The sequence below is a fragment of the Okeania sp. SIO2C9 genome (assembly GCF_010672455.1).
GTDB lineage: Bacteria > Cyanobacteriota > Cyanobacteriia > Cyanobacteriales > Microcoleaceae > Okeania.
The window spans coordinates 1-115,343 of record NZ_JAAHGO010000015.1; the positions used below are offsets into that span (position 1 = coordinate 1).

Sequence of the window (115,343 nt, forward strand, 5' to 3'; positions counted from 1 at the left end):
CCCAATATTAAACAACTGCCGATAAGTTTTGAGGAGCTGACAAATTATTTATTCCCTGAAGCTGTAGTTGCTTTATTGCTGGGGACTACTTGTGGAAAATTTGGAGATGGATATTTGAGGTTGTCTGATGTAAATTCTATAGCAAATATTCGGTCATATATTAGTCGGATAAAAAAGCGATCACTAAACTATATAAATTATATTTGAATAGTAAAATTGTCTAGGATGGAGAATTTAATAATTATTTTTTTTGGAGAAGTGAAGTAATTTTTTATAGATGAAATTCTATTGAATATATTGACTGTGGAAGACCCCCTGGTGCAATTGATATTTTTCTCAAATATTAAACAACTGCTGATAAGTTGTGAGAAGCTGGCAAATTATTTATTACTCGAACCTGCAGTTGCTTTGCTGCCGAGAATTATTGTGATGGCAAATTTAGAGACGGATATTTGAGGTTGTCTGATCTAAATTCCATTGAGAAGATGCGCTCAGATATGAGTCTGATAAAAATCGTCATTGAAAAATTTATTTAAGTAGTTTAAGGTAAATATAAAAGATATTAACTGTGGAAAACCAGCAGGTGCTTTGAAGATTTTTATCAAAGATTAAATAACTGCCAATAAGTTGTGAGAAACTGGCAAATTATTTATTACTAGAAGATCAAGTTGTTTTCCTGCCGAGAATTGATTCTGAAAAATTTGAAGTAGTAGAATTTTCTGGGAAAGAAGGCAATTTAAAACTTTATTTATTCAAGGTACTTTAATAATTAATTTTTCAAGGAAAATTAAATCTGACCAACCTCCATTGCTTTCTCTTTTGGCTTTCTTTCAAAAATAAATCTTGGTTTTAACAATACTTGTAATAATAACCATAAAGATTTTAACTCACTCGGTGCTTCTCGCCGCTGCCATTGCCCAGGACGACAAAATAATAGTTCTACCAAACGCCGTTTTTGAGATAAGTTGACTTTCTCAAATCTTAATTTTATACATGGAAAATTTTCACTTATTTCTATATTCCTTATATTACCTTGTAAATCAATTTTTTCTGGAATAATTTTCAAATTTATTGGCAAATTTTCTGCCAATAAACAATCAGGAATTTTCTCATTAATTTCTATCTCAGCACCCACCTCTGATATTTGTCTAGTAGTACCCCAAAATTTGTGGTTACCAATTTTGAATTTCACCAACCTTCGCAGATTAAACCATTCATATATCTCTTGCTTCGGTAAATCTATTAAAGCTAATAATGCTACCCAAGTCATAAATATATTATACACACTCCAAAATAATCCCAAATTAAAACCTTCTATCTGTTCACTTACTTCCCCACTGTGATAGTTAAACAAATTAAACCATAAACTTATACTATTGAGCAATAAAAATATGACCAAAGGCCAAGCCAAATTCCCATTAAAATAGTAGTAATAGTTTTTAATTCCTTTTGGTGTAACCTTGAATCCTTTTGAAAATGGATTTAGTAAGGTTTGAATTATTGTTATTGCTTTAGGAAAAGCTAAAAGAATATGATTAAAACTTGACAAAAATAATGACTGGGAATGATAATTTAACCAAGAAAATACAGTTAAATTTACAAAATAATAAGGTAAAAAGAAATACAAGTACTCAGCAGCAGAAGCTTTAATTGGAATCACATCAAAAAAAACATAAGCTAATGGCATGAACAAAAAACCGACATAACTAACGCTAGTAAACCAACTTAAAAAAGTTTCTAAATATGCCAATCTTTGGGTAAAACTTAATCCAGGAATTGTCAAAGGATTAGAACTGATAAAAAATCCTTGAAAAGTTCCCCTTGCCCATCTTAATCTTTGAGTAGCATAACAAGAAATATTTTCAGCAGCTAAACCAGCACTTAATTTTTCCTCTAAATAAACCGATCGATAGCCTTTAGATGATAAAAGAACTCCTGTAAAACAATCTTCACAAATTGATTCTGTCACAAATCCTCCTACTGACTCTAAAGCTTTGCGTCTAACTAAAAAAGAAGTTCCTGCACACAAAACTCCATCTGCACCATCTTTCATTAGTTGAATTTGTCGGTAAAATATTTCTTCTTCTGGAGTTAAGATATTTTCTAAACCTAAATTTCTAGAAATGGGGTCAATATTATAAAATGTTTGAGGAGTTTGTACTAAGGCAACTTGTTCATTTTGGAAAAATCCTAAAGTCCGAGTTAAAAAATTTTTTGTAGGAATAAAGTCAGCATCAAAAACAACAATAAATTCACCATTTGTTTTGGTAATAGCGTGGTTGAGATTTCCTGCCTTGGCATGAGCATTATCATATCTAGCTATATATTCACAACCTAATTTTTTTGCTAAATTTTTCACCCCTGATCGATTAGTATCATCTAGTAAATAAATTTTTTTATTCTCATACTCTAAAGCTTGGCATCCAATAACAGTACGTTCTAAAATAAACTCTGCTTCATCATAAGTAGGAATCAAAATATCCACAGATGGCTCAAAAGTTTTGTCGAAAATTGCCTGAGAAAAATAATCTGCTTCTTTTCGACGATTTTTGACTTTGAACATCAACAATAAACCTAGAACACCACTACTTATTGTCAAAAATTCTAGACCAAATAACCCCAGACTAAATACACCATCTATTGGGTTATTTAGATTTAAAGTTGAGAGCGATCGCCAAGATAAATAACGAATAGTTAAACCTAATAAAATCCCTACTACCAAGATGCGCGACCAATTTTTTGGAGTAGGGGAAATTTTCATAATTCCTTGAGCTACGAGAAATAGTAATATTGTGGGCAAGATTAAATATTCACTCTTTTTTATTGGTGCTTCGACCCACATTGGTGGATTTTCTTGAAAGTAATGAATTTGAGCAAAAAATTTATCTATTTGATCTATTCCTGTTAACCAACCAACAAAAATAATTGTTAATAGTGTGACTAACCCTATCAGCAATAATATTGCTAAATTGGGTTGAAAAAAATTCAGAGTATTTATAGGACTTTTGAACTTTTTTTTAGCTATATTCGAGGTGGTCATAGTTAGTTATATCTACTAATTTGAACTTAATTAACAGAACAAAGATATACTATAACTTTTAACTTAGTATTATTCTAATTAATGCTGAGATTTTCCTGAGATTTATCGATGCTTTAATTAATTGATTTGTTATACCATTTTATAATACAGCAGTCCCCATTACTGTATTTGACATATCAGAAAATGAGTTAGGTAATAGGAGTCAGAAATCAGGAGGGAAAAGATAAAATAAGATTTGGCAATAGTGAAAATGGAGATTTTTTTTATACCTAATTAAACGAAACGGATTTGATATCAAAAGCTTAAAACGTCATACTTCTATTACTATATGGCTGTGGTTTTTAGCAAGATTTGTAGTTATAGTAGTTTTACTTAAAAATGAGACGTTTTTTCCTCTGAAACTCCCTCATAGTAAGAAAGCTGTATCTCAATCTAAAGTTAAATGACTATAATTTAGGCTTTGTTGCATGAATGTTGCGAGCACAACTTATCCCCACAAGAGAAGTTAGGCGCGAATTTTACTTTGTAGCTTTCTGGCTTACAGTTCTGTATCATACGATTAAGTATGGCACATTGTATGAACAACTCCGTCGCCTGATTGTCAAATTTCCGTCGTCGCAACTTACCTCCAAATATTACTTTTAGTCTAAACTGCGAAAATTTGACTTTATGTCTGTTTAAGTATTGCAGTCGGGATAGTTTAGATTCTAACTTTCTATAAGACTTAGCACCAACAAAAACCTCAGAGCGTGGATAACGTGGCTAGAGTTACTCCTAAATCTACTCCAACTACATCTACTGAGAAATCAGTAATTTGAGGTGTAGTTTCTACTTTGAAACTAACAAACCATCTATCGGCTTTCCTGCTAATAGTTACAGATTTAGGAGATATATTATCTGGTAAAACTTCATAAGTTTTAATGCATCCAATTCGGGGCAGTTTTATATGACCTACCCCCATCCCCTCCCAGGAGGGGATGGGGGTGGGTATTGACCCATCTAGAGTGTTTGCGTAGCATGACCTAGGAAAACTATCATCTCTACCTTTCTTCTTAAATTTAGCTTGGTCAGACACTTTACTCAAGCAACGTTTCCAAGAGTAAAGATAAATACCTCAAAGCATATTCAGGCGCTGTTGAGCGATACTTCATAATACTAATAGTTATTAGGTTTAACCATTGCTACTAACGATCATATAATACCTGTAGCAAAAGGTGGCTCTGATGACCCAGAAAACCTAATGCACCTACACAAAGCGTGTCACAAACAGCTACACTCCAAAATCCAAGTTGAAAGGCTTGAAGTAAGGCATGTGATGGGTAACTTTCACGCACGATTCGCGCGGGGAGGGGAGAGAGGCGACGCTCCAACCTTACCCGATCAATTCAGTAGACTCAAGTATTTCTTCAAATTAAATTTGTTGTCTAAAATCTGCTAAAACTTCTATCAACTCAGTCTGGCACTGCATTGGCAACAAATCAATCAAAGGAAGCTCCTTTCTACCAGCACCTAATTTAATCGGAATTCCTTGTAATATTTCCACAACTTGACCTTCCGAAGGTACTTCCTCTGTGAGAATAGGATAAAACTTTTCTGCCAAAGTAGTATGCAGCTTCGCATCAGATAAATAGAGATGCCAACCAGCAATATCAATGTAAACCTTATCCCCTATTTCTGCTGCTAAACTTTCAATTATTTGTGTTGTACTACCATTACTCATAACAACAATAAAACCTAATTTTTTTACCTACAGAATTACTAAAATTCTTCTATACAGAATCCTCAGTAGTAGATGAATAATCTGCCAGTGCGAAAATATAAATCCCGTGAACTAACAATAATGATACCCAAACACCTGTTACCCAGATAGCCCAAGGCCAAGTTGCCGCTGTAAGATTACGGAAAAACCATATACCAGAATTACTAGCCGCAAAAATAGCTACATGAATAGCAAAATTCATTCGGTCGTCTAACTTTCGGAATTCTGGGTCATTACGGTCAGGTTTACGAGGCCAACGAGGAGGCATAATACTTTATAAATTTATTTAATTACAGTTCAGTTTCTTTAATTATTCTAAAGGTAAGCCAGCAATTTGGAGATTATTTGCTAAAAAATAGTAAAACTGCTTGAGATATCTAGGGTTTGCTGAAAAAGTCTTATGGGTCAGGGTGGGAGGACTGACTCAGGAGTCAGGAGTCAGAATAAATGGGAATTACAGAGGATGTAGTTGGAAGAATTGTCCCTTAATTTTTCTGTCCTTGTCTGCACAAAATGCTAAGACCCATGAGCTTTCTTTACCGAAAAGCTGGCACCTTTTTTAACCCAATAAGGCTGAAACCTTTATATAGCAATGCTTTTATAGTTAATCAGCAAACCCTATCTAAACAAGGAAACAGGAATGAGTTGTTGAAACTGCATTTTCTGGCCTCCCTGTTGCAGGAAGTGCTGATAACTGATAACTGAATCGACCCAACTATTGGCGTAGCCTTTCCGGAGGAAACGGATATCTAATAATTACCCACTTGATGCATGACCTTTTACTCACAGCACTTTTGAGGAAGCGTGAGATACAGTTTTGACATCCTTCCCGGCTGTTAGGCACGGGTATTCCTACCGAGCTTGAGCTTCCTCGGCGAGTTGACCTCTCACAGGCTGTTACACCCACCCCTCTTGCTCCCCTCCCGGGAGGGGATGGGGGTGGGTTACACTTGCCTCCACGTCCGCGCACGAGTCTCGCAATGCCCGACCGCGACAAGAGCAAGAATTCTTATTAGGTGCTGATCTGTGCCTTCTATTTTTAGCTGCTCATTGACCTGAAAGCTTCCCAAGTTCAGCTCTCAACTGAAGGAGTTTCGACAAACATCTTCAGTATTTATGAGACAAGGCGGGTACATAACCAATCTCATTATAGCATAGTATAGAAAGTCGCCCGCGCCTCGGCGAGGCGCCTACCCCAATTTTTCGGTAAGACTATTCTTATATTTCCTGTTCCCTTTTCCCTGTTCCCTAGGGCAATAAAACTTTGTACCTCATCAACTCGAAAACTACTATAATTGATAGTCCCCAGATTTACCCCCACTCTTACTCAACAGACAAATCAACTCAATAGAAATAGACTTTTCGTTAAACTAAGCCAGGTAAGTTACCCTACCCGACTCGTCTTCAGAACCGTGCGTGAGACTTTCACCTCACACGGCTCCTCTCTTAAACGTCCCTTGTCATGGGTACATCCCTACCTTAATATCAACATATCGTCAACCCATAAATAATTGTCAGGCAAGTCCTGTAACTTCGGTTGTATGTATGTCTTTTTATCTAAGGCAGTTTTAGTATCGTGGCAATGTCGGTGCAACAGTTGTTTATTCTTATATGTGTTGTCACCACCTTTAGACCTTGGTTTTATATGGTCAACTTCCATTAGGTCAGTTGGTCTAAAAGTTAGTCCACAAAATGCGCATTTATCCTTTTGCCGTTTTAATAACGTTGTGACTTCTTTCCTTACGCCTGGATGTTTACCGATTCTGCTGCTCCAATAAGTCCAGTCACCGTCATAGGGTGATTTATTACTTTTCACTTTGATGTGCCGTTGTATAGGAACATCTTGGTGTTGGTTTAGTATATACTCGCCATCGTTTAGAATCCAATTTCTTGTCCCAATCGAGGGGAAATACTTTTCTTTTACCCAAGTGGCTGATTTGTTTGGATGCCTCCTGCTTGCCCATCTCCATAATCTTTTCCATACAAGACTATCTATTTTGCTGAATGTCTTATAACTGACTACGGCTGAGTAGTAGTTAGCCCACCCTCTTATTACCGGATTTAATTTAGCTATTAAGGCTTTTGTAGAGGCGTTTTTATGCTTGTCACATATACCCGCCAATTTCCGATAATGAGTTTTTATACTCTTAGAAGATGGCTTAATTAGCGTTTTGAATCCTTTCTCGGTTGACTTTATCTTCCATTGCCTGACTGTAAATCCTAAAAAGTCAAATCCAGGTTGATTTCCTTCATATTCTTCTAAGGTATGGGCAATTTTGGTTTTCTCTGGTTTTAGTTCTAATCCTACCTGGTTTAACCATCCTTGTATTACGGTTTTAGCTTGTAGCACTACTTCAATATTTTCGTGTAGGATTACGAAGTCATCGGCGTAGCGTATTAGAGAGAGACTTCTTGCTTTGTTGGTAGGGCTTAGTTGATACCCGTTCCATTTCATATCTATTGTCCTTGCAAAGCTTTTTATATTCTCTTCCATCCCGTGCAGGGCGATGTTTGCTAGTAGGGGTGATATTACCCCGGACTGTGGTGTACCTTCCACAGATTCTAGGAATTGATTATTGTCCATCACTCCAGACTTTAACCATTGCTTGATTAATCGTCTATATGGGGATTTTCCAATCTTTCCTAGAAGTGCATTATGGTTAATTCGGTCAAAACATTTGGATATGTCAGCATCTAGCACATATTTTGGTTTATGTTTAATACTGTCAAAGATGGCTGCAATAGCATCATGTGTTGACCCCCGGAAAAGACCATAGCTATTAGGTTCAAAACGTGCCTCCCACTCTGGTTCCATACCTAACTTCACCAAGGCTTGTAACGCGCGGTCGTACATTGTAGGAATGCCTAATGGACGTTGTCTTGAGTGCGTCTTACATTCTGAGGAGACCTCAGAATTACGCACTCGCTTTTCATCTTTACCTGGTTTCGGTATATAGACTCTGCGGGTGGGACTTGCTTTGAGATAACGTGATGCGAGTAGGTTCACCAAGTTGAATCTTTGTATGGGTGTCAGGTTTTTGATTCCATCTACCCCGGCAGTTTTCTTTCCCTGGTTATCCTGTGTCACACGCCTAACAGCTAGCAACCTTGCGTAATAACTTTTAAAAAGAAGTTTTTGGTATCTGTGCATCTTGCGGAGTTCGCCACGGCTGGATGCTCTGTAAATCAATTTTTGTAATTTGAATACAGATTTCTCTACCTTCTTCCAATTTATATCCTTCCATTTTTGGACCGGATTGATTGAAATTTGTGAAGGTATATCCTCTGTATCCCTTGCTACACTTAAAAAGCGAGTGCTAATTGATGAGGTCTCCTCAGAATGTAAGACGCACTCAAGAAATGGCTTAGGATTTCCTAACTTTCTTTTTAGTGTCTGAGCTTTATTCATTACTATTCATTGCCTTACATTAATCGGGTAAGGTTTGAGAGTCGCCTCTCTCCCCTCCCCTAAGAACCGTGCGTGACAGTTACCTATCACACGGCTCAAGCCTTACTTCCATCCTTTCAACTTGGGTTTTAGAGTGTACCTGCTTATGACACGCTTTGTGTAAGTGCATTAAGTTTTCTGGGTCATCAGAACCACCTTCTGCCACGGGTACTATATGATGGGTTTCTATTAGCTCTCCATTGAATAGGTGATCTCCGCACACCGGACATTTCCAGTTTTGGAATTTGGCAATTTGCTCATATTTGGAACCTCTTGCCCAATAGTTCTTTCCAGTTTTAATGCTTCGTTTCTCCCAGTATTCTTGGATTGAGGGGTCATCAGGGCTAGCATTCCCTTTAACTTTTATGTGCCTAACTATGGGTGTACTACTGATATCGTAGAGAACATATAAATGCTCTTTTCCTTTTCTATCAGTCCCTTTGCACATAAAAGTACCATTTCTCCTCTTAAAACTACCGAAGTAGCGCTCAAATACCCAATTTTTACTTTTGTTGGGGTGCCGACGTAATCCCCAACGGTAGAGGTCATGCCATACACGATTTTCTATGTATGAGAAGATTTCTTTGCTAACTACTCCTCTGTAATAATTAGCAAAACCTCTCAGAAGTGGATTGAGGGTTTTAATAACTTCTTCTTGAGTCCTGGCCTTCATTTGAGCTAGGGTTTTCCCTATCTTTTTACAGAAGGCTAGTACTTTTTCTTTTTGGGGCTTTATAAGTAGTTTGCCTTTGTAATGGCGTAAGTTGAACCCCAGGAAGTCGAACCCGTCGTCTATGTGTACTATCCTTGTCTTTTCCTCGCTGATTTCTAGACCTCTATTTAACAACCATTGCTTGATCAGGATTAGCACTTGTTCCAAAGATTCTTTGTCTTTAGCGGTAACTATAAAGTCATCCGCATACCTGATGATGCCTAGCTTTGGGTTGACTGTTTTTATATATTCCTCTAACCCGTGCAGTCCAATATTTGCAAATAATGGACTTATTACACCACCTTGAGGAGTGCCTGTTTGAGTTGGGTTGAATTTTCCCTCATCAATGAACCCTGCTTTTAACCAACCTCTAATTAGCTCTCCGCGCGGGAACGAGCCAATCAATCCTTGGATTGATTCATGGGCGATGTTGTTAAAGAAGCCTTTGATATCAGCGTCTAGAACCCATTTGTGTTTTCCTGTGATGCCATTATTTAGTCGATTGAAACATCTTTCGATGGCATCATGGCAACTTCTTCCCGGTCGGAAGCCATAGGAATTGGCCTCAAATTGGGATTCCCATTCAGGTTCTAGTGCATTTTTGACTATTGCTTGTGCGACTCTGTCCCCGACAGTTGGGATTCCGAGAGGACGTTTCTTGCCATTGGACTTAGGAATATACACCCGTTTTGTCGGTGATGCTTTTGGCATTTCCCATTCCTTGACAAGTTTTACTCGCTGTGCAGGAGTATTGATGACCTCCTTATCTATTCCTGCTGTTTGCTTTCCGGTGTTAACCTGAGTAATTTGTCTGACACTTAGCAATAGGTTGGCTCGGCTTTTGATTAACAATTTCTGCAACCTTCTGAGTTGCTTCCATTGACCAAGTTTTCGGGCACGAAAGATTCTGTGACGTAAATTCCTAACAATTTGTCGGGCTTTTTTCCAGTTGACCTGTGACCAGTCCGTTAATTGTCCGTTGACTCCATTTATCAAACTTGTGCTTGACACCTAACTTATATCCTCGTTTGGTTTTTACTTGTACTGTTTTCTTTCGTATAAGACCCAAGAGAAGTCTGCTGTTCCTTTCGGTCAAGGGCAAATTTTGAACCCCTATTCACCCCATTACAAGGCGACATTCGCTTTTTCTCTCATCTTCTGCCCTACAGAGAATTCTGTCTTTGTTACCTCGGACTTACTCATTGATTCGACCTTACGAATGAGACTCTGTAGGGTTTACCCTGTCGTATCACTTGAAGTTTCTTTTGAGATAGTGAGGATGGCTGTCTTTTCTGCGGGGAGAGTTTTGTTCCCACATTTAGATGATAGTCGAGCATCTAAACCTACTCCCTTGCCTTTTTGGTTACAGCCTTTCAGGGATAGTTTGGCTGTTTCTACTATTACGCAGTTTAATCAACAACTTAGCTTTGTTCATCCTTTCTACTCTTTCCCTCTTGCTCCTGGCCACATAATCCCTTGTAGCTTCGGTTACTTTCAGGGTCTGCATTCTGCCAATTTCATTGCTTACTTTTGACATGACCGGACTCATAGAGTCTTTTCTGTGAGGGCTAAGGGTGGAAATCCCTAGGGAACATGGTGTTCCAGTTCAAGTGACCTTTCAGGTCGCACCGTCTAACAGTAGATACGTCTGCAAATTAATGCTTCTTATCTAATCCTACTCTCCCTAAGACCTACGTCCAAAGCGTAGATTGACCTTGAATGGCTTCCTAAGTTCTCGACCTATATTCTTAGGTGTCAAAGAGAGGTTTCCTCGTTCCCTTATTCCTTTATTACGACTGATTTAGTGGGGCAAAGTCTCCCGAAGGGTTCGGTATGGTTGCTGATAATCACGCAACGATATGATTATCCATAGACCCCCTGACTTTCGTCCTACATTCCATAACTACCTTGGGAATGGGTGGCTATTACGAGAGTTTTAATTACCTTTCTATTTCGTCCACTTGTCAGTCTCTGCTAGAAGCCTCACTTATTTGGTAGTTAAAGCTTTGACCTCATTTAGACCAGCTTCGGAGATTGATGTTCAGTCTCTACTCCGTGGCCTATGCTGTCAACCCAACAACAGGGCGGATGGAATTTCACCACCAAGGGCATAAGAGTTTTCACAGGTCGGAATTATTGGTTCCATGTCGTGACCTGGAAGGCTAGCTATATCTGCTTTTCAGCAGTCTTGACTAGCCAACGAGTCGCACCAAAGCCTTAGCCATATCGTACAAAGTCAAAGCCGCCACAGAAACCGCCGTCAAAGCTTCCATCTCCACCCCAGTTTCCGCCTTAGTCTTCACCATGGCCCGAATCTGATATCCAGGCAGTTGTGGATCGGCAATTAACTGAACATCTATTTTTTGCAAGGGCAAAGGATGACATAAAGGAATAAGTTGGGCAGTTTGCTTGGCCGCCATAATACCAGCCAACTTAGCAGTTCCCAAAACATCACCTTTTGGCGCATTACCAGCTTGAATAGCTTCAAATGTTTCTCTTGACATTCGTACTTGTCCACCAGCTTCAGCTTGTCGCACAGTAGGCACTTTAGCAGATACATCAACCATTTGAGCTTCCCCCTTTTCATCCAAATGAGTTAAACTTTGCTCGAATTTAAAAAAATCTCTTGTCATTTTGTTCAAGTGTGCTATTATTTATTATTAGTGCGGAAGAAAAGCTATTTAATTAAGCTTGATCCAACACTAAACGTAACGGGGGCCTGTAGCTTAGTGGATAGAGTGCGTGGCTACGGACCATGAGGTCGGGGGTTCGAATCCCTCCAGGCCCGTATTAATAATTAATAGCGTAAGTATCTTGTCCCTGACCAGAAGCAAATCTGATGGAATGGGGCAAATCTTTGTTTGACATGGTGATAAATGTAGCTAGTGCTAAACAAACAAGACAAGCATCTAGAGCAAACATACTTCTATAACTAAAGCTAAGTTGTTCTGCCACCAGACCAAAACAAGGACCAGCTAAAGCCAAACCTAAATCAAACCCACCAATACAAAGAGAGAAAAATTTACCTCTTTGACTAGGGAGACATCGGTCTGTGATTAAAGTAACCATCATTGGAAGAACTAAGCCAGCAGAACTCCCTCCGAGAATAGCTGCGAATAAAATGGTGTTGCTGCTATTTGCTGTCCATAACGTTAACATACTCAACAAACTACAGACGAGACCTCCACAGATAAAAATGCCACGACCAAATTTATCTGAAGCTCGTCCAGTAAAACAGCGGATGATAAAACTAGCGATCGCTCTGACTGTATAAAAAAGTCCTGCATTAAGAGCAATTCCACTTTCTTGAATAAAAAGTGGCAGAAAAGTGACTGTTGTGCCAAATACTAAACCCACCATTAACATCACAAAACTAGGAACTAAAACTCTACGACTCCCTAATATCTGCCAGAATTTTTGTTGCTGTAACTCATTGAAAACAGGATTTAGCTCGGCTTGATTTTTTCCTACTGTAGTGTTTTGTTCCCTGACAAAAGAACTACATAATAAACTCATAACTCCCAGAGCAGAACAAACGATAAATAAAGCTACATAACCACTCGCCTCTGCTAAAAAACCTCCTATTGCTGGGCCTATTCCCATACCCATAGGAGCTGCTAAACTCATATAACCAATTAATTCTCCCCTACGACCGGGAGGAGACAAGTCAGCGACCAAAGCACTATAGCCAATAGTAACTCCAGCAATACTAATACCGTGAAAAGCACGAACTCCCATTAGTAAAGGAAAAGACTTTAGTAGTAAGTAACCGACTGGGGCGATCGCTGCTACACTCATGCCAACTATCAGGACTAACTTCCGACTTCTGGTATCAGCTAATGGTCCTAGAAAAAATCGCGATAATAATAGCCCCACAGCAAAGCAACCCATTACCAGACCAATTTGTTGTTTTGTACCTCCAATAAAATTTATGTAAAGAGGTAAGGTGGGTAGTAAGGTGGTTATACTTGACCAAAATAATAAGCCTGCAACGAACAAAATCATTAGACTGCGCTGGTTTTGAGGCTCAAGTGTTCGGAATACTTTCACTGTTAATTTACCCTGAGTAACTTAGTATTCCTATATTTTGTAACAGATTGTTAAAATTTGCCTGATTAAATATTTTTGTATAGCATTGTGGTTATATTTTTGTCAATTACTGGTTAAGGAGGGTGGAGAAAATTAGTTTGCTGTGCTAGTAAAAATTAAGGGCGATCGCTACAAAAATAACGACATAATAGATATTTGCAGCTTTGTTTTGTTATTAAGTCATAACTTACGTCAAATTATACTATTTTTTATAATATCACAAAATTGAGAATAAGCTCTGAAAGTATTGAAACTTGGTGAATTTATTCAGGAATTTTTTTATTTTTTTTATCAGGGATTGATGACAAAATTTTGATTTTTTAAATTAAAAGTTAAAATATATAATTAAAACTGTTCAGATATCTATAGGAGGGAACAGGGAACAGGCAAAAGTAGGAAAAATATTTCCCTGTCTAAGGTTTATGATCAGCATAAGTCCTAATACCATTTCTCTATAGAACTCCTGATCGTATCTTTTCTTGAAATACAAAGCCTTCAGGAAAGACGTTTTAAGGAGCCTAACAACTATAAGGGTTCAGGAGACCGAAAAATTATGAAAAATGACTGCCAGAATCATAAAACCCAGATGGGTATTGGACTTGTAACTTATTAAATAAATACCAAATAAGTTCTATAACAATGCGCTTAATAATTGTTGCTCAGACTTTATTAAACCGACTATTTTCATCTTTATATTAAGTGCAACTTCATGGAGAAATGGTAGGTAGTCCGTCAACAAAGTGTGGGATAAGTAATCAGGTCGTTCCAACTCTAAGGAGCGATCGACAACCCAACTCTTTGTGCAGCAGTATTTTCTTTGCGAGTATGAACCCAAATCAAATTGAAGTATGCGATCGCCAATCTTACTGTTACCTCAGTTTGTTGCCAGAGCTTGCCAAATTTATTCTGTCGGTATCGGCCATCGACCGATCTGCTGTCTGATAATTCCATTTGTACGTTCCAATTGCTGTGTCTGGTCTTTACCGAAAAGCGACGTTGAAAGCCCCCGTGTTTTAACCGGGGGATGAAAACAAGCGAGTCGTTTAGACTAGACAACTTTAGTTGTCCTATGCTATTATCTGGATATACAAATGTTTAGACAAAAGTAAGCCGCAAAGCTAGGTTTAGACTTAAGCGGACTGTGTAGGGGCACCTTGACTTGTCCCCAAAGAATATATCTTTGGTCAGCTAAGAAGAAACGAAGCAACATGGATTTATCCTGTTGCGCAGTATCAACTTAGAATCCCCTCGGCAATAGCTGCGGGGAGTAGTCAACAATAATGTGTTCTACTTCTGGGGGGAGAACTCGTTCATACCCTCCCCAATCATCAGTGTGCCATTGTTTACAGCTAATTTTCCCTTCTGTGTTGATGAGTAGTTCCGATGACGAGACGAACTTGTTTAATTTGTGAAGTAGGTATAATGGTTTTGAGATAAATCCGAGTCAAACTAGGATTAATAATTCCTTGCTTAAGTTGCTTCTTGCTGATTGCTTGTGTCGTATAAACTAGAACATTTCTTCCAGTTATTTTATTTTTATATCCACCGAAGACTATGTTTATAAACTTCGTTTGCTGCTAAAAAGCTTTTCGGTGTTTCTATTTAGTATCATCAATATTTGTTGAGATACTTTAGCTGGCATTACTTGATAGTCTGCTTGAGTAGAGAGTGTTTTTTGTAGGCCATAGATAAGATAGATTTGTCTTTTCAAAGTTCCAAGACTGACGAACTAAGTAATTAGCATGAGTTTAAGAGATTTTTAGACAAGAAACATAGTCGGTCAATTTCAGGATAAAACCGATGATTTTTCTGAATAATATGTCTCTCAACTCATCTCATAAATCCAGGAGTTAAAATTATATTAGGATTCGAGAATTTCGGATTTTTTATTATTATTTAGTTTGGAATTCTTAGCTGACTTCATTATACCATTAAACATCATGATCGATAGTTATTAAATTTTGTCAAATATTTAGTAGCTCTTTTGTACAAATTAACCAAGATATTTGACATTGTTTGACTATATATGACTATATTTATGTACAACGTTTATTATACCTACAGAAAGTTTTTGAAGATAAGTCGGTAGACTTACAGCAAATTTCAGGAAGCGTGAGGTGCAGTTCAAGACTAATCTATAATTTTTATTCATTCTCTGTTCTCTCACCGGATTGCGCATTCCCTCTGTTGCTCGATTGGAGATGGTGAGGAGACCTCGCCATCTCACCCTACGGGAAGCTCCGGAGATCGATCACTTGCGTCTACCGCTGAGGCAGGGTCGCACCGCTATTCCCTAAAACCCACATTCCGCACTTCAAGAGCGTATCATTAAAAGTAGTATATGAATCTGTAGCTTGGTAGGTATTTATACTATGCAAATCATCTCAATACTTTTTTCGTTCATCAAATTCCTAGTAAATAATTTACGCATAAATACTTGCTCTGATGATGACTCAATCACGGCAGCTATAATTTTCTTCTAAAATTCTGTCTCCAGTATAGCTGTCTCCTGACTCCTTCTTCGGTTGCTACATTTTGTGGTGCGGAATGTGGGCTAAAAGCATAAAACTTTGTACCTGATCGACTCGAAAACTGCTGTATTAATTTGATATTTCTTGAGAATCATGGCAGCAACATTTATTTAGAGCTGTCGCTTTTTAGCTATAAATTTCAGGCGTTTAACAACTAATTTTGAAAAGATGAGCAACGGCAATTATCAAGAAGTAGGTGAAACAGAGAATTAAGGATTTTGAATAGTATAAGATTTTGAAGATGGCTGCTGTTCAATAATGTCAAGAGTGTTTTTGCGTAGTGCTATAACTAGAACTTTTAAAAGCAGGGAAATGTTTAAGTTTATTCTGTGCAACTTGACATTTAATTGGTCTCAGCAAAATTAATTGTATAGCAATTTTAATTACTACTGTTGACTTATAGAGTATCTAAAAAAAGGAAATATTAATAATCAATCTTTCCTTTTTCTTCTTGCTTCTTACTTCTTGCTTCCTCCTTTTACTGTTGATTTTGTTGATCCAACCAAGCTAAAGCAGCAGCAAAAGTTTCAGATAAAACACTAATCAAGCGATAAAATGCAACAGCACTTAACACAATACTAGGGGAAAATTTTTGCTCCAGTAAAGCCAAAGCAGTTGCTTCAAATATCCCAACACCTCCAGGTGCCCCTGGCACAACTAAACCTAATAGCCATGCTAGACTAAAGACACTAAATATTAATAAAACTTGATTAAATTCAATAGAATTGAACGCCAACATAGTCAACAAAAATCCAGAACCTCGAAGCAAAATGAAACAAATTGCTCCGAAAAAAGGCTTAATTGGATAGCGTACTAATTTTAATTCAGTAGGTGGATCTGAATCAGATTTTTTAACTTTTAATTTTAGTTTAGCTAAATATTTAATTACCGGGTTTAAAATTCGTGGATGAACAATAAAAATGACTACAAAAAAACACAAAAATTGTAAAAACAAACTTTGTTGAGTGGAACCAAATAAAGCAATAGCTAAAGCTGCAGCAGCCATTAAAAGCGGTTCGATCAACACACTTAAAATGGCAATTTCAACGGGTACTCCCACCTGTTTTATTGAAGAAATCCGACCATAAAAATGCCATATATTTCCTGGTAAATACTTGGCAACATTTGTGAGGAGATATACTCTAATAGCCCATCTTGGATTAACTGATTGATTAAATTCTTTAATAATCCAAAACCATACCCATCCAGACCATAAATGAGCTATTGTTGTGACGATCAAAGCAGTTCCTAAACTTACCCACCCAGAATCACTAATCCTAATTTCTAGTACTTGTTGCCATTGGTCTTTGAGAGTTTTAGCTAGAAAAAATAAGGTCCCTCCTAAAAAAATCCACCCCAGATAGGGTTTCAACCTTGATAAAACTTTTTTCATAAAATACAACACTGATTTGTTTAATAATTGCTAACTTTTTGTCTTTCCCCTCTAAACTTTGTAATACCAAATTGATAAATGTTTGCTACAAATAGCTAGGGTATTTCTTCGGAGTCAACCCACCTCTAACCCCTAATCCCTCCCAGGATGGGAAGTCAGAACTCAGGTCGGGGAGACATCGGATTGGCGAGATACATAATGAATGGCTTCCATAACAATTTTTAGGTCATAAATTCTCTTTTTCTCTTGGTGCGTGTTCCCTCTCTTGGTTAGCATTCCCTTGCATCTGACCGCTCTGTTGGTCGATGGTTGGCCAGCGAGGAGACCTGAAGAGTGACAGAGCCGCTGTCTGTTTCATTCGTAACATTCTTTTTTCAAATTGGTATAAGTAAGTATTCAGCAGTCAGCTATAAGTCGAAATATATTGCTTTTAATTCCTCCAAAAGCAATTGATAAATTGAGCTAAAATTAAAAGCTTTTTCTCAAAGCTTATAGCTAAGTACTCAAAGACTTTTTGTTAAAAGAAGATTAAATTCTTGTGTAAGCAGGATTTTGACTCAACATATTTGGATTAGAATGACCTAGGAAAAAGGCAGCAATAAATTATTCTTACTTAGCAAACTCTTAAATGCCCACCATAACCCACCGAACAGACTTACAGCGCTTTTCAAATTGATGAACCACATCTTCACAAGCAAAATCCTGTAAGGACGTTCCATGGAACGTCCTTACTGTGGTCTACCCAAATGAAAACCGCTGTAAGATTAAGCGCTCTAGCCTTCTTCATCTTTGCTTTACAGAAACTATCTCATCGCTTAATCCTTGGGAAGTTTATTTGTTTGTTGTCCATATCTGAATATCCTAGTGGTCATTTTTTATCCAACTTAGGAATCAGTAATAATATATTTGCATTACCAATAATTTCCTGTGATTCAATTGTAAATTGATCTGCAAATACAGACTTAAAAATGTTCATATCTCCTCCGTAATAGATAAATCAGATACGCGAGTCTACAGGAGGTAAACTTTCAACCCAATTTTTTAAATGGGCAGGAACATTTGATTTATCTGTTTTTTCCCTCCTATAGAAATACATAGATGCAGGACCTCGATAATAGTAAGTTAGAGTAAAAGAAGTGCCATGATCTGTAGAGTAAATGATTATGTCACCATCTCTATCTTGACTTTCAATCAATTGTGCTACTGGTCTGTAGTGGTCTAATGCTCCCATGTATCTCTTGGAACTTGTATAATAAGTTACTAAACCTAAACTAACGGTCAACATATATATTACAGCCAGCACTACTCCAATTATTTTTTGCCAATCGAAAACCTTAAAAAAACCAATTGCCACAAGTAGTATAAAGTATGGCTGAGAGATTATTAGGTAACGACTGTTCCATATCGAGTAAAATATATTAGAAAAAACAAAAATAGATGCAGCAGGTATAATTCCCCATAAAGCTACCCATATAACTTCTTGAGTGCGAGTTTTTTGAATAATTGCTACAAGAATAACTGTAGCAATAATTAAAGTTACAACTTGAATCAATAATGGTATATAAGGTAGCGGTGGTGGATGAGCAAACACAGTCATTATTCTTAGTTCTCGGAAGATTTCTCTTACACCAGGAGTTGGTAACATCACTCGGTGCGATCCTGAATCACTTTTCACAGAAATAGCTACAGGAATACTAGCAATAATGATTGTTAAATATAGAAGGAGATAACTGATTAATCTAGAAATTTTAAACTTAAACTTAAGCCATAAAATCAGAATATCTGGTAGCAAAAAAGCTGCATTTAAAGGTGTAGTGTAAAAGGATAAAATTCTTCCTACAACCCATATGAATCGTGGAAGTTTTTGCTCTGGGTACTTCAGAGAATGTGCAAGACCAAGACAGCCACAAAGCCCTAGGCCAACACTCATTGTATAGTATCTAATTTCTTGAGAATGGTTAATAAATAATGGAGAAATAGTTAGTAAAACTGCTGCAAGAAGACCAACTTTTTTGCTAAACAAGTAATTACCTAATCTATAAATTATATATAAAGATAACAGTGCAAAAATAATAGCTTGAACTCTCAAGCATACCTCATTATCAGAAATCTTCATCCATGGATTTAAAAGAGCATAGTAAAGTAGCCTGCCTTTATTAAAAGACATCTTGTGCCCATCTAAAACACTGATAAATTCATCTATCCATAAACCTCGGAAATTTACTCTGTAAAAGTAAAAAAAACACCCTAAGAGAAGAATCAATAAAAGAGGAAATCTTCCTTTTTGTTTGATAGGGTAAATAAACCATTGAAAAGCATTAAACATAAACTATATTTCCTGGCTTCAAAAATTAGGTTATACAATTTATTAAAAAGTATGTTCTTTTTGTACAAGTGACCCCTAGCTTATAGAAACTATTGATATTCTCAGATAAGAAATTAGCTATATTTAAAGCTTCAATAATTATTATCTATTCTATTATATCATCTCCGAATGCGTAGGATTTTTTGTAATATAGCAATGTGCGCTGGCATATTTACAAATCACAGGAGGTGTCCAATAGCTAAAAGTCTTATATTATCAGCTTTTTATTCCCCCAGATGAGCTATTGCTTTCCGGAGCTGTTGCCTGCGCACAGCGCTATAATTTCTCCAGACTAATCCTGACCAGACATTAGCCATAATTGTGACAACAAAAGCGATCATCAAATAAACTACCCCAAATTCGCTAATACAAATTTCTCTAACTTGCTATCAATTATCTCTGAGGGTTCCAGCCATAAAAAATACTTTTCCTCCAAAGAATCATCCAGCACATATAAGGTTGAAGGTGGAACAATATTTTTTTCATATCATATTAGTATTGCAGTTTAATAGTAGTAAAATGAGCAAATTTTTAACTATTCACATTTGCCCACCTTACTTGTTTGAATAACTTACAACGTAGGCAAATCTGTAACAATAGAAACTTATCCAATATCAACTTATATTTGCCCAACCGATTTCCTAAGTAGAGAGAGATAAAAAAATCAAAGTATTAACGAAAAGTCAAATTGCCCAAAACCCCTTTCATTTTGCCTGTTGCTTTCTGATAACGACCGTTTTTAACGTTAACCTACTTAGTATTTCCATAACTCCTAACTACTCTTGCTGCACTCCGAAATAGTTGATAGTATCTTTGACTAACTTCATCACCCACTTCAGACAATACATAAATGCCAATGCAATTACGACCCTGACTTTTTCCAGAGCTATGAATATAACGTCTTTCTCCCAGATATAATCCTACATTATCTGCCTCTTCACCAGTGCCAAAAAACACTAAGTTTCCGACTATAAGTTGATTATTTAATTGACATTTGTCTAAGGAAATCTTCTGACAAAAAGCTTCCTGTTGATAAGCATCTCTAGGTAACCAAATACCAACAGAAACAAAAGCAGTTTGAATTAGGCCAGAACAATCATAGTTAGGTCCTACTGTACCTCCCCAAAGATAATAATTAGAAGTGTTCATCGCTTTATAGGTAAAAGCAATCACCTCTGGTAATTTCTCTCTAATTTCAGTCTCGCCAAAAATGTGAGGCTGAAAAGGAGTTTGTGCTGGCTGAATTTTATCAATGTCTGTATATTTTAACCACCCTTGATAGTCATCTTCTTGTAACTTGACCAAAATTGCGCTGTCGAATTTTTCCTGTAACTGGATAACTTGTAAATTTCGCCCAATTACTGCTTGAGTTGCCAAAATATTGCACTCAGAAGAATCATAGATATTGATATTAGCTTGGCACTGATACTCAACAACATTAGATAATTGGTGGTCGAGCACTAAATTTCGCTTGGATAATTTACTGAAGTTATTATAATATTTTATGGATATAAATTACAACCTTAGTTATCAGAATCACTATTATTTAAAGATAGCTTTAATTTTCAAGAACTATGGAATAATTAACAGAGAATTTTTCACTCAATCCATATATTATTAAATAAGTATTTTTCTCTTTTCTAAATTTTACCTAATTTTTCTATATGACTTTTTTTGATCGAGATGAACAGTTAAATATTCTGGGTAAAGACATTATAGAGGCAATCAAGATAGAATTTTCGGAATTAACTTATGAGCAAATTGCGATAACTTGGTTAGTCTACGATTTACCAATGGCAGGAAATATTAAGAATTCTACAGAGTTTTGGCAACAGCAAGTGCGTGGTTGGAGCGATCACGGTGATGAACGGATGTATGCTGCTGGAATAGTCCATTTATTCTATCTTATAGCTATCTATGAGTGGTTAGAGAAAGGAATGGTCAAAACCTCAAAAGAGTTAGAAAGAGCAATTCGAGATATGGTCGTTTATTCTAGCAACGATGCTACTGGTCTAGTTGTAGATGTTTTAACTGGAACTACCAGTGGACCTGAAATATCATCAGGACCTTTTCAAACCTGGAAATATCAACGTAACTTTGTCAATCGTTATTTTCAATCTCTGAAGTGGCCTGAGTTAAAATTCATTAATATTAATCAAAAAACATGGTGTGATGGTCCTTATGGTCGAGAAAGGATGTTTCAAGGACTATTGATGGAAAATCGAAATATAGTTACTACTCATAGCACAGCTCGTTTGCTACATAGTATTGTGGGTGGGGTTGCAGTATCTCCTGTCGCCTCACAAAAAATGATGAACTTGTTAAAGAAAAATCCTAGCCAAGATAAATTAAGAGATAGAAGTAAGGAACAATCTATAGGATTTTTGGACGATAGTCTACCTCAGGATACTAAAGTATGGTGCAAAGGAAGCTCGGACAACCAAGTGCGTCATAATTTTGCTTATATTGAGTTACCAAATATTAAGCCATATCTTTTAGTTGTATTTACAGAAGGCAAGAACCTTAGTCAAAATGAAAAGATAATGCCTTATATTTCCCAAAGGTTTGTAGAGGCAATGAAAAAATTACAATAAAAGAACAAAAACATTTTTTCTCTTATGTGTTATGTCTTTAATTTATTTAATTTAACTATATTTATAACGGAGAAGGAGGGATTCGAACCCTCGGTACGGGGTTCTCCCGTACAACTCATTAGCAGTGAGCCGCTTTCGACCACTCAGCCACCTCTCCAATAATAATTATCTACTTTCACATTTTTCCAACGTTGCCCTTGAGCGACAAAGCAGGATTCCTAACCATGGCTGATTAGGGCTTTCTGATTCTAACTTACCTGCCTCCAAGGTTGAGGCTTTTTCCGGTCTTACGGTTACTCAAGAATATGTCGCTAATCCGATAGCTCCCCTAGACAATACTAGGCAAGCCAACTTATTTTATTTACTATAGCACACTATTGGGAAAACCGCAACATTGATTTATTTTCCCATAAGACGATCCCTTGTCAGGAGAGTGCAGGCCTTCAAGCAACCTTGAGATAACAGATATTTGTTGGTTATGGCAGGACTATTATAGAAGTTATATTTCCAAAATTGACTACTCCCCGGCCTAAAGGCAAGGGGATTCTAAGTAGATGCTACGCAACAGGATAAATCCGTATTGCTTCGTTTATTCTTAGCTGACCAAAGATATATTCTTTGGGGACAAGTCAAAGTGCCCCTACACAGTCGGCTAAAGCCAATGCCTAGCGTTCTGCTTACTTTTTATTGATAATAATAGCACAGGACAACTAAAGTTGTCTAGTCTAAACGACTCCCTTGTTTTCATCCCCCGGTTAAAACACGGGGGCTTTCAACGTCGCTTTTCGGTAAAGATTAGTTCATTAATGGATAATGGATAATTAATAATTACCTCTGGTTAAAACCGTTACGGAATTGAATATAAGGAAATACTATTTCTTCTCTTGGTCGATTTGATATGGCGAGGAGACCTCACAATCCCTCGACCGCTTTTTTTCCCCTCTCCAAGGGGAGGCTTCAAGGCGCGAATTATTTAATTATTAATTATTAATTATTAATTATTAATTATTCGGTAAAAATATAGGATTACCTGAACTCTCGAACAAATATTCCTAGTTACTTAATCTTGATGGTCTTTTACTTCTAGCTTAGAGTTTGTTGCCACAATCCTCAGTAAACAAATTCATAGATATATAGTTATTGACATCCTCCCGACGCTGCTCTACGAGAAAGCCCGGGATTCCTAACCATCACTGATTAGGTCTTTATACTTCAATGCACTAGCCTCCAAGGTCGAGACTATTTTCGGTCTAAAGGCGCGCTCCACAGACTGACACTGCTAGCCCAGCAGCCTTATTTAAGCTTAACACACTATTGGCATACACCACAAAATTGATTGGTTTTCCCATACGACGCTCCCCTTCAGGAGAGCACGGGTCTTCAACCAACGTTGAGATAAAAATATAGTCAAATATGACATATCCTTATTTTGCAGGTGTTACCTTGACGCTCGTGTTAGCGTAGCTCCTCCGTTTGCGCAGCATTACCTAGGAAAGGAGGCACTACAAAACTACGCCAGTTCGTGACTGTCGGGAAACTCGGCCAACGCACTGACTTCTCTATCCCATAGCTAAAATCATAAGGGAGCTGCTTTTTCTTTTCCCCTTTTTTGATTATCTCCCTGATTCAATTTCTGCTTGGTCATAATACAGAGGCTTGGACGTAGGTTCTTATGTATCTAGAGGTAGCGTATCAGTCCAGGAATTTCACCCTATTGAATTCAGAACGTTGACTCTTGAGACTATTTAGCTTTGTTATTATGACAGACATTGTTAGATTATGTCAATATTCGCCCAAATTTCTGAATACAAAAGACTATATTTAACTATATATGACTATATTTGTGTTCAATGTTTATGATACTTTTCGGCTCCCTAGAGTTATATGGTTAATAACTCTGGAATGAGTTTTGACATACTCCCGACGCTCCCCTACGGGAGAGCGCGGGATTCTTCAATCTGGGAGACCCTGACCACAGTTTTAACAGAAGTGATGTCCTCCTCCTGTGTTGATAACAGTTCATAATTCAATCATATTAATAGTACAAGAACACAAATACTATCAAGTAGCTTTAAATAAATAAATTGGCAAATAATACCAAGTCCAATTTTTGACTTCTCCCTGCTCTAAAGAGACAAGGATTTTAAGCGGATGCTACGCAATGGGATAAACAAACATTGCTCGCTTCTTCTTACACTGTCACCCAGATATTTATCCGGGTGGGACTAGTTAAAATGCCTCTATACACTCACTTGTATTGACATTAACTCATATAGATTGTGCTTACTTTTTGTTAGCTTTCAGGAGGTTCTATCACTATACCAAAATCTTACACTCCCTTTCCTGCTATTGCTTGCAGTGATATAGTCATACTGCCGTTGAATGTATAAACCGTTGTTTCTTAAATGCCGGGATTTCTCTGTACTAGGACAGTTCCAGGTGCAGATGAACTTCTTACTCACACTTTAATTCTATCACTTCGGCCGGATAAATACCGCACCGTCGTTTTCATCCCCTACCTAAAGACTAAGAGCTTTCAACCTTTTTCTTCTGAGTAAAACTAATCTTAGATTTTAATATGATCTAAACAAACTGAATCTGTAGAAGTTATTCAAAGCAAAAGTTAACTTGTAACTACAGAATTTATTTATAGAATTTCAAATTAATCGGCAAATTGGGCAATTGACAATAGCTCATACTATGTTAAAATTCTGGAGGCTTATATAGATTGAGCCAAAAAATATCTGTAATATTTAGACAAAATCATATATAGTCTTAAAGATGCAAAAATATACGAAATAGTACATAATTATAACTTTCTAAAAAATGTATCTGTTGCAGCAGAAAAAAACCTGGCCTAGTTCCTAAAACATGAATTATGACATTAGGTAGTGCTGTAGTAATGGGGAACAATGGTTATGCTTGTGATGTCTTAATTCACAAGGACTAAATTGTCCCTAGAAATGAAAATATAGGTTGACAAAAACGGTTATCTATACAGAATCTAAAATTAGCTCTTTGAGCAAATCAAACATAAATCAGTAATAGTAAATACTAAAAAACGAGGTAAGCAAGTGACTCAAGTAGTAATTCCACCAGGTACCGAAACGGATCCAGTAACCGATGTAAGTACTGGCATCGCCGATGGAGGTCGTGTCCGAGTATATACACCAGGGGAAGACCGTGGAGTTGGGACATCTGGTGCAGACCAAATTTCAGCTTTAGGTGGTGATGATATAGTAGCATCTGGCGGTGGCAATGATGTAGTGGCATTAGGAGGAGGTGAAGATACTGGCGTTGGTGGTACTGGCAATGACTCAATCCAAGGAAACCGAGGAAATGACTCTATACAAGGAGGGGATGGAGATGATTGCCTGAGAGGTGGTAGAGATAATGATACCTTAGAAGGTGGTCAAGGAGGAGACATTATCTTTAGCGATCGCGGAGACGATGTAGCACGAGGTGGATCGGGAGATGATGATATCAGAGGTAATTCAGGCAATGATACCCTAGAGGGTAATGAAGGCGTCGATGTTATTGATGGAGGTAAAGATAACGATAGTCTTGATGGTGGTGCTGGGGATGACTTCATATCAGGAGCTAGGGGTAACGATACTTTAACTGGTGGCGCTGGAGCTGATGATTTCTTCTTCTGGTACAATTCAGATGGTAGTTATGGAACAGATTCTCTAACAGACTTTAATAGGAGTGAAGGAGATAAGATAGTTCTCGCTGCTAGTCCATTCATTCCTGAAGATGCAAGGTTTAATGCTTTAACAGGTACACCAAATGGCGATCCATTGCCAGCAGACGAGTTTGCAGTGATTGAGAATTTCAACCCTCTAGTTGATGGAGCAAGTTCTGCAGCAATTATATATGACCCTACTAATGGTTTAGTCTACTACAACCCAACAGTAGATCCTGGTTCTGATGAAAATCAAATTGCTCGGGTTGATAATAGTGTATATGATGCGGATAACCCATTACAAAACACTGACTTTGAAATATTCTAAGTCTGGTTAATATATAGATGCGGTTTAACATATCGGTATAACCCTAGAATGAAAATTCTGACTCCCCTCTAAAATTAGGTTAGGGGGGATAAATTTTTAATGATTTTTTTTAAGTTATCCTCATTGGACTGATGTAGCTTGTGTTGGTCTTTCCAACCCAGATAGTTTAAATATTCAGAACTATCAACCATTAATAATTAAAGTAATGGGTAGAGGTTCTCGCCAAATGGTTAAGGTAAATAAATATGGTTTTCCTAGAACTGCACCTAAGCTCAGGCAGAAATCATTCTATGATTTTCAAACTGGCGATCTTGTCAAAGCAGTTGTGACTAAAAGCAAAAAGATTGGCACTTATTCTGGTAGAGTTGCAGTCAGAAAAACTGGCAGTTTCAATATTAAAATTAAGACTGAAACTGTACAAGGAATTGGTTATAAATATTGTCAACACTTGCATAAATCAGATGGGTATACTTATAGATTTGGCGAATTAATCAAACAGAAAACTACTAACCTTTTCAATAAAATAATTGATATTTCACCTAGTCCAGTTCAGTTAAATATGTTTGATACTTCTGAGTTAAGCACATCAGAGGTACAACCGAAAGTAAAAAAAATCCAGGAATAAGTTTAGCGGTACTAATGGAGAACAGCTAAGTTTGTTCTAAGTAAACGGAGGAAAGTCATTTATTTGCTGGTTGTTTTCCTCCCGGTACTAAATCAAAGATTATAGTGCAGGTCTCCAGCAACTATTTGAGATGATTAACTACTAGCTAAGGATGGGAATAAAAGAATATCTCAGATTAGCAAAACTCTACTTGAGCGAAGGTAAATTAGGTCAAGCTATAGAAACCTGTAAAGAAATTTTAGAATTACAATCAAATTCTGAGGATGCCTACAGAATATTAGGGGAAACTTATCAAGTTCAAGGCGATTTTCAGGCAGCTATGTATGCTTATACAAAGGCTTTGGAGATTAAGCCTGAATATGCGGAAGTTCATGCTTTTCTTGGTCAATTATATAGTCAGAGAAAGTGGTTGATTGAAGCAGCAAGTCAATATCAACAAGGGATTAATTTAGGGCTGAAATGGCCGGAAGTTTATTATAATTTGGGTAATATTAAGCATCAATTTGGTTATTTAGAAGCTGCTATTGAATGTTATGAAATAGCTATTATTCTGAAGCCGAATTATATTAAGGCTTATTTTAGTTTGGGTATTGTTTTTGAGTTGCAAAGAAATTATCAAGCAGCAGTTGATATTTATCGAAAAATTATCGCACTCAAGCCTAATTCTGTAGAAGCTTATAATAATTTAGGTGGTGTTTTAGCGGATTTGAATAGAAGGTCAGAAGCTGTTGAAGTTTATCGGCAGGGGTTAGGTTTAAAACCAAATTCAGCAGATTTATATAATAATATTGGTCATGCTTTATCAAGAGAAAATCCCGCACAAGCCATCGCTGCTTATCATCGTGCTATAGAGTTAAATCCTAATTTTATTAAGGCACATTATAATTTGGGTAAAGCGTTACAAATTATTGGGGAGCATGAATGGGCGGTTAAATGTTTTGAAGAAGTTATTCAACTAAAGCAAGAAAAGGATAATGCATTAGTTTACAGTGATTGTGCTTTTTCTTTAATGACTACAGGAAAGTTTAAGGCTGCTTTTCTTTATTTACAAAAGGCAATTACTAATAATCAATTTGTTGATGGTTTTTGTCAGTTATGGTCGGCTAAGTTAGAGAATGCGGAGCAGATAGTTTCTGATGAATTGTATTTGACAAAAGTAGCTGGTTTAAATTTTATCAAGGAGCTACAAAATTTAGATAGTTATTCAGAAATTTTTCAGCAGCAGTATCAGAAAATATCTGAATATTTGCTCAAATATTATATTCATTTTGGCAATGTATTGATGGAAAATGAATCTTATGCCAGTGCAGAGATCATTTATCAGAAAGCTTTACAACTTCAGCCGAATTTACCAGAGATTTATTGTTTATTAGGGAATAGTTTAGTTAAACAAAAACGATTAAATCCAGCAATTATTAGTTATCGAGTAGCTATCCAAGTATTATTAAGTGAAAATAGAGTGGCTGAGACGATAAATATTTATTTTGATTTGGGAAAAATTCTGGAAAAGCAACAACGATGGCAGCAAGCGATAGATTGTTACAGTAAAGTTTTATCGGAAAAAGCCATATTAGATTCGCAGATATTCAACAATAATTTTCAGCCTTATCAAAAATTAGAAGGATTATATTTATCTACAAAAGATTGGATAGAACGATTAGATAGTAACAATGACCTGCCAAGATATATAGAGGTAAAATTAGAAAAATCCACAACAGAAGATATAGCAGAAATTACTAAACCTTCAATTCAGGAATTAAGCTCTAAAGACCGGCAGAAAAATTTAGAATGTCATGGATTAAATTGTGGTAAATGTTTATCGGAAATTTATCAGTATTTTGAAGCTAAATATCTCGCCCCAGGAGTTTATAGTCTCAATGGTAGGAGCGGGTTTAGCCAAGATATGGATTTTTTGAATCAGAATTTAGGGAAAAAAAGCTCTTTCCTCAAGGAACTAAAAAAAGGGGATATACCCTCCTTGACAGAAGACTCAAAAAATAGTTTGTCTGGTTTTTCTCACTTTCTGAAAATTTCCCAGACTCCCAACTTCGTAACAATAGTACCAGAGGGAAGAGCTTGGGTTATGCCCAAGAAAAATTACTGGAGACTATGTTACGCGATCGCCATTATGAGTCCAGACAACTATTTACTGGCAGATGTGTCTCGGGAGTATCCATCTCCATTACCAGGATGTACCAACCATGACCCAGGTAAACATCGAATATTTGGTTTAGAAGAACTTCCGTCTCTAGAGAAAATTCATGGTAAAGTAGCAGTATTATCAGTACTGTCGGGAAATGTGTATTTTCATTGGGTAGTAGACCTATTGCCCAGAATAGAAGTATTACGTCAGGGCATAAATTTAGAACAGATAGATTGGTTTTTGGTTAATAACTATCAACAACCTTTTCAGCAGGAGACCTTAAAAATTCTGGGCATTCCCGAAGAGAAAATTTTAGCAAGCGATCGCCATCCCTACATTCAAGCAGAAGAATTAGTTGTTCCCTCATATCCTAGTTATTTAGGATGGTTACAACCGTGGGGAGTAAAATTTTTGAGAGAAGTATTTCTCAAAGAAAGAATTATTGAGAAGTCAGGGTTGCCTGAAAGAATATATATAAGTAGGAGTAATGCTAGATATCGTCGAGTAATGAATGAACCAGAGGTAGTAGAGGTATTAAGCAAATTTGGTTTTACCTGTATTACTCCAGAGTCTATGTCCCTAGAAACTCAAATTGCCATCTTTGCTCATGCGAAAATTATAGTTGCTCCTCATGGAAGTGGTCTGACAAATATAGTATTCTGTAATCCAGAGACTAAAATTATTGAACTTTTCTCCCCCGACTATCTCAGATACTACTATTGGCATATTAGCCAATTATTAGGACTTGAACATTACTTTTTAGTAGGTGAAGCATTTAGTTGTTATCCTATTAGAAATTTAATGTATGAAAGTTCCCTTGTAGAAGATATTTTGGTGAACTTAGGGTCACTAAATTTAATGCTTAAAGCTGTAGGTATTATTTGAAAAAGGTTGGAGGTTTAATTAGGGTTTGGAGAGTAAGGGAGTAGGGGAGTAGGGGAGTGTGGGAAGAAATTCAAGAATATATATCTTCACCATTACTATTCAGGACAACTGTCAAATTAATGTCAAATATATTCGTTTGTTTGTACAAGCATAGCTACTAAATATTTGACGAAATTTAATAACTCTCGACCATATCTTTATCAGAATATGTATGAAAAAAGTTGGAGGTTTAATTAGGTTTTGCTGAAAAAGTCTGATGGGGGTAGGAGACAGGAGAAATGGGTATGGGAGTGAGGAGGTAGAAGTAAGAATTGTCCCTCAATCTTGATCATAATTATTCCAAAATACTAGCTTTTTGCAGCTCTTTCCATCGAAAAGCTGGTACTTTTCCCATACCTAAAATTGCTCAAACCAATATCAGTCAATAATTTGATATTTATGAGCGCAAACCCTAATTAGTGTTTGGAGAGTAAGGGAGTAGAGGAGTAGGGGAGTGTGGGAAGAAATTAAAGAATATATATCTTCACCATTACTATTCAGGACAACTGTCAAATTAATGTCAAATATCTTCGTTTGTTTGTACAAGCATAGCTACTAAATATTTGACGAAATTTAATAACTCTCGACTATATATTTATAAGAATATGTCTTATGTGACTATATTTTTATGAACTATAAAACTATTTATGACATATCTAAATTGAAATGATATGACTCCTACCAATTTTGGACATTGTAAAAACAGTGGAGTTGTATTAAATATTAGGTGTTATATTATGTGTCCCCTCCAGGGGAGCTACGTTATCAGTTAAACACTTATAAATAACTTAGGAAGGAAGAAACGAGAAAAGTAAAGACAATTTCAGTATCTATTTTGTACTCTCAGTTATATAACGCTTCTCAAGTTACTAAAGTACAGTTGTTTTTCTTCTTTTCTACTCCCTACTTCCTAAAATAAACGAATTTGGTACATTATGCTTCTTAGGAATTGCTATAAATAAAATTTAATAACTAACCCCTCCTAACATGATATTGTACAATTTATCTATGAAGTTGCTCTGAATAAAATATGATAATTACCAGCAAAATAATGCCGTAAAAAAATCATTAAGTGCATCGTTACAAAGAAATAGTATTAGGTAAAATCTTATTACCTACAATTAATCCCTTATTCCATAAAACTAACACCTACGGAACAGAATAACCAAAAAAAACAGGTCTCAAAGCTACTCTTTTAGGGGTATAAAAAAAAGAGAATTCCGTATTTTCTTGCCTCCCTAGCTATACCAATTTGATCGACATTTGTTACAAATGGTAGGGACGTTGCATAAGGGCGTCCGTAGGTCAGAAGGAGGAAGCAAGAAGGAAAAAGGGATAAATCTTGAAAAAAAAAGGGAAAAAAATAGATATAACTATCTAAAATGAACTGGAGCAAATATTTTTCAGCATATCCGTTCTAGATATAGTTTTTATAGCACAATACGGTTTCCTACGGAATGCTTCGCAAACAGTTTAGACAAAAACTCATAATATATGGAACCATTAGATAGGTTTTTCAGACTACAGAAATGCAAAAAAAATCCTTAACTGAACTGTATTGTTTTATAGCATTCTTTTTTTAAACTGGTATTACTGAAAAATTTTGGGTATGCGCCTCCCCTTTTCAGGAGATAATAAGCGGTCGAGGGATAGCCATATCCAATCGACCAAGAGAAGAAAAATTTTCATGAATTTGTCAATCCTCTCCTTGAAAAGAAGAGGTAATTATTCATTATTCATTATTCATTATTAATTGTTGAAAGGAGGTACTGATAACTGATAACTGATAACTGAAGTGACGAGGGTGAAAAACGTAAGGAATAGGAAATAAAAACTATTGCCCGTTTTTCAATTAAGGTTTTATCCAAACCGAAAATTAACTTAATTCATAGTAGCAAAAAAAAGAGAGAAAATGGCATCAACAAATCCTCCAGAAAGCGCAGCAGAAAAATTCCACCAAAAAGCAGAAGCTTATGTAGCCGAAAAAAAATTTGATGAGGCGATCGCTTCTTGTGAATTAGCTATAAAAATAGAAGAAAATTATGCTCCACCCTACAAAACTTTAGGTAATGTTTGGCAAGCAAAAGGAAAATTAGAAGCTGCAGAAAATTACTATAAAAAAGCATTAGAAATCCAATCAGATTGGCCGGAAGTATATGCTAATCTCGGCAGTTTATACGCCATGCAGCAAAAATGGCAAGAGGCAATATCCTATTATCAAAAAGCTGTAAATTTGAAGCCAGATTTTGCCGGAGTTTATCGTAATATGACAAAAGTATGGTTACGTTTAGGCAACGAAAAATCTGCTATATATTGTCAGTACAAAGCATTTTCTCTAGAACCTGAAAAAGCCACCCTAGAAGAAATTCTTAACTTAGGTAAAAATCTACAGCAACAGGGTAGTTTAAATGAGGCAATATCTTGTTACCGAATTGCTATTAAATTAAATGCTAATTCAGCAGAAGCTTATCAAAATTTAGGAGCTGCTTTAAAGGAGCAAGGGAATCTAGATGAAGCTACAGTTTGTTTTCGCAGAGCTATCGAACTTAGACCAACTAATACCAATACAAAAGTAGAAACTTCAACAGATATTAGAGCTAATCAATATAATTTAATTTCTGGTCAAGAATTAGAAGCCCAAGATACTTTAGTGAGCAGTTTAAATAATCACGAAGTAAATGCTAATGATACTCTTGTTTCAGCAGAACAGATAAATAATATTCCACCTCAACCAACAACTGCGATTAATACTGAAGATATAGAAACTTATATGATGGTGGCAGAGACTTACGTGAATCAGAAAAAATGGCAACAAGCTATTACTGTGAGTCAGAAAATTATTTCAATTAGACCAGAACCCAAAGCTTATAAAATAATTGGTAATTCTTTACAAGCTATGGGGAAATTATCAGAAGCATTAGATTGGTACAAAAAAGCATTAGAAATTAAACCAGATTTTGTAGAAGTACATGCAAATATAGGAACTATATTTGCTCAAAAACAACAGTGGGAACAAGCAATACAATATTATCGTAGAGCAATTGCAATTAAACCAGAATTTGCTGGAGCATATCGTAATTTAGCCAAAATTTATACTCAACTTAATCAGTCAACAGCAGCAGCAGAATGTTTATTTCAAGTATTAAGACTAGAACCAGGAAAAGCTACAGCAGAAGAATTTTTATATACCGGAAATACTCTGAATGAAAATGGTCAATTAGAACAGGCGATCACTTGTTATCAAGGAGCAATTCAGTTAAAGCCACAGTTAGTAGAAGCTAGTTATAAATTAGGAGAAATTTTAATTCAAAACGAGCGGTGGGAAGAAGCAGTTGCTTGTTATCAAAGAGTCATATCTGCCAATCCAAATAATGTAGAACCTTACGAAAAATTAGCAGATGCTTTATTAAATCAAGGACAGGTAGAGTCAGCTTTACAAAATTATCAAAAGGCTCAACAACTAGAACCAAATAATACAGAAATCAAGCAAAAAATCGGAGAAATTTATTACAGAGATGGAGAAGCTTTCCAAGAACAAGGAAAAGTAGAAGAGGCAATCAAAGCTTACAGTCAAGCAACGGAAAATTATCCAGAATTTGATATACCTTATGGAAAATTAGGGGAAATTTTCTCACAGCAGGAAAAATGGGAAGAAGCTGCCAAAGCATATAAAAAAGCAAGTGAAATAAAATCAGATAATTCTTGGTATCACAATAGTTTAGGAGAAGCTCTCAAGAAATTAGAAAAATGGGAAGAAGCTGTTGAAGCATACCGCAAAGCAATAGAATTAAATCCTGATTTTTCTTGGTCTCATAATAATTTAGGTGACTGTCTATTAAAACTAGAAAAATGGTCAGAAGCTGTTTTACCTTATCGTAAAGCAATAGAACTAAAACCTGACTTTACTTGGTCTCATATTAACTTAGGAAAAGCTTTATGGTCAGCCGGAAATTGGCAAGAAGCAATAGACCCATATCGTCGCGCCATAGAATTAAAAGCAGACCTACCAGAAGCTTATCAAAAATTAGGAGATGCCCTGAAAAAACGCGCTCAATTAGATTTAGATGAAGCCATAAAATGGTACGAAAAAGCCATAGAAAATAACCCAGAAAATGAACAGCTTTATCATAAAGCATTAGAAATAAAACCAGATGACCACAAACTTTATTTACAACTAGGCAATACATTAGTAAAAAAAGGGAAAACTCATGGAGCGATCGCCTTTTATCAGTTAGGTTTACAAATTAATCCAGATGACCATGAAATTCAAGCAGAATTAGAAAAGATATTACCAAAAAAAAAGACTTTAAAGGAACAGGCAACAGGCAACAGGCAACAGGCAACAGGCAACAGCGGTCAGACCCCGCGACGACGCCAGTCGCAAGCGGTCGGACCCCGCGACGACGCCAGTCGCAAGGGAACGCCGACCAAGAGAGGGAATGCTGACCAAGAGAGGCAACAGGAAAGTTTCGCTCTTTTGAAAAGGGAAAAGGAAATAGTAAATAACGAACAAGCAAATATTGCTATTTCTCCCTCAAATTATCCTGTAATTGAAAAAGAAGATGCCTATCAATTATGGCTAAAAGCAAACTTACCTAGTTCAGAAAAACTAAAGAAGATGTCGGAAAATTTAGAGACCTTTCGATATCAACCATTAATTAGTATTATCTTGCCAGAAAAACAAGCATCTCCAGAGTTCCAAGAGACAATTGAATCAGTGATAAATCAAGTTTATCCAAACTGGGAAATCTGTTATATTGCCGATAAACTTCCGCAAAATATAGAAACAGATAACAGAGTAAAATTAGTCTTAAAAGATGAAAGTGGAGATATTGCCACAAACTTAAATACCGCCTTAGCATTAGCAACAGGAGATTTTATTACCCTGTTAAATTCTGATGATACTTTAACCCCAGATGCTCTTTATGAAATGGCGCTATTGCTGAATAAACATCCAGAAGCAGACATGGTTTATTCAGACGAAGATAAATTAACAAAAGAAGGGAAATTAACTCAACCATACTTTAAACCAGACTGGTGTCCAGACTCATTTTTATCTCGAATGTACACTGGTCATTTGTGTATATATCGCCGAGAATTACTAGAAAAATTAAACGGTTTTCGAGGGGGATATGAAAATAATTATGAATATGATTTAATTCTGCGCTTAAGCGAAACAAGTAAAAAAATATTCCACATTCCCAAAATACTTTATCACAACAGAATTTCTGAAAATGAAGTAGCAATAAATCAGACAATTTCAGCAGAAACAGCCAAAAAAGCATTAGCAGAAGCATTAGAAAGACGAGGAGAAAAAGGAACAATTTATAACCTCACTCAACATCCTGGTTTCTATCAAATTCGTTATCAAATTCCAGAGAAAAAGCTAGTCAGTATTATCATTCCCACCAGAAACTTAGGAGACATTTTAGATAGATGTCTAGAGTCAATATTTAGCAAAACAACTTACCCAAATTATGAAGTAATATTGATTGACAATGGCAGCGACGAATCAAAAACAAAAGATATTATTGAAGGGTGGAAAAATCAAGAACCACAACGTTTCAAATGTTATGAATATGATATTCCTTTCAATTTTTCCAAGCTCAATAACTTTGCCACAGAAAAAGCAGAAGGTGATTATTTACTATTCTTAAATAATGACACAGAAGTAAAAACTCCTGACTGGTTAGAAGCAATGGTCGAACAAGCACAAAGAGAAAAAATAGGAGCAGTCGGTGCTTTATTATTATACCCAGATAATACAATTCAACACGCCGGAGTAGTATTAGGAATGAGGAGTATAGCAGACCATAGCCATCGTGGTTTTTCTCCCACTGATGCTGGATATAATGGTCAAATTATTTCTGTGAATAATTATTCCGCCGTAACTGCCGCTTGTTTAATGTGTCGGCGAGAAGTATTTGAAGAAATGGGTGGGTTTGATGAAGAATTAGCCGTAGCATTTAACGACGTAGATTTATGTTTGAAAATGATAGATAAAGGTTATCGAAATATTTATGTACCTCACGCTGTTTTGTATCACCATGAATCGAAAAGTCGGGGAGTAGAAAATACAGGAGAAAAACAATTACGTTTCCAACAAGAAATTCAGAATATGAAGCAAAGATGGAAATATTTAATAGATAAAGACCCTTGTTATAACCCTCATCTAACTCGACAACAAGAAGACTTCAGTCTAAGGATTAAAACAAATGTCGAAGTTAGTGTTTCTTTATATGAAAAAGATCCAGAAATAGTAGGATGTTCTATAGATGTACCAAAACCAGGAGTAGAAAAAGATATTAGTTCCATTTGTATTGGAGGATGGGTAGTAGGAAAAACATCTCCTCCAGTTACAGTAGAATTAATTGTAGCTGGCAAAGTAATCAGAGAAATTCCTGCTAATTTACATCGTCCAGATGTAGGAGAAATTCATCCAGAATTTCCAGAAGCTAAATATTGTGGTTTCTGGGGAGAAATAGAGGTAATTGAATTTGCGCCAGAGATGAAAATTTCCTTAGAAGCTATTCTCAAAGATGGTTCTCATGTGCGACTGGGAATGGTGAATTTGAAATGTCCTAGTTTGATTTAAAAGGAAGAAGGAAGAGGGAAGAAGGAAAAATAATCAAGATATTTTTCTAAAATTAATGAGTATTTCCTATTCCCTCTTTTAATAAAAATTCTTAATCCATAAATTATGTAAGCATTTAGCCATCAGCTATCAGCTATTGCTTTTAATTACTGATAAAAGCTTTCTTAATTGAGAAACGAAAAATGGGTGCATCTCAATGCGTGAATAAAGTCAAAAATTTATCGCTTTTAGGCAACAGGCAACAGCTCATCTGGGAATAGTTCATCTGGGAATAGCTCATCTGGGAATAGCTCATCTGGGAATAGGGAATAGGGAATATTATAGGAAAAAAGTATTTTTGCTTGCTATGAGATGCACCCCGAAAAATCTTACTACAAAAGTCAGCTCCAAAGTCTATATTCATTCAAACCCCTTTCTTAAGCACAGAGTCTTATTAGACTTGTCGCTTTATAACTTAAAAAATCCCCAAAAACCTTGTTCTGTAAGGATTGTAGTTATTGGATTGCAAAAATTATTGGAATTATTGCTCTGTCGTGGAGTTTTTCGGCTTGTTTTAATAACTTTTCGTGCCTGTTCATACTTGATACCTAATAAACGTTCTGATTCTTGTGGATGATTGTGAATGTAGTCAAGCATACTGGTCATAATTAGCCATAAAAAATTACATTTTATATGACTCTATCACAATTTATTTATTTTTCGGAGATGTCTATTATGTAGTAACCAAATGCTTTTGCTAGAAGTGGTGGTACAGCATTACAAATTTTTGTGTAGTTTTCAATTGTTGTACCCTTAAATATAAAGCGATCGGGAAATGATTGAATACGAGCACATTCTCTAGGAGATAAAAATCTATTTAGGGCTTGCTGATTAAATCTCAAAGCATTGATAGATAAAGGTAAGTGCCTTTTTAAGTATCAAAAAGTGCGAGGTTTTGGGTGGTAATGGTTCAATTAGGAGCGGATTTTGGTCAAGAGTTGCGCAGAAAAATCTTGGGACAAAACTTAGCTCCTGCCTCCTCGCTCATTCCAATTTCTCCTGTCTTCCCCTCCAGGGAGGGGGAGGGGCGAGGGGTGGGTTGTCTCCTGTCTCCTGTCTCCTGTCTCCTACCCTCACCCATAAGACTAGTGAAGCGCAAACCCTATTTAATTCCACCTCATCCTGATGGGTGAGTTCAAGAATGCGCGAATTTAGAATGCGCGAATTTAGAATTACCTCTCCTTGAAGAGAAGAGGATTGGGTTAAAAGGAATTTTTTTCTTCTCTTGGTCGATTGAATATGGCGCAGGTTTCGGAGCCACCCCATCCTACGGAATTCTTTCCTTACGGAATGCTATCGCAAACGCAAACGACCGCTTTTTTCTCCATGAATGGAGAGGCTTTATACCTTAATTTTTCGGTAAAAATTACCAAACTAGGAGATATTTTTCTGGAATTTACTATCTAACCTTAGAAGTATAAGAAAGAAATAAGTCACTGAATTTCAGGAGAATTTTTCCTATGACTATTAAAACAAACCTAAATAAAATTATTAGCCTTGGTTTAGTTGCTTTAACTGCTACTTCTTTGTCATTTGCAACTATAATTCCCATGAAAGTTGCTTTTGCAGAACCAATACGGCAAAAAAGTGTAAGTCCAGATGTAATCAACGAAGGGATGAATGGAGTGTGGAATTTGCAATGGAGGGTAAATGGATGGTTACACAGGGGACGTTTAAGAATGGATGGAAATTTTGGAACTATGATTGTCAATGTCACTGGGCCTAATGGTAGAAAAGTTTATGCCGAACAACAAATGAATATGGTTCCAGATGCTAATGGTTATGCTCTTCAGGGTAGTAGACCTACTTATCCTGGTAGTAATGCAATCAACCGTGCTTATCAACCTGATACTTTTTATGTCGAGTCAGGTCATCGTGGTAATTGGCAAATGAGAAATTGTTCTGATTATTCTGGTTGTATTCCAGTGAGAATGACAAGAATTGATAGATAAATTAAGTCTAGCTATTTTAGGGGTAGGTTGAGTGAATATAATTTTCTGATTTTTCCAGAATTTACCTAAAAAAACCTACCCATCATATCTGATATTGAATTTGTCTAATTACCAATTAGATCATGTCCGGTTGAATAGTTATAAATAAAAATGGAGGAGTAATGAGTAATGAGTAATGAGTTATGAGTTATGAGTTATGAGTTATGAGTTATGAGTTATGAGTTATGAGTTATGAGTTATGAGTTATGAGGAGGGAATTTTAAGCTATAAATGAAGAGAAAGTTTTTTGATCACGCTATTATCCGGACATGATATTAGATCATGTCCGGATAATAGCGTAATAAAAAACTTTCTTCTCCTCTTCCTTTTTCTTCCCTCCTGACTCCTGATCTGAAATCCGGTTATACATTTATCTCACTTTCTACTTCCATTCAATGCAGACATAAAATGCCGGAATCTCCCCAGATAATTCGCACTTTCATCCTTCCTTTCTCCTGACCCCTAACTCCTGACACCTCCCTCGTTATTTATAACTATTCAACCGGACATAATATTACTCATTAATTGAGCCATCAGGCATAATTGTTCCTCTCATAATTACTCCATTTAAATCTACATCAGTAATAATTGCACCTTCCAAATTAGCATTACTTAAATTAGTTTCTTGTTTATGACCCCGGAAAGAGAAACTATGAAAATCTGTTCCATTCAAATTAGTATCAGCAAGATTAGCATATTCTAAGTTAGTACCACGGAGACTAGCATTACTTAAATTAGCCTTTTGTAGATTTGCTCCCCAGAGTCTTGCTTCTAACAAATTAGCATTAACTAAATTGGCATTACTTAAATTTGCTAAAGTTAGATCAACTTCCAACAAACGAGTGTTACTTAAGTTTGAATTTGTTAAATTAGCTCTATTAATATCTGCTCTATATAAATTAGCTCCTGTTAAATTAGCTCCTGTTAAATTAGCTCCCGAAAAGTTAGCACCATTCAAATCTGCACCCTGAAAATTTACACCAGTTAAATTAGCTCCCGAAAGATTCGCATTGCTTAAATTAGTTTCATGTAAATCTATCTCACTTAAATCGCACTGTTTCCACAAAAATGATACGCACCAATTATCTTGTAGTAGATGATTAATATCTTCAGAATTAGCTGCTATGACTGGTGCGGATAAACTAAAATAAATTAAAGAAATGGCTAAGGTAATAGCGGCTAAAAATTTCATCATATCTCGTTATTTTAATTGAATTTAAATTACATTTTTTTGAACCTATGAAGGTAGAAAACACTAGAACAGGGAAAAATTATCAATTTGTTTGATCGACTAGAATTACTATATATAACAGGGAATAGGGAATAGTAATAGTGGTACGACCCCCCATAGGTGGCATACGCACCTGGTAGCAAACTCGGTGTCATGGAATGTTGGAAAAGCATTTCCCTGGGTAAGGTTCATCATCACTCTATGTCCTAATCAACTCGTTCCTTACTATAGGACGTTGCTGATTCTGGGTATGATGCAAGCCCCCCTAGCCCCCCAATTTTGGGGGGAATAAAACTCTAAAAGTCCCCCAATGCGTGGGGGATGCGCGGGGGCTTGGCCAGAACAAAACAATCGCACATTCATACTTCTATTCAGCAACGCCTACTATAGTAGTCGCCATTACTGTATTTGACTTATGAAACAGCTCAAACAACAGAATATAAATAATCAAACTTCTTCCTTCTGCTATAAAAAAGAAACTTTATCCAAAATCAATACAATATAAAATTCGCTAGTACAACTTTAAACATAATCATAATATGTCAAAATTGTCTAGCGAACTCAATAATACTTTTAATCTTACCATTCTTTAACCAAGACGGAGAGCATAATCAGTCTCTGGTACTGCAAAAATGTTATTTTCAACATCTTCTATGGAAGTATCTTGAATTACTCCTAATATAAAGCCACTGTCAGACAGTCTAATTACTGTGTCATCATCGAATAATTCATAAGCTAACCCTTCAGAAGGAATGAAATTAGCAATCACGACAATTCGATCGTTATCTGCGACATTAAAATCAGTAATCAAGTCAGCTTGGTCTATTTCATCTATGCCATCAACAATATCAGCTCGCAGAATAAAGCTATCTGCACCCAAACCACCAGTCAGGATATCAGCACCATGATCCCCAATGATAATATCATCTCCTTTGCCACCTATTAATATATCAACACCTTTTCCACCTCTGACAAAGTCTTGACCGTCACGACCGCTAACTATATCATTACCTTCGTTTCCACTAAGGATATCTGTACCATTACCACCAGATATTTCATCGTCACCTGCCAAACCCATAATTGCAAAAGAGGAATCAGTATCAACGTCGCTTATTTCGAGAACATCAATAACATCATCACTCTCTGTTCCAATGATGGTTGTGAAAGAAGAATCAACAACATCTATATCCAGAATGCTTTCATCGCTGTCATTTTCAGCTATCTCAGTTGTTTCTTCTGAGTTTTCATTTTCATCAACAGCGCTAGCTATTTCATCACCCTCATCCTCATCATCATCTTCTTCACTGTCAGAATTTTCATCTGTTTCATCATTAGGAAGGTCTTCAAGAGACTCGGTTAATTGAGAACCCAATAGAGCTCCTTCTAATAATAGATCTGTTCCATTATTAGAATCATCAACATTATCGATATCCTCAATATCTTCAGTACCTTCATCCATAGAGATAACATAAGATACCTTCACTTTATTGTCCGCATTAACCCAATCATTGAGTAAATCTGAGTCAGCAGCTATCTCTGAAGTTCTACTAGATATATCTCCGTCAACTACCCTAGCTACAAGAATGCGATCGCCCTCTCGAATCTCTTGCACAAAATCAAAACCATCAGTCACTTCACCAAATACTGCATAACGGCCATCCAGTTCATTGTCAGTATCTAAGGTAAAGTAAAATTGTGAAGAAGCTGTATCTAGTGCTTGACTTCGTGCCATAGCAATTACCCCTGTTTCATGGGATAGCTCTACTGGATCGGCAACTACCTCGTTATAGACAATTTCTCCTGTTTCTGCAACTTGAATTTCCAAAGGTATTTCCCGTGGTGCTTCTGTTGCAGGATTAATAAATTTCCCCGACCCTAAATCTTCAATCAAAAAATCAGGATCTCTGCCTTGGGGGTCACCAGTTTGAACTACAAAACCTTCTTCAAACCGATGGAATACCAGAGCATCATAGAAATAATGTTGATCTACCAAGTTTACAAAGTTAGCTACTGTGACTGGAGCGCTGGCGGAGTTGAGTGTAACAGTAATTTTTTCTCTCTCACCACGCTCTTCTTCTTCATCATCATTTTCTTCATCATTTTCTTCTTCTTCTTCCTGGGATACCTTTTGTACCACCATTTCCACTGTGACTTCCTGGCCTTCTAAATCAGCTAATTCTAGCTCTTCTAAATATTCTTCGGTAGTTTTTGTTTCTTGCATTGGTTGATTAGTTCCTTAGTTCCTTGAGTTGTTCACAATTTGCTACTTCATTATATTCTATTCTTAATTTGGCTGGCGATAAAACTTCTTAAATATCAGGAAGAAGGTCAATTTAAAAGAGGATAAACTTCTTTTAATCATTGTTGACCGCTCTCTAATTTTTTTCACTCTTGCATAGCAAAGTATAAGAAATCAAAACAGCTATAGTTCAAACTAAAATACTTGATTTTATATTGCTTTTTTTCTACTAATAAACTTTTCCATAAATTCAATTATCCAATTCTCAAAGCTGCATCTCCAAAAGGCAGTGTATCAGGAACAGAAATAGTAGCAAAATCGAAAAAGAAACTGGCGTTTCTAACTTCTTCTGCTGTCGAATTATTCACCGTACCAAGAATCATATTATCTTCCTCTGTTTCACCTTCTAATTGAATTACTGTATTATTTCCTTCTTGAGTAAAAGATAGGGCAGATATTTGTACCGAAACACCTATTCTATCCCCTTCTAAAAAATTAAAATCTTCGATTGTATCTGCATTATCTTCTTCATTTTCTATTAAGGTCAAAATAAAAGTATCTGCACCTGCTTCACCTAATAAATTATCCGTACCAGCATCACCAATTAAAATATCATTTCCTTCCCCAGCAGTTAATACATCACTATCTTTACCACCGCGTAAAAAATCATCTCCTCTACCACCAAATAAAGTATCACTATCTAAGTTGCCATTCAGAATATCATTATCAGGACCACCAGATAATAAATCAAACCCTTTTCCACCCCGAAGATAATCAGAACTATCTCTACCATCTAAACTATCATCTCCTTGATTACCATTAATTACATCATTAAGTATTGAACCTGTAATTTCATCATTTCCTTCTAATCCTAATACACCAAATACTTCTTGAGATAATTCTGTGGAAATTGGAAAAATATCATCTCCTTCTGTTAAAACTTGAAAGAAATCAATAGGTAATGGAATATTTGCACGATTAACAATATTAATAAAATTATTGAGCAGAGTAGTATCAGTAATAATTTGTGAAACCCGACTAGGAATTATTCCTTGAGTAACTCTCGCAGCAGTAATACTATCACCTAATTCTAGTTCTTCTATAACATCTAACCCATCTATTACATTACCAAATACGGCAAAACTACCATCTAATACTGATAAATCATTCAGGGGAATATAAAATTGAGAAGATGCAGAATTTAACTCCGTTGTACGAGCCATTCCAATTGCACCTACTACATTTGGTAGTTGTAATGGAGGAGAAACTATTTGATTGTAAATAATTTCTTGCCCAAGTCCTAACGGCCGAATTTCTAAAGGAATAAATCGAGTTTCATTTGTGAGTGGGTCGATAAAATTACCACTTCCTAAAAGTTCCAAAGGAACATCTGGATTTCTACTGAAAGGGTCTCCTGCTTGAACTAATGAAAATTGTGGTTGATTTTCGATGCGATGAAATCTGACACCATCATAAAAATTTCGTTCTACTAAATCAACAAAATTACCTCCAGTTATTGGTGCATTTATACCATCAACTTCTATAGTAACTATTTGATTATCAATCACCATTAATACTGTTGCTGGACTTGATATTTGTGGTAAATCTTCTTCCATTTTTCCTAATTTTATGGGTAAAATTTTTGTACAAATTGCTTATTATATAGTAAATTTTCTGGCTTTTCTGATAAACGCTATTTTTCCTCAAAATCCGAAATATTAGATTTGAACAATTTCCTCAAAGAAAATTTGTTCGTAAATTTATGTAAACTTATATAAAGTAGAGTTTTCATCGTAAATTATGACCACCCGTCGGAATCTAATTAGCATATTTTTAGCTAGCTGTTTAGCTTTGATAACTTGGTTTAACTTTATTCCCAATACTTGGGCACTTGGAGGAAAATTACCGGAGTTATACCAACCAGCACCAGAATTTACTTTACCCACGAATACTGGAGATGGAGAAATTTCTTTATCTGATTATCGGGGTAAGTGGATAGTGCTTTATTTTTATCCTAAAGATTTTACTTCTGGTTGTACTATTGAGGCGCGTAGGTTTCAACAAGATTTGCCAAAATATATTTCTAGAAATGCTCAAATTTTAGGTGTTAGTGCAGATGATATAGACGTGCGACTCGTTGGCTAGTCAATACTACTGAAAAGCAGATATATCTAGCCTTCCAGGTCACAACATGAAGCTAATAACTTTCCCTACGGGATAACTTCGTTAACGACCTGTGAAAACTCTTATATCCTTGGTGGTGAAATTCCATCTGCCCTGTTGTTGGGTTGACAGCATAGGCCACACTGGTGAGACTGAATATCAAACTGGTGAAGCTGGCCTAAAAGCGGGAAAATACCAGTTACCGAGGAACGATACCGCGAGCAAAGGCTGACAAGTGGACGAACAGAAAGGTAATTAAACTCTCGTGACAACTGACCATTCCAAAGGTAGCTATGGAATGTAGGATGAAAATCAGGGGGTCAATGGATAATCTTATGTTTATGAGAATTATCAACAACCATGCCGAACCCTCCGGGAGAATTTGCCCCACTAAATCAGTCGTAATAAAGGAATAAGGGAACGAGGAAACCTCTCTAAGACACCTAAGAATATAGGTCGAGAACTTAGGAAGCCATTCAAGGTCAGCCTGCACTCATGTTGCAGGTCTTAGGGAGAGTAGGATTGGATAATAAGCATTAATTTGCAGACGTATCCACTGTTAGACGTAATGTAAGGCAATGAATAGTAATGAATAAAGCTCAGACACTAAAAAGAAAGTTAGGGTCACCTAAGCCATTTTTAAGCGTAGCAAGGCATACAGAGGATATACCTTCACAAATTTCAATCAATCCTAACCTTAATTGGAAGGACATTAATTGGAAGAAGGTAGAGAAATCTGTATTCAAATTACAAAAATTGATTTACAGAGCATCCAGCCGTGGCGAATTCCGCAAGATGCACAGATACCAAAAACTTCTTTTAAAAAGCTATTACGCAAGGTTGCTAGCTGTTAGGCGCGTGACACAGCATAACCAAGGCAAGAAAACTGCTGGAATAGATGGTATTAAAAATCTACCACCAATGCAGAGATTCAACTTGGTGAACCTACTCTCATCACGCCACCTCAAGGCAAGCCCGACCCGCAGAGTCTGGATACCAAAACCAGGGAAGGATGAAAAGCGACCGCTTGGAATCCCAACAATGTACGACCGTGCATTACAAGCCCTGGTGAAGCTAGGTATGGAACCAGAGTGGGAGGCACGTTTTGAACCTAAAAGCTATGGTTTTAGACCAGGAAGGTCAACGCATGATGCTATAGAGGCCATCTTTGACAGTATCAAGAATAAACCTAAATATGTACTTGATGCTGACATATCCAAATGCTTTGACCGAATTAACCATGATGCACTTTTAGGAAATATAGGTCAATCTCCTTACAGACGACTAATCAAACAATGGTTAAAGTCTGGGGTGCTTGACAACAATCAATTCCTAGAATCTGTGGAAGGTACACCACAGGGAGGGGTAATTAGTCCCCAAAAGCGCAAACATCGCCCTGCACGGAATGGAAGAGTGTTTAAACAAATTCGCTGAATCTTTACCAGGAAGAAAACGAGCAAATAAGCAAGCACTATCCATAATACGCTATGCTGATGACTTCGTAATCTTACACGAAGATGTCAAAGTAGTGCTACAAGCTAAATCCGTAATACAGGAATGGTTAAACCAGGTAGGATTAGAACTAAAACCAGAGAAAACTAAGATTGCCCACACCTTGAAAGAATATGAAGGAAATAAACCCGGATTTAACTTTCTAGGTTTCGCAATTAGGCAATGGAAAGTTAAGTCAACTAAACAAGGATTTAAAACGCTGATAAAACCATCCTCCAAAAGTATCAAAACTCATTATCGGAAATTGGCGGATATATGTGATTATCATAAAACTGCCCCTGCCAAAGTTTTGATAGCCAGATTAAACCCAGTAATAAGGGGATGGGCTAACTATTTCTCAACAGTAGTCAGTAAGGAAGTATTCAGTGAGATGGATATGCTCCTGTGGAAAAAACTATGGAGATGGGCAAGTAGAAGGCATCCAAATAAGTCGGCTAAATGGGTTAAGAAGAAGTATTTCCCCAAAATTAAAGAAACCAGGAATTGGGAATTTAACGATGGCGAATATATACTAAACCGACACGCAGATGTATCTATTATAAGACACATCAAAGTTAAAGGTAATAAATCACCCTATGATGGCGACTGGACTTATTGGAGCAGCAGAATCGGCAAACATCCAGGCGTAAGGAAAGAAGTCACAGCGCTACTTAAACGGCAAAAGAATAAATGCGCATCTTGTGGACTAACCTTTAGACCAAACGACCTAATTGAAGTTGACCATATAAAACCAAGGTCTGAAGGTGGTGACAACACATATAAAAATAAACAACTATTGCACCGACATTGCCACGATACTAAAACTGCCTTAGATAAAAAGACATACGCAGAACTAAAGTTACAGGACTTACCTGAAGATTATTTATGGGTTGACGATATGTTGACACTAAGACAGGGATGTGCCCATGAAAAGGGACGTTTAAGAGAGGAGCCGTGATGAGGTGAAAGTCTCACGTCCGGTTCTGAAGACGAGTCGGGTAGGGTAACTTACCTGGCTTAGTTTAACTCCCATGCTGAATTTTGTGATTCTGAAGGATTAAAATTTCCGTTGTTAGCTGATACGGATGGAAGTGTTAGTGTGCGACTCGTTGGTTAGTCAAACTGCCGAAAAGCAGACATATCTAGCCTTCCATGGCTAATCTTAAAGGAGGTTAAATATTTGGCCATCGGAAAACTCTTATTTCCTTAGTGGTGAAATTCCACCGCCTCGTTGTCTAGGTAGAAAGCATAGGCCACACTGGTGAGACTGAACATCAAACTGGTGAAGCTGGCCTAAAAGCGGGAAAATACCAGTTACCAGGAACGATACCGCAAGCAAAGGCTGACAAGTGGACGAACAGGAAGGTAATCAAACTCTCGTTATTCCGAACCATCTCAAAGGTAGCTATGGGATGTAGGACGAAAGTCAGAGGGTCTATGGATAATTCTATACTTACGGGATTATCGACAACCATACCGAACCCTCCGGGAGATTTTACCCTACTAAATCAGCCGTAAAAAGGAATAAGGGAACGAGGAAACCTCTCTTTGACACCTAAGAATATAGGTCGAAATCTTAGGAAGCCATTCAAGGTCAATCTGCACCTCGGGTTGCAGGTTTTAGGGAGAGTAGGATTGGGTAAAAAGCAGTAATGCAGACTTATCCACTGTTAGACGTAATGTAAGGCAATGAATAGTAATGAATAAAGCTCAGACTCTAAAAAGAAAGTTAGGAAATCCTAAGCCACTTTTAAGCGTAGCATGGGATACAGAGGATATACCTTCACAAGTTTCAATTAATCCCAACCTTCAATGGAAGGATATTAATTGGAAGAAAGTAGAGAAATCTGTGTTCAAATTACAAAAATTGATTTACAGAGCATCCATGAGTGGCGAATTCCGCAAGATGCACAGATACCAAAAACTTCTGACCAAAAGTTATTACGCTAGGTTGCTAGCTGTTAGGCGCGTGACACAGGATAACCAAGGACGGAAAACTGCTGGAGTAGATGGTATAAAAAATCTATCTCCAATGCAGCGATTCAACTTGGTGAACCTACTCGCATCACGCCACATCAAAGCAAGTCCCACTCGCAGAGTCTATATACCAAAACCAGCTAAAGATGAAAAGCGAGTGCTAATTGATGAGGTCTCCTCAGAATGTAAGACGCACTCAAGACAACGTCCTCTAGGCATCCCAACGATGTACGACCGCGCGTTACAAGCCCTGGTGAAATTAGGTATGGAACCAGAGTGGGAAGCACGCTTTGAACCTAATAGCTATGGTCTTTTCCGGTGGTCAACACATGATGCCATAGAAGCTATCTATATAAGCATTAACCATAAACCAAAATATGTTCTAGATGCTGATATATCCAAATGCTTTGATCAAATTAACCATGATGCACTGCTGAGGAAATTAGGTCATTCACCATACAGACGATTAATCAAACAATGGTTAAAGTCTGGAGTGTTTGATAATAAACAATTCCTAAAATCTGTGGAAGGTACACCACAGGGAGGGGTAATCAGCCCCCTACTAGCAAACATCGCCCTGCACGGAATGGAAGAAAGACTAATGGAATTTGCCGAAAAACTCCCGATTAGACATCCTAATGGAAGAGCAATGGCAAAGAAATACAAACGTCAAAGTCTCTCCCTAATACGCTATGCTGACGACTTCGTTATCCTACACGAAGATATCAAAGTAGTCCTGCAAGCAAAAGCCGTAATACAGGAATGGTTAAACCAGGTAGGACTAGAACTAAAACCAGGAAAAACCAAAATTGCCCATACCCTGGAAGAATATGAAGGGAATCAACCTGGATTTGATTTTCTAGGTTTTACAATTAGGCAATGGAAGGTTAAGTCAACTAAACAAGGATTTAAAACGCTGATAAAACCGTCCTCTAAGAGTATCAAAACTCACTACCGGAAACTGGCAGATATATGTAATTCTCACAAAACTGCCCCTACTAAAGCTCTAATAGCTAAATTAAATCCGGTAATAAGAGGATGGGCTAACTACTTTTCAGCCGTAGTCAGTAAGGAGATATTCAAAAAAATTGATGACCTCCTGTGGAAAAGGCTATGGAGATGGGCAAGTAGGAGGCATCCGAATAAGTCAGCCACTTGGGTTAAGAAAAAGTATTTCCCCAGCGTAAAAGGAACCAGAAATTGGGTACTTAACGAAGGCGAATATATACTAAATCTGCACTTTGATGTACCTATTATACGGCATATTAAAGTAAAAGATAATAAATCACCCTATGACGGTGACTGGACTTATTGGAGCAGCAGAATCGGAAAACATCCAGGCGTAAGGAAAGAAGTCACAGCGCTGTTAAAACGGCAAAAGAATAAATGCGCATCCTGTGGACTAACCTTTAGACCAAACGACCTAATTGAAGTTGACCATATAAAACCAAGGTCTGAAGGTGGTGACAACACATATAAAAATAAACAACTGTTGCACCGACATTGCCACGATACTAAAACTGCCTTAGATAAAAAGACATATCAAAAAACAAAGTCACAGGACTTACCTGAAGGTTATTTATGGGTTGACGATATGTTGATATTAAGGCAGGGATGTACCCATGAAAAGGGACGGCTAAGAGAGGAGCCGTGATGAGGTGAAAGTCTCACGTCCGGTTCTGAAGACGAGTCGGGTAGGGTAACTTACCTGGCTTAGTTTAACAAAGCTTACGGTTCATGGATGAATTTTTTCTCGATGCGACATACTTTTATTATCGATCCAGATGGGATGTTGCAGGAGATTTTTCTAGGGGTTAGACCACCTATTCATAGTCAAGAAGTTTTGGCTGATTTAGATGAGTTGCAAAAGAGTTAGCTAAGTTAATTAAGTAGGGAGTTATGCACCACTCCCTACTAATTTTAAGTAGCAGATGAATTATTGCTACATATAAGTTTTTTTCCTCTCAGTACTATTTCTGGCGTAATTATTCCAGGTTATTTACTTATACAAATTATTGAATTAGTTGTATTATCTTCTTCTAGAAATACTGCACCTGTAAAGCTATTTCAAAAATTAATAATTAATAATTAATAATTAATAATTAGGGCTTGCTGATTAAATCTAAAAGCATTGACATATAAAGACTTTAGCTTTTTTGGTGTCGAAAAAAGTACGCCTGTTTCAGCTCTTCATGCTCATGCATGGAGCGTATTTTAGGCGCATAGTTAGGCAGAAAAATCATTCTTACAATTCTTTCTACTACCTCTTCGCTCATTCCCATTTCTCCTGTCTCCTGTCTCCTACAAAGAGCAAAAAGACTTTATGAGCGCAAACCCTAATTAACAATTACCTCTAGTTAAAACCGTTACGGAATTGAATATAAGGAAATATTATTTCTTCTCTTGGTCGTAAGTTTTCGGGGTGCATCTCATATTTGCAAAAATACTTTTTTCCTATATATTCTCTGTTCCCTGTTCCCTGTTCCCTGTTCCCTGTTCCCTAAAAATGATAAATTTTTGGCTTTATTCACGCATTGAGATGCACCCAGTTTTCGATTTGAGGGAATAGGGAATAAGGAAGAGAAAAAAATGCGGTACCTGATGAATATGAGAACCGCTATATCATTGATTTGATAATTAAAGATCAACACCTTTTACCCAAAAAAACATGATTTTTAAGTTAATCTATTAATCTATGGAAAAGAAATAACTAAAAATTATGCTGAACTTACTAAATAAAAGATTATTTTGGTTCTTAGCATTACCAATAATTGTCATAAATGGTTGGGCTTTACTTCAAATATTTCAATATTTTGGTCGAATAATTACAATAGCTGTCTCTGCAACCTTACTCTCATTTTTGTTAGATTATCCAGTGCTTTTTTTAGAGAAACATAAAGTTAAACGCCCCAGAGCAGTTATTTTAGTATTCTTAATAGCATTAGTAATTATATTAGTTTTGGGAGTTATTCTAATTCCTTTACTATTAGAACAACTTACCGGATTTATTGAAAAATTTCCTAGTTGGCTCGCATCAGGAAATCAACAATTAGAATCATTTGACCAATGGGCAGATAAACATAAATTACCGATTAATTTAACCCTTTGGACAAATCAATTGGCAGAAAGTTTATCTTCTCAATTGCAAGATATTACAGGAGATATTATTAGTTTTATTGTTAATGCATTAGGTAGAATTTTTGACATTTTAATCACCATCATTATCACTTTTTACCTAATGTTGCATGGCGATCGCTTATGGGATGGGATATTTAATTGGTTGCCTAATCACCTAGAGATTCATGTACGCAAATCATTAAGACAAAACTTTCAAAATTACTTTATTGGCCAGGCTACATTAGCTTGTTTAATGGGTGTAGCTATGACCATAGGTTTATTATTTTTAGGAGCTCCTTTTGGTTTATTATTTGGCATAGGAATTGGTTTAATGACTTTAATTCCTTTTGGTACAGCTTTAGGTGTAACTCTCGTAAGTTTATTAATAACTTTAGAAGATTTTTGGCTAGGTATAAAGGTTTTAATAGTGATAGTTTTAATAGAGCAAGCAATTGAAAACTTTGTTGCTCCTAGAATATTAGGAGGCTTCACTGGTCTTAATCCTGTCTGGATTTTAGTCAGTTTATTAGTAGGGGCACAAGTATGGGGAATTTTGGGTTTATTAATTGCTGTCCCCATAGCAGGTTTTGTCAAAAATACTGTTAATTACCTCCGCTACTATTCAGAATTTGGCGTTGCTGAATCAAGGTATGAAAATAAAAACTGAAAAATCTCAAATTTCATGCTGTAAAAAGAGTTTTCTATTTTGCTCTGTATACCTTAACTTTTCTTCCAGAATCTGCCAATCTTCTTGTTCAATTTGTTGAATAAACTGGTCAATTTGTTCACGAAAAGAATAGAGTGATCGTAACACCTCTCCACGATTATATTTGGCCATCATTAGTCCTAATTCAGGATTACCTCCTCCCACACGACTAGTATCACGGAAGCCAGAACTAGCCAAATCTTGTGTTAACTTGAAAACTGTAGGATTAGTCTCGCTCATACAAGCAAGAATCAAACTTGCACTGGCCATAACAGGCAAATGAGAAATCCAAGCAACAGCTCGATCATGTTCATAAGGGTCACAAAAGTAAATTTGACTCTTGAGCGACTTAGCTATTGCCTTAATTTTCTCCACAGACTCTAGGGGAGTATTTTCCGTAGGGGTCAGCACATAAGGTCTATTTTGAAATAAACCCAACTGAGCCACTTCAATTCCATTTTCTGCTTTGCCCGCCATAGGGTGTCCACCTACAAAATTAGGCCAGGTGTGGGAAACCGCTTCCACGATAGGTGCCTTAACCGAACCGACATCGGTTAAAATTGTAGTGGGAGAAAGAATTGGAATCAGCTCTTCTAAAGTAGGAAAAATAACGGCTATGGGAGTACAAATAAATATTACATCAGCAATAGATAGTAAAGATAGATCCAAACTGGCCTCATCAACAGCCCCAAGAGCGAGTGCCTTTTGACAAGTTTGTTCTCGATGAGATACCCCAAGAACACGATAACCAAGGGTTCTTAAATCTAATCCAATTGAGCCACCGATTAAACCTAATCCGACAATACCTATATTAATCATAATGAAATGGGGATTATACCAGGGTGCGCCCTAATGATAATCGAAGAACTTCAAAAAAAATATGCCACTGGTGAAAGAGACTTTACTGACTTCAATCTTTTTGAGGCCAATCTTAGTGGTATTAATCTCAGTGGTGCAAATCTTAGCGGAGTCAATCTCAGCGTTGCCAACCTCAGTGGGGCAAATTTAACTGATGCTAATCTCAGTAAAGCTAAACTTAATATTACTAAACTTAACGGCGCTCATCTTAGTGGCACTAACTTAAATGATGCCGATCTTAATGTAGCTAATCTAGTTTTAGTTAATCTCAAAAAAGCTCAATTAGTTGCTGCTAAATTGATTAGAGCAGAGCTGATTAGGGCAGAATTAAGTGAGGCGAATCTCTCTTTTGCCGACTTAAGTGGAGCAAGTCTGATAGAAGCTACCCTCAGAAAAACGAATCTTAGTGGTGCCAACTTAAAGGGAGCGAACCTACGCTTTGCTTCTCTAACAGGAGCTAATTTAATAGAAACTAACTTGCAAGGAGTAGATCTTAGTGGCGCTGATCTTAGTGGTGCTGACCTTAGTGGTGCTGAACTCAGACAAACGAATCTTACTGGTGCTAACTTGAGTGGAGCTGATTTAAGTGGGGCTAATTTACGTTGGGCTAGTCTGATTGGGGCCAACCTAAAGTGGGCTAATCTTAGTGATGCCAAGCTTAGTGGTGCTGACCTAAGTAGAGCTGACTTGTCCCAGGCTAATCTTTTAAATACTAGCTTAGTTCATGCTGATTTATCAAATGCTTGTTTAATTGAAGTAGATTGGATTGGAGCAGATTTAACAGGTGCAACTTTAACAGGTGCAAAAATTTATGGTGCTTCTCGCTTAGGAATTAAAACAGAAGCGGCAATTTGTGAATGGTTTGATTTGAGTTCTAATGGAGATCGAAGTAAAGTCCATTATCTCAATGCTGAAAAAATAACAAGTTTCTTTCACGAGACTCTTCCTAAAGTAAAAATTATTGTTGATGCTCCCTTAGATAGCTCTGGTCATTATGCTCTAGCAGCAACATATTATCAAATTAGTAAGTATTTACCAGAGCTAAATCAACCACCTTCTATACAAATTAACTCTTGTCGAACAATAATCTCGTTTCAAATGAAAAGCGACAAGAAACTATTTGCTACTGCTTATGCTGCTATTATCGCTTTTAATGATGCTGCTAAGACTCAAGAAAAAATTAGCAATATTATGGAAATGCTTGACTCTCAAGATGCAAACTATTTAACTCCTAGAACGGCTAAAAAAATTCAGCAGCTAACTACAGTTTTCAACCAATCTATTAAAAAAATTAATCAAATTAATAAAGACAAGGAATTACTGAGATTTTGCAACGGAATTAAGTTTTTTCAGACACCAACAAAAATAACTCTTGTTAATTCAAGCGATCAAAATTTTAATGTTTATCATCATCCTACATTCGGTAAGCGAATAATTAATAAAGTTAGTAAAAATAGTGAAGTAGAAACTATCATTCAAGTGCCTCAAGCAGAGTCATATTCTATAAATACAATTATGAATTTCCTGGATGGTTTTCATAATTTTAAATATTAGTTTACTAATGCAAAATTATTGTTGATAATTATTATCTCAAATATCAAATTTTTATTCTTAAGAGCGATTTGTTATACTTTAATTAATACCACCGATAACAGAATAAAATATTTGTTATATTAGCACAATAGAAAACTTGTATATAATACAATGGCTCTATATTGACTGCAAACTTTGTCATAGAAAACGCTGTTTTATAACAGAGATTTATAATTTTTCCCTATTCCCTAACATCTTGAATTTTGTACTTCACCTAATTGCAAAAATCTATAACATGATAGAGTTAAAAAAAACTAGACACCAAATTTATCTTAAAAGTTAAAGCAAGATAAATACAGTAAATTACAAGTATATGAAGTACAAAAATTAACAATAAAAATAAAAGTTTTGTGGTCGGATATCTTGCCCGCCACTGGTGTACCTCACTTAGATGAAATCTTTTGTATCTTTATGATTAATGTAGCAGTGTTAATTTGAATTTTGCATAAAATATTTTGGAATTAGGGAAAAGACTGTTCGATTTATTTTCTATTCCTGGATTTTTTACAAATAATTTAAGACTACTATATCCAGAAAATTAATATTGACTTCAAGTTTAACAGTTAACTTGATTAAATTACCTACTTTTGTTTTGTACAAATAACTAATTTAGATAAAAAAATCATATTAAAATTCAGTAGAAAAATATATTTAGTCAACTTGACTTAATCAACAACAGATGCCAGAAGAAATATTCAGAAGATTTGAATTAGTCAAAAGATATGCACAAGGGGAAAGAAATTTTACTGCTATAAACCTGACAGAAGTTAATCTCAGTAAGATGAACTTAAGTCAAAGTAATTTCAGTAATGCTACCCTATTTGTCTCTAATCTTAGTGGTGCTAATCTTAGTGAATCAAATTTCAGTAAAGCTAATCTTAATGTAGCTCGCCTTAGCAATGCCAATCTCAACAGGGCAATATTGAACCAAGCTACTTTAAATGTGGCCAATCTAGTCCGAACTAATCTGAGGGAAGCTACATTAGTTCGAGCTACATTAGTTAGAGGAGAATTAGTCAGAGTAGATATGACTCTAGCTAATCTCAACAGAGCTAATCTCAGCGGTGCTGATATGAGAGAAGCTATCCTAACAGAAGCAAACTTTAAGCAAGCTAACCTTAGCGGTGCAAATCTTAGAGTGGCCACAATACAAGGAACTTATCTAGAACAAGCTATTCTCCATAGTGCCGATCTAACAAAAGCAGATTTACAAGGAGCAGATCTGACCAATGCTGAATTAAGACAGGCTAACTTAAGTATGGCTAATCTCCGGAATGCTAAGTTTAATGGAGCTAATCTGAGATGGGCTACTCTTAATGGAGCTGACTTAACTAATGCTAACCTGAGTAATGTTAAGCTGAGTGGGGCCAATCTTCATAAAGCAAATTTAACTAATACAAAATTAACTAATGCTAGTTTAGTTCATGCTGATTTAACTGAAGCCAATTTGATTAGAGCTGATTTAGTGGGAGTAGATTTATCAGGGGCAATTTTGACTGGAGCAAAACTTTATGAAGTTCCTAGATTAAATATTAAAGCTGATGAAATTGTTTGTGAATGGATTGATACTAGCCCCAACGGAGATAATAGCCAAGTATATTATTTTAAATCATCAGCAGAATCTAAAAGATTTTTTAGCCAACAATCTCCAACTGTTCAAATTATTGTTGATTCACCTTTAGACCTCAAAGCTAATGTAGCTCTCGCTACAACTTACTATCATTTGGGCAAGGATTATGATTGTGTTACTCGTCCTCCTAGTATTGAAGTTAGCTACCGAAAAACTATTTTGAATTTTAGAGCAGACAGTGATGAACTCTTATTTATGCTAGCATTTATTGTGATTTTTCCTTTCGCTGATGCTAAAAAAGCTCAAACTAATGTGATAGAAATTGTTAAAAATATTCCTTTACAAGAAATGAATACCAAAATATTAGAATTAGAAATAAAAATGGAACAGCTTGTCAAAAAAAATCAGCGAATTCAAACAATTATCGACTCTGTTAGAGGCAAAATTGCTTTTTTTTCCAGTCCTACTCAGTTGATTTTAAATAATTCCAGCGGTCAGGGTTTAGTATTAAGTAGTAATCCAGACTTTGATAAAAAAAACTGTCAAAATCTAAGAGAGCAAACATTTGCTTTGCCTCCTGAAAATAAGGTGGTTGATTTTATCAACAGCTTTTATTATTTGGGTTAAAGTTTGTGATCGAAGTAGAAGTCCATAGATCCCTGCTTAATTTTCTGCGATCGCAAAATGAACCTCACTGGCCTCATAATTTGACGATGGCACGTTTAGTAGCGAGGGCCTTGCGACTGGGACGTAGTGCTTTGATTCAAACAGGGTCTCCGCCAGGTAGTCATAATCAACAATATCAGTTAAGCTACCTAGTACCAATTTTAATGTGGCCTCAAAAAACAATATTAGTTGCTCCTCAGTCAGTACAGGAACATTTACTTAAGGTAGAAATTCCTAAGTTGCTTGCAAGTAATTTATACAGTAGCTTATCACTGCCCAATAAAGCAATCCAAACCTATCCACAACAAGACTCCGATTTTAATGGACTACTCCTGATAACTCCTGAAGCTTGGTTAATAAACCAATGGGAAAATGAGCAGTTTTCTCTAGGTATTCCCACAATTATAGATTGGGCAGACGATCTAGAAGCTTGGGTTCAAAATTATTTAACTACCAGTTTTTTATCTGCTGACTGGAATCAACTGATGCAAGTTTACTCTGATCGAGCTGACTTTATTCGTGAAGCTAGGATAAATTTAACACGATCGCTCTTCCAACATCCAGCAAACCCCTACAGTTGCTACTTAATTGAACAAGATGAGGAGCAGATTTTACAAAATCTAATCGAGCGTTTGTCATTGACTCCAACAAACAAGGAATTACATCGTAATAATTTGAATAAGGATTTTTGGTTTAAGTGGCAAAGCGATGGACAACTAAGATGGGCAGAAATTCATCGCCAGAGAGGATCGTTTTCTTTATACTGTACTCCTTGTGATTTATCTGAAGCTCTTAATAATATATGGACTCAACAAACTGTAGTAATTATTGGAGGAGCATTAGATTTAGAGGCCAAAGCTTCTACCTATAGAAAGATGATGGGGTTAGGGGACTTGACCTGCGTTAAATTTTCTCCTGATCGTCGCAATGAGATGATTCAATTATATTTGCCCAATGGCCTGCCCATGCCAAATACACCTAAATTTCAGGAAGCATTAATTCAAGAAATTAGGACTTTATTGTATATCAGTTCTAGTGCTGTTGATGGATTAATAGCGATTGTCATCGGAGATGTACCACTTAAAGCTCAAGTGGGTGCTATTTTGGCCTCTGAATTTGGTTCCCGAGTTCAAGTGGAAACTACTTCTCCTGGAGTACAAGGCATTTTGATTACTGGTTGGGAATTTTGGCATAAGCATCAAAGGGAATTAAAAGCACCTAAATTATTGATAATTGCCACTTTACCGCTTCCATCTTTGGAAAATCCCTTGGTATCTGGACGAGTAAATTTTTATAAGCAACGGGGTTTAGATTGGTTTAGATTGTACCTTTTGCCAAAAGCATTACAGGAATTGCAACGTTCTATTGCTTCTGTTAGAGAGTATCAAGGTGTTGTTGCTTTGCTGGATAGTCGTGTAATTCGTCGTAGTTATGGCAAGCAAGTTTTAGCAGCTCTTAGTCCTTTTGCCAAGATTGATTACTTAGATACTACATGGTTAACTTAACGAAGTCAGAAGTCAGAATATCGATATTTGAGTATATAATCGGTAAGTATTGCTACTTGGCAACTATCAGTAGTTTTCCTGTTTTGAAGAGAACTCAGAAAAGGGAGTAGAAAATGTATACTTTAATCAGGTAGAACAGAATTGAAATCCTCCCGACGTTGCGCTTACGCTACAATGCGGAATTCCCACTCCATCGCTGGTAGGGTCTTTCTCCTTCTAACGCACCGGCCTGCAATACCGAACCTCTTTTCGCTCTAAAGGCGCGATATACAGTAAGTCGTCAATCTGACGGCTCCTCTAGACACTGCTATCCAAGCAGCGTTATTTTTTTGATTATAGCATATTATTTTAAGAACCGCAACATTGATTGGTTTTCGCGGACGACGTTCCCCTGCGGGAGAGCGCGGGTCTCCAAGCAACGTTGAGATAAAATATAATAATTTTGACAAGAAGCTGGGAAAAAGTTTAAAGTCAATCTTCGCTCAGCCGTGAGATTAACTAGGGCTTGCTGATTAAATCTAAAAGCATTGACATATAAAGACTTTAGCTTTTTTGGGGTCTAAAAAAGTACCTGGGAATCAGCTCTTTATGCTCATGCATGGAGCGTATTTTAGGCGCATAGTTAGGCAGAACAATCTTGGGACAATTCTTTCTACTACCTCTTCGCTCATTCCCATTTCTCCTGTCTCCTGTCTCCAGTATAGCTGTCTCCTACAAAGAGCAAAAAGACTTTCCATACGCAAACCCTAACTACTTGTTTAATTCCCTGTAAAATAACTACATGAATCTCCTGAAAGCATTGAAATATTCATCGCAAGGTCGGACGTTAAGTTAATTTTCCAAGTTGATTTTTAAGTCCAGTTTTTGCTTCTTTTAAAGAGATACGAATTTTTCTTTGCCCAAGAGAATAGACTATAAAGACATAAGCCTATTAACATGGCCATTGTTTCTATTCTTTCTGGGGATTTCAGAAAGGGATTTAGCGATCGCTCTCTATGTTTATCTAATACTACAGATTGAAGTGCGGAAGATGGGTTATAAGGCTGATCTTCTTCCAATATTTTGAATAGTAGCTAAATTAACCAATTGATTAAGAACTAATTCTTAAAGTTAACTTTTTTGATCCTTTCTTAAATAGATTTAACAAAAAAAGTTTATTCCTGTGGAGCCTCACTGTTATGATCTAAATAAATTAAAATCACTTAAATAACTATTGAAATAATTATGGGCGAAGCAAAGCGTCGTAAAGAATCATTAGGAGAACAGTATGGCCAAGAAGCACGTTTTATTTCTTGGCTGCCAATTACTAGAAGTCAAAGTGAGAAATTTATGCAGTTGACTTCAACTGGTGCATGGATTGGTATTGGATTTCTGATTGTTGGCTGGTTAACAGTTAGATTTATTGGTCCTGCTTTTGGATGGTGGCAAATTCAATAATTCCTTATCTATGAAGTTAAGATAACAATTAGAAAAATTTAATAGCTAATAGTTAATTTTTAATTAGCATTAATAAGGGTATTCTCAGAGTAAAATATTCTAAAATGTTTATTTGACACATTAATGAGTATTAATTTAGCATCAAGATTAAATCAATTTCAACCTGATACAAATTTTTGACATTTTTCAAATACTAGATAAAATCTGTTCTAAAAAATTTTAAATTATGAATAATTTTGTGACAGTTTGATTTTTGATAAATTTTATAGATTTCAAAAACAACTTATTAAAATCAATATTCAAGATGATCTGGCAGTATAAAAACTCTATTATGTAGAATTTTAATTTACTCTAGGAAAATGAAATTATTACAATCAATAAAATAAATAAGCCAATACATTTTATTGTTGTGAATCCTGATTCAATTTTCAGTATTTTGTCTATAAATAATTTCCAAATATAGTTTCCAAATATAAATACAATCTAATATCCATAAAAAATCAACAACTCACCTCTAAAAAAGTTTAGATTGAATTGTGTTCTCATTCAAAACTCTTGCTTACAGCTACTTTAATGCATCTTGATACTATTTAACTTATAACCATGATTAATTATTTGTATAATTTTCTGGTTTGAGTTCCTCAAATCTCTAATTTTGGAACCTAAATTTAGTGTTTGAGTCTTTGAAAGTAAAGACATAGAGCATAGGTGGATGTTACTCTTGATACCTTGCTCAAAAATCCTACTTAGTTAACCTAATCAAGTATCTAGCATTAAAGGGGCTACTCGAGAGATTTGCTAAAAAAATTATTAGGGATATACTTAATGTTCAAAAGCTAAACACCAAATTTTTATAAGACCTTAACAAAGTCTAAAATTTAGGGGTGTGGTGATAGGAGGATAACAGTGTTTCTGAGACTTGCAGAACAACATCGTCAATTTGTACAAGACCTAGTAATGAACTTGCAAGCTCTGGCAATTGTGCTGGAGAATAGAGGATATTTGGCATCTTGTTATACCTGCGGAGGTAAAATGAATAGTGCCTCATTTATGGTCAGCTTGGGAGAGAATCACCTGATTCGCTTTCTAGTGTCAGATTATGGTATTACTTGGACAGAGATGCGAGATGATCGTGAACTAATGAAATTAGAAGGAGCTGAAGCAATTAGTCAGTTACAAGAGCTAGCTAATTTACTGAAAAATCAGATTCAGCCCTGTCCAAACTCTAGTCAACTTCCCCAGGAAGACTTAAGTCTGAACCAGGTTATCTAGTTTATCATAAATGTTGAAAGCTCTCGAGCCGTTATAATCGCCAGATTTAACGGTGAGATGAATTTCGACCAGAAAAATAATTGAGCAATAAGCGCGCACATTTTTGGTGTGATAATCTTATCAATAGCCATGGGGCAAACGGTTGAATAAAAGCGCACCGCCTGCGCTGAGGTTTCCGAGGGCGTAAAGACGGAGCAAGAAAGCTTGTGGAGATAGTCTGACAGGGGTGCAACTCTACTGGTTTGATTTGTTATCTAGCCTGAGAATCTGTCTTCGCATAGCGTTGCGTCAGCAACACAAGAATCTCACGTTATATTTGATTTAACGGTGAGAGTGTCAATAATGTCCTTCGTTAAACCTTGTGGGTATGACGCAGAGTTTAATCTAAATTACAAATATTAAATAAAGCATTAATCCCCCCCCTGATAAAGCTATCCCTTATACGGAACTCCTGAAAACCCTGTGGGAAATATGGGGAAGTTGGAGAGTAAGAATCTTGTCTACAGTTCTCAAAAAAATGTATTTTTCAACCCACTTTTCTTTGGAAAAGCCTACTAAAAAAGAATAACATAACTTGTATATTTTGTCAAACTTTCTGTTAATACTTTGAAGATGTTGGTAATGGATAACTTAATAAAGGGAGGAACAGCTAATCTTGATCTGCTTGTGGAGACGTAAAATGTTAATCAGCAACCAAAGCAAGAAACTTCAAATTCAGTTTTGAAGCCTCCGTTATAATCTATGATTTAATGGGGAAAAACATCATGGAAACAAATTTAGTATTTCATATAAATCTCTCTTCAATTCCATCAAGTCTGAGTAGATCGGGAAAATTGTTCTGAAATTTGTAAAAAATTAGCAACTTACAATATCTGTAATTCAGAGAGGAAAAGCTACTTAAGTTGTATTTCGCTACATCTAGCTTGAACAGATGTTAATCTAGAAATAGATAAATCAAAAATTTAACATTAGCCAGACAAAAGCTACTACTAAATTAGATAAGTCTGGTGGTAATAGAGGAGAGTTGATTGCAAACTATGAGTCTTCTAGAGTCTCAATGGCAACATTTTTTCGTAGACACCAACAATGTACGTCTACATTATGTTACTCAAGGTGAAGGAGAGTTAGTCATACTCCTTCATGGGTTCCCCGAGTTTTGGTATTCTTGGCGCTATCAAATCCCTGCATTGGCCCGCCATTATAAAGTTGTAGTACCAGACTTACGAGGGTACAACGATTCCGAAAAACCAGATAACGGCTATGACTTAGATACCCTAGCTGCTGATATTCGAGGACTAATTGAGCGTTTGGGTTATGTTAAAGCACATATTGTAGGCCATGATTGGGGAGGAGCGATCGCCTGGCATCTTGCCCAAAAGTTTCCTCAATATCTTAACCGCCTGGCAATTTTGAACGCGGCCCATCCACAAAAACTTATTCAAGAAATAACAGGAAATATAGATCAACTACGACGAAGTTGGTATATATTAGCTTTCCAAGTTCCTGGTATTCCAGAATGGCTGATTCAGCAAAATTTAAGAGAATTTATTAAAGGGGTTTTTCAGGGACAAGCTATTCGTAAGAGTGTCTTTAGTACTGAAATTACTCAAATTTATCAAGCAGCTCTGGAAAAACCAGGAGCGCTGGTATCAGCAATTAATCACTACCGTCAATTTCTTTTACCTCAAAACTGGCTCAAAAACTTTAATCCTAAACCATCATTAATTACAGCACCTACTTTAATTTTGTGGGGAAAAGAAGATTCTTTTTTAAGTCAAAAACTTACAGAAGGTTTAGATAAACTAATTGCAGCTCCTTTTTGGTTAAAAGTCATCCCTGAATGTGGCCACTGGATTCAGCAGGAAGTACCTCATACAGTGAATAGAGAGTTACTTGATTTTTTACAAAAGAAGTAAATAGGAGGGAATAGCGAATAGGGAACAGTAGGAAAAACATTTCCCTGTTTACAGTAATCACTCTATGTCTGCGCCCTATCTATACTATTGCTATCTTTGACATCCTCCCGACGCTGCTCTAGGAGACAGCGCGGGATTCCTAACCATCGCGCTATTAGGCCTTTCTGCTTCAATGCACCAGCCTCCAAGGTCGAGCCTCTTTTCGGTCTTAAAGTCGCTCCACAGACTGACACTGCTAGCCCAGCAGGCAGATTCTAAGTTTAACACACTATTGACAAAACCGCAAAATTGATTGGTTTTTCCTGCGGAATGCTGCGCAAACATGCCCTAGCTCCCCTTCGGGAGAGCGCGGGTCTTCAACCAACGTTGAGATAACTATTGACAAATTTAGCAAAAAGCAAAAGAATCATAGTTGCATAATCTTGAGATTAATAATAATAAAATAACTGCAACTATGAAATTATTAATAGAAGCTAAAATTTACCGAATAATTAATAATTAAATAATTCTGGTTTGAAGTCTCCCCTTGTAAGGATAAAAAAAAAGAAAATATTCCTTATATTCAATTCCGTAACGGTTTTAACCAGAGGTAATTATCAATTATCCATTAATGGATCTTACTCTTCTTCTAAAATTTCTTCTTCATCTTCTTCCTCTTCTATTTCATCAGGTCGTGCCACAGAATTAGCAGAAACCAAAGCACCGTGATTTAATTTTTCCCGAACTTGATCTTCAACTTTTTTGGCAAAATCAGGATTTTCTTCCATATAAGCGATCGCCTTTTCTCTACCTTGAGCAAAATTACTTCCTCCGTAGCTATACCAAGCACCTTTACGCTTAATGACATCTGTCTCTTCAGCTAAGTCAATAACACAACCAACACTAGAAATTCCTTTACCAAAAATAATATCAAATTCAGCAATACGGAATGGAGGAGCCACCTTATTTTTAGCAACCTTCACCTTAACATGAATACCATATTCCTCTGAAGATTTTTTCAGAGTTTGTGTACGACGAATATCAAGTCTTACCGAAGAATAAAACTTAAGAGCATTACCACCAGTAGTAGTTTCTGGATTACCATAAACAACACCTATTTTTTGTCGAAGTTGGTTGAGAAAGACAACTGTACAACCAGACTTACCAATATTACCTGTAATTTTCCGTAACGCTTGACTCATTAAACGAGCTTGAAGACCCATGTGAGAATCTCCCATGTCCCCCTCAATTTCAGCTCTAGGAACTAATGCTGCTACCGAGTCAACAACCACAATATCAACAGCTACAGATCGAACCAGGTGATCCACTACCTCCAAACCCATCTCCCCAGTATCAGGTTGGGAGACCAATAAATTTTCAATATCTACCCCTAATGCAGCAGCATAAGTAGGGTCAAGAGCGTGTTCCGCATCTACAAAAGCTGCAATACCTCCTGTTTTCTGAATTTCGGCGATCGCGTGTAAAGCAAGGGTAGTTTTTCCCGAACTTTCTGGGCCATATATTTCAATAATTCTACCCTTGGGTAAACCACCTCCCAATGCTAAGTCTAAGGTCAGTGCACCACTAGGGATTGTTTCTACCTTCATCCGGGTAGAATCTCCCAAACGGACAATTGACCCTTTACCAAAACTTTTTTCTATAGTTTTCAGAACTGAATCTAAAGCTCTTTGTTTTTCTTTATTATCTGTAGCTGAAGCCATTTATTTTTTTTCCCAACTTAACACTAGACATTTATATTCTCTAAGGCTAAACGGTTTGCCCCACGGTTAATCGCCTGATATTTTGAAGAGACTTGGAAATAGCTAAGTGCTAGACCCACTACTCTACACTTTAGATTAGGAGAGCCAAAACCTTCCTATTTAGATTTCACGACAACCAAGCTGTGCGAAACAGACCATACTCCGTCACCTAATTTTCTAGGATTAAGGCCACTGCCGAAGGACACGGCCAAGTTTCTACCCTAAAAAATATCCGTGTCACAAAACCCATAACTTTATTTAATTTTCTAGGTATATTTTATTTACCATAGTTTCCACAGGCAGCTAGTAAACGAAAACCTCTACAGAATGGCCACCCAAGTCAATCGATGTAGTTTTGCATATTGCATAATAGTAACATTTTTAAATTTCTATTATTAGATGATACATATAAATATTATTCAAATGCTTTTATTACAATATTTTCACTTATATAAACAATAATTAGGACTTACCGATCAATTATAAAAGTATTGATATATAAAGGTTTGAGCATTTTTATGGTAGAAAAAAGTGCGCCTGTTTTAGTTGAAAACCCTCAAAAAGCTAGTATTTTGGGCTGACTATGGCAGAACAATCTTGGGACAAAACTTAGCTCCTACCTCCTCGCTCATTCCTATTTCTCCCCTCCTGGGAGGGGGAGGGGCGAGGGGTGGGTTGTCTCCTGTCTCCTGTCTCCTGTCTCCTGTCTCCTGTCTCCTGTCTCCTGTCTCCTGTTTCCTGTCTCCTGTCTCCTGTTTCCTGTCTCCTGTCTCCTGTCTCCTGTCTCCTGTCTCCTACCCCAGGGCAAACGCATCTTATTTTGAAGTTCTGACAGGGCAAGGATGTCAAGCTTATAAGTATTTATACTAATTACCTCTCTAAAGTTTAACAGTAGAAACTTCCAGAATTTAGATGCGTTTTCCCTGTCTCCTACCCCTACTACAATACTTTTTCAGCAAACCCTAATTATGGCTTGCTGAATAAAGCTAAAAGTCAGGATAGCTAAAGCTTAGGAGCTTTTTATATTAAGTTTATCTCCTAATTATCAAAATAACATGGGTCTAAAACCCAGCCTTGATTGGCGCAATATTTTTGGAGCGGGGCTTAAATCCCCGTTACAAAAATAACTTCTGACTCACAGGAGTGCGCATTCCGCAAGCGAGCTGGCGTCGTCGCGGGGTCGCACCGCTTCTGACTTCTGACTTCTGACTTCGTTAATGGCTCTTATTTGCCTCAAAATACTGAAATTTTCTGCTGAAATTCAAGAAATTTTCTTCACATAAAATGGCCGAAACCGTTGCCTGTTCAACCACAAATCGACCCGTCCCCCTGTCCCCGTGTCCTACCCCCACCAACCAATTTTTTCAGCGAACCCTAATTATTTGTAGCAATAATAAAAATATTTATTGAATATTATTGGCTATCTTGCTCTTTCTCAGAAGTTATTTGTGCTATCTTATACTTGGTAATATAGTCAGGTTTAGTGTATAAATTATTACTCTAAACACTTGAAATAGTGTAAATCAATATTTCAGTTAGCTAATACATCTGAGTAAATTTTTAGTCATCAACATTATTATAGATAATGGCAAAAAATATTCCTTTCGTTGACCTCAAGCTCCAACATCAACCACTAAAAACAGAGCTAGAAAATGCCATCCAGGCAGTATTAGATAGAGGAGACTTTATACTTGGTCAGGCAGTAGAAAAATTTGAGTATTCATTTGCAGAAGCTTGTGGAGTTAAAAATGCTATTGGAGTTGCTTGTGGCACTGATGCTATTGCACTAGGACTTCAAGCTTGTGGTATTGGTGCGGGTGATGAAGTAATTTTACCTGCTAATACATTTATCGCCACACTAATTGGGGTACTTCATGCTGGTGCTATCCCCGTTCTAGTGGACTGTAATCTTGACAATGCCTTAATTGACTTAGAAGCAGCTCAAAAGGCCGTCACCTCCAAGACTAAGGTAATATTACCAGTACATCTTTATGGTCAAATGGTAGCTCCTAGTAAATTGCAAGACTTTGCTCAAGCTAACAATTTGATTATATTTGAAGATGCAGCCCAAGCTCATTTGGCACAAACAGAAGGATATCGTGCTGGAAGCATAGGAACAGCTGCTGCATTTAGCTTTTATCCAAGTAAAAATTTAGGTTGCTTTGGTAATGGAGGAATGGTTATTACTAACGATTCGGTGGTGGCAAATAAAATGCGAAGTATCCGTAATTATGGCGCACCGCGTAAATATGTCCATGAGGAAGTAGGTACTAACAGTAGGTTAGACACAATACAAGCTGCGGTACTAAATGTCAAGCTTCCTTATTTAGAGAGCTGGAATAGCGATCGCAACCAAGCAGCTCAAAAATATGATAGCCTTCTCAGTCCAATGAAAGAAAAAGGTATTATTCCCATACAGAATTTGAGTGGGAGTGGGCATATTTATCACTTATATGTGATTCGAGTCACCGACGAATCTCCCATTAACCGCGATACCCTAAAAGAGAAATTAACAGCCGAAGGTATTTCTGTTGGTATCCATTATCCTATACCTTGTCATCTGCAACCAGCCTATCAAAATTTAGGCTACAAACAAGGAGACTTTCCCAATAGTGAAATTCTCAGTAAACAGATTTTGTCCCTACCTATGTATCCTGTAATTAGTGAAGAACAAATTAATCAAGTTGTTGAGACAATTAGTAAAATAGTTAATTAATAACTGTTGATTTGATTGATTTTAAAATTCAGGGTCTTCTCAGAAAAATATCACCTAAAAACAATTAATTTTAGCTATAAAATTGAGGGAAAAGTAGAATAAATAATAAGAGGAGAAGCATCTTTTTTTTGCTATCTCCAAATATTAATTATCCAAAAATTAAATTTAAAAAGTATTTCCTGATGGAATGCTCGGCAAACAGCAATTGGTGCAGTTAGTATTTCCTAAGGGCATACTTCCTCTTCCAGAAGAGCTGCGTTAACGCAAACAGCGAGTGATTTATACTGGAATCGAGACAAATGTAATTAAAAAGGGGATTTAAACCCGACCTAATAGCTGAAAGCTAGTTAAACTTGTGAAGTTTTCTTTCAAAGATTCATATCGGTCTAAAACTTTAATCTTTTGAATTAATATCAATAAAACTAAAAAATATGCAAACTCGCCAAAAATTTCCCATTGCTATTGAACAGAACATACTCACAATAGCGGTCGCTGCCTTAGTATTTCTGATGTATATTCCTCTAATCATCTATTGGTATGATGGCTGGCTAAATAAAAGTATAAGTATAGAACATGAATACTTTAGTCATGGAATAATAGGTCTACCTTTTGCTGGTTATATTGTTTGGCATAATCGCCATAAATGGCAACAATTACCAAATATTTTTCACCCTTTGGGAGCCGTATTATTAGGACTTGCAGGAGCTTGGTATGTAAGTGGTATACCAGACTTAATCAACTTATCTTTTCCATTAATACTAGCAGGAATTTGTCTTTGGTTTAAAGGAATTCCTGGATTCAAATTAATGGTTATGCCACTAATTTTCGTTTTGCTTGCTAGTCCTAACCATATTCCTTATCTAATAGAACCTTATGCCTTGCCTCTACAAAAATTTATTGCTACAGTAGCTGGCTTTATTTTAAAACAATTAGATATGGATGTTGTTGTAGAACAAATATATCTATATGTAGGGGACAGAATTGTTGAAGTTGCTCCTCATTGTGCAGGTTTAAAAATGTTGTTTACCAGTCTCTATGTTTCACTAATGTTACTTTACTGGACTGGTGCCATCGCTAGTCGTGCTAAAACAATTTTTTTACTTTCTAGCGCAACAGTGGTTAGTGTCACTGCAAATATTATCAGAAATACTATACTAACAATTTTTCATGGTACAGGTCAAGATGAAGCTTTTCATTGGTTACATGAAGGATGGGGTGGGGATATGTATTCTGCTTGTATGTTGGGTTTATTAGTTTTGATGATGAATTGGATAGACAGTTATTTTACAACATCAGTTGAACCAGCCGACCAGACTGATTAAGAAAATTATTTATCAGGTAGAATTTCGAGATTTATTAACTAGAATAAATATCAAGAAATTAATAAAAATTTCTTTAATTCGATCTTTTGATTATTTAGGGGTTGCTGATTAAATCTAAAAGCATTGACATATAAAAACTTTAGTCTTTTTTTGGACGAAAAAAATGCCTGGTTTTCAGTCTAAAACGCTCAAAAAGGAGCTTATTTTAGGCAATAGTTGGGCCGAAAAATCAAGGTACAATTCTTACTCCTACCTCCTCGCTCATTCCCCGTTATTCCTGTCTCCTGTCTTCCCCTCCTGGGATGGGTTAGGGGTTGGTTGTATCCTGTCTCCTACCCCTACTAAAAGACTTTTTCAGCAAACCCTATTTATGGGTTTAATACCAAGGGAGAAAAAAGAATGCTTAACTTATGAGACACTTATTTGAATGTTACAAGTTGACGTGCAGAATGTGAGTTTAAATATTAAATAATTGCCTGAAATTAATGTAGCATCAAAGTTTTGAGCTGATAAAATATGGCCTTTAATTCTTGAATTTTGACTGATAACTGTGGAAGACTATTCCCATCCACTTTTTGCTTCTTCCTTCTTAGCTTCTTACCTTCTTCAATATGGTTTATAGTTTAAAAAATCTGCAAAAGTATAAATTCCCCCAAATAGTATTGCTGGTATTTCTTTTAATAGTTTTAATAGTAGGAACTATACCTGGTTATGTGTCAGGAAAATGGTCATGGGAAAATACTGCTAAAATTACTAATCTCAAAAGCTTAAAACAAGTAAGAAAAAATGGATTAACTATACCTGATTGGACAACAACATCTCATAGAGAAATAACAATTGCTGATCGTAAGTGGTTGTTTCAAGAAATTAACAATGAAAATAAATCTGTCATTTTGTTAGTGTTAACTCAAAATGGACCAAAAGACAAGCCTCAAGTAGAATGGATGGATATCAATGGGTTTAATCGTTGGAAGACTGATTCATACAATCGAGTTAGTTTCACCTCACAGATGCCTGATAAAGATAGTAATACAGACTCAAGAAAGCAAAATATATCAAATATAGAAGCTAGATTCTTGAGAGGCTGGACAAATAAACAAACTTATGCAGTTATGCAATGGTACTCTTGGCCTGGAGGTGGTAGCCCAGAACCTGGTGATTGGTTTTGGACCGATAGACTAGCTATGGTATCTCGGAATCGCGTGCCTTGGGTAGCAGTAAATATTTTATTTCCAATTGAACCTTTAGAAGATATTGACCCCTATCTGCCACAACTAACATCTATTGGGCAAAAAATTCAAGCATCATTAATAAAAGAAGCATTCAAATAATCTGCCAATAGTTAGCGTTCAAGATTTCATCAGATAGTAATATAGCCAAAAATTTAACCACCCGACTAGGAAAACTTAATCAGATTAAACTACTTTAAACCCTATGATTAACCGCTATTATAAAAAGTTAATTTCTTTATTCTTAGGCAGTTTCTACTCTAGTGCTGTAACTATTTCCTTAGCAAGTCTAGTTTTTCCCAAAAGAGCTTATGGACAAATCCAATTACCAAATAACTCTCAGCAAAATATTTCACAGCTTAAAGCACCATCCATAGGTTCGCCCCCCTTAAATCCGAATTTTGACTCAGACCCAGATTTACGATTAAAACGTTACTTACTGGGACCAGGAGATCAACTTTCGATTCAAGTTCAGAGATTTCCAGACCTGAATGTAGCGACAACGATTGGCCCGGAAGGTACTATTCAAATACCTTTAGTAGGAACAGTGCTGTTGCAAGATTTGACAATATTAGAAGCAATAGCAAAAATCACCTCTGAATTAAATCAATTTATTATTAATCCAGAAGTCTCCATATCCTTACTTGTTCAACGTCCTGTCCGAGTCACGATCGCCGGAGAAATCACTAGACCAGGGTATTATCCAGTAGGAGGAAATTATCAAATTTCAGATGCTTTAAGTGCAGCAGGTGGTACCACTTTTACCGCAGACCTGCGAAATGTAGAAGTGCGTAGAACTTTAGCTGATGGATCTGTAGTTGCTCAGGGAGTGGATATTTTAACCCCATTACAGATGGGTGGTTCACCTCCCGATCTGCGTCTAGAAGATGGAGATGTAGTAATTGTACCTTATCAGACTTCTATTGTAGCTCAAGATAGCGATCGGGAATTACTAACTAATTATAGCCAAGCAGGTCCATTACCTGCTGGTATTGTGACTGTGAATGGAGAAGTAGAAAGACCTGGTTATTATCAGGCAAATCAAGTATCTTCTGCTTTACTCGCTGCTGGTGGAGCATCTCTAACTGCCGATATACGAAACATTTTAGTACGTCGGAAATTAAGTGATGGTAGTGTAGTTGAAGAAACAATTGACTTATACACTCCCTTGCAAAATTCTACCGAATTGCCGAATATTCTTCTCAAAGATGGGGATGCTGTAATTGTACCTACATTAAAACCAGGATCGGATTTTGGTTATGACCGCGATCTAGTGAGTAAATCGACTTTAAGTGCACCACAGATTACTATTCGTATTTTCAGTAATCCTAATGATACCCTTGCTACTACTAATCTTCCTAACGGTAGTAGATTAATAGATATTCTTAATGGCATAGCATTAGATTCAGCAGATTTAGAAGGAATTAATTTGATTCGATTTGATCGGGAAACAAGAAAAATAGTTAGACGCGAACTCAATGGTAAAGAAGCAATATTTGGTGATGCTTCTCAAAATATTTTACTTCAGAATGAGGATATAATAGTTATTGATAGAACATGGATTGATAATATTAATAATCTATTTGAGAAGTATACACTTCCAATCAGAAGTTCCTTGGAATTCGTGCTGTTTTTCCGGTCTTTGCAACAAGATACTTCTAATGTGTTCTTCGGTGGAGGTGGCGGTAATAATCGGAATAGAAACAGGAACAATAATTAATTAGAAGCAATAATTGATGATAATTAGGCAGAGGCAAACAATAGAATAAGCAGAGGTAAACAATAGAATAATTAGCTAATATCGAATAAAATGTTAAACAGAGCCAAGACTAAAAAAATCATTTATAAATATATTAATAAATACTAGATTATGGCTATACCAATTATTAAACGCTATTTGATTGCTTTAGGACTATACAAGTGGGTAGGAGTAGCAACTTTTACTGTAGCGGTAGGTGTTTCAGGAATAATTGCTTTGCAGCCAATTCCAGAAACAAAAAGTACAATTCTAGGTACATTGAGGAAAGTTAGTCCTATTTTACTATTTTCTGAGACTGGTGCTCAAATACAACAAAACGCTCAAGCAGTAACTCCAGAAATGTTACTAAATGATGAAGTGCGACAGGCAGTAGCGGAAGAAGTATTGGTAGATCTAAGAAAGCTCAAAAGTGCAAAATTAGTTTTCAAAGCAGATCTATTCTATTTATCTTATGAAGATACAGATACAGAAAAGGCTGTAGAAATAGTAGATGCTTTGATGGAAAAAATAGTGCAGCAAAGCCGAAAAATTAATACTACATCCCAAAGAGCAATTATTAATGAAGTCAACAAACGTTTACCTGCAGCAATTGAAGAATTGAGAAAAGCTCAACAACAGCAACAGCAATTTGAGAGAGAAGAGGAAGCATTACTGGTTACAGCAAGGGCAGCAGCTTTACCTGGCGCGATCGCAGGTAGTAGACAACAACAAGACCAGATTAAACTTCAGTTAGATGGGGTAGAAGCTCAGATTAAGAGTTTAGAAGCACAGTTAGGGTTGACAGCAGATCAAGCTTATGTGGCGCGGGCGCTCGCAGCAGATCCAATTATAGCTCAACTACGAGTCCAGTTGTATCAAGTAGAAAATGAGTTAGATAAGTTATTATTAGATTTTACAGAAGAATATCCACCTGTAGTTGAGTTGCGTAGGCAAAAACAAGTTACAGAACAACAACTACAACAACGTGCGACAGAAGTTTTAGGGGGTAATGGCATAGCAGCACCATTGAGAAAAGTAGATCAAATTCGAGTAGATGCTTCTTTAGACCCCACAAGACAACAGTTAGCAGAAGCCTTAATAGCTCTGACAACTCAGCAGGAGCAACTACAAAAGCAACTACAAACAACAATTCAAATTGAGCAGGAATTGGTGGCTGAGTATGCGACTATTCCTGATAAGCAATTAGAATTAACTCAGTTGCAAGAAGAAGTTGCCGTGAAAAAGTCTCGTTTGGATAAGATGCGAGTAACTTTAGAAGATGCTGAAGCAGCTGAGGCTGAGATAATTAGTAGTTTAGCTATTGCTCAGAAAGCTGGTGTTGCCAAGAAGGGTGAACCAGCAGGCGAAAAAAGTATGCCTTTGATGTTGGCAGTAGGGGGACTAGCAGGCATAGTTGTTGGTGGAGGTTTAATTTTTGTTTTGGGGATGCTTTCTGGCAAGTTCTATTCTTGGGAAGAAATTCAAACAGCATTAAAGGAAAAAGATGTACCATTGTTGGGTTTGTTGCCAGATGTGATATATTTTGAAAACATAGAAGCTATGGATGCAGAGGAAATGCCCTTATTAGTTGAGCATAATTCTCCTTATCTGGAATCTTATGAAAAGTTACGGACAAATTTACAACGTCAAGGAACTAAACCTCTGAAAGTTTTGCTATTGAGTAGTGGAGCAAAAGGGGAGGGTAAAACATTTTGTGCTTATAATTTAGCGATCGCTGCTGCACGAGCAGGTCGGCGGACACTTTTAATTGAGACAGACTTAAGATCTCCTTCAAAAGTTCAATCTCTTAAAATTGTTCCCGAACCACACAGAACTTTTGAACCGCTTCGTTATTACAGTGATATCAGTAATTGTATCCAACAGGTGCCACAGGTAGAAAATTTGTATGTCATCCCTAGTCCCGGTCCTGTGAAACAAGCAGGAGGTATTATTGAATCAAGTGAGATGAAAAGGTTACTTTCAGATTCACGACATCGTTTTGATTTTGTTATCCTTGACTCTCCTTGCATAAGTAAAAACAATGATGCTTTTATGTTAGAACCTTATACTGATGGCATGATTATTGTGGCTAGGCCACATTTCACTGTATCAGGTGTACTAGCAGAGGTTATAGAACAGTTAACAGGTGATGATGAAGACGAATCTGGTAAATATATTCCTAAGCTTTTGGGAGTTGTGGTCAACGCAGCTGATATTCCTATAGATATTCCATTGGAACAATTTGATGATTTGGATCTACCCGAACCACAGCTTGCTGACTCACGGAGAACATCTAGTCTGAACACTGGAGTGGGAACATTGACACAGGTTCGCGATCGATAACGACTTTATTTACTCTCTTTCCTGTGCTTCTTTAGCTATGAAGTGGCTTTATTGCATAAAAGTTGCGATCGCAAGCCAACCCTATGGAAAAATATATGGAGCTATTTGCGGAAAAATATCCCCATGATTTGCATATTATTCAATTAGATAATGGGTCTTTACATCAAAGTTTAAATATGTCAATTCCTGAGAATATAATTTTTTTATTTCAACCACCTTACTCTCCAGAGTTAAATCCAATAGAAAGACTATGGTTAGAAATCAAAAGAAAATTAAAATGGGAAATATTTGAGAACTTAGATGAATTGAGAAAAAGGTTAACATCTATAATTACAGAATTAACTTCACGTACAATAAAGTCTCTAGGAGGATGGGATTTTATTTTAGAAGCAATCTGCGTGGGGGGAATTAAAAATTATTCCAGCCTGTAAACTTATAGGAGTTAAAATCAAAATTAATCAAGTTGTTTCGGGAACAGCCTAACTGATAGGCAATGATAATTATTTGAGCGAACATCCAGGGAATAGATCATATTCTTCTGTTGATTTTTGGTTGGTAAGGTTTGATGAATACAACAACTTTGATCGCGATCGCTTAGTAATTTTATACCTATTTCATTGTAACAATATTTTTTGAAATTGGTATTACCATGTTGCCAGATTATGGCATCTTTTCGTGGTGGTATTGTCGGTGTTGCCCCGCGCTTGCTAGCTGTATCGTAGCATTTACGCTTATCATAAGCGCCATCTCCTGACACTTGAACTAGATCACCTTCTACACTACCTAGTAAATCCGAAAATACTGCATCATCACTAATATCATTGGTTGTTACTGCGGAACTCAGAATCTCTCTTGTTGCTTTCCTTTCCTCCGGAATACTGCGCAAACGTTACAAGGTGTAAATTGCGCCATGTTCGCTGCTTACCTACACCATATTGCCTAGTTTTCCACTCTCCCTCACCATAGACTTTGACCCCCGTAGAGTCTACTACCAGGTGAATTGCGTAACTAAGATGGTACTACTGGCATTACTATGTCCATTTTTCTCATTCGACGGGATACAGTAATGTGATCTGGTACAGGTAAATCTAGTTTCATCAAGGTAAATATAGATTCCAAAAAGCCCTCTGTTTGTCGTCCTGGCATACTACAGGACTTAGGCATAATCCCTGTATCTAGTAGTGGCTAACGGCCGTTAGCCCCTACAGATGGCGTATGACTTAATATTTTGCGTAAGTCCTGACTATAAATAGATTGTAGTGTCACCATTAATTCAATTGTCACATTCATTATTGCATAACTGTATATATTTAGATGCTCCTCTAAGCCCAGTCTTCCTTTGATTCAACCATTGCTCTATTACCTCTGGAGATAACCAAAATATCAAACTCCCCCTCTGTTTTAAGGACACATCATATTCAGACCAGTTGCTGAGGAGGTACTTTAGACTGAAACTTGGACTTGGAATTACTCATATCTACGTTGATGTAGGTTTTTTGTGCCATGCACTGTTATTTTTACCGAAAAATTGTGGGTATGCGCCTCCCCTTTTAAGGGGATAATAAAGAAAAATTTTCATCTCTTTGTCAATCCTCTTCTTTTCAAGGAGAGGTAATTATTAATTATTAATTATTCATTATTCATTATTCATTATTCATTATTCATTATTAATTATTAATTATTAATTATTCATTATTCATTATTCATTATTCATTGTTGAACCTATTTCCTTTCTTTGTGCAACAAAGTCCTATGAAGCTTTAAGTATTTATTCTGGCGAGGAAAATAATCCTAACAGAGGGCTTAGAATAGCTCCAAAGACAAAGCCTCCAGCATGAGCCCAATAAGCTATACCACCTCCTTCCATGCCAATATTGGCTGGTGTATTAAGACTAGCAAAACTATAAAATGCTTGCTGCAAAAACCAAAAACCTAGGAAAAAGAATGCTGGAATACGAACGGTGGTAATAAAAAATCCCAGGGGTAATAATGTGAGAACCTTAGCTTGGGGAAATCTGAGAATATATGCTCCCATCACACCGGCGATTGCCCCACTTGCACCCAAGGAGGGGATAGCTGAAGCAGATGAGAAAAACCACTGAGATAAAGATGCTAATACACCACAAGCTAGATAAAAAATTAAAAATTTTACATGACCTAAACAGTCTTCTACATTATTGCCAAAAATCCAGAGGAATAGCATATTTCCACCCAAATGCAACCATCCTCCATGTAGAAACTGGGAACTGAATAGAGTTAGCCACTCAGGAAGTGGGGAAGTTGGCAGTGGCACTGAACAAGTATTGCTGAGTTGACAAGGAACTACAGCCCAAGAATAAAAAAACTGCCTAAGTTGAATATCTGACAAACTAATCTCGTACAAAAATAATAGGACATTAGCTACAATTAAGCCGTATACTACAAAGGCTGTTTTGCTAGTAGGGTTTTCGTCGTTTAGTGGAACCACAGTTATCTTTCCTATTTTGCAACTTGTTAACTAATAATAGTCGTGTTTATACCACTATGTTCTTCTTTCCTACTTCTATATATCAGGACTTACCTAGAGCTACTGTATCTGATAGGGGTGAACGGCCGTTCCCATCTACAGATGGTGTATGATTTGATATTTTGCGCAAGTCCTGTATATTTTAATTTTCTTGAAACTTTTTAGATAGAAGTTAAAAGTATTTACAATTATTAGACATCTCCAATAATAAAAAATAAAATCAATTATCCCACATAAATTATCAATTATTTCCCCTTAATCCCTACTCTCTACCCCCTTTTCTGGAGATTTCTATTTGAATTGAAATTAATACACCACTTTTTCTTCTCAACTATCAATTGTTGAGTCTTACAATCTACATCCTAGGCTATAAGTTGTAAATAAACGAGGGCGAAGCGCTATAGTGATTTAAGGAGGGTGTTTTTTAATTTGTCAGTAAGGATATTAGTCTGAAGTTTTCTAGAACGATGTCAATTTTGTTCAACTCCTTGTGCTCCCCAAGCAGGAGCTTTTTGTGCAGCTCTCAAAATAAATGCGCCCATCTGTTCTACTTCTGCTTGGGACATCCAGTTTTCGGTAACTTGACGACAAAAATAAGTATAATCACTACCGTCATATATCATAGGGTCTCTGAAGAAAGCAACTAAATTATTAATATTATCTCGTGGTGGTGTTGCTCCTTCTAAGTTTTTGAGGGATAGAGATATTGGAGGGTTGACTAAATTTGCTCCTCCTACATGACAGTTAAGGCAATTTTTGGCAAAAATTTGTTTGCCTGTGGATAAATCTTCAGCAGAAAATTTCTTTGTTTCTCCTTGTTCATTTAGTTTAATTTCTACTGGTTGTTTAGCGTCTAAATATCTGTTTACATAGGAATCTACAGCAGCTTCGGCTGATTGAGTATCAAAAATTATTACTTGAATAATAATTAATATAGCTAGTAGAAAACGAATCAGTAATGATTTATTTAACATACTATTTTTCTAACTTTAATTAAGTACAAATCTAGAATAATAAATAATCGATTTTAGATTAGGGTTTAATGAAGAAAAAAACAATTTTTTTGTCTCCCATCAAAAAACCAATAATCTAAAATCATTAGTCAATATTTCAAAGAAAAAGGAATTTTAACGGAAGATTTTACCGCCGCCCCATTGTTTGCCTAAAACTTTAGGCTGTACGAGAATATAACCAGCGATCGCGTATAGATCATCCTCTGTGAGATTTCTCATTTCTGGATAAATATCGGCACTCTTTATGCTGGGGTGAAACTCAAATATCTCAACCTCCCCATCATAGGTAGTAGGATTTATCATGTAGTCTATGAGACCTTCTATGTTATCTCGTGGCGGATAGGCCAAAGCTAAAGCTTCTGGACCAAGACCAATATCAGGATTAGTTTTGGTTATCCCTCCGACATGGCACTGGGAGCAAACATTATTAAATTCGCGCTTGCCTCTGATGTATTCCTTAATACTCAGTACAACTTTTTCACCTTCATCATTCAGAGGTAGAGTCCGGTCGTTATCTGTTAATTCGGCAGCTGTGGCAATGTTAACAAACGTTTGAAACGTCAGAAATACAATGGCAACTACAGCTATGAAAAATTTTTTCAACATTCTTCTCCTTAAAACTGGCAAGTTAATCAATTAACAAAGATACATTTATTACTTCAGATTTACTGAACTTTGATCTAATCTTTATTTATCAATGGTCGTGTGTCAATTAGTCAAGTATTTAACAATTTTTTTGATTAAGAATTAGATTTTTGTTCTTGAGCTAATAAATGAGACATAATTGCTTTAGCATCCTCTAAGGCCAAACGAGTCTGAGGGTGCTGATAAGAAATCCTCATTTGGTCACAAAGACGAAGTACCTCATCTACATGGACATTAAAATCTTCTGCTATTTCCTGGATTGATATATCTGCAAAACCCATAACATTTTTTCAATTTATAAATAATAAAAAAAAATCCCTTGAAGCACTCAAAATCTAATTCTGAGGCATGGTTTGAATTTTATTGTCATTTGTAATGGAATTATGTTGTTCTGGCTGAAAGGGTAAATGGCAGTATGGCCCTGCTTCTAATGACTCAGTAGAAGTAGGAGCAGCAGGATGAATTTTATGAAGGCGAATTAACTGAGCCAGAGTTTTCTTTAATTGAGTACGAGGTACTATTGTGTCTATGAAACCATGTGCCAATAGATATTCAGAGGTCTGAAAGTTTTCAGGTAGCTTTTCACGAACTGTTTGTTCGATAACTCGTCGTCCAGCAAAACCTATTGTTGCTTTTGGTTCAGCGATAATAATATCTCCAAGCATGGCAAAACTTGCAGTAACGCCACCTGTAGTCGGATGAGTTAAAACTGGAATGTATAGCAGTTTTGCTTCTCGATGACATTCTAAGGCTCCGGATATTTTGGCCATTTGCATCAGGCTCAACATTCCCTCTTGCATTCTGGCCCCACCGGAGGCACAAATAATGATTACAGGTAAGCGCTCTTTAGTAGCTTGTTCAATTAATCTAGTGAGTTTTTCTCCGACAACTGACCCCATACTTCCTCCCATAAATTGGAAGTCCATCACTCCCAAAGCTACGGGTTCAGCTTCGATGTTGCCTATACCAGTTTGTACAGCATCTAAAAGTCCTGTTTTTCTTTGATATTCTTCAAGACGATCGCTATATGCTTTGCGGTCACGGAATTTTAAAGGGTCTGTCCCTCTAACTTTTTCGTTAATTGCCATCCATGTGTTACTATCTATCAAATGCTGAATCCGCTCATTGCCGGATATTTTCATGTGGTATCCACATTCGAGACAAACCATTTGATTAGCTTGGAGGTCTTTGGTATAAGTTAAAGCGCCACAAGCTTCACATTTGATCCACAGTCCATCAGCAATTTCTCGTTCAGGTCTCTGTTGAGAGTTCTGGACTGATTTTTGGCGATTTGCAAACCAATCAAATAGAGACATTAAAATAATTTAGGATTAATATTCAGTGATTAAATTTTTTGCTAAAGCGTTGTGTTTTCAACCTATTCAGGTTAATAAGTATAGAATTATAGAGCTATGACTATCAGCTAATACAAAATAGACTAAGGTCGTTTTAATTTAAAAAAATTATGTCATACTTTAAAAAGTTTGGCTTTAAATTCTGGTTATTCTACTTAGTTTTTGTCTGCTTAGAAAAGTTTTAGCTCTAAGTATCTATACTTTACATTTCCTGAGTAATACACTCTATCTAAGAGTAATTGACTTCATCCAGAAAAATTAGGATGAGAATCCAGGGAAAAATAGATTGAAGTAGGTTGATAATATATCATCACCCCAGATAACAGTCAAACCAGCTCCCATTGCTAAAAAAGGCCCGAATGGCATTGGTTGTTTTCGGTCTAGCCAACCTAAAGCGATCGCTCCTCCACCTACAAATGCTCCCATAGTACAGGCGAGAAAACAAGTTAATAGTAGATATTTCCAACCTAACCAAGCTCCGATCATGGCTGCTAGTTTGGCATCTCCTCCACCCATAACTGTTTGCCCAAAAGCTATTGAACCGAATATAGAGATTAAGTCAAACAACCATAAACCCAGGACTGCGCCGATCATACCAACCATTAAAAAATTGATTAGATTATTTTCTTGAATATTTTCCTCTAATGTGGTAATTAACTGGAAGCCTAAACCCAAGACTAATCCAGATTGTGTGAGAGAATTAGGTAAAGTCATGGTATCTAAGTCAATCATAGACAGAGCAAGTAGCCAACTGAAAAAAGTCCAATAACCTAAGGTGGAAATTGTAGTTCCAAATTTCGAGAAAACGAGCAAAAATAAGAAACTTGTAATGACTTCTACTAGGGGATAGCGGATAGAAATTGGACTGTGACAGTGGCCACAACGTCCACATAACCATAACCAAGCAAATATTGGGATATTTTCCCAGGGTTTTAATTTACTTTGACAACGGGGGCAGTGAGAGGGAGGCAAGAGTATAGATAATTTAGAAGGTATGCGATAAATGACGACGTTGAGAAAGCTGCCAATGGATGCACCAAGGGCAAATACAATTAGGGTAAGAGGCCATATTCTCAGTAAGTCCATATTCGGTTAATAAATTTTTGATTCAATTAGTTCTACAGGGACGAAAAATTCACCTGGTAATAAAATTGGCTGATGGGAGAATATTAGACTAGCTCTGTAACTGACAGGACTAATGGCTACACCAAAGGGATGTTTTAGCAGATCAGGATGAGTTTCCAGATAAGTGCGATAGAGTAGTTTAGCCAATTTCTGTAGGGACGGGGGAAGTAATAAAGCAATAGTTGGATCTAAGTATTTTACTGGTCTTTTTTGTGTAGCTTTTACCACGAGGAACCCTGATTTGAAGAAGTAGTCAGTAGGACTGATACTGTTTCACAAGTCATCCATGGAGTGTGTAATTCTGAGGTCTTCTTTCCTTCGGAAATGCTACGCAAACAGAATATAGGACACACTTCATTACAGTCATGGATTGAGATTATACAAACTGAAAATTTTGATTGACACTAATTTTGAACGATTATTTCACCAAAAAACTGGTTTTGAAGTCTCGCCCTTTGAGGGCGACTTTTTATTTACTTTTGGTTTGATAAGTTATAGTCGAACTAACAGTTCCCCGTTAGAACTCTACTTCAGAACCGTGCATGAGATTTTATCTCACTGAGATTTTATCTCACACAGCTCCTCTACACCTTATCAGGTAAAATCTTTCGATTCCCTGCTAGCATTCTGCTTGGACTTCTTCATTTGACCTCCGTCTTTAGCAGTTTTAGTATCATGGCAATGTCCATGTAACAATTGGAAATTACTCCAGTCATTAGTAACACCTAATGATTTTGGCTTAATGTGGTCTATTTCCATTGTTTCTATATTTAGTATATGAAAGTCGTTCTTACAATAGTTACACTTACCTTTTTGCTGTTTTGGTAGATATTGTTTCTTTTCTGTTAGACCTGAGTATCTGTTTAATCTTTGTCCCCAGTATTTGAGGTCTCTGTCAAAGGGTGACTTTTCTCCTTTGATTTTGTTATGTCTAACAATTTTGGTTTTATTGTGTTCTGCTAATTTGCCAAAAGCCCAATTTCTGTTTCCATCTCTCCCAAAGTATTTTTTCATTATTTCTTTGGTTCCTAGTTTTGGATAATGTTTTTTGTGTAACATTTTTACCGAATTATTAATAATTAATAATTAATAATTAAATAATTATGGTTTAAAGCCTCCCCTTTTAAGGGGAAAAAAGCGGTCGAGGGATGGCGAGGTCTCGGAGCCATATCCAATCGACCAAGAAAAGAAATAATATCTCCTTATATTCAATTCCGTAACGGTTAAAACCCGAGGTAATTATCAATTATCCATTATCAATTAATGAATAGGATTTTATATCTCAGGTAGTCCATTTTGTTGAAAGTTTCTTTACTTACTACACTGCTGTAGTAGTTGCACCATCCCCTGATAATTGGATTGATTCTACCTGATATATTTTCTTTGAGATTTTCTGATGGTGCATTCTTTAATCCCATGATTATTTTGGCGATTTTTTGGTAATTTTCTTTGACACTCTTTTTGCTAGGTTTAATTAGTATTTTTATCCCAAGTTTACCTACTTTTGTATGGCTAGCGCTACGGTATAATCCTACTTGGTATTGTTTGATAATGAATTTGCTCTGATTATTGATGATTCTGGACATAGGAAAAGCGGATGCAACCGAGCTGCAGGGAATCTACGGCTCGCAAGCGCACTAAATGAATAGTAGTTCTGTAAAATCGGCAACTGAAATTGATTATTTAATTACCGAAAAATTGTGGGTATGCGCCTCCCCTTTTAAGGGGATAATAAAAAAAATTTTCATGAATTTGTCAATCCTCTCCTTGAAAAGAAGAGGTAATTATTCATTATTCATTATTCATTATTCATTATTAATTGTTGAATTACTACACTGCTGTAGTAGTTGCACCATCCCCTGATAATTGGATTGATTCTACCTGATATATTTTCTTTGAGATTTTCTGATGGTGCATTCTTTAATCCCATGATTATTTTGGCGATTTTTTGGTAATTTTCTTTGACACTCTTTTTGCTAGGTTTAATTAGTATTTTTATCCCAAGTTTACCTACTTTTGTATGGCTAGCGCTACGGTATAATCCTACTTGGTATTGTTTGATAATGAATTTGCTCTGATTATTGATGATTCTGGACATAGGAAAAGCGGATGCAACCGAGCTGCAGGGAATCTACGGCTCGCAAGCGCACTAAATGAATAGTAGTTCTGTAAAATCGGCAACTGAAATTGATTATTTAATTACAAATAAACCATATAAATAAAAGTGTGACAGGAGAATGGATAGTTATATTATGGCCGGTTGAATACTTATAAATAACGACGGAGGAGTCAGGAGAAAAAAAGAAGGAAGAAAAGAAGAAAGTTTTTTATCACTAATTATCCGGACATGATATTACTACTTTTTCCCAGAGAAACTATATCGAAAAATTTTATAGAGAAGCGAAGGGTTGGTTAGGTTTAAGAGAGTATCAAGTGATAAATAAAACCAGTTTAATGCGTCACTTTATTCTAGTTTTTACTGCCTATACTTTCATCCTGTATCAACAATTAATGGGAGGGCTGAGAAAACGCCGGTGCTCATAAACCTTTGACAAATTTTACAGAAACATGATTAAGCATTTCTCACAGGTATTTCTTAGGTTGGAATAGTGGAGATTTAGCATCTTTCATTGAAACTGAGGAAGTAGGTAGAGTTAATCCTCGCTCAAAATTAAATAGTTTTAATATCAAATCCGGTTAAACAGCCATAGAATGGTTAAGTTAGGAGTCCTCAGGAGTCAGGAGTCAGGAGTCAGGAGTCAGGAGGAGAAAGAATGACAAAGATGAGCGTAGTTATGATGATTGAAGAGTTTTTTTATGTCCAATTAAACGGATTTGATATAACTTCCCAGTTCCAGGAAAGAAAGCAAAAAGTGTTCATGTGAGCAAATTAAAAGTTGTATATAAAAAAGACGGTTATACCTATACATTTTGTCAACAGTTGTCCATAAATGTTGATAAAAATGCCATCTAAGACTTAACAGTTTCTTACAGACACGAAGTACATATATTGTATTGATGGTTTTAGGGAGTAGGGAGGTCGGGAAGGTGGGGAGGCCCGATATCAAACAAGCAAAAAATATTTACCGATTCAATTATCGCACATTAATCTCGAATATGCTGTAACTATTCAACAAAACATCATATTAAATTTTGTTGATATTTTTCTTGAGCCACGAACCAGCAAAACCAACTACTAATAATCCAATTAATACAGAAGGTTCAGGAACATCTTCAATTGATTGAGAATCCAGAACACCTGTAGGCATATCTGAAAAACTATTTGCCTGGATAAATACAGCAGAATCGAGAAAAGCATCACCAGCATCAGCGATCGCTAACCTAATACGATGAGTTCCGGCACTAAGTCCTAGTGCTTGTGCAGTAAATACATTAGTGAAACCATCATATTCTATGTCAAAAAATGGTCCACCCTCACTAGGGTCATTATTGTTGAAAAATTCCGGGTTACTAGCATCAGTTCCTAGTGGTTTACCCCCATTAACTGTATTGATGGCAACTGGAGTAGATGTACCAGGAATTAGAGCAATATTGATTCCATTTACGAAGAAACCGAAGACATCATTGAATTTAGAGTTTGTCCATTCTACATATTCTTCAGAAGCAAATACATAATTGAAGTAAAGGTCTCCCCCTTCACTTTCAAAGTCAAATTCCAGAATGGTTGCATCAAAAGTTGTTTGTTCTTCAGGAATCAACCCATCCAAATCTGAATCTCCAGACAATTTATTGTCGGTAGTTTTCTTATCTGAACTATTCGGACCTTTAGCATCGGTAGCTGTACCTGTAGTCAGAATAATACCGCTATCAATGCCAATACCAGATGATAATCCATTGGTGAAAATTCCGGAAGCACCTGCTGTACCTGTATAGTTGATAGAATCTGGTGCAATGGTAATCCCACTGCCTAAGATTTCATTAACTAAATCATTGCCGTTATTGGTGGGAGTTATGGAAATTGCCTGAGCTGCTGTGATGCCACTGAGAGCAGCGAAAGCTGTTCCAGCAAGGGTTGCTGAAAGTTTTTTGATGAATTGTGAAATAGTCATGATTAGATTGACCCTAAAAAAGTAAGATGTTGACAATACATAGTTGAGTTCTTTGTTTGTTCCTCAACATATTCTTACTATCAGTAATTTTTCGGACTTTTAGTGTGATTCGGATCTTGAAGAGGTGGTGATATTTACTTAGTATATTTGTGAACGCAGGCAATTAGTATTGGAAACGCGCTCAAATAGTTAAATTGATGGAATAGTTATGAATAAAGAACTTTATCTAGCTATTAACTCCTGACTTCTGACTTTTTCTTCATACATTGCAGAAGTAGTAGACAAGTATTCAAAGCGCCAGATTCAGGACTACCATTTTTTTACCTACGACATATCACTTACGACATATTACTTAGTCTTCTTCAATAATCACAAAGAAGTTGATCGCTATCACTCACATTAGGATTAGTTTGCAAATAATCATATACCTGTTTACCGAAAAATTGTGGGTATGCGCCTCCCCTTGGATAGGGGATAATAAGCGGTCGTTTGCGCAGCATGACCTAGGATGGGATGGCGAGGTCTCGGAGCTGTCCGACCATCGACTCCTGTGAAAAAAAATTTTCATGAATTTGTCAATCCTCTTCAATTTATTCTCAAGGAGAGGTAATTATTCATTATTCATTATTCATTATTCATTATTAATTGTTGAAAAGCTTCTATCAACAAATCATCCAGATTCAAATTCCATAAAATAATCTTGCCATCGCAGAAGCTAACATTTTGCCATCAGGACTAAAACTCACACTCAAAACATTCACCTGATGAGTATTCAAACTTTTGAGTGCAGCAGAAGTCGATCCAGAATTATGTTTTGCGACTTTTAAGGTTTAATTTTTATTTAGCGATCAGTTTCATAAATGAAAAACGATCGCCCCTGAAACTAACAAGCGATCGCTCTTATCTAATATATTTATAACTTTAGTAATTCTATTTGCGTTTTAACATGGAAGCACCAGCAGTACCAAAAGCTAGCAAACCTAAAATTGAAGCTGGTTCAGGTGTTGATTTAGGTGGTTCAAATTGTGTAAAAGTGATATTGTCGATTCCAGTTCCTATATCTCCTCTTCCATTAACACTATAAATAATAGACACAGATTTTATAGCATTTGAATTACCACTAATGCTAAAAGTATCAATGGTTTCCGGATTTCCACCCGTTGGATTAGAACCTAGAAAGTCCTGAGAATTAATAACAGTTGAAAAACTATCAGAATATACTGTTACAGTCGCTACACCAGGACCACCATTAAAAAATAACGCATCTAAATCTAGAAGGTCTATACTAACTTCCGACACAGCTTGACTAAATTCAATAAAGTAGTTACTAGCTCCCGATCCTGACGACCCATCAGTCAGGAAGAAATTACCAATTTCTGACTGAAGACTAGCACCATCAGTAGGACCAAAAGCAGTTGTTTGGCCTCCAGTTTGTGCGATTTCCGGATTAGATGTGGGAGTTTGATCTCCTATACCAAAAGTTAACACATTACCATTACTAGCAGTAACACTGTTAACCAATTCACGATCGCTGAATCCACTTTCAAAATCAACTACACCCATTGAAGCAGCTTGAACTGGAGAATTTATTGCCACCAAACCAGCAGAAGTAATTACTGTTCCTATTAAATAGTTATTCGCAGTCAAAGCATTAGTTAAAGTTTTTACTGTCTACGACAGTAAAAACTTTAGAGAATTTTTTTTGTGTACTTGATTATTCTCTATCATAATTACTTTCCCCTTTTAGATAGACTTTGATTAACTTGAAATGGATTAAATTTCAACTAAATTTATAGTGGCACAAACATTATTGAAATAGCAAGTGTTTATTAAAAACTTCACTGAATCTTCGTAAAACAGGCAAAAATCTAGTACAACTTTATAGTATCTTTATAAAATTTTCCCAAAATATCATCAATTTTTTTTAATATCAACTATTTTTCCGTAGCTTTACCGAATCTTTAAAAATTGGGATAATTTTTCAAACTTGCTAGGATAGGTTTTCTGCCATAGCGAATATGAAATGCAACGCATATTCTAATAGTAGAATGGGCAAAGATAAAGTTACAAAAAATAACCAATATTACTACTTCTACAAAAACACCATTTTCTTATAGCGGTTTTCGCTCTTGATGAACCACATCGCCATAACCAAAACCCTGTAGGGACGTTGCATGCAACGTCCCTACAGTGGTCTACTGAAATGAAAACCGCTGTAATCACAAAGAAGTCGATCGCTCTCACTGACATTAGGATTAGTTTGCAAATAATCATATACCTGTTTACAAGCTTCTATCAACAAATTATCCAGATTCAAATTCCATAAAATAATCTTGCCATTGACATCAGCAGAAGCTAACATCTGACCGTCTGGACTAAAACTTACACTTAAAACATTAGCTTGATGAGTATTCAAACTTTTGAGCAAAGTACCATCAAAATGCCACACTCTCAATATCCCATCTGTACTACCAGAAACCAATATCTGACTATCAGGACTGAAATCAATACTATTTACTTGCCCTGTGTGTATGAAAGTATGTAGAAGTTTTCCATTGGTTAACCAAATTTTGACAGTGCCATCACTACTCGCAGTAGCTATTCTCTGGCGATCAGGGCTAAACTTAATATCTCGAATTTCCGAACCATGAGCTTCTAAATTCAAAAGTAATTCTCCTTCATCGCTGAAAATTTTTACTGTGTTGTAATTAGCAATAGCTCTCATTTTGCCATCCGAACTCCAAACTGACAATTTTGATAGCTTTCCCTTTTTAATTCCCAATAATTTACCATTTCTGGTTTGCCAAATTTTGATAACTTTACCTTGACTAGCAGAATAAAGCTTTTTGCCATCTTTGCTAAACTCAATTTTGTAGACCGGAGAATTATGCCCTATTAATGGCTTCAACCTATTATCAAAGTTCCATAAAATTACAGCTTCGTCAGCACCAGTTGAGGCAATAATGTTTTCAGTAGGGCTAAAACTGACACCATAAACGGGAGCATTGTGTCCCTTAAAAACCTGTAGCAGCTTACCATCTAGACTCCAAAGTTTGACAGTATTGTCATAACCAGCAGAGGCAATAGTTTGATCGTCTGGGCTAAAACTGATACTCTGAATTAGGCCATTATCTCCTTCTATTATGTTGAGTGGTTCAAATTTTTTGTTTTGACGACTCCACAGAGCGATCGCTTTACCACTTGTAGATGCTAATAGTTGCCCATCTGAACTGAAATTGAGACTTTTAACTGAAGCATTATTGTTTTTTAGTGTTTGAAGTAACTTGCCGGTTCCTAGATGCCAAAGTTTGATAGTTTTGTCGCTTCCACCAGAAGCCAATAATTGACCATCAGGACTAAAACTGACACTTTCAACCCAACCACGATGTCCTCCCAGAGTTTGTAGTCTTTGACCATCTTCACTCCACACAATTACGCTACCATCTGCACTTGCTGATGCTAATTTTTTACCATCTGGGCTAAAACTGATATCTCTGACTTTGTGTTGATGCCCTACTAATGTTTGTAGTAATTTACCCTCAAGACTCCACAGTTTAATTGTTTGATCGTGGCTAGCAGAAGCAACTAATTGTTTATGAGGATGAAAACTAAGACTACGAACTTTAGCATCATGTCCTACAAATGTTTGCAACAATTTTCCTTGAGTATTCCATAGTCTAACTGTGCTATCATCACTAGCAGAAGCAATGAGTGTACCAGTAGGGTTAAAAGTGACACTAATTACTGTTCTTTCATGCCCATGAAGGCGGTTACGCTCTTTTGACAAGTAAATTCCTTGATGTAAAGCCATTATTACTCGCATTCTGGTATCTGCACCAACACCCCATGATTTTTGGAGTTTTTTTCCTGCTTTTATTTTTGCTATTAAAGCATCTAAACCACGGTCTGATTCAAATAGTGTTTCTGAAGAAATACTGAGCAAATTTAGTTGGATTTTTCTCTCGCTAATTAGCGATTTAATTAAAAATATACCTGTTAAAATAGCAAGAATAGTCATGGCAATACTGCTAAAAATAGCTATTCTTAGTCGTTGACGCAAAACTTTATTTATTTTTAACTGGGAACGCTGTTTTTCTTCTTTAAGTTCATTTTCTTGGCTAGCAGTTAAGAATTTATAGTCTTTGTTACTTAAACTTTTATTTGTTGCCCATAGTTGAGCATCTTGTAGTGCTTGACCTCTTAATAATCGAGATTTATCTTGACAACCAGAAGTCAACCAAGCTGTTATTGCTTCGGAATAGGGACGTAATTTTTCAAGTTCTTTTTCTATCCATTCTAAGTTAAATACTTCTTGATAGATGCGATTATAAACTTTTAATTTATTACCTCGTTTTACTATTAATCCTGATAAGCATAATAGGGTTTGTTCGAGGCTAGAGTCAGTATCAATTTCTCCCTTATTTAAAATTTGTTGATAAAGTCCTAATAATCTATTAGCTTTTTGTTCGTCGTTCAGGAGGCGATCGCTAATTGTTCTTAAATGTTGTGGTTCATCAATTGATTGCCAATTTTCAATTATTTTTTGTCTGACTAAGTTTTCTACAAAAGCAGTCTCTGGATAATTTATGTTTTTTTCTACTATCTTATTCAAAGATGTTACAGTATTTTTTTTGTCTGTATTTAATCCTCCATCGTTATTTTCAACTAACTCTATATCTTTTCTTTCTAGTGAAGATTGGGGTGAATATAACTGAATTAACCGACAAACTTTTTGAGTTAAAAATGGTTGTCCTCCCGTCCAATCCAAAACTGCTGACATTACTGCCTCAGAATCATTAACTTTTCCTATTAAGCCTAAAGTTAATGGTTGAATTTCATCTATGTGAAAACCTGTTAGTTCAATTGCTCGACCAATATTAAAAGGAGTACGTCGTTTATCCCTAATTAAATCTGAAGGGGTGGCAACTCCCATCATTACAAATGTTATTCGTTCATATTTTGGTTGATTTGCTCGTCTATTATTGAAATTTCTAATAACAGCAAAAAAATCGTCAGCACTAAAAGGTAAATTTAAGATACTATCAACTTCATCAACAAAAATTACTATTCTTTGAGAAACTTTTTTTAAGAGGAAATCATTGATAAAATTGTCAAATTTTTTGACTGGAGATAAAAATATATCTTGAGCATTCCACCAACTGTCGATATCAAAAGTATCGTCTAAATTTAAACTACTAACAATACTATCAATTATTCCTGCATACCATTGTTCATTAGTAATTTCAAAAGTACCAATCCCTGTCAAATCTACACTAGCACAAAGAATATCTTCTGCTTCTAATCTTTGAATTGTTCTAACTCTCAAACTTGATTTACCCATTTGTCGGGAGTTTAGTACAAAACAAAACTCACCTGCTTTAATTGCTTGATAAAGCTCTTCGTCAGCTTTTCGTTTAACATAACTAGGAGCATCATTGGGTAAACAGCCACCTAAATGATATTGGTAATTATTCATAAAAAAAATTAGGGGATAGCTACTTTTTTCTTATTTTTTTTTGTCATATTTTTTTTACGGAAAAATTCAGGTATAATACCAAGGGTGATAAATATTTGCTACAAATAATTTTCTAGGTGTTAGGTACTAGGTTCTAGGTTTTAAGTTTTAGGTGGATTATTAGTTATTTACTAGCCAGTTTATTTGTAACATTATTTTTTCAATTTGTATAAAGCCTCTCCTTTAAAGGAGAGGCTTTATACCTTAATTATTCGGTAATTCTTAATTCTTAATTTTTAATTCTAAATTCTTGAATAAAACTTTCTCTAGAACCCCTATAATATTAATCGAAACCAATTAATTAATACCAAATTCAAGAAATATTATTACAGTAAAATCCGGGGGCAAAGGATTGGAAAATTGGCACTTGTTCTCTCTCATAACTAACACCTAACACCTAGAAATAAACCACTGTAGCAATATTTTATGAAAATGGTATAACTGATAATCATCTCACAAAAGTTGAATCGAAAATGTCTACAAACCTCTGGACTCGTCGTCATATTTTATCTCTGGCAGAATTTACACCCAATGAATATAATATTGTATTACAAACAGCAGCTAGTTTTCAAGAAGTTTTAGGTCGCAGGATGAAGAAAGTGCCTGCATTACAAGGTCAAGTAGTAGCAAATTTATTCTTTGAACCTTCTACACGCACCCGCAATAGTTTTGAACTAGCTGCTAAACGTTTGTCTGCGGATACTCTAAATTTTGCCCCTGGTACTTCTTCTCTCAGCAAGGGGGAAACTATCCTGGATACAGCAATGACCTATCTAGCAATGGGTACAGATATGATGGTCATTCGACATCGTGATGCAGGAGTTCCGGCAGCGATCGCTTCAGAAATGGATCGCAATGGTTCTGGAGTGCGAATTCTGAATGCTGGAGATGGTCAACATGAACACCCTTCTCAAGCTTTACTTGACTTATTTACTATCTGTATGTTGTTAGATTCAACTCAACCTAGAATAGAACTTTTGGAGGGAAAAAAAATTGCTATTGTAGGAGATATCCTCCACTCTAGAGTAGCACGGTCTAATATTTGGAGTTTTACGGCTTCTGGTGCGGAAGTACATTTAGCTGGAACACCTACTTTACTACCTAAATATTTCGCCGAATTTGGCAAAAATAGACCGAGTAAATTATTTGTACATTGGGATATTAAACCAGCTCTAGAAAAAGCTGATTTTGTAATGACCCTACGTCTCCAAAAAGAAAGGATGAGCGAATCTTTATTACCTAGTTTACGGGAATATCATCAATTATTTGGTATTACACGCGATCGCCTCAAACTTTGTCAACCAGGAGTCAAATTATTACACCCTGGACCTGTTAACCGAGGAGTAGAAATTAGTTCTGACTTAATGGATGATCCCCAGTTAAGTTTAATTTCTCAACAAGTCACCAGTGGTATTGCTGTAAGAATGGCTTTACTATATCTTTTAGGTGGAAGCAAAACAGAATCTTGAATATAGCAATTACCATACTGGTGAATTACAAAATTATAGGTTTTATACCAAATTGATAAATGTTTACTACAAATAGCTAGGATATTTCTTATTCCTCACTCCTCACTCCTCACTCCTCACTCCTCACTCCTCACTCATCAGGAGTCGTATGGGAATTGCTTTAATGGTAGTTTTTAGGTCTAAATTTATCTTTTTAGTCCAAAAGGTATCTCCTTTGACATCCTCCCGACGCTGCACTTGCGTGACAGCGCGGGATTCCTAACCATCGCGCTCTTAGATCTTTCTGCTTCAATGCACCTGCCTCCAAGGCCGAACCTTTTTCTGGTCTTACGGTCGCTCCACAGACTGACACTGCTAGCCCAGCAGCCATATTTCTAAGTCTAACACACTATTGACATGCGCCGCAAAATTGATTGGTTTTCATGCCCTAGCTCCCCTTCGGGAGAGCGCGGGTCTTCAACCAACCTTGAGATAAAGTATTTTAATTGCTCTTATTATTCGTAAAATACTTTTTTCACCCTTGGTATTAAAGAATAAGGAACAAGCAACAAGCAACACAAGAGGAGAAATAAATGTGTACCATTCTCTAAAAAATGCCATAATATGGCAGTAATATTTTCTTTTTGTAGAAAGACACTTTATCTATATTTTGAATTATGCTTAAGTTGATAAATACCAATATATACTGCTGAATATAAATAATTATACTTAATTTTTATTACATAAAGTAATTTTATTTAATAAAACAAAAAGATATAAAAAATCAAAACCGAAGCACTAAATAGCTCCATAATAAAAGTAATAAATATTTTTTTTACTCTTTAATTATTCTCTAACAATATGGAAATTTTGCTATGATTGATATAGTTTTTATCTTTTCTGTGCCGGGTTTAATACCCCACCGTCAATGGGGCGCTGAAAATTGTTTATGGTAGAACAATCTTGGGACAATTCTTACTCCCACCTCTTCTAAATTCCCATTTCTCCTGACTCCTGACTCCTGACTCCTGACTCCTACCCCTACTAAAAGACTTTTTCAGCAAGCCCTAATTCTAAATTCTAAATTCTAAATTCTAAATTCTTGAATGATATTATGAATTATAATTTAAAAGTACCTTTATCTACCAAACTAAAACAAGAACAAGATAACTTTGCTATTACTATAGCTCCTTTATCTATTGCTGAAATCTACACTTTAGCCGATAATCCTGCTAATGGTGCTGTAGTAGTAATGAGTGGAATGGTTCGCAATCAAACAGACGGTAAATCTGTAGTTACCTTAGAATATCAAGCCTATCAACCTATGGCCATCAAAGTTTTTGAGCAGATTTCTACAGAAATTCGTAGTAAATGGCCAGAAGTTGAGACCGTGGTCATTCATCACCGAGTGGGACGTTTAAAAATTGGTGAAATCAGCGTGTTAGTAGCCGTTGGGTGTCCACACCGTTCAGAAGCTTTTGAAGCTTGTCGTTATGGCATTGATACTTTGAAACATACAGCTCCTATATGGAAAAAAGAACATTGGGCCGATGGTTCGAGTAGTTGGGTTAGTATTGGAGCTTGTGAAGAGCTTTGCTAAGTTGGCCGCTTGTACGTTGTAGGTAGGGTAAGGTGCATCCCCTGGGATTATGTATTCTTGATTTGACTATTCCCCGCAGCTGTTGCCGAGGGGATTCTAAGTTGATACTACGCAACACCGATAAATCCTTGTTGCTTCGTTTTCTCATGATTCTGACCAAAGATATATTCTCTGGGGACAAGTCAAAGTGCCCCTACACAGTCAGCATAGCGTCTAAACCTAGCTTTCTGTTTACTTTTGTCTAAACATTATAGCAGTCGAAGAAAAGGGCGCGGACATATCAAAAGCTCAAAACTCGGACAACGCAAGCTTTTTCCTTCTTCTTTCTTGTGCTACAACAGATTTCCCGACCGCGACTATTCTCCAACGAAAATTAATAATTGGGAACTTTATAAAATATTTCTCGTCCATTGGAATTAGAGCTAATTGACAAAACTATTGAGCCAATTCCGCTGATGAGTCAATATATATTTGTACCCTGGTCTAAAGTTGAACAAACCCTTTCGCAAGTGGAATTGCCACCTGAAAAACTCTCTAACTACGATCTAGTATTGCGCTGCCAACAAGGTAGTCGCCCAGATCGTGCAATCTTTGCAGAACTTCTACATCGATACCAACTCCATGTAGATAAAATTTTGTATCATTTAGCCCCCGAATGGCAAGACCGCTCAGATTTGGCTCAAGAGGTTTGGATTCGTGTATACCGTAATATTAAAAGATTACAAGAACCAGTAAAGTTTAAGAGTTGGCTGAGTCGTATCACAACTAACCTGTTTTATGATGAGTTACGGAAACGAAAACGAGTTACCCCTCCTTTATCATTAGACGCTCCTCTGGCCTTAGATGATGGTATTATAGATTGGGAAATTGCTACAAATACTCCAGGGCCAGAAGAAGAGTTAACTACACAAGAATTTTATGATTATCTGAGGGATGCAATTTCCCAATTACCAGAAGTCTTTAGGGTAACTATTGTCTTGAGAGAAATAGAAGGTTTATCTTATGAAGAAATTGCAGAAATTACTGGAGTTTCTCTAGGCACTGTCAAATCAAGAATTGCTAGAGCTAGGCAAAGATTACAATTACAACTCCAAAAATATCTGAATATTTGAAGGATTTATATATAAAAGGATTTATATATAATAAGTAATTGATTTTTGAGTAAAAATTTAGTCAAGATAAATCTCTAACTACTAATCCAATTTAATCGAGTAGAACAACAATAATTCAATTGGCTTTTTGATAAAATATTAAGGTTTTCTGTGGTTGGAATATGAGTAAAAATGTTAATTCAAATAACTTAGATAATCAATTTCAGGCTGTAAAAAAATGATGGAACAAGAAAGGTTTGAATTAGTAAGTGCATATCTAGATGGTGAAGTAACTCCATCACAACGTAGAGAAGTAGAACTTCTACTTGCTAGAGATCCAGTTGCCAAACATCTCTATCAAAGACTACTACAACTACATTCTGAATTTCAAAGAATGCCAATAGATATCAAAGTACAACCTGTTGATATAACAGTCGATCAAGTATTTGATAAAATCGACCGTAGATCGAAACGGAAATTTGTCTTAGGTGGTACTGCTATTGCGGCTCTATGTATAGCATTTATATCGGGAATAATCTCAAATAGTCGGACTAATATTCTGCAGCTAGCTGAACATTCTAATTCTGAAACTGTACAAATTGCTTTAAATGAGCCTGTAATAGAAATAGTGAATCCTAATAATGTGATGTTAACTATAAACGATCCAGTACTTCAAATTCCTCAACCTCCAATTTCACCAGTGAAAAATCAATAATAAGATTATAAAATTACCAGTAGGTAAGCAAATTATATTCCTTTAATATGACTATTATATTTATGTATAACTTTTACTATACTTAGAAGTGGAAAGGTTGATCAAAATAATTGGGTCTTTAACCCCGCCTTTTAAGGCGAAATATTTTTGTAGGGTTACTCAAAATCCTCGTAACAAAAATAACTTATGACTTCTGTACGTCGCCAATCCGACGGTTCCCCTATCTGACTTCGTCAATGGTTTGTCCAAAATCCACTAGGCAGTAATTTCCCACCAAATAAATTAACCTTTTCTGGTAACATTAAATAGCTCCAGACAGTCCATAAGTATTCTCCATTAAGTCCAAAAGTATCAATTTTTTGTCTCTGGTAATCATTTCCTGTTTGATGGCATTCAGGATGATAATCCTCTAATCGATCCAAATCTAGCAAAACCTCTGGATTTCTGAATGATAAGATAAATCCATATAGTTCATAAAAATATAGTCAAATATGACATATCTTTCGGAACGCAGGTTTTACTTTGACGCTTGTGTTAGCGTAGCTCCTCCGTTTTCGCAGCATGACCTAGGAAAGGAGGCACCACAAAACCACGCCAGTGGTGTGACTGTCGGGGAGCCCGCAAGGGCGCACTAGCTTCTCTATCCCATGGTCAAAAACATTTGGGACTACTTTTTCTTTTCCTCTTTTTTGATGATCTCCCTGATTCAATTTTTGCTTGGTCATAATACAGAGGCTTGGACGTAGGTTCTTATGTATCTAGAGGTAGCGTGTCATTCGGTGGAATTTCACCCTATTTAACTCAGATAGTTGACTCTTGAGGGTATTTAATCTTTCATTATCACATACATTGTTAGATTATGTCAATATTAGCCCTAATTTCTGGAGACCATATGACTATATTTGTGTTGAATGTTTATGATACATTCATATCTCCTCTAGTTATCGCTGGATAGCCAAAAGGCAGTTAATATAACAGACCATTAGTTATTGCCGGAAAAGCATCCACAACATATTCAGCACAATAGGATTTTTAGTTTGCCTCTCCTGGTTTAAGAGTACCGTAGACAAAGACTTGAATATATTTCACATAATGACTTCTCAAGAAATTACCTTCTAAAGACAAGTAAAAACTACCAGATGCTGTGTAAAACAATCTATCTATTGGTTACATATTGAAGCTACTGAAAGGGCGTTTGCTGTTGAGTACTACTAATATTCTATAATATTATAGTAAGGTTAAACTTAAATAGAGTTTGCGCTAAGACCACAAAAATTAATCAATCGTAATTCTTAATATCTGATTAGATGATGTTAGTAGTAAATATTATGGCTTTTCTGCTCCCCCAGTTAACTTTAAGCGCTTTTTTACCAGAGTTACCACTTGATAGTCTATTTTCTACTCAAGGAATAATGGTAATGCTACTAGCAGCTTATGCTGTAGCTATGTGGATGTTTCTTACTAGCGCCCCGAAAGTTCACACAATCATGGTTTCAGATTTAGCCCTTGCTCAACAGTTTTATGAAGGAATGCTGGATTTACCAGTAGCAGAAGTACCTTTACATTATTATTATAATTATGAACAAACATTAGGTGCAACAGGTATAGATCCACTTTATTTATCAAGTGATTATTCCAGACCAAGCACTACTAACCAAGGAACAGGAGTTTCAGATGGTCTGTGGTATCAATTGATGAAAAACACACAGGTACATATTATTAGTGGAGCAAGTCTTGGTACAAAAAATAATCAACGCCATGTTTGTTTTGATAAAGATTGTTTAGAACAAATATTAATGCGCGTACAAATGCGAGGTATTAAATACAAAATTAGAATGGAGAGACCCCTGAATTTATTAGTTAAAGACTGGAATGGTCGAATAATAGAAATAGCTGAAGTCAAAAACTAAAAATATAGCCGTTAATAACGGCTTTGAGAAGAAATAAATTCCACCTCACAATAATATTAATAATCTTAAAATTATCGCCCTTAACCTATTGTTAAAGAACCGTTCAGCACTCAGCACTCAGCTTTGTTCATTTTTTTTGACGTTTAGAAGGGGATTTCAATCAGAGCTGCTAAAAGCTGATAGCTAGTTAATTATTGCTCTGCTGATTAAATCTAAAAGTATTTACAGATAAAGGTTTTAGTCTTTTTGGGGTCGAATTGCAGTGCCTAGTTTTTAGCTCTTTATGCTCAAAAAGGAGCGTATTTTAGGCGCATAGTTGGGCAGAAAAATCATTCTTACAATTGTTACTCCTACCTCCTCGCTCATCCCCATTTCTCCTGTCTCTTGTCTCCTGTCTCCTGCCTCCTGCCTCCTGCCTCCTGTCTCCTGTCTCCTACCCTCACCCATAAGACTTTTTCAGCAAACCCTAATTATTGCTCTGTTGATTAAATCTAAAAGCATTGACATATAAAGACAAGTGCCTTTTTGGCGTCGAATTGCAGTGCGCTTGTTTCAGTCTAAAACGCTCATGGATGTTAGTATTTTACGCAAGAGTTGGGCAGAACAATCTTGGGACAATTCTTACTCCTAGCTCCTCGCTCATTCCCCGTTCCTCCTGTCTCCTGTCTCCTGTCTCCTGACTCCTCCTTACTTAACCAATCTATATATAAGTGTTTAACCGGATTTGATATTATTTCTTATTTCCAGGCATTAAACGATAGGCACTCATACTTAAAGATGCTCCTAGAAGTTGAGAAACCCAGATTTCAAAAGAGCGAACTCCGTAATTAGGAAATTCTGAGCCAATATTAGATATAGGTTCAACTAGAATAGTAAACATTCCTAAACGATTTCCTGCTAAAACATCAGTAAATAAGCGATCGCCTACCATTGCAACCTGTTCTACTGGTAAGTTCATCGCATCAACAGCTTTTTTTAACTTACGACGAGAAGGTTTACCCGCTCCAGCAATATAAGGTATATTGAGAGACTCGGCAATGCGACTTATTCTATATTGGCTCAGATTATTACTTACTAACCATAGACTTGTTATAGTCCTAATTTCTTCTACCCATTCACTTAATTCAGGAGAAGTGTTACTGTCACGAATTGGCACAAGAGTATCATCTACATCTAAAACTAAACCTTTAATTTGATGTTTTTGGATAATTCCTGATGTTAGGCTTAAAATTGAGTTCCCTAAAACTAAATCTGGCTGTAAAAGTTTACCCCAAGACATAAAATTAATATTTATTATAATAACAATAATTTTAAATAAATAAGTTAAAAGTCAAAAGTAAAATATTAGCGCAGTATCAATAAAATACATCAAAGTTATTTATTCATAAACTGCTAATTTTGACTTTCTTACTCATCAAAAAAAACAAAAAAACTACTAGTGCAGGATGGCGGAAATAACTAACCAGTTACAAAATCCTAAAAAAATTACAAATCAAAAATGATTGACTGTCAGATGTGCGTCTTACATTCTGAGGACACCTCAGAATTACGCACTCGATGCATGAATTCTGACTTTGGAGTTCCGCATAGCGACACTAGCTACTGAGATGATAACATTCTTTCTACCTCTGCAATAGCAGCCTCATGTTCTGCAGCAGTACGACTGAAAATATGAGTACCATCATACCTGGCCATAAAATATAAATATTCAGTATCATCTGGATTAAGAGTTGCTTCTAAACTTGCTAAACCAGGACTAGCAATTGCAGTTGGTGGTAAGCCAATATTAAGATAAGTATTATAAGGAGAAGGAGTTTCAACCTGACGATAGGTAAGAGGTTTCTCTTTTGTTTGACGGATACCAAGGCCATATTCCACTGTTGGGTCTGCTGCTAACCTCATACCTTTCTTCAAACGATTATTAAATACACCGGAAATTACACCTCGCTCCTCAGAAACTACAGATTCTTTTTCTACAATACTCGCCAATGTCACCCACTCATGGAGGTTCAAATTTTCGGCATTATTCAGATTTTTCTGATATACAGGTAATGCAATTTTTTCAAACTGCCCTAACATTTGATTAATAATAGCTTCGGGAGTATTTTTTTGTGCTTCTATCTTATAAGTATCTGGGAATAAATAACCTTCTAAGTGAGGTATATTACTTGGTAACCAGGGAAATTTATCATAAGGAATATTTCTAGTAGCAGCAATAAAATCAGCAGCAGGAAAAAATTCTCGAGCTTCTAAATATTCAGCCATTTGTTGAATTGACCATCCTTCACGAATGGTATAGCTGAGTTTAACTACATCTCCCTCTAGAATTTTATCTGCGATCGCGCTGAGTGGTTCTGTAGGTGATAATTTATAAGTTCCTGCTTTAAATTCTAGATCGGGATTTTGTATTCCCAACCATTTGACCCAGAAATTCCAAGCTGTTGCAGAACGAATAATACCAGCAGTTTCTAAGTCTTCACCTATTTGTTGACCATAAGTTCCCACTGGAATTGTAATTGTTACAGCATTTTCTTCTGGAGACTGAGTGGATGATGTGTTTGTCACTAGTGGTCCACTAACCCAACTCCACCAGGCCCATCCCTGCCAAGCGAAAATACCACAGCTTACAGGCAGAATGGCCAAATAGAACAGGGCACGATTAGAAATTAGTTTAATACTGTTTCTCATTTGATTAGTTAATACTTTATCCTCAAGGTTCTCTTAGCTGAGTTTGTAGCAAAGATGATTCTAATGGTTATTCTAGAGCATAATTTTAAATCTAAATATTTGATTAAATCATCCTAATTTGCTCAAAATTCCAAAGAGTCTATTCCATATCATGGAAAAGTTGATCTTCTAGCATTGATTGAACCATTGGCTGAATTTCCTGAAACTCTTCTTCTGAAAGCAATTCTAGTTTTCCATCATTGCTTTTACGAGCTGGAATTAAAAATGGGTCTAATGGTGTATATATTGCGTATTTCTGGTCTTTATATAAAAAAGTGGCCAATTCTTCGTAATATTCACCTTCTTCATCATTTTCATCTACTTCATCTAGTTCATCTTCATCCCATTCTGGTAACTCCCCAGTAACAGTTAAAGTTATAGCTGTTCTTTGAAGTGTGAGGTTTTGTTCTTCAAGTACGACTTTGGCAGTATCAAAAATTCGATCAATTTCCATCTCATCACCTACAGGAATAGTTGCTTGGTCTAAATCTCCTTGTGCCCAAGTAAAGATTTCTATAGGTAAGTCTACTGGTAATAACATTACATACTCTTGGTTATCTAACTCCATAGAATACTCTACGGTACAACATAGCGATCGCTCTGCCTCATCAGTTAAAGTGACATAAGTTTCTGGATATTGTCCATTTTCTTGTGATTCTGGGGATGAATACATTTTGGGTATTTTGATGATTTGTTCACTTTAGTAGTGATCTAAGTATAGATAAATTCTGTTCATTAAGCTTCAAACAAGGTCTAAGAGATGGAGTTTTTGTTGATTACCAGTAAGCAGATTTTTAGATTCTGCTAGATAATTACCGAAAAATTGTGGGTATGCGCCTCCCCTTTTAAGGGGATAATAAGCGGTCGTTTGCGCAGCATGACCTAGGATGGGATGGCGAGGTCTCCTCGCCATATCCAATCGACCAAGAGAAAAAAAAATTTTCATCTCTTTGTCAATCCTCTTCTTTTCAAGGATAGGTAATTATTAATTATTCATTATTAATTATTCATTATTGAACATATACCTCCATACAATTAACTATAGGTAGTATGTATTTCAATACTTAACAATTTTTCGATCATATTCTAAGATATCGTAGAGCCTTTTCTAGAAAATTAACAATTAACTATCATTTCTCAGAATTATACTTGATTGATACTTAATAACATTAAAATTTCACTAATCTGATGATAACTCTGTTTTTATATTTAGTATTGATTGACTATTTGAAAAATATTTAAATTTCAAGTCATCTTAGAAAAAACAGAAATAGTGAGTTAAATTAGTCTATGTAAGTTCAAGAATATTATTAGCTTCTCTAATTTTTAAAGTGTCGTGCAATTGAGATTTATTTGACCCTTTGCTGGCATTTTTTTTAATTCTTCAGTTCTGCTCAGTAGACATAATTGCGATCTATCGTACTAGTTTTTATCTAGTCAAATATGACAGAAATTGTCGAAAAACCTGGATGTGAAATATAGCATTTCTCAGTTGATATCAAATCCGTTTTATTGAACATAAAAAAATTATCCAATGGTCATAACTACGCTCATCTTTGTAATTCTCTCTCCTCCTGACTCCTGACTCCTCCTAACTTAACCATTCTATAACTGTTTAACCAGATTTGATATTATTCTCCAAAATTGAATAAAAAGGATAATTGGTTGGTGGTCTTAAAGACATAGATACAGAAGATTCCATAAGGAGTGAGCTATACCTATAGCAGGCAAGATGCCCCCGCTACAAACATTTAATTGTTAATATTTGTACTTCATATACTTGGAATATGCCGTCATTTCAGTTATCAGTTATCAGTTATCAGTTATCAGTACCTCTGCAATAAGGAGGCTTGAAATCTGAAATATTCTCTTTTTTTATCCCCTTAAAAGGGGAGGCGCATACCCAGAATTTTTCGGTAAAACAAAGACTGAAAGAATTAAAAATAGTCAGATAATGTGTAGATTTCGCATTCATAAATAGTCTTAATATACTTGCATAATACTATATTTATAGATATTATTAATTTTTTTCTATACATCAATTTAAATTTATTTCTATTCTATGTAATAGGTTTTTCTATATCTATCTCTATTGAATTATTTACTTGTGAACTAATATTTTGTTTTCTACGTTCATCCAGCCATTGCTGTAAAATCAAAGCTGCCGCTTTTCTATCAATTAAATGTTTATTCTGAGAAGGAGAAATATTTGCAGCTTTCAACATCTCCTCAGCTTGAACTGAAGTCAAACGTTCATCAATATATTCTATAGGTAGAGCCAGAGCTTGTGACAATCTTTGAGCATATTTTTGTATTTGTTTAGCTTGAAAACCGATAGAACCATTCATAGAGTATGGTAAACCTACGATTAGAACTTGTACTTGACGTTCTTGGACAAGAACTTTTAACTTAGCTATATCTTCTTGAAAAGAGGTACGTTTAATAGTAGTAATACCAGTAGCAATTAAACCAGTACCATCACATCCTGCGACCCCTATACGTTTTCTCCCTACATCTAAGCCAAGAGCTGAAATTCGAGATTGAGACATTGAACATTCAACTCCTTAATCTACAATTATACTTTTTAGACTTGCGACAAATCTCTCTTTCCTTTTCGTGGTCAATTGGAGATGTTCAACAATTAATAAACAATCAATAAATAACAAATATAACAATTACCTATTCTCTTCTAAAAAAAGTAGGTTTGAGTATAATTTAGGGAGGATTTAAACTTCTGTTTCCCCCCAAGCTTCACCAGCAGTGTTTACAAGTTTACAAAGATTGCTGTCATCTAACTCCTGATTAAACCTACCACCTAAAACCTTCTTCAATTAGACACAAGTAATTATTAATATTTAGATTTTTCCATTATCATCTTCCTCTCCACTTTCTGAATTTGGAGATATAGAAGATGAAGATTCTGATGCAGAATTTACTTGTTCATTTGTAGCTTCCCAATAATAATAATTATTATTAGTCTTGAGCTGAGAGTTACTACTTTTACCATGGGTATTTTGCATCATTTTCAACAAAGAACTACGGCTAGGAACTGGTTTACGAACTGGTTGTAGACCTTGAAGAACTTCCGAAAACTGGAGGTCAGAAATAACAGACTTAGACTCTCGAAGTTTATGCCAAACAGAACGAGACATAAACAAAGAATGTTCAATTTGTTGAGCTTTTATCTTTTCTAAATATGCTTCACGTTCAGGTTGATAATCAACAGAAGCAAGTTGTAGAGCTTGATGAGGAAAATCTTGAGCCAGCGTTGCCATTTGAGATAATAACTCTGGATACAACCAAGTATAAGCTGGATGTACAGTTAATTGAGCTATATGTGGTTGTGTACCATCACGACATAATTGTACTTGAAAGTAGCCGATCGCTGCCTTACGTTGAGGTTCAAACACATACCCACTAACCAATTCAGTATGATTTAGCCATTGCCTTACTCCCTCTATTAAACTACTAACAAAGCCAGTTTTAAAATCTGGGATATGGCGGTCGAATACTTGCCGTACCAGAGGAGGCATAGATACTGTGTCCAATTGATAGAGCAACTGAGCATCAGCATTACTAATAGGTAGTAAGTTTGGTAAATTTGGCTGAGAAAGGGCTAACTCTTGTAATTGTTGAGGAGTAATTGTCCAGTAAGTAATTTGGGCTAATGGCTGAAAACCATTTTGCCGATAAAGGGCCATAGTTTCTTTATCATTAACATTAACTTCCAATAACCATGTCCGTGCTTCCCAAATTTTCTCAAAGCAGTATCGTAATAGTTGAGAACCTATTCCTCTGTTTGTCCCTGTTTCTTCCGTAACTATCCCTTCTACCCGCCAACTGCTGCGAGTGCGGTTGCTAGGAGATACCTGGACTGCTCCTTTAATTTGTCCATCTACTTCTGCAACATAGGAAGTTAGCAAATATTTGCAGGGATTAGGGAAAAGGCTCAATAATTTTATAGGCCAGTACCAACGACTAATTTGTGGTAATTTCTGACTAAGGTTAATAGGAGAGAGGTTAAAGGTAACATCTCGGTGTTTGTGTTGTACTTCTGGAGTTTCCTTACTTATGTTCTTGATCGCTTCTAGGTCGCGGTACTCTAGGGGACGGATGACCACCTGACTTTGGTTCTGGCCCTTAAAAGGTTTCATAATTTTTTCTTCTAGATTTTTATGTACTGATATCAAATATCAAATAAAGTTTTGATTCTGGTGGAGCTGGAAATTTGGCTCAATCCATTTTTGGTCATCCAGATAATTTTGAATGACTAAAATGGACGTTAGTTTATAGTTATTTCAGATTAGCTATATAAGCATTAGTAATACTTTATATCTTGCTAATTCCAGTAATCTTCACTTTTTTAGCCTTCATTTCCATCAAGTAAACAATTCGGGATGCTTGGAATCCCTGTCGCTTGAGCGCAGCGACTCGTGCGACTTTAGCCACCGTTACGCTACACATAGCTTGTTCGACCTCCCAATGAGCCGCACCTTACTCGGTGCGTATTGCCCTAACCGTTTCCAGTTGTGGTCATACACACTGATATTTTTGGACTTGGCTGTCTGGGTATAACCACCTACCCAGCCCATCAAAGTTTCACCAGACTTGGTAGCCATGACTCGATCGCCACAGCGCACATCAAATGGGGTAATGGTTCCACCCTTGCGCTTGCGCTTTCCTCCCTTGTCAGCCTTGTCAAAGTGCAATGCTCTACGAAAGTATTCAGGTCTGGTGATTGTCCTGAATGGTGCAGAGGTAATGGTGACAGACCCAATCCATGTATGCAAGTCGTAGCCAATCTTGGGTACCAGTCCAAACCTAATGAACTCTGTAGCAGCTAAGGCCATGCCATCTACTGGATGAGACTCTGGTGTTTGAGCCTTCTTGTCCTTGATTTTTGTTAGTCCCAAATGCTTGCGGATTTGACTGGTACCATTGCCATTTTTCTGCCAACCTAAGACGGTCTTGACTGGTGCAATAGACAGCAATTGCTTCATCGCCCAGAAATGGGCGACCATCACAGGAGAAAACCCTTTGCCAGAACGCGCCCCCCTCCTACCACTAGTTAAATCCACATCGGCTTTGATGACCTCATAAACCATGCTGGATATTGGATAGATTTTGGATAGCTCAGTCACTATTCTGAACTCCATCTCCCTAGCAGCTCGAATTGATGGAGCTATCTTGCCATCACGCCTACGGTTGTCAAACCGCTTCTGGCGGTGGGCACGTTGCTCGAAAAGGATTTTCCGATTAATCCGCTGGCCACGCCTCACTCGACGATGAAGGGCACGACCAGGAGCATTTTTGATAACTTTGCCGTTCTTGATCGTGGCTGCACCTATGCGCTCTTTTACCCGCTGAAACGGCAGAACCAGATGAGCTAGATAGAGGGTGGCTTTGGCCGACTGTATAGCAACCCCTGTGTAGGACTTGCCTGGGTCTACCCCTACTGCTACCTTTTGAACGTTGCGACCTGATGGCTCAACGACTAAGCAGACCTAGTAAATGCCAGCATCATTCCAGTGCCCTGTTATTTCGCTCTTACCCAACGACGTGCCCGTGATGCTTTGGTGGGCATCGCTGGCGTACCGTCTGGGTTTTGTACCGGAACTCTAGTCATTTTGGAGATAATCCTAAATTAGTTGTATGTCCCTATGACCCCCTAATACGTTGTGTCTCACAGTTACGCGATGCTTCTACCAAAAGAAGCCCACAGGTAATCCAGACTAGGGAAATATCTGGAGGTGTGCGTATTAGGCTTAGTCTAATCACCTTTTAGTTGGGTATTGGGCTACCCAAGCTCCGTCGCGAAGAGCGCGGAGAAGGTGACCTTCTTGTCTTATGATGATGGCCTGATCAAAACTACTGGGGTTTGTTCATCTGCATTTCCTGCGGGATTACTTCTTAAAGCTTCCTCTAGTAAAGAGGTAGATACATTAGAGGTTGCTGCTAATATTTTAACTGCTTTCAAATCGTTAACATCTACGATCGCTGCACCCAGACCAGTTGCTTTTTGGATTTGTTCTACTAATTTTTGAGGATTTTCTGGGCCTAAAACTATAAATTGGTCATAAGGAGGTAAAGTTCCGGTAACATCATCTATTAGTCTGGCTTGTTCTCCTGCAAATTGATAGAACATACCGGGCTTTCCTAATAATTTGGCTATGGCACCTCCCAAAAAGGCCATCAATACTTTGGCTGGTCCAACAATATCTACAAGAGTTTGCATCCCACAAGCTGTTGCTAGACTAGAAGTGGGCAGAAAGAAGTAACATATACGTTTGGCTACCCATCCAGGTTTAACGTCAGTGGGGTGACGAAAACGACCTTGTATTAGGGCTAGGGGTGTTTCACCGATGGTCACTATGTCCCCTGGTTGAGCATGGGGAACGACGTAACGTTTGACAATTTCTATCGGATCGTCTAACTCTGTTAATAAATGAGTGCGAATGGGAAATACTGCTGCATTTTGTGCTTCTCGCTGATTTGGAATAGCTTTAGGATCGGGAAATTTGAGAGGCACTACAATATGGCGAGTTTTGGGAATGCGACCTTGAGGCCCATAGGTAATATAATTAACTTTAATCCAAGCTGACTTTAGTTGGTCTAAATTTTCCCCATGAATATCAATTGATATCTTCAGTTTTGTCTTTTTTCCTACTTTAACAATATAAGCAAACCAATAGTTATCGGGTCTAGCAGGGGCGTCTTCATGGAAAGGAATAATTTGAGTTTGATAATTTACTTTTTCTAAACTTGCACCAGACAGTAGTTTTACTTCTGCTTGTATTTCTGGCACCATAATTTCTAAGCTTTTGGTACGGTTGCATAATTCCATTTCACCCACTAATAAGTAATTTTCTGGTTCTGCAACTGCTAAATGCCATTCTCCAGAGGTTAGTTCTAAAGCATTTCCTGGACGACTACGATATTGTAATTCTAGTGCTAAATAGCCTAAACCTAGAAGTACAGTTAAGACGATAATTCCTGTTGTGAAAATTTCTATAATCACTTAATCTCCTATTAATATTTATTTGAACTAAGTTTGCTTAATATAATTTTCTTAATCTTATTTGAAAATTCAGCTTATTTTACCGAAAAAATTGGTCCAAAGCCTCGCCTATGAGAGAGCGCCTTCGTATCAGACTTTTAGCTATTGGGTAGTTCCTGCAATTTGTAAATAGGGTTTGCTGATTAAATATCGCCCTTATTGACTAATATTGGTTTGAGTAATTTTATGTCTGGAGGGGGTGCGAGGTTTTAGGTGGTAATGGTTCAAAAATTCAGGATTTTGGTCAAGAGTTGGGCAGAACATGGGACAAAACGCCCGCTCCTACCTCCTTCAAATTCCCTGTTCCTCCTGTCCCCCTCCTGGGAGCAGGGCTGTTTCAAAGTATCGTAAGTTAACGATTTAGGGAGAAAAAGAGATTAGGGGATAGTGGAACATTAAAATTTACCAAAATTTGCCGATTTTGAGCGCCAATAAGCATATTTAAGCTCTGAGAAAATATTTGGTTCAACGCCACTTAAAAGCTTCCATCCCCGTGTCTCCGTGTCTCCGTGTCCCCGTGTCTATTGAGAATGAAACAGCCCTCCCCTCCACGGTCGGGGTTAGGGGTGGGTTGTCTCCTGTCTCCTGTCTCCTACCTTCACCCATAAGACTTTTTCAGCAAACCCTAAATATATAGCACTACGCAAATAGGTTAGGATGTTTATAAATGCTCAAACTTAGTGAGGGATTACTTTTGACTTCTGACTTCTGAGTTTTGCATAGCGCTATACCACCACGAACTGCTATCTATTGACATTTTTTCTTAAATATGATATAAGCACATAGCTAAATTTAAGAATCTGCGTCTCTGAGGGAGCGCAGAGTGTCAAAAAGTAAAACAAAAGATATAAGTGATTCTCGTTCTTTTTCTTGTAAAGATTTGTAAACTAATAGATAGTGTTTTGCCAGATTGGTTTCTAGAAAAAATTAGTCCCACTCAGAAAAAATACTTCTAACTCTATGTTGCTGATGCACAGAATATATTTGGAGTATTTTCGCAAGAACACAAAACTAGAAATTTACTGATTTTTGAACTCAGAAATAGGACTTTTATGAAGCAACTTATGATTGCCGAACGCTATCTATTACTTGTACATATCTTGTCAACAGTTTTTGGACTAGCAGGTCTGTTAATAGTTCTACCTAATCCTGATATTATTATCAGCTTGCCTCCAGTAGGACAGACTGCTTTCCAATTGAGTATGACAGGTGGAGGAGCAACTTATATTATCTTTGGAGCATTAGCAGTTGCCTTGTATAGCATGAGGAATTTAGGAATAGGTACAACTCTGGCTTTTATGCTGCCTTCTGTGTTTCTATCTTTGAGTAGCGAACTATTGGGCACTAGCACAGGTTTTCCTTTTGGAGATTATGCTTACCTGAGTGGCTTAGGATACAAAATCGCAGGTTTAGTACCTTTTACAATTCCCTTATCTTGGTTTTATATGGGATTAGTTTGCTATTTACTAGCTCGTTGTGGTTTACAAGTCAAGAGTTCTAGTTCTTGGTTACGTCATGTAGGAGCGATCGCTACAGGGGCAGTACTTCTAACAGCTTGGGACTTAGTCCTTGACCCAGCCATGAGTCAGGCACCATTTCCGTTTTGGACATTTCAAGAGGAAGGCTCTTTCTTTGGTATGCCTTACCGCAACTTACTAGGATGGGTAGGTACAGGTGCAATATATATGTCTGTAGCTGCTTGGTTTTGGCGCAAGAAAACAATTTCATTGTCCCGCCAAGAGTTAAATCTGCCACTCATTACCTATTTAGTTAACTTTGCTTTTGGAGCAATAATTACTGTAGTTGCACTAGATAGCAGATTCTTATTACCTACTTGTTTGAGTGTGCTGTTAGGGGTAATTCCAGCGATCGCCCTGTGGTGGATATCTCCAGCTAATCAATTGAATGAGGTGGAGATGTCCCTCGATAATGCGATGAGTGATGATGAGGTAAAAGTACCTGCGACGCAGGTAAAAATGGCTATTAAATAACATAAGCATTCAGCCGTCAGCTATCAGCTATCAGCTATTGCTTTTAGTTTTAGATAAAAGCTTTACTAATTGAGTCAGAATTTATACTTACGCCTAAAAGCTGGCTGTAAAGTCTATATTCGTTAAAACCCCCTTGAGAGCTGAGAGCTGACAGCTAATAGCTGTTTGCGCAGCATTCCACAGGAAATGCTTACAAAATAACTCAAAAGTTATATCAGTTTTAAGTTTGAGAGAGTTTCGACTTATTTAATAATTTGCGTAACTTAGAGATATAATACGCTAGTTATCACAGGCAAGTAGTAACGAGGGTGAAATTTGTATATTCTGCACTAATCGCGGCTGAAACATTTCTGGCAGTCTATCTATATAGACATAGACCTCAGAAGAAATCCCGCTCCCTACGCTAAAACGACGCAATCAGGGTTTGAGGACTTTTTTCTGATGTTGATTGACAAAGATTTAAATGTAGTTATAGAGTTTAGATATGCGGTTGGGCAAGACCCGTCAATGTCTGTGGATGAGTAACCGCCGACGGCCTCACAAGAAGCAGGTAGGGACGTTGCATGCAACGTCCGTACACATCAATTTGTCACGTTATGTGACGCTTTGTATCAGTTTTATGAAGCAGAACACCAGGGGCAAAGGTATTTGAAAAAATAAATTCTTGGCTTTGTTTGAGAGATAATATAAAGTCTGAAATACTGCCCAATAGAATTCCAAATTATGCCTGAAGCCTTTTTTTTTGTCATTCTACTGTTGCAACTACCAGCAACAGCTATCTTACTATCGCGTCTCATTAAAGGTCCTACTCGCCAACCGCCATTAAAACCTGATTCGCCCACACCAGAATTAGTAGGTAAAGTAACTGTTGTCATACCAACTCTTAATGAGGCCACTCGCATTACTCCCTGTTTGCTTGGGTTGAGTCGGCAAAGTTACGAAGTGCGGGAATTTATTGTCGTTGATAGTAACTCGGTAGATGATACCCAATATATAGTCAAAACTAAGGCAGAAACAGACCCAAGGTTTCGCTTAATTACGGATGACCCTTTGCCCTCTGGATGGGTAGGTCGTCCGTGGGCTTTGCATACAGGCTTTTTGAAAAGTTCTCCAGAGAGTGAATGGTTCCTCGGGGTAGATGCAGATATTCAACCAAACCCAGGGTTGGTGGCTAGTTTGGTCAAAAAGGCAGAGGCTGAAAACTATGACCTGATTTCGTTGTCGCCACAGTTTATTCTGAAATATCCAGGAGAACTGTGGCTACAACCTGCTTTGCTCATCACATTGGTCTATAGATTTGGACCTACGGGCACGGGGGCACAAACACCAGAACGAGTTATGGCCAATGGTCAGTGTTTTCTGTGTCGGCGCTCGGTGTTGTCAGAGGTGGGGGGTTATAGCAGTGCTAAGGGTTCTTTTTGTGATGATGTAACTCTGGCTAGAAATATTGCTGCCCAAGGTTTTAAGGTGGGGTTTTTGGATGGGGCGGAGGTTTTGCAGGTCAGGATGTATGAGGGTATGGCAGAAACTTGGCAGGAGTGGGGGCGATCGCTTGACCTGAAGGATGCTTCCCCTACTGCTCAAATTTGGAGTGACCTTTGGTTATTGTCAGCTACCCAGGGTTTGCCTTTGTTGATAGTTTTGAGTTATTTATTGTTTAGTTTGCCTGTTGATGTTTCTTTGTCTTCCAGGTTTTTGTTATTTGGATTAAATTTATTTTTACTATTAATTAGATTTGCTTTGTTATTAGCGATCGCTCCTTCTTATGACTTGAGTAAAGCTAAAGCTGGTTGGTTATTTTGGTTATCTCCTTTAGCAGATCCTTTGGCAGTTCTGCGGATATTTTTATCTGCTATGAAAACTCCCACAAAATGGAGAGGTAGAGTTTATGGTTAATATCATGTCCGGTTGAACAGCTATTGATAGTGTCGGTCCAGTAGGGTGTGTTAGCGGTAGCGTAACGCACAAAACCCTATACCTATTGTTAGTGCGTAAGTTCTGCAATTGTTAAAGAGGGCGAATACCATTCGCCCCTACAATCTGGGTTTAGTTCCTTGCGATCGCCAGATTTATGATGAGAGGTACAGTAGAAAGTTCTTAAAAATAGCGATCGCATATTGCTAGTCACTACAGTTATGGTTTAATCCAACCTTGAAAAGCTGCTACTAAAATATTAGCAATTGGATTATCGAGAGCTTCTTTGAATGCTTGTATTCCTGATGATTTTAATGCTCCTATTACTCGCTGTTTTAATCTGGGATTATTTTCTACAATTTCAACAGCTTGAGCAACAACTGCCATTTGTTCTGCTGTAGTTTCTGTAGGGTTTGATTGTTCTAATTGTTGGAGAAGTTGTTGAATTTCTGCTGCTGTTTCAGTTAAATTCTTTGGTTGAGCTTCGTTAATATTTCTAATTAGTGTATCAGCGTTGATTATTCCGTTGTTCAAACTTACAGCTACATTAGTGTTATTAGTGTTTTGATTCTCACCTTCTCTTTTATCAACACCTGTAACAAAACCGCCTTGTTGTTCTATTTTGCCGCCGTATATAGTGGTATTTTTTGAATTATTGTTTTCCATAGTGCTTGTCTTTAGATGTGTACTATTTGATTTTTCAGTTATATTGTGTTCAGTTGAACAACCATAATCAATTTCTATGTTTCTAACCTGTAGGGAAGTTTCACATAACCTCTCAACATTGTGGGGAATTTAGCGGACAAAATACTATCCTGGAGAGTTCAATGTCAACATTGAAAACTATACCCATTGTCGTTGGAGGATTCTGGATATCATTCTCTACATATGTGGTTTCCAAACTCTTATAATTTGTTCTTTGTGTACGAAATTGTTTTTAAACATCTCAATTTCTTTAGGAAATGTCAAGTTAGGTATCTTGGTTTCTATAGAGTTGAATTTTTCTAATTGTTGAAAGAATTCCGGCATTTCTGGTGTCGTTTCAGCTAAAGTTTTTTCTGGAGCTTCGTAAATATTTTCAGTTAGTGTATCCGTGTTGATTTTTCCGTTGTTATAACCTACACCTATGTTAGTGTTTTGATGCTCAATTTCTCCTAAACTAATACCTATACCAAAACTGCCTTGTTGTTCTATTTGATCGCCGTGTATGATAGTGCTTCCCTCTATATTAAATGTAGTACCTAATACATGATTGTGTGTAACGTTTGATTCTCCATTAATCGCAGAGATTCCCCATGACACAAAAGTTGAAAGTCCAACACTACACCCTATTGTTGCTATAGAAGTCTGAGTACTATTTTGAGTTCCATTTTGAGATAGATTACTATTTCCGCTATTGTCATCGTCTGTATCGCTGTCTTCTGAACTAGAATTATTTTGAAGTTGCGGTTGGTTTATATAGGGATTTTGGAAGGAACCTAAACTATATTGATTGGAATATTCCCAACTGTGTGCATAGTTTACCTGTGTACTATTGATAGAGTCAGGGGAAAAGTTGTCTGAATGGTTATCCAGCGCATAATTCAAATCTTGTGTTTCGGTTTCTTGCTGATTGCTAGTAGGGAGGTAGTAACTGTTGTCTTCTCCATAATAAGGAGAGTTATAGTTATCAAGTTTTCTTGTTTGATAATCATTCCACTCATTTGCAAAGGAGTACGGTGACTGATTTTCATAAATATTCTCCGTAGTAGGTATGCCATACTCTGGGCGATCGGGATATCCTGAACTCGGCGAAGATAAATGATCGTTAGCCGCAGGAACAGTTGCGCTATCAAATCTTTTCTTGGGCACACATATATGGGTGATCGGTTATTATTACCTTAAGATCTGGTCAAGTAATCAAAAGTAACGACACAGAAATACTCAAAGAATTTGCTGTTTTGAATCGTAAAGGAAAACGTAGAGAAGATGTAATTTCTGTAGAAGTTTTCTATCCTCATAAATTGCTCAAAAATGGGGTAGAACTTTTTGACTTACCCGGAACAAACGATCGCGAAGAACAAGATACTTTAGTCCGCGATAAATTATTACAGGTAGATTTAGTTATTCAAATACTTAATGCTAGACAACCTTTTACACAAGGAGAAAAAGAAACACTTCATAATTGGTTATTTAATAGAGGTATTAAAACGATTATTTTTGTTCTCAATCGGATGAATGAATTAGAAAGTAAAGATGATAAAAATGAAGTTTATAATGATGTTTATTCAACCACCAAAACTTTTGAATCTGATTTACCTCCAGGGTTTAAAAAACTCTACCGTGTTGATGCACTTCCTGCTATTAAAGCACAACAAGAAAGAAACATTTGGAAAATTATTACAAGTGGTATCATAACTTTTGAATCAACCTTATTTACTATAATTTCTGTTCAAAAAGAAAAAACTAATCAAACTAGATTACTTAGAGTGACTGCTATAGCATCTCAAGTCAAGTCGGTTTTACAAAAAAAAGCGAATAATTTAACTAAGGAAATTAAAGATGCTGAATATATCAGAAATGCTGTCATTGAAAAAGGAAAACAACGAGAAGAATATCTGAGAAAAGAATTCAAAAGAAGAGTAAAAACTTATCGAAATTGGTTATCCTTAGATACCCTTGTAGCAAGTTATCAAACAAACGCAGCACAAGCTTTAGAAACAGGGTCATTTAATAACTGGCAAAATAGCAAATTTCAATCAACTATTGTTAATTATATTCAATCAATTGAAAATTGGGTAAATCAATCCTGTGATGAGTTCCAGAAAAGCAGACCTAATAGGATTAAAATATCATTTCCTAGTTGTCCTCATGTCTCTTTACCTAAGCGTCAAGAGAGAGACTTTGGTCAGTGGTTTGGCGATATTTTTAACGGTGGAGCAAATCGAAGAAAATTGGATAAAGAATATGAAAGAAAAAAATGGCAAGCCTATAAAACTGCTGCTTATAACTATTTATCTAAATTTCGTACAGATACTCTCGCATCTCTCAATAAATATGAAAAAACTGTTGAATCATTAATAGTTTTTACCATTCCACCAGAATCATCCACAGTTATCCAAAAACGTTATTATTTAAACGATTTAAATTCTTCACTCAATGTAATTCAAGATATAGAATCCTTAAAAATAGAAACTAATATTTATAGATTAAACTGGTTAAAACGTTTTAAATTTTTTCTATTGTTTTGTAAAAATTGTCTCTTTCTTTTATTGCAATAAAGCTGAATTATATAGAATCCAGTTGAATAATCGTCATTGCGACGAGAGGAAGCAATCTCAGAAGTTTAGAAGATTGCTTCCTTCCACTCCGTTACAGTCGCAATGACTTGAATATAGTAATTATTATGTTTCCTTAATTAGGCGATCTAATCTAAAAGCATTGACATATAAATACAAGTGCCTTTTTGTGGTCAAAAAAAGTTCCTGGTATCACGTCTAAAACGCTCAAAAAATTAATATTTTAGGCAAGAGTTGAGCAGAAAAATTAAGAGACAATTCTTACCGAAGAATTAATAATTAGGGTTTGCGCTCAAAAGTCTTATGGGTGAGGGTAGGAGTCAGGAGTCAGGAGTCAGGAGTCAGGAGAGATGGGAATTATAGAGGAGGTAGGAGGAATAATAGTAAGAGTGATTTTTCTGCGCAACTATGCGCCTAAAATGCTAATTTTTTGAACCTAAGCAACCTAAAAGCTGGGATTTTTTTTAACTAAAAAATGCTAAAATCTTTATATCTCAATGCTTTTAGATTTAATCAGCAAGCCCTAATTAAATAATTAAATAATTCGCGCCTTGAAGCCTCCCCTTTCAAGGGGAAAAAAATAAATTTTTTCCTTTTATTCAATCCTCTTCCTTTTAGGAAAAGGTAATTATCAATTATCAATTATCAATTATCAATTATTGAATCCTGCCTCCTCGCTCCCAAGCCATTTCTCCTGTCTCCTGTCTCCTGTCTCCTGTCTCCTACAAACCCTAATTACATCTGTCGCGCCATCAAATTAGCAAACAACCCATCTTGACTAGCCAATTCTGCAAAACTACCATGCTGTACTATTTTTCCAGCTTGCAAAACATAAATTCGATTAGCATTACGAATCGTACTCAACCTATGAGCAATAACTATCCGAGTTACCCCCAACTGCTCTAAACTCTCAGTTACTATAGCTTGAGTGCGATTATCTAAAGCACTTGTCGCCTCATCAAAAATCAAAATTCTGGGCTTCAAAACCAACGCTCGCGCAATTAATAACCGTTGGCGTTGACCACCAGATAAGTTTCCTCCTCCCTCAGACACAATAGTATTCATTTCCATTGGCATTTCTTCGATATCATCTGCAAAACCTGCCATTTCAGCTGCTTCCCAAGCGTCATCCAACGTTATTAACGCCCCACAAGCAATATTCTCAAAAATAGAAGCACTATTGAGTCGTACATTCTGCAACACCACCCCTAACTGTCGTCGCACTCTTGATACATCCAAGGTTGATAAGTCGCGTCCATCATAATAAATAGTTCCTGCTTCTGGTGTTTCAAATCCTAATAGTAACCGTACAATAGTTGATTTTCCACTGCCAGAAGGTCCGACAAGAGCAATGAATTCTTCTGCTTCTGCTTCAATGGTAATATCATCAACAACAAGTGGACTGTCTGAGCGATATCTAAAACTAAGACGATCTAGTTTTATCCTACCGGAAAGTTGCCCTGGGTCAGATTTGTTGATGTCTACTTCCGGTGTTGCTGCTAAAATAGGTTGAGCGCGTTCCCATAATATTGTGATTTCTATAATATTGACGATGGTTTTGCTTAAGTTTGTCGCTCCACTAATAAATGTACCGAATGCAGTGTTAAAAGCTAGAAATTTTCCTATGGATAAACCTGTTTCCTGTGTTTGAATTAAATAAACAGTTAATGTAAACAGTAAAATAGAGCTTACAGTTGGTAGAGCTGTGTTGAAGGCAGTAACTAAGTCTTCAATAAGTTGGTTACCCAGCATTAGTCTTGCTTGTTGGCTGTATTTTTTTGCCCAATAAGCAAAAGCACGTTCTTCGGCACCAGCAACTCGCAGTTTTGAGACTCCACCAATGAGTTGCACTGTCAAACCGAATATTTCTCCTGATATTTCTTGAGAGGAGCGTAACTTGCTACGGGCGATCGCTCCCGACCAAAAAGTAACAATACTGGTGAGACCAGCGATGGCAAAAGCGATGAGAGCAAGGGGAAAACTATAGATGAATAGTAATATTAAATTCAGTAGGGAGAAAAAGCTGGTGAATATTGTTGTGAGGATAGTGCTAGTGAGTCGATCGCGAATTTGACTGATGGCAGAAACGCGGTTTTCTAAGTCTCCTGTGGAATATTCGCGAAAAAAGGCTGGTGTAAGTTTAAGGAGTCGGTCCCATATTGCTGCTTGAATGGTGGAGCTAGATATGGTTTTTAATCTGAGAGTAATAAAACCGCGAGTCAATTGAAATATTGTTACTCCAAAACTGGCAGCTAATAAACCTAAACCTATTTCTATTAATAATTTTTCGTTGG

General features: G+C 36.5%; 77 protein-coding genes, 2 tRNA genes and 9 pseudogenes (1 of these 88 running past the window's edge). 38 read left to right on the forward strand and 50 right to left on the reverse strand.

Annotation, left to right across the window (positions count from 1 at the left end):
• A pseudogene (locus F6K23_RS14395) lies at window positions 1–207 on the forward strand (hypothetical protein); the annotation flags it as partial.
• Between the two features lie 81 nt (window positions 208–288).
• Window positions 289–456, forward strand: coding sequence for a hypothetical protein (locus F6K23_RS14400; protein ID WP_293156460.1), 168 nt, complete (start codon window positions 289–291; stop codon window positions 454–456).
• A gap of 331 nt (window positions 457–787) precedes the next feature.
• On the opposite strand, the gene F6K23_RS14405 is transcribed toward F6K23_RS14400, so the two are convergent.
• Both F6K23_RS14405 and F6K23_RS14415 read right to left on the reverse strand, forming a co-directional pair.
• Window positions 788–3,040, reverse strand: coding sequence for a glycosyltransferase (locus tag F6K23_RS14405; RefSeq protein WP_293156462.1), 2,253 nt, complete (start codon window positions 3,038–3,040; stop codon window positions 788–790).
• 742 nt (window positions 3,041–3,782) lie between these two features.
• Complete coding sequence (locus F6K23_RS14415) at window positions 3,783–4,124, reverse strand: hypothetical protein (protein WP_293156464.1); 342 nt, start codon at window positions 4,122–4,124, stop codon at window positions 3,783–3,785.
• A gap of 114 nt (window positions 4,125–4,238) precedes the next feature.
• Here F6K23_RS14415 and F6K23_RS14420 point away from each other — a divergent pair, with 114 nt between their 5' ends.
• Entirely contained in the window at window positions 4,239–4,478 is a 240-nt protein-coding gene (locus tag F6K23_RS14420; RefSeq protein WP_293156763.1) for an HNH endonuclease, read from the forward strand.
• Here F6K23_RS14420 and F6K23_RS14425 read toward each other — a convergent pair.
• The 4 genes from F6K23_RS14425 to ltrA (F6K23_RS14440) form a co-directional block, all read right to left on the reverse strand.
• On the reverse strand, window positions 4,452–4,760 hold the full coding sequence (locus F6K23_RS14425) for a DUF3181 family protein (protein ID WP_293156467.1): 309 nt from the start codon (window positions 4,758–4,760) through the stop codon (window positions 4,452–4,454). The two genes, F6K23_RS14420 and F6K23_RS14425, sit on opposite strands and share 27 nt — an antisense overlap.
• Before the next feature lie 49 nt (window positions 4,761–4,809).
• A complete protein-coding gene (locus tag F6K23_RS14430; protein ID WP_293156470.1) occupies window positions 4,810–5,067 on the reverse strand; it encodes a 2TM domain-containing protein in 258 nt (85 codons plus the stop codon).
• Window positions 5,068–6,273: 1,206 nt separating this feature from the next.
• Window positions 6,274–8,208 carry a group II intron reverse transcriptase/maturase gene (gene ltrA, locus F6K23_RS14435; RefSeq protein ID WP_375340764.1) on the reverse strand — a complete coding sequence of 645 codons (1,935 nt, stop codon included), beginning with the start codon at window positions 8,206–8,208 and terminating at the stop codon, window positions 6,274–6,276.
• Window positions 8,209–8,287: 79 nt separating this feature from the next.
• Window positions 8,288–9,970: a group II intron reverse transcriptase/maturase gene (ltrA, locus tag F6K23_RS14440; RefSeq protein WP_293156473.1), complete on the reverse strand. Its 1,683-nt coding sequence runs from the start codon at window positions 9,968–9,970 to the stop codon at window positions 8,288–8,290.
• Window positions 9,971–10,238: 268 nt separating this feature from the next.
• Between ltrA (F6K23_RS14440) and F6K23_RS14445 the strand changes: the two genes are divergently transcribed.
• A complete protein-coding gene (locus tag F6K23_RS14445) occupies window positions 10,239–10,493 on the forward strand; it encodes a hypothetical protein (protein ID WP_293156476.1) in 255 nt (84 codons plus the stop codon).
• Between the two features lie 658 nt (window positions 10,494–11,151).
• Here F6K23_RS14445 and moaC read toward each other — a convergent pair.
• Entirely contained in the window at window positions 11,152–11,592 is a 441-nt protein-coding gene (moaC, locus tag F6K23_RS14450; protein ID WP_293156479.1) for a cyclic pyranopterin monophosphate synthase MoaC, read from the reverse strand.
• Window positions 11,593–11,674: 82 nt separating this feature from the next.
• Here moaC and F6K23_RS14455 point away from each other — a divergent pair.
• A tRNA-Arg gene (locus F6K23_RS14455) sits at window positions 11,675–11,747 on the forward strand.
• 2 nt (window positions 11,748–11,749) lie between these two features.
• Here F6K23_RS14455 and F6K23_RS14460 read toward each other — a convergent pair.
• The 6 genes and pseudogenes from F6K23_RS14460 to F6K23_RS14485 form a co-directional block, all read right to left on the reverse strand.
• Window positions 11,750–13,009 carry an MFS transporter gene (locus F6K23_RS14460; protein ID WP_375340765.1) on the reverse strand — a complete coding sequence of 420 codons (1,260 nt, stop codon included), beginning with the start codon at window positions 13,007–13,009 and terminating at the stop codon, window positions 11,750–11,752.
• An 810-nt stretch (window positions 13,010–13,819) separates the two neighbouring features.
• Window positions 13,820–14,030: pseudogene (locus F6K23_RS14465) on the reverse strand (IS1 family transposase); the annotation flags it as partial.
• 2,027 nt (window positions 14,031–16,057) lie between these two features.
• Window positions 16,058–16,972, reverse strand: a complete 915-nt coding sequence (locus tag F6K23_RS14470) for a lysylphosphatidylglycerol synthase domain-containing protein (protein WP_293156484.1) — start codon at window positions 16,970–16,972, stop codon at window positions 16,058–16,060.
• Window positions 16,973–17,198: 226 nt separating this feature from the next.
• Entirely contained in the window at window positions 17,199–17,330 is a 132-nt protein-coding gene (locus F6K23_RS14475) for a hypothetical protein (RefSeq protein ID WP_293156486.1), read from the reverse strand.
• A gap of 639 nt (window positions 17,331–17,969) precedes the next feature.
• Entirely contained in the window at window positions 17,970–19,298 is a 1,329-nt protein-coding gene (locus F6K23_RS14480) for a glycosyltransferase family 39 protein (protein WP_293156488.1), read from the reverse strand.
• A gap of 789 nt (window positions 19,299–20,087) precedes the next feature.
• Window positions 20,088–20,798, reverse strand: a complete 711-nt coding sequence (locus tag F6K23_RS14485) for a C40 family peptidase (RefSeq protein ID WP_293156490.1) — start codon at window positions 20,796–20,798, stop codon at window positions 20,088–20,090.
• A gap of 203 nt (window positions 20,799–21,001) precedes the next feature.
• Here F6K23_RS14485 and F6K23_RS14490 point away from each other — a divergent pair, with 203 nt between their 5' ends.
• Window positions 21,002–21,931 carry a serine hydrolase gene (locus tag F6K23_RS14490; RefSeq protein ID WP_293156492.1) on the forward strand — a complete coding sequence of 310 codons (930 nt, stop codon included), beginning with the start codon at window positions 21,002–21,004 and terminating at the stop codon, window positions 21,929–21,931.
• A 67-nt stretch (window positions 21,932–21,998) separates the two neighbouring features.
• On the opposite strand, the gene F6K23_RS14495 is transcribed toward F6K23_RS14490, so the two are convergent.
• A tRNA-Ser gene (locus F6K23_RS14495) sits at window positions 21,999–22,088 on the reverse strand.
• Between the two features lie 2,917 nt (window positions 22,089–25,005).
• On the opposite strand from F6K23_RS14495, the gene F6K23_RS14500 reads away from it, so the two are divergent.
• The 4 genes from F6K23_RS14500 (at window position 25,006) to F6K23_RS14515 (ending at window position 36,231) form a co-directional block, all read left to right on the forward strand.
• Window positions 25,006–25,944 carry a calcium-binding protein gene (locus F6K23_RS14500; RefSeq protein ID WP_293156494.1) on the forward strand — a complete coding sequence of 313 codons (939 nt, stop codon included), beginning with the start codon at window positions 25,006–25,008 and terminating at the stop codon, window positions 25,942–25,944.
• Between the two features lie 226 nt (window positions 25,945–26,170).
• On the forward strand, window positions 26,171–26,569 hold the full coding sequence (locus F6K23_RS14505) for a hypothetical protein (protein ID WP_293156496.1): 399 nt from the start codon (window positions 26,171–26,173) through the stop codon (window positions 26,567–26,569).
• A gap of 151 nt (window positions 26,570–26,720) precedes the next feature.
• A complete protein-coding gene (locus tag F6K23_RS14510) occupies window positions 26,721–29,597 on the forward strand; it encodes a tetratricopeptide repeat protein (protein ID WP_293156498.1) in 2,877 nt (958 codons plus the stop codon).
• Between the two features lie 1,951 nt (window positions 29,598–31,548).
• Window positions 31,549–36,231 (forward strand): tetratricopeptide repeat protein, encoded by a 4,683-nt coding sequence (locus F6K23_RS14515; RefSeq protein WP_293156500.1) that lies wholly within the window; start codon window positions 31,549–31,551, stop codon window positions 36,229–36,231.
• Window positions 36,232–36,678: 447 nt separating this feature from the next.
• Here F6K23_RS14515 and F6K23_RS14520 read toward each other — a convergent pair whose 3' ends face one another.
• The gene (locus F6K23_RS14520; protein ID WP_293156502.1) at window positions 36,679–36,867 is read right to left on the reverse strand and encodes a hypothetical protein; all 189 of its coding nucleotides are present in this window, start codon (window positions 36,865–36,867) and stop codon (window positions 36,679–36,681) included.
• Between the two features lie 56 nt (window positions 36,868–36,923).
• Window positions 36,924–37,112, reverse strand: a complete 189-nt coding sequence (locus F6K23_RS14525; protein WP_293156504.1) for a DNA cytosine methyltransferase — start codon at window positions 37,110–37,112, stop codon at window positions 36,924–36,926.
• Window positions 37,113–37,730: 618 nt separating this feature from the next.
• Here F6K23_RS14525 and F6K23_RS14530 point away from each other — a divergent pair.
• Complete coding sequence (locus F6K23_RS14530; RefSeq protein ID WP_293156506.1) at window positions 37,731–38,222, forward strand: hypothetical protein; 492 nt, start codon at window positions 37,731–37,733, stop codon at window positions 38,220–38,222.
• 553 nt (window positions 38,223–38,775) lie between these two features.
• Here the strand turns inward: F6K23_RS14530 and F6K23_RS14535 are convergent.
• From F6K23_RS14535 to F6K23_RS14545, 3 genes are all read right to left on the reverse strand, one after another.
• Complete coding sequence (locus tag F6K23_RS14535; RefSeq protein ID WP_293156508.1) at window positions 38,776–39,456, reverse strand: pentapeptide repeat-containing protein; 681 nt, start codon at window positions 39,454–39,456, stop codon at window positions 38,776–38,778.
• A gap of 625 nt (window positions 39,457–40,081) precedes the next feature.
• Window positions 40,082–41,713 (reverse strand): peptidylprolyl isomerase, encoded by a 1,632-nt coding sequence (locus tag F6K23_RS14540; protein ID WP_293156510.1) that lies wholly within the window; start codon window positions 41,711–41,713, stop codon window positions 40,082–40,084.
• A gap of 272 nt (window positions 41,714–41,985) precedes the next feature.
• A complete protein-coding gene (locus F6K23_RS14545; protein ID WP_293156512.1) occupies window positions 41,986–43,347 on the reverse strand; it encodes a peptidylprolyl isomerase in 1,362 nt (453 codons plus the stop codon).
• A gap of 184 nt (window positions 43,348–43,531) precedes the next feature.
• Between F6K23_RS14545 and F6K23_RS14550 the strand changes: the two are divergent.
• From F6K23_RS14550 to F6K23_RS14560, 3 pseudogenes are all read left to right on the forward strand, one after another.
• Window positions 43,532–43,858, forward strand: a pseudogene (locus F6K23_RS14550) (peroxiredoxin); the annotation flags it as partial.
• Between the two features lie 624 nt (window positions 43,859–44,482).
• Window positions 44,483–46,392: pseudogene (ltrA, locus tag F6K23_RS14555) on the forward strand (group II intron reverse transcriptase/maturase).
• A 17-nt stretch (window positions 46,393–46,409) separates the two neighbouring features.
• Window positions 46,410–46,484 (forward strand): annotated as a pseudogene (locus F6K23_RS14560) (peroxiredoxin); the annotation flags it as partial.
• A gap of 175 nt (window positions 46,485–46,659) precedes the next feature.
• On the opposite strand, the gene F6K23_RS14565 reads toward F6K23_RS14560, so the two are convergent.
• Window positions 46,660–46,860 carry a hypothetical protein gene (locus F6K23_RS14565; protein ID WP_293156514.1) on the reverse strand — a complete coding sequence of 67 codons (201 nt, stop codon included), beginning with the start codon at window positions 46,858–46,860 and terminating at the stop codon, window positions 46,660–46,662.
• Window positions 46,861–47,084: 224 nt separating this feature from the next.
• On the opposite strand from F6K23_RS14565, the gene F6K23_RS14570 reads away from it, so the two are divergent.
• From F6K23_RS14570 to F6K23_RS14580, 3 genes and pseudogenes are all read left to right on the forward strand, one after another.
• Window positions 47,085–49,016, forward strand: a complete 1,932-nt coding sequence (locus F6K23_RS14570; RefSeq protein ID WP_293156516.1) for a group II intron reverse transcriptase/maturase — start codon at window positions 47,085–47,087, stop codon at window positions 49,014–49,016.
• 66 nt (window positions 49,017–49,082) lie between these two features.
• A pseudogene (locus F6K23_RS14575) lies at window positions 49,083–49,238 on the forward strand (peroxiredoxin); the annotation flags it as partial.
• 843 nt (window positions 49,239–50,081) lie between these two features.
• Window positions 50,082–51,146, forward strand: coding sequence for an AI-2E family transporter (locus tag F6K23_RS14580; protein ID WP_293156518.1), 1,065 nt, complete (start codon window positions 50,082–50,084; stop codon window positions 51,144–51,146).
• A 6-nt stretch (window positions 51,147–51,152) separates the two neighbouring features.
• Here F6K23_RS14580 and F6K23_RS14585 read toward each other — a convergent pair whose 3' ends face one another.
• Complete coding sequence (locus tag F6K23_RS14585) at window positions 51,153–52,001, reverse strand: prephenate/arogenate dehydrogenase (RefSeq protein WP_293156765.1); 849 nt, start codon at window positions 51,999–52,001, stop codon at window positions 51,153–51,155.
• A gap of 36 nt (window positions 52,002–52,037) precedes the next feature.
• Between F6K23_RS14585 and F6K23_RS14590 the strand changes: the two genes are divergently transcribed.
• From F6K23_RS14590 to F6K23_RS14600, 3 genes are all read left to right on the forward strand, one after another.
• Window positions 52,038–53,597: a pentapeptide repeat-containing protein gene (locus tag F6K23_RS14590; protein ID WP_293156520.1), complete on the forward strand. Its 1,560-nt coding sequence runs from the start codon at window positions 52,038–52,040 to the stop codon at window positions 53,595–53,597.
• Between the two features lie 718 nt (window positions 53,598–54,315).
• Window positions 54,316–55,833 carry a pentapeptide repeat-containing protein gene (locus F6K23_RS14595; RefSeq protein WP_293156522.1) on the forward strand — a complete coding sequence of 506 codons (1,518 nt, stop codon included), beginning with the start codon at window positions 54,316–54,318 and terminating at the stop codon, window positions 55,831–55,833.
• Window positions 55,834–55,838: 5 nt separating this feature from the next.
• On the forward strand, window positions 55,839–57,377 hold the full coding sequence (locus tag F6K23_RS14600) for a helicase C-terminal domain-containing protein (RefSeq protein WP_293156524.1): 1,539 nt from the start codon (window positions 55,839–55,841) through the stop codon (window positions 57,375–57,377).
• A gap of 811 nt (window positions 57,378–58,188) precedes the next feature.
• Here the strand turns inward: F6K23_RS14600 and F6K23_RS14605 are convergent.
• Window positions 58,189–58,351, reverse strand: a pseudogene (locus F6K23_RS14605) (IS1634 family transposase); the annotation flags it as partial.
• 250 nt (window positions 58,352–58,601) lie between these two features.
• Here F6K23_RS14605 and F6K23_RS14610 point away from each other — a divergent pair.
• The 3 genes from F6K23_RS14610 (at window position 58,602) to F6K23_RS14620 (ending at window position 62,002) form a co-directional block, all read left to right on the forward strand.
• Window positions 58,602–58,814, forward strand: coding sequence for a DUF2839 domain-containing protein (locus tag F6K23_RS14610; protein ID WP_293156526.1), 213 nt, complete (start codon window positions 58,602–58,604; stop codon window positions 58,812–58,814).
• A gap of 906 nt (window positions 58,815–59,720) precedes the next feature.
• Window positions 59,721–60,086, forward strand: a complete 366-nt coding sequence (locus F6K23_RS14615) for a DUF1815 family protein (RefSeq protein WP_124144568.1) — start codon at window positions 59,721–59,723, stop codon at window positions 60,084–60,086.
• A 1,037-nt stretch (window positions 60,087–61,123) separates the two neighbouring features.
• Complete coding sequence (locus F6K23_RS14620) at window positions 61,124–62,002, forward strand: alpha/beta fold hydrolase (RefSeq protein WP_293156529.1); 879 nt, start codon at window positions 61,124–61,126, stop codon at window positions 62,000–62,002.
• A 617-nt stretch (window positions 62,003–62,619) separates the two neighbouring features.
• Here F6K23_RS14620 and recA read toward each other — a convergent pair.
• On the reverse strand, window positions 62,620–63,702 hold the full coding sequence (gene recA, locus F6K23_RS14625) for a recombinase RecA (RefSeq protein WP_293156531.1): 1,083 nt from the start codon (window positions 63,700–63,702) through the stop codon (window positions 62,620–62,622).
• Between the two features lie 1,624 nt (window positions 63,703–65,326).
• Between recA and F6K23_RS14630 the strand changes: the two genes are divergently transcribed.
• The 6 genes from F6K23_RS14630 to F6K23_RS14655 all read left to right on the forward strand — a co-directional run bounded on the left by F6K23_RS14630 (window position 65,327) and on the right by F6K23_RS14655 (window position 73,520).
• Window positions 65,327–66,457: a DegT/DnrJ/EryC1/StrS aminotransferase family protein gene (locus F6K23_RS14630; protein WP_293156533.1), complete on the forward strand. Its 1,131-nt coding sequence runs from the start codon at window positions 65,327–65,329 to the stop codon at window positions 66,455–66,457.
• Between the two features lie 431 nt (window positions 66,458–66,888).
• Window positions 66,889–67,779 (forward strand): cyanoexosortase B, encoded by an 891-nt coding sequence (gene crtB, locus F6K23_RS14635; RefSeq protein WP_293156534.1) that lies wholly within the window; start codon window positions 66,889–66,891, stop codon window positions 67,777–67,779.
• Between the two features lie 611 nt (window positions 67,780–68,390).
• Window positions 68,391–69,110, forward strand: coding sequence for a cyanoexosortase B system-associated protein (locus F6K23_RS14640; RefSeq protein ID WP_293156535.1), 720 nt, complete (start codon window positions 68,391–68,393; stop codon window positions 69,108–69,110).
• 103 nt (window positions 69,111–69,213) lie between these two features.
• Window positions 69,214–70,728: an SLBB domain-containing protein gene (locus tag F6K23_RS14645; protein ID WP_293156538.1), complete on the forward strand. Its 1,515-nt coding sequence runs from the start codon at window positions 69,214–69,216 to the stop codon at window positions 70,726–70,728.
• A 150-nt stretch (window positions 70,729–70,878) separates the two neighbouring features.
• Window positions 70,879–73,089: a tyrosine-protein kinase domain-containing protein gene (locus F6K23_RS14650; protein ID WP_293156541.1), complete on the forward strand. Its 2,211-nt coding sequence runs from the start codon at window positions 70,879–70,881 to the stop codon at window positions 73,087–73,089.
• Between the two features lie 83 nt (window positions 73,090–73,172).
• A complete protein-coding gene (locus F6K23_RS14655) occupies window positions 73,173–73,520 on the forward strand; it encodes a transposase (protein WP_293156543.1) in 348 nt (115 codons plus the stop codon).
• 23 nt (window positions 73,521–73,543) lie between these two features.
• On the opposite strand, the gene F6K23_RS42855 is transcribed toward F6K23_RS14655, so the two are convergent.
• The 13 genes from F6K23_RS42855 to F6K23_RS14705 all read right to left on the reverse strand — a co-directional run bounded on the left by F6K23_RS42855 (window position 73,544) and on the right by F6K23_RS14705 (window position 81,831).
• The gene (locus F6K23_RS42855; protein WP_375340766.1) at window positions 73,544–73,975 is read right to left on the reverse strand and encodes a transposase; all 432 of its coding nucleotides are present in this window, start codon (window positions 73,973–73,975) and stop codon (window positions 73,544–73,546) included.
• Window positions 73,908–74,090 carry a transposase gene (locus F6K23_RS42860; protein ID WP_375340768.1) on the reverse strand — a complete coding sequence of 61 codons (183 nt, stop codon included), beginning with the start codon at window positions 74,088–74,090 and terminating at the stop codon, window positions 73,908–73,910. The genes F6K23_RS42855 and F6K23_RS42860 overlap by 68 nt, the downstream gene beginning before the upstream one ends.
• A 7-nt stretch (window positions 74,091–74,097) precedes the next feature.
• Window positions 74,098–74,253, reverse strand: a complete 156-nt coding sequence (locus F6K23_RS42865) for a transposase (RefSeq protein ID WP_375340767.1) — start codon at window positions 74,251–74,253, stop codon at window positions 74,098–74,100.
• A 604-nt stretch (window positions 74,254–74,857) separates the two neighbouring features.
• Entirely contained in the window at window positions 74,858–75,556 is a 699-nt protein-coding gene (locus tag F6K23_RS14665; protein WP_293156546.1) for a rhomboid family intramembrane serine protease, read from the reverse strand.
• A gap of 509 nt (window positions 75,557–76,065) precedes the next feature.
• On the reverse strand, window positions 76,066–76,569 hold the full coding sequence (gene psbV2, locus F6K23_RS14670) for a photosystem II cytochrome PsbV2 (RefSeq protein ID WP_287279270.1): 504 nt from the start codon (window positions 76,567–76,569) through the stop codon (window positions 76,066–76,068).
• Window positions 76,570–76,722: 153 nt separating this feature from the next.
• Window positions 76,723–77,214, reverse strand: a complete 492-nt coding sequence (gene psbV, locus F6K23_RS14675) for a photosystem II cytochrome c-550 (RefSeq protein ID WP_124143901.1) — start codon at window positions 77,212–77,214, stop codon at window positions 76,723–76,725.
• 134 nt (window positions 77,215–77,348) lie between these two features.
• Entirely contained in the window at window positions 77,349–77,534 is a 186-nt protein-coding gene (locus F6K23_RS14680) for a translation initiation factor IF-2 (RefSeq protein WP_293156553.1), read from the reverse strand.
• Between the two features lie 54 nt (window positions 77,535–77,588).
• The gene (gene accD, locus F6K23_RS14685) at window positions 77,589–78,569 is read right to left on the reverse strand and encodes an acetyl-CoA carboxylase, carboxyltransferase subunit beta (protein WP_293156556.1); all 981 of its coding nucleotides are present in this window, start codon (window positions 78,567–78,569) and stop codon (window positions 77,589–77,591) included.
• A 297-nt stretch (window positions 78,570–78,866) separates the two neighbouring features.
• Complete coding sequence (locus F6K23_RS14690) at window positions 78,867–79,694, reverse strand: A24 family peptidase (protein ID WP_293156559.1); 828 nt, start codon at window positions 79,692–79,694, stop codon at window positions 78,867–78,869.
• Window positions 79,695–79,700: 6 nt separating this feature from the next.
• Window positions 79,701–79,961 (reverse strand): hypothetical protein, encoded by a 261-nt coding sequence (locus F6K23_RS14695; protein WP_293156562.1) that lies wholly within the window; start codon window positions 79,959–79,961, stop codon window positions 79,701–79,703.
• A gap of 366 nt (window positions 79,962–80,327) precedes the next feature.
• A complete protein-coding gene (locus F6K23_RS14700) occupies window positions 80,328–80,792 on the reverse strand; it encodes an HNH endonuclease (RefSeq protein ID WP_293156565.1) in 465 nt (154 codons plus the stop codon).
• 197 nt (window positions 80,793–80,989) lie between these two features.
• Entirely contained in the window at window positions 80,990–81,319 is a 330-nt protein-coding gene (locus tag F6K23_RS41795; RefSeq protein WP_367267703.1) for a group II intron maturase-specific domain-containing protein, read from the reverse strand.
• Between the two features lie 212 nt (window positions 81,320–81,531).
• On the reverse strand, window positions 81,532–81,831 hold the full coding sequence (locus F6K23_RS14705; RefSeq protein ID WP_293156568.1) for a group II intron maturase-specific domain-containing protein: 300 nt from the start codon (window positions 81,829–81,831) through the stop codon (window positions 81,532–81,534).
• A 254-nt stretch (window positions 81,832–82,085) separates the two neighbouring features.
• Here F6K23_RS14705 and F6K23_RS14710 point away from each other — a divergent pair.
• Window positions 82,086–82,299: pseudogene (locus tag F6K23_RS14710) on the forward strand (IS701 family transposase); the annotation flags it as partial.
• A 580-nt stretch (window positions 82,300–82,879) separates the two neighbouring features.
• On the opposite strand, the gene F6K23_RS14715 reads toward F6K23_RS14710, so the two are convergent.
• The 3 genes from F6K23_RS14715 to F6K23_RS14725 all read right to left on the reverse strand — a co-directional run bounded on the left by F6K23_RS14715 (window position 82,880) and on the right by F6K23_RS14725 (window position 89,279).
• On the reverse strand, window positions 82,880–83,803 hold the full coding sequence (locus F6K23_RS14715) for a choice-of-anchor L family PEP-CTERM protein (protein WP_293156571.1): 924 nt from the start codon (window positions 83,801–83,803) through the stop codon (window positions 82,880–82,882).
• Between the two features lie 930 nt (window positions 83,804–84,733).
• Complete coding sequence (locus tag F6K23_RS14720; RefSeq protein WP_293156575.1) at window positions 84,734–85,450, reverse strand: PEP-CTERM sorting domain-containing protein; 717 nt, start codon at window positions 85,448–85,450, stop codon at window positions 84,734–84,736.
• A 538-nt stretch (window positions 85,451–85,988) separates the two neighbouring features.
• A complete protein-coding gene (locus F6K23_RS14725) occupies window positions 85,989–89,279 on the reverse strand; it encodes an AAA-like domain-containing protein (RefSeq protein ID WP_293156578.1) in 3,291 nt (1,096 codons plus the stop codon).
• 512 nt (window positions 89,280–89,791) lie between these two features.
• Between F6K23_RS14725 and F6K23_RS14730 the strand changes: the two genes are divergently transcribed.
• From F6K23_RS14730 to F6K23_RS14745, 4 genes are all read left to right on the forward strand, one after another.
• Window positions 89,792–90,787 carry an aspartate carbamoyltransferase catalytic subunit gene (locus F6K23_RS14730; protein ID WP_293156581.1) on the forward strand — a complete coding sequence of 332 codons (996 nt, stop codon included), beginning with the start codon at window positions 89,792–89,794 and terminating at the stop codon, window positions 90,785–90,787.
• A gap of 1,093 nt (window positions 90,788–91,880) precedes the next feature.
• Window positions 91,881–92,366, forward strand: coding sequence for a molybdenum cofactor biosynthesis protein MoaE (locus tag F6K23_RS14735; RefSeq protein ID WP_293156584.1), 486 nt, complete (start codon window positions 91,881–91,883; stop codon window positions 92,364–92,366).
• Window positions 92,367–92,821: 455 nt separating this feature from the next.
• Window positions 92,822–93,478, forward strand: a complete 657-nt coding sequence (locus F6K23_RS14740; protein ID WP_293156587.1) for a sigma-70 family RNA polymerase sigma factor — start codon at window positions 92,822–92,824, stop codon at window positions 93,476–93,478.
• A gap of 217 nt (window positions 93,479–93,695) precedes the next feature.
• Window positions 93,696–94,172 carry an anti-sigma factor gene (locus F6K23_RS14745; RefSeq protein ID WP_293156590.1) on the forward strand — a complete coding sequence of 159 codons (477 nt, stop codon included), beginning with the start codon at window positions 93,696–93,698 and terminating at the stop codon, window positions 94,170–94,172.
• A 233-nt stretch (window positions 94,173–94,405) separates the two neighbouring features.
• Here the strand turns inward: F6K23_RS14745 and F6K23_RS14750 are convergent, their stop codons facing one another.
• Window positions 94,406–94,594 (reverse strand): hypothetical protein, encoded by a 189-nt coding sequence (locus F6K23_RS14750; RefSeq protein WP_293156593.1) that lies wholly within the window; start codon window positions 94,592–94,594, stop codon window positions 94,406–94,408.
• Between the two features lie 885 nt (window positions 94,595–95,479).
• On the opposite strand from F6K23_RS14750, the gene F6K23_RS14755 reads away from it, so the two are divergent.
• Window positions 95,480–96,082 (forward strand): glyoxalase-like domain protein, encoded by a 603-nt coding sequence (locus F6K23_RS14755; protein WP_293156596.1) that lies wholly within the window; start codon window positions 95,480–95,482, stop codon window positions 96,080–96,082.
• Window positions 96,083–96,812: 730 nt separating this feature from the next.
• On the opposite strand, the gene F6K23_RS14760 is transcribed toward F6K23_RS14755, so the two are convergent.
• From F6K23_RS14760 to F6K23_RS14790, 7 genes and pseudogenes are all read right to left on the reverse strand, one after another.
• Complete coding sequence (locus F6K23_RS14760; protein ID WP_293156599.1) at window positions 96,813–97,361, reverse strand: YqeG family HAD IIIA-type phosphatase; 549 nt, start codon at window positions 97,359–97,361, stop codon at window positions 96,813–96,815.
• A 320-nt stretch (window positions 97,362–97,681) separates the two neighbouring features.
• Window positions 97,682–98,770 (reverse strand): endolytic transglycosylase MltG, encoded by a 1,089-nt coding sequence (gene mltG, locus F6K23_RS14765; RefSeq protein WP_293156602.1) that lies wholly within the window; start codon window positions 98,768–98,770, stop codon window positions 97,682–97,684.
• Between the two features lie 139 nt (window positions 98,771–98,909).
• Window positions 98,910–99,482, reverse strand: coding sequence for a DUF3727 domain-containing protein (locus F6K23_RS14770; protein ID WP_293156605.1), 573 nt, complete (start codon window positions 99,480–99,482; stop codon window positions 98,910–98,912).
• Between the two features lie 1,387 nt (window positions 99,483–100,869).
• On the reverse strand, window positions 100,870–101,358 hold the full coding sequence (gene ruvX, locus F6K23_RS14775) for a Holliday junction resolvase RuvX (protein ID WP_293156608.1): 489 nt from the start codon (window positions 101,356–101,358) through the stop codon (window positions 100,870–100,872).
• A 306-nt stretch (window positions 101,359–101,664) separates the two neighbouring features.
• Window positions 101,665–102,963, reverse strand: a complete 1,299-nt coding sequence (locus tag F6K23_RS14780; RefSeq protein WP_293156611.1) for a GNAT family N-acetyltransferase — start codon at window positions 102,961–102,963, stop codon at window positions 101,665–101,667.
• A gap of 297 nt (window positions 102,964–103,260) precedes the next feature.
• Window positions 103,261–104,247 (reverse strand): annotated as a pseudogene (locus tag F6K23_RS14785) (RRXRR domain-containing protein); the annotation flags it as partial.
• Between the two features lie 407 nt (window positions 104,248–104,654).
• Entirely contained in the window at window positions 104,655–105,824 is a 1,170-nt protein-coding gene (locus F6K23_RS14790) for a F420-0:Gamma-glutamyl ligase (protein ID WP_293156767.1), read from the reverse strand.
• A gap of 1,094 nt (window positions 105,825–106,918) precedes the next feature.
• Here F6K23_RS14790 and cruF point away from each other — a divergent pair.
• Both cruF and cruG read left to right on the forward strand, forming a co-directional pair.
• Complete coding sequence (cruF, locus tag F6K23_RS14795) at window positions 106,919–107,857, forward strand: gamma-carotene 1'-hydroxylase CruF (RefSeq protein ID WP_293156614.1); 939 nt, start codon at window positions 106,919–106,921, stop codon at window positions 107,855–107,857.
• A 723-nt stretch (window positions 107,858–108,580) separates the two neighbouring features.
• Window positions 108,581–109,753 (forward strand): 2'-O-glycosyltransferase CruG, encoded by a 1,173-nt coding sequence (gene cruG / locus F6K23_RS14800; RefSeq protein WP_293156617.1) that lies wholly within the window; start codon window positions 108,581–108,583, stop codon window positions 109,751–109,753.
• Window positions 109,754–109,990: 237 nt separating this feature from the next.
• Here cruG and F6K23_RS14805 read toward each other — a convergent pair whose 3' ends face one another.
• A complete protein-coding gene (locus F6K23_RS14805; protein ID WP_293156620.1) occupies window positions 109,991–110,437 on the reverse strand; it encodes a hypothetical protein in 447 nt (148 codons plus the stop codon).
• A 216-nt stretch (window positions 110,438–110,653) separates the two neighbouring features.
• The gene (locus F6K23_RS14810) at window positions 110,654–111,622 is read right to left on the reverse strand and encodes a hypothetical protein (RefSeq protein WP_293156623.1); all 969 of its coding nucleotides are present in this window, start codon (window positions 111,620–111,622) and stop codon (window positions 110,654–110,656) included.
• A 68-nt stretch (window positions 111,623–111,690) separates the two neighbouring features.
• Between F6K23_RS14810 and F6K23_RS14815 the strand changes: the two genes are divergently transcribed.
• On the forward strand, window positions 111,691–113,031 hold the full coding sequence (locus F6K23_RS14815) for a dynamin family protein (protein ID WP_293156769.1): 1,341 nt from the start codon (window positions 111,691–111,693) through the stop codon (window positions 113,029–113,031).
• Between the two features lie 753 nt (window positions 113,032–113,784).
• Here F6K23_RS14815 and F6K23_RS14820 read toward each other — a convergent pair.
• Window positions 113,785–115,343 carry the 3' portion of an NHLP bacteriocin export ABC transporter permease/ATPase subunit gene (locus F6K23_RS14820; protein WP_293156625.1) on the reverse strand. Its footprint extends 649 nt past the window's final position, so only the last 1,559 of its 2,208 coding nucleotides appear in the window; its start codon lies beyond the right edge, outside the window; it ends in the stop codon at window positions 113,785–113,787.

Coding starts and splice junctions, on each gene's coding strand:
- F6K23_RS14645 (WP_293156538.1), top strand. CDS start 69,214: ATGATTAACCGCTATTATAAAAAGTTAATTTCTTTATTCTTAGGCAGT.
- F6K23_RS14445 (WP_293156476.1), top strand. CDS start 10,239: ATGGCTGTCTTTTCTGCGGGGAGAGTTTTGTTCCCACATTTAGATGAT.
- ruvX (WP_293156608.1), bottom strand. CDS start 101,358: ATGTCTCAATCTCGAATTTCAGCTCTTGGCTTAGATGTAGGGAGAAAA.
- F6K23_RS14630 (WP_293156533.1), top strand. CDS start 65,327: ATGGCAAAAAATATTCCTTTCGTTGACCTCAAGCTCCAACATCAACCA.
- F6K23_RS14770 (WP_293156605.1), bottom strand. CDS start 99,482: ATGTATTCATCCCCAGAATCACAAGAAAATGGACAATATCCAGAAACT.
- psbV2 (WP_287279270.1), bottom strand. CDS start 76,569: ATGTTAAATAAATCATTACTGATTCGTTTTCTACTAGCTATATTAATT.
- F6K23_RS42865 (WP_375340767.1), bottom strand. CDS start 74,253: ATGCCTAAGTCCTGTAGTATGCCAGGACGACAAACAGAGGGCTTTTTG.
- F6K23_RS14745 (WP_293156590.1), top strand. CDS start 93,696: ATGATGGAACAAGAAAGGTTTGAATTAGTAAGTGCATATCTAGATGGT.
- F6K23_RS14515 (WP_293156500.1), top strand. CDS start 31,549: ATGGCATCAACAAATCCTCCAGAAAGCGCAGCAGAAAAATTCCACCAA.
- F6K23_RS14475 (WP_293156486.1), bottom strand. CDS start 17,330: ATGAAACAGACAGCGGCTCTGTCACTCTTCAGGTCTCCTCGCTGGCCA.
- F6K23_RS14735 (WP_293156584.1), top strand. CDS start 91,881: ATGAATTATAATTTAAAAGTACCTTTATCTACCAAACTAAAACAAGAA.
- F6K23_RS14740 (WP_293156587.1), top strand. CDS start 92,822: ATGAGTCAATATATATTTGTACCCTGGTCTAAAGTTGAACAAACCCTT.
- accD (WP_293156556.1), bottom strand. CDS start 78,569: ATGTCTCTATTTGATTGGTTTGCAAATCGCCAAAAATCAGTCCAGAAC.
- mltG (WP_293156602.1), bottom strand. CDS start 98,770: ATGAGAAACAGTATTAAACTAATTTCTAATCGTGCCCTGTTCTATTTG.
- F6K23_RS14505 (WP_293156496.1), top strand. CDS start 26,171: ATGGTTAAGGTAAATAAATATGGTTTTCCTAGAACTGCACCTAAGCTC.
- ltrA (WP_375340764.1), bottom strand. CDS start 8,208: ATGAATAAAGCTCAGACACTAAAAAGAAAGTTAGGAAATCCTAAGCCA.
- F6K23_RS41795 (WP_367267703.1), bottom strand. CDS start 81,319: ATGTCCAGAATCATCAATAATCAGAGCAAATTCATTATCAAACAATAC.
- moaC (WP_293156479.1), bottom strand. CDS start 11,592: ATGACAAGAGATTTTTTTAAATTCGAGCAAAGTTTAACTCATTTGGAT.
- F6K23_RS14640 (WP_293156535.1), top strand. CDS start 68,391: ATGGTTTATAGTTTAAAAAATCTGCAAAAGTATAAATTCCCCCAAATA.
- F6K23_RS14650 (WP_293156541.1), top strand. CDS start 70,879: ATGGCTATACCAATTATTAAACGCTATTTGATTGCTTTAGGACTATAC.
- F6K23_RS14595 (WP_293156522.1), top strand. CDS start 54,316: ATGCCAGAAGAAATATTCAGAAGATTTGAATTAGTCAAAAGATATGCA.
- F6K23_RS14730 (WP_293156581.1), top strand. CDS start 89,792: ATGTCTACAAACCTCTGGACTCGTCGTCATATTTTATCTCTGGCAGAA.
- F6K23_RS14565 (WP_293156514.1), bottom strand. CDS start 46,860: ATGGTTGTCGATAATCCCGTAAGTATAGAATTATCCATAGACCCTCTG.
- cruG (WP_293156617.1), top strand. CDS start 108,581: ATGCCTGAAGCCTTTTTTTTTGTCATTCTACTGTTGCAACTACCAGCA.
- F6K23_RS14590 (WP_293156520.1), top strand. CDS start 52,038: ATGATAATCGAAGAACTTCAAAAAAAATATGCCACTGGTGAAAGAGAC.
- F6K23_RS14715 (WP_293156571.1), bottom strand. CDS start 83,803: ATGACTATTTCACAATTCATCAAAAAACTTTCAGCAACCCTTGCTGGA.
- F6K23_RS14580 (WP_293156518.1), top strand. CDS start 50,082: ATGCTGAACTTACTAAATAAAAGATTATTTTGGTTCTTAGCATTACCA.
- F6K23_RS14520 (WP_293156502.1), bottom strand. CDS start 36,867: ATGCTTGACTACATTCACAATCATCCACAAGAATCAGAACGTTTATTA.
- F6K23_RS14680 (WP_293156553.1), bottom strand. CDS start 77,534: ATGGGTTTTGCAGATATATCAATCCAGGAAATAGCAGAAGATTTTAAT.
- F6K23_RS14610 (WP_293156526.1), top strand. CDS start 58,602: ATGGGCGAAGCAAAGCGTCGTAAAGAATCATTAGGAGAACAGTATGGC.
- F6K23_RS14490 (WP_293156492.1), top strand. CDS start 21,002: ATGACTTTTTTTGATCGAGATGAACAGTTAAATATTCTGGGTAAAGAC.
- F6K23_RS14760 (WP_293156599.1), bottom strand. CDS start 97,361: ATGTCTTGGGGTAAACTTTTACAGCCAGATTTAGTTTTAGGGAACTCA.
- F6K23_RS14725 (WP_293156578.1), bottom strand. CDS start 89,279: ATGAATAATTACCAATATCATTTAGGTGGCTGTTTACCCAATGATGCT.
- cruF (WP_293156614.1), top strand. CDS start 106,919: ATGAAGCAACTTATGATTGCCGAACGCTATCTATTACTTGTACATATC.
- F6K23_RS14530 (WP_293156506.1), top strand. CDS start 37,731: ATGACTATTAAAACAAACCTAAATAAAATTATTAGCCTTGGTTTAGTT.
- F6K23_RS14655 (WP_293156543.1), top strand. CDS start 73,173: ATGGAAAAATATATGGAGCTATTTGCGGAAAAATATCCCCATGATTTG.
- F6K23_RS14690 (WP_293156559.1), bottom strand. CDS start 79,694: ATGGACTTACTGAGAATATGGCCTCTTACCCTAATTGTATTTGCCCTT.
- F6K23_RS14570 (WP_293156516.1), top strand. CDS start 47,085: ATGAATAAAGCTCAGACTCTAAAAAGAAAGTTAGGAAATCCTAAGCCA.
- F6K23_RS14430 (WP_293156470.1), bottom strand. CDS start 5,067: ATGCCTCCTCGTTGGCCTCGTAAACCTGACCGTAATGACCCAGAATTC.
- F6K23_RS14755 (WP_293156596.1), top strand. CDS start 95,480: ATGATGTTAGTAGTAAATATTATGGCTTTTCTGCTCCCCCAGTTAACT.
- recA (WP_293156531.1), bottom strand. CDS start 63,702: ATGGCTTCAGCTACAGATAATAAAGAAAAACAAAGAGCTTTAGATTCA.
- F6K23_RS14805 (WP_293156620.1), bottom strand. CDS start 110,437: ATGGAAAACAATAATTCAAAAAATACCACTATATACGGCGGCAAAATA.
- F6K23_RS14545 (WP_293156512.1), bottom strand. CDS start 43,347: ATGGAAGAAGATTTACCACAAATATCAAGTCCAGCAACAGTATTAATG.
- F6K23_RS14620 (WP_293156529.1), top strand. CDS start 61,124: ATGAGTCTTCTAGAGTCTCAATGGCAACATTTTTTCGTAGACACCAAC.
- F6K23_RS14405 (WP_293156462.1), bottom strand. CDS start 3,040: ATGACCACCTCGAATATAGCTAAAAAAAAGTTCAAAAGTCCTATAAAT.
- F6K23_RS14535 (WP_293156508.1), bottom strand. CDS start 39,456: ATGATGAAATTTTTAGCCGCTATTACCTTAGCCATTTCTTTAATTTAT.
- F6K23_RS14705 (WP_293156568.1), bottom strand. CDS start 81,831: ATGTCCAGAATCATCAATAATCAGAGCAAATTCATTATCAAACAATAC.
- F6K23_RS14700 (WP_293156565.1), bottom strand. CDS start 80,792: ATGTTACACAAAAAACATTATCCAAAACTAGGAACCAAAGAAATAATG.
- crtB (WP_293156534.1), top strand. CDS start 66,889: ATGCAAACTCGCCAAAAATTTCCCATTGCTATTGAACAGAACATACTC.
- F6K23_RS14540 (WP_293156510.1), bottom strand. CDS start 41,713: ATGCAAGAAACAAAAACTACCGAAGAATATTTAGAAGAGCTAGAATTA.
- F6K23_RS14780 (WP_293156611.1), bottom strand. CDS start 102,963: ATGAAACCTTTTAAGGGCCAGAACCAAAGTCAGGTGGTCATCCGTCCC.
- F6K23_RS14425 (WP_293156467.1), bottom strand. CDS start 4,760: ATGAGTAATGGTAGTACAACACAAATAATTGAAAGTTTAGCAGCAGAA.
- F6K23_RS14480 (WP_293156488.1), bottom strand. CDS start 19,298: ATGTTTAATGCTTTTCAATGGTTTATTTACCCTATCAAACAAAAAGGA.
- psbV (WP_124143901.1), bottom strand. CDS start 77,214: ATGTTGAAAAAATTTTTCATAGCTGTAGTTGCCATTGTATTTCTGACG.
- F6K23_RS14470 (WP_293156484.1), bottom strand. CDS start 16,972: ATGAAAAAAGTTTTATCAAGGTTGAAACCCTATCTGGGGTGGATTTTT.
- F6K23_RS14510 (WP_293156498.1), top strand. CDS start 26,721: ATGGGAATAAAAGAATATCTCAGATTAGCAAAACTCTACTTGAGCGAA.